We start from the raw sequence: 114,699 nt of genomic DNA, 5'->3' as shown, positions 1-114,699 counted from the left end.
CAGGTCCTCGTGCATCAGCAGCTTGAGCCAGTCGAGGAGTTCGCTCGTGCTTGGCTTCTTCTTCATGCCCGGCACCTCGCGGATGTCGTAGAAGATGTTGAGCGCCTCGCGGACCAGCGTGTTCTGGATGTCGGGGAAGTGGACCGCGACGATCGACTCCATCGTGCTGCGGTCGGGAAACTTGATGTAGTGGAAGAAGCAGCGGCGCAGGAACGCGTCGGGCAGGTCCTTCTCATTGTTCGACGTGATGATGACGATCGGGCGCTGGGCGGCGATGACGCGCTCGCCGGTTTCGTAGACGTCGAACTCCATGCGGTCGAGTTCGGTCAGCAGGTCGTTCGGAAACTCGATGTCGGCCTTGTCGATCTCGTCGATCAGCAGGACGGGGAGGGCGGGGGAGGTGAACGCCTCCCACATCTTGCCGCGACGGATGTAGTTCGAAATGTCGCGGACGCGCGCGTCGCCGAGCTGGCCGTCGCGCAGGCGGCTGACCGCGTCATATTCGTACAGGCCCTGCTGCGCCTTGGTCGTCGACTTGACGTTCCACTCGATTAGCGGCGCGCCGAAGCTGCGGGCGATTTCACCGGCAAGGACGGTCTTGCCGGTCCCGGGCTCGCCCTTGATCAGGAGCGGGCGGCGGAGCGTCGTCGCCGCATTGACCGCGACCTTGAGGTCGTCGGTGGCGACATAGCCGGCGGTGCCTTCGAAGCGCATGGGGGCGGAGCCTTGGTGGTTGACGTATGGGTCAACCGTAGAGCGGCTCCGCCATGCGGGCAACCTCAGACGTCGAGGAAGCTCCGCATCTTGCGCGACCGCGACGGGTGCTTGAGCTTGCGCAGCGCCTTCGCCTCGATCTGCCGGATGCGCTCGCGGGTGACCGAGAACTGCTGGCCGACTTCTTCGAGCGTGTGGTCGGTGTTCATGCCGATGCCGAAACGCATCCGCAGCACGCGCTCCTCACGCGGGGTCAGCGACGCGAGGACGCGCGTCACCGTTTCCTTGAGGTTGGCGTGGATCGCGGCGTCGACCGGGATGATCGCATTCTTGTCCTCGATGAAGTCGCCGAGGTGCGAATCCTCCTCGTCACCGATCGGCGTCTCGAGGCTGATCGGCTCCTTGGCGATCTTCATCACCTTGCGGACCTTCTCGAGCGGCATCGACAACCGCTCGGCAAGTTCCTCGGGCGTCGGCTCGCGGCCGATCTCGTGGAGGATCTGGCGGCTGGTGCGGACGAGCTTGTTGATCGTCTCGATCATGTGGACCGGGATACGGATCGTCCGCGCCTGGTCGGCGATCGAGCGGGTAATCGCCTGGCGGATCCACCACGTCGCGTAGGTCGAGAACTTATAGCCGCGGCGGTACTCGAACTTGTCGACCGCCTTCATCAGGCCGATGTTGCCTTCCTGAATAAGATCAAGGAATTGCAGGCCGCGGTTGGTGTACTTCTTCGCGATCGAGATGACCAAACGCAGGTTCGCTTCGACCATTTCCTTCTTGGCGATCCGGGCCTCGCGCTCGCCCTTCTGGACCATGTTGGTGATCCGGCGGAACTCGCCGAGGTCGACGCCGGTCGCCTGCGCGATGTCGGCGATCTCCAGGCGCACGTCCTCGACCGCCTGCTTTTCAGCAAGCGCGAACGCACCGAACTTCTTGTCGATCCCAGCGACGCGCGCGGTCCAGCCGGCATCGAGCTCGTGGCCCATATATTCGTCGAGGAACGACTTGCGGTTGATCTTGTGGCGGTCGGCGAGACGCATCATCGTCCCGCCGAGGCCGAGCAGGCGCCGGTTGTAGCTGTACAGCTGGTCGACGAGATATTCGATCTTGTTGTTGTTGAAGTGGACCGACTGCACCCCGGCGGTCAGTTCTTCGCGCAGTTTCTGATACTTGCGCTCATCGGCGGGGGGATACGCGGCGTTGACGCGGAACGCCGACAGCCGGTTCTCCTGCAGCTTCTTGAACTTGCCGTACGTCGCGGTGATCTCGGCGAACTTCGCCAGCGCGTCGGGCTTGAGCAGTTCCTCCATCGCCGCGAGCGACAGCGTGTTGTCCTCGTCGTCCTCGTCGGGGATCGCGGCGGTGCCGTCGGGCTTGGTCCGCCCGGTGAACGCGGCTTCCTCCTCGTCCTCGTCGGCCGAAGCCGAGACGATATCGGGCTCGCCGTCTTCCTTGTAGGCGACAGCGGGCAGGCCAGTGCCGACCTCGCCCGAATCGCCCTCGACCGGCGGCTTGACCAGCATCGCGTCGAGATCGAGAATCTCGCGGAGCTGCATCCGGCCTTCGTTGAGCGCGTCGGACCAGTCGATCATCGACGTGAAGGTCATTGGCGATTCGCACAGGCCGGCGATCATCGTGTTGCGCCCGGCCTCGATGCGCTTGGCGATCGCGATTTCGCCCTCGCGGCTGAGCAGTTCGACCGCGCCCATCTCGCGCAGGTACATGCGGACCGGGTCGTCGGTACGGTCGAGCGGGGCGGCCTTGACCGCAACCGGAGCGGCGACGGCGGGGTCGCCCTCGACGGCTTCTTCTTCCTCGTCATCGTCGGCGGCGGCGCGCGGGGTCTCGGTGCCTTCCTCGGCGGGCTCGTCGTTCTCGATGAGGTTGATCCCCATCTCCGACAGCGCCGCCATGACGTCCTCGATCTGCTCGGAGGAGACCTGCGGCAGTGCGTCATTCAGTTCGTCATAAGTGATGTAGCCGCGCTTCTTGGCGCGCGCGATCAGCTTCTTGATCGATGCTTCGTTGAGATCGAGCAACGGCGCACCGTCGGTATCGGGCTTCGTATCGGTTTCCACGACGGCGCCATTCGCTTTTGCCATAATCTGCTTTCGTCCAATCAAGCGTGTCGCGCCAACCGATAACGACGACTCGGGCGAGGGCGGTGGAGCCGCTTACTCGGTATCGGCGACAATTCCAATAACATGATCCTTATCGGACAATTCGGCACGCGCTTGATGGTTGCGTCGCACCGCGTCAAAATCGGCCTCGGCCATGCTCATCCGGAAATGGGAATTGGTTGCGGCAATGTCATCCCCCACGCGCGCCGTTGCGAGCAAGGCATCGAGAAATTTGACGAATTGTTCGCGGGCGTCGGCGCTGGGAGTGCTCGCACGGACAAAACCGAGGTTGCCGACGCCTGGCCGATGCCGTGCGAGGATGGCATCGGCGGCGGCACCGGCACCCCGCGCGTCGAGATGGGCGCGGAGGGCGACCGGGCTGGCGTCAGGGTCTGCGGTCGCGGCGTCGAGTAGCGCGGTCACGAGCGCGGCGTGGGCCGGGTCGGCGACCGGCAGACCGGCCAGCCGTTCGAACCCCGCGTCGATCAACTCGGGGCGGAGGAGGCAGGCGACGAGGACCTGACGCACCATCGCGTCGCCCATGTCGGGACGCGCGGCGCGCAGGATACCCGGCGACGCGGCACGGGGCGGGGGGCCGCCTTTTTGCCACGGGGTCCGCTCGGGGCGCTTGAACAAAGCGTAGAAACGCTCGCGGAGCTCGGTCCGGTAGAAGCGCTGGAGGGTGGTGTCGGCGATCTCCGCAGCGCGGGCATCGAGCGCTGCAAGAACGGCGGCGCGGCGTTCGGGGGTGGCCGTGTCGACGCCCTCGGTCTCGCTCCGCCACAGCCGGTCGATCAACGGCTCGGCGGCGGCGAGGACGGCGTCGAACGCGGCAGGTCCGCCAGCGCGGACAAGATCGTCGGGGTCCTTGCCCAGGGGGAGGGTGGCGAAGCGCAGCGATTTGCCGGCCTCGAGCAGCGGCAGTGCCCGGTGGAGCGCCCGCAGCCCCGCCCGCTGCCCCGCCGCGTCGCCGTCGAAGCACAGCACCGGTTCGGGCACGATGCGCCACATCAGCCCGAGCTGCGCCTCGGTCAGCGCGGTGCCGAGCGGCGCGACCGCGTCGGCGAACCCCGCCTGCGCGAGGCCGATGACGTCCATGTAGCCCTCGACGACGATCAGCCGCAGCGACTTGCGCGCGACCGGCCCGGCGCGGTCGAGATTGTAAAGCGTCCGCCCCTTGTCGAACAACGGCGTGTCGGGCGAATTCAGATACTTGGGCTGGCCGTCGCCGAGGATACGTCCGCCAAAGCCGATAACTCGACCGCGTGGATCGCGGATCGGAAACATCAGCCGTCCGCGGAAGCGGTCGTACGGATCGCCCGGCTTCGCATTCCCCTCGGCCTCGGGCTGGATCAGCAGCCCTGTCTCGATCAGCTTGGCGTCACCGACGCTGGCAAGCGCGGCGCGGAGGCGGGTCCGGCTATCGGGCGAGTAGCCGAGGCCGAAGTCTGCGACGGTCTTGTCCGCGAGACCGCGCTTAGCGAGATAGTCGCGCGCGGTCGCGCCCCCGGCATCGCGCAACTGGCTGGAAAACCACGCCGCCGCCTTGCCGGTAACGTCGTGGAGCCCCTCCGCCGCCTGTGCCCGCTCGCGCGCTTCAGGAGTCTCCTCGGGCACCGCCAGTCCAGCTTCGGCGGCGAGCGACTTGACCGCGTCGATGAAGCCGAGCCCCTCCTGCTCGACGACGAAGCGGATCACGTCGCCGTGCGCCCCGCAGCCAAAGCAATGGTAGAAGCCCTTGTCGTCGTTGACGAAAAAGCTCGGCGACTTCTCGTTATGGAACGGGCAGCAGCCCTTCATCTCGCGCCCGGCGCGGGTCAGCTTGACCCGGCGCGCTACGACCGTCGACACCGCGACGCGGGCGCGGAGTTCGTCAAGAAAGGTGGGGGCGAGGGTCACCCGCCCAACTTAGGACGAGAGCGCTGTTTTCACCATCGCCGACGCGGACGACATGTCGATCTGCCCGGCGAAACGCTCGCGCAATGCGGCCATAACCTTGCCCATGTCCTTGACACTGCTCGCCCCAAGCTCCTCGACCAGCCCGCGAATGACCGCCATCGCTTCGCCCGCCGCCATTTGCTGCGGCATGAACCCCTCGATTACGCCGAGCTCGGCGCGTTCGGCGTCGGCCAGCTCGGGACGGTTGCCGGTGACGTACATCTCGATCGATTCGCGGCGCTGCTTTGCCATCTTGGTCAGCACGTCGGCGACGAGCACGTCGTCGTCGGCGGGCGGCGTGCCGGTGCGGAGCTCGATGTCCTTGTTCTTCAACGCCGCCGAGATGAGGCGCAGCGCACCGAGCCGGGCGCTGTCCTTGGCTTTCATCGCGGTGGTCGTGGCGGCCTTGATGTCGTCGCGGATCATGATTGTCCTGTCGAGTCGGGGGCGGTATCATAACGCGCACACCGGTCCGCACCTAACCGCACGCCGTCGGAACGGTTAGAGATTGACCGGACACGGCGCGCCCCGTAGTTCGCCATGCGTTTGCCCATCCGCCAACCTGAAGGAAGCCACTTGGCCGACGCCCCCGCGCATGCCCGACCGACCGGCGCGACAGGCGTTCTCGTTTTAGCCGATGGCACGATCGTCTGGGGCCACGGCATCGGCGCCGAGGGCGTCGCGGCCGGCGAGGTCTGCTTCAACACCGCGATGACCGGCTACCAGGAGGCGATGACCGACCCGAGCTATGCCGGGCAGATCATCACCTTCACCACCCCGCATATCGGCAACACCGGCGCGAACCCCGAGGATGTCGAGGCGACCAACCCGCATGCGCTCGGCTGCGTCGTCGCTGCGATCCCGAGCGAGGCGGCGAACTGGCGCGCCGACCGGACCTTCGATGCGTGGCTCAAAAGCTGGGGGCGGATCGGGCTGGCAGGGGTCGACACCCGCGCGCTGACCCGGCGCATCCGCGAACTCGGCGCGCCGAACGCGGTCATCGCGCATTTGGCGACCGGTGACTTCGACGTTCCGGCGTTGCTGGCACAGGCGCAGGGTTGGCCGGGGCTCGAGGGGATGGACCTCGCCAAGGCGGTGTCGACGACACAAAGCTATGGCTGGGACGACGGGCTGTGGACGCTTGGGCAGGGGTACGCGACCCACGCCGCCAATCCGAACGGTCCGCACGTCGTTGCGATCGACTACGGAATGAAGCGCAACATCCTCCGCAACCTCGTCGCCGCCGGAGCGCGGGTGACGGTTGTCCCGGCGACCGCGACCTTCGACGAGATCATGGCACACAAGCCTGACGGCATCTTTCTGTCGAACGGCCCCGGCGACCCGGCGGCGACGGGGGTGTACGCGGTGCCGACGATCCAGGCGGTGCTCAACTCGGGCACGCCGCTGTTCGGCATCTGCCTCGGCCACCAGCTCCTCGGCCTCGCGGTCGGCGCGAGCACGTACAAGATGCACCAGGGCCACCGCGGCGCGAACCACCCGGTCAAGCGGCTGAGCGACGGCCGCGTCGAGATCACCAGCATGAACCACGGCTTCGCGGTCGACAGCGCGACGCTGCCTGGGAATGCGCGGGCGACGCATGTGAGCTTGTTCGATGGGTCGCTCGCGGGGCTGGAGTTGACCGACCGGAGCGCGTTCAGCGTCCAGTATCATCCGGAGGCGAGCCCGGGGCCGCAGGACAGTCACTATTTGTTCGAGCGGTTTGTCGGGTCGCTGGTGTGATCGAAAGCAAGCGACATACCCGAGCTAAGACCTACGTTTTCCTCGACGATCCGTCTTTGCCCGTCAGTCAATCCAAGGATCGATTAGGGCGAGGCCCAACCCTTCGAAGTGCTTCGTATTGCGTGTCGCCAGCAACATCCCGTACGCCAGCGCGATCGCCGCAATCTGCGTGTCTGCAGTTCCCGGCGCTCGCCCTGCTCGCTCTTGCGCAGCGAGAACCGGCCCGTAATGAAGCGACGCAGCAAGGTCGAACGGCACAATGCGATCGGCATGTGCCGCGATCACTTCATCATAGTTCGCCAGAAATGCCTGCTTACGCTTTCCTTCGGGCAGGAGATGCGCTCCCGACAGCAGTTCGCCGATCACTACGGTCGCGAGCCATAGACGGTCGGCATTCGCAGCCTCCCACACCAGTACGGCCGGATCGGGTATTGCCCGGGTCAACTCGCTCCAGACATTGGTGTCGACAAGGATCATTCGAGATCAGGGACCCGCGCGGGGCTACGCGGAGGAATCGGCAAGTCGATCCCGGGCCGGCTCATTTCGTAAATCATCTGCCCGATGGATTTGCGCTGCGGAGGCACGGTCTCGGTAACTGCAGCGATGACCAGCCGCCGTGCCTCGGCCTCCATCGACATGCCCTTGGCCGACGCCTGCGCGCGGAAGCGCCGTTGCACGTCGTCGGGGATGTTGCGGATCGTCAGGCTCGCCATCGGTCGCCTCCCGTGATTGCGATGCCAGCAACGTATGCAATGAGAGCAATCTAATCAAATGCCCAAACGCACCGACATTCACACCATCCTCATCATCGGCGCCGGCCCGATCATCATCGGACAGGCGTGCGAGTTCGACTATTCGGGGACGCAGGCGTGCAAGGCTTTGCGCGCCGAGGGGTATCGGATCGTGCTGGTCAATTCGAACCCGGCGACGATCATGACCGACCCCGACATGGCCGACGCGACGTATGTCGAGCCGATCACGCCAGCGGTCGTCGCCAAGATCATCGAGATCGAGCGGCCCGACGCGCTGTTGCCGACGATGGGCGGACAGACCGCGCTCAATACCGCGCTCGCGCTGTTCCGCGACGGGACGCTCGAGAAGTACGGGGTCGAGCTGATCGGGGCCGACGCGGTGGCGATCGACAAGGCCGAGGACCGGCTCAAGTTCCGCGACGCGATGGACAAGATCAGGCTCGAAAGCCCGCGCTCGCGCATCGCGCATAACGTTGCCGAGGCGCTCGAAGCGCTTGAGTTCGTTGGCCTGCCAACGATCATCCGGCCGTCGTTCACGATGGGCGGGACGGGGGGCGGCATCGCCTATAACCGCGAGGAATTCCTCCATATCGTCGGCACCGGGCTCGATGCCTCGCCGACGACCGAGGTGCTGATCGAGGAGTCGGTGCTCGGCTGGAAGGAATACGAGATGGAGGTCGTTCGCGACCGCCACGATAATGCGATCATCATCTGCGGGATCGAGAATATCGACCCGATGGGGGTGCACACCGGCGACAGCATCACCGTCGCGCCGATCCTGACGCTGACAGATAAAGAGTATCAGATCATGCGCAACGCATCGATCGCGACGCTGCGCGAAATCGGTGTGGAAACAGGGGGTTCGAACGTCCAGTTCGCAGTCGACCCTAAGGACGGACGGCTCGTCGTCATCGAGATGAACCCGCGTGTGTCGCGTTCGTCGGCGCTGGCATCGAAGGCGACGGGCTTCCCGATCGCCAAGGTCGCGGCACTGCTCGCGGTCGGCTACACATTGGACGAGGTCCAGAACGACATCACCGGGGCGACGCCCGCCGCGTTCGAGCCGACGATCGATTATGTCGTGACCAAGATCCCGCGCTTCGCCTTCGAGAAGTTCAAGGGCGCCGAGGCGGTCCTCGGCACCGCGATGAAGTCGGTCGGCGAGGTCATGGCGATCGGGCGGACGATCCATGAATCGCTGCAGAAGGCGTTGCGCGGGCTCGAGACCGGGCTGACCGGGTTCGATGAGGTCGAGAGCCTGGCCGGCGCGAGCGACGAGGAGATCGCGGCGGCGTTGTCGATCCCCGGTCCCGATCGGCTGCTGATCGCGGCGCAGGCGCTGCGGAGCGGCTTTTCCGTTGAGAAGGTCCACGGGATCACCTTCTACGAACCGTGGTTTCTCAATCGGATCGCCGAGATCATTGCCGCGGAGGCCGAAGTCCGCGCGAGCGGCTTGCCGAACGACGCGGCGGGTATGCGCCGGCTAAAAGCGATGGGTTTCGCCGATACACGCCTCGCCAAGCTGACCGGCGGAACCGCCGCCGAAGTCGCCGCGCACCGCCACGGACTCGGCGTCCGCCCGGTGTTCAAGCGCATCGACACCTGTGCCGCCGAATTCGCCGCGAAGACGCCGTACATGTACTCGACCTACGAGGCCCCGAGCTTCGGTGAGCCCGAGTGCGAGAGCCAGCCGACAGCGGCGCGCAAGGTCGTCATCCTCGGCGGGGGACCGAACCGGATCGGGCAGGGGATCGAGTTCGACTATTGCTGCTGCCACGCTTGCTTCGCGCTGGCGGACGCCGGCTTCGAGACGATCATGGTCAACTGTAACCCCGAGACGGTCAGCACCGACTACGACACCTCCGACCGGCTGTATTTCGAGCCGCTGACCGCCGAGGACGTCCTCGAGGTCCTCCACAAGGAGATGGAGAACGGCGAGCTCGTCGGCGTTATCGTCCAGTTCGGCGGGCAGACGCCGCTCAACCTCGCCAGCGCGCTCAAGGCGGCGGGCATCCCGATCCTTGGCACCTCGCCCGACAACATCGACCTTGCCGAGGACCGCGAGCGCTTCGCCGCGCTGGTCGAGCGGCTCGGGCTCAAGCAGCCGAACAACGGGATTGCGGTCGATCGCAACGCCGCGGTGGGGATCGCCGAGCGCGTCGGCTATCCAGTCCTGATGCGCCCGTCGTTCGTCCTCGGCGGGCGGGCGATGGAGGTGGTCGAGACCCCCGCCGCGCTCGACGCCTATCTCCGCGACAACGCGGCCGCGCTTAGCGGCGGGCCGGTGCTGATCGACCAGTACCTGCGAGACGCGGTCGAGGTCGACGTCGATGCGCTCGCCGATCCCGATACCGTCTTCGTCGCGGGTGTCCTTCAGCACATCGAGGAGGCAGGGGTCCATTCGGGCGACAGCGCGTGTTCGATCCCCCCGCACAGCCTCGGCCCCGACATCATCGCCGAGATCGAGCGCCAGACCGCGTTGCTTGCGCGCGCGCTCGAGGTTCGCGGGCTGATGAACATTCAGTTCGCGGTCAAGGACGGCGAGGTCTATCTGATCGAGGTCAATCCGCGCGCCTCGCGGACCGTCCCATTCACCGCAAAGGCGACCGGCATTCCGATCGCCAAGATCGCGGCGCGGGTGATGGCGGGGGAGAACCTCGCCAGCTTCAACCTCAAGCGCCCGGCGTGGAAGCATATCGCGGTCAAGGAGGCGGTGTTCCCATTCGCGCGCTTCCCTGGCACCGATCCGGTCCTCGGGCCCGAGATGAAGTCGACCGGCGAAGTCATGGGGATCGATAGCGATTTTGCGATGGCGTTCGCCAAGGCGCAGCTTGCCGCGGGGACGGTGCTCCCGATGGCGGGCACAGTGTTCCTGTCGGTCAAGGACAGCGACAAGGCGATTATCCTCGAGGCGGCGCGCGACCTCGTCGGCATGGGTTTCGGCCTGATCGCGACCGACGGCACGGCGAAGTTCCTCGACGGCGAGGGGATCGCGGTCGAGCGCGTCAACAAGGTCCAGCAGGGGCGGCCGCACATCGTCGACCGGATCAAGGACGGCGGCGTCGCGCTGATCGTCAACACGACCGAAGGCACGCAGTCGATGAAGGACTCGGCGTCGATCCGCGCGTCGGCGCTTTACGGCAAGGTGCCATATTTCACGACAGCGTCGGCAAGCGTTGCAGCCACACAGGCGATTGCTGCGTTAAAGCAGCGACCGCTTGAAGTACGGTCGCTCCAGTCATACTATTCAGCGCTGGATTAAGAAGCCCCCGGACAGAGAGTTTGCCGTCAGCGGTGGTCACTCCGCCGAGGGCGAAGCGTCAACTAGGGAAGTCAGCGAATGGCGACGGTCGATAAGTACCCCATGCTTGCGGAGGGGCACGCCGAATTGATGGCGACGCTGCGCAACCTCAAAGAGGTCGAGCGGCCGAAGAACGTCGAGGACATCGAGACCGCGCGCGCTCATGGCGACCTGTCGGAGAACGCCGAATACCATGCCGCCAAGGAGCGCCAGGGGCATATCGAAGCGCAGACGATGGAGCTCGAGGACAAGCTCGCGCGCGCCGTCGTCATCGATCCCAAGACGCTGTCGGGTGACAAGGTCGTCTTCGGCGCAACCGTCGGTCTGCTCGATGAGGACGATAAGCCGATCACCTATCAGATCGTCGGTCAGACCGAGGCCGATGCTCATCGAGGGCGGATCAGCTATTCGTCGCCGTTAGGCCGCGCGCTGATTGGCCGTAAGCTCGGCGAAGAGGTCGAAGTGACGACCCCGTCTGGCGACAAATATTACACGATCGAAAAGGTCGAGTTCATTTGAAGCCCGAGGGCGGTTTCGGCGGCGCATCGTTTACGCCGCCGGCCGCCCCCGTTACGCGTGCGCTCGTCGCAGTCTGCGTCCTCGTCCAGGTCGCGGCAACGATTGGTGGCATGGCGTTCAGCGAGACGCTGGCCAGTCATGCGGCCCTGATTCCGGCTCGAGTGACCGGGTCGGTGCCGTCGAGCCCCGGTGACGTTCCCGCCGCGCTCACGCTGCTGACGTCGCTATTCCTCCATGCCGGCTGGATCCACCTGACGCTCAACCTGACCTTCCTGTGGTGGGTCGGGCGGCACGTCGAGGTTGAAATCGGCCGCGCGCGGTTTCTCGTGCTGTACGCGTTGAGCGGAATCATCGGCGGGCTGCTGCAGGTTGCCGTGGCACCCCATTCCACCGAGGCGGTCGTCGGGGCCAGCGGCGCGATCGCGGGCGTGTTCGGAGCCTATGCGGTCCTGTTCGCACGTAGCCGGGCGAGGGCGCGTCGCGTGCTCGGCATACAAGTCTCGACCGAGGTGGCGACCGCATTATGGTACGCTGCGACGTGGATCGGACTGCAGTTGCTGACCGCCGTCGCCTTCAACACGGGAGAGGGCGGTATCGCGATCTGGACGCATATCGGCGGCTTCATCGTCGGGCTGATCTTTGCCCAACCCTTTGTCCGACGGGTCGCCTAGGCCGCTGGAACGTCGGGCTCGAGCATCCGGTGGAGATGCACGACGACGTATTTCATCGCCGCATCGTCGACCGTGCGCTGGGCGTTCGATCGCCACGCCTTTTCGGCGGAGGCATAATCAGGGAAAATGCCGACGACGTCGAGCTTTGCCGGATCCTCGAAATCGAGGGTTCGCGGATCGGTAACGCGACCGCCGAAAACGAGATGGAGCTTGTTCATGCCGCAGGATTTAGCGCGGCATACTCGGCTTGCACAGAGGCCATGATGCCTGCCGCCCAATCTTCGAACTCCGGCCCATCCCATGCGCGATGATTTCCGGCGGAATACGCCATCGCATTGCGGTGATAGAATAAAGCGTTGATCCGGTTCGCGATCCAGTTGTTCGCGGTGCGGATCACCTTCGCTGGCGACCCGACGACGATCGAGTTGGGTGGGACGATCGTCCCGTCTTTCACATAGGCGTGCTGTCCGACGATCGAGTTGTCGCCGATCACGGCTCCGCCATAAACGGTCGCGTTGATCCCCACGAGAACATGATTGCCGATCGTGCAGCCATGGAGCGTCGCGTGATGCGTGATCGAACAATGTGTACCGACCACGACCGGTCGACCGGGGTCGGTGTGGATCATCACGAAGTCCTGGATGTTCGAGTATGCGCCGATCTCGACGTGCGCCGCCTCGCTACGGATGACTGCATTGCACCAGATCGACGAGCCCTCACGCATCGCGACACGGCCGTATAGCTGCGCGCTGGGATCGATATACGCAGCTTCAGCCGTGTCGAGGAGCGCGGTCACGCCGACTTGGCGTTCGACGCCTTCATCAGCGCAACGAGGCCGTCGAAGCCCTGCTTCGAGATGATCGCCGAGAAATCGGCTTCCTGCGTCAGCGACAGGTTCACGCCCGACACGGTGACGTTGCCGACCAGCCACTTACCCGACGAACCCTTCTGCACGTACCAGATAATGTCGAAGGGCGCTTTGCCAGCGACTTCGACCTTGGTGAAAACGTCGACGCCACCGGTCGAGCCGTGCGGCTGGGTGCGAACAATTTTCACGGTAGCATCGGAGTAATTGATCAGGCGGTCGGCGTATATGTTGACGACATAGTCGGGAAGAACCGCCTGGTACGCCGCCAACTGCGCCGGGGTGATCTGGTTGCGATAACGGCGGATCAATCGCGCACCGGCATCCTCGACCGCAAAATTATCCTTGAGCATGGCGCGGAACTTCGCCTTAATCGCCGGCTTAGACGACGTCTCCTTGAGCACGGCAAACGCGTTGTCGGAGAGCGTCGAGATGAACTGACCCGCCGATACCGCCTCGGCCGGAGTCGCGGCCGTCTGGGCGATCGCGGGGGCCGCGAAGATGGGAGCTGCGATGATGGCGAGAGCGGTGAGCCCGAGAGAAAAACGACGCATCTAGCGCTCCTGATATGCGGGCCGCGATCGGCCGGATCCACGCTTTAGTGACTAGCCACTGAATGTGGCGTTAAGCGGACGAGGTCGGCTTGCGCAACAAGGCACCGCCCGCCGCGCCGACGATGCTGAGCAACGACTGTACCGCGCGGTCCATGATCCCGGCGGTGCCGCCGGCAAAAGACAGTTTCGAGAGATCGAGCTCGACCTTGGCCGACGCGATCGCCGCATCTCCGGCAGCCTCGAGACGGGCACCGATATCGCCGAATGCGGCATATTCGATGTCGCTGACGGGCATGATCGCACCGATCAATGCGCCGGTCGCGACACCGACGAGGACCACCGTAAGAGGGTTATCGTCAACCGCGACGTGTGCCTTGTGCTGGATCGCTTCGATGCGTTGGCGAGCCGGGCCGGCGGGGATGTCATCGGCGGCAAGGTTCGCTGCATATCCGTCGTCGTAATCGGCGTACGCAGCGTAGCTGTCGCCATATTCGATCGTCGCGCGCTTGACCTTGCTCCGGGCCAGCAGCGCGATTCCGGCTGCAAGGCCTGCCCCGGCAATGGCGATGGGATGAGCCATCGCCGCGCCCTTGACCGATTCGAAAGCCCGCGAGCTGCTCGCATTCAACGAGTCGACAGCATTATCGACAAGCGCCCGCGGCGACAGGCGCGCCTGCAGGTCGTCGATCGTCGACGCAATCCGTTCGCGGGTCGATTCGGCTTCGCGTTCGAGAGTGGCGGTATCGCTCACGTCAGTTCCCCTTGATGACTTCAGCGTCGCGGCGCAGCGACGCCGCCGCGCGGTCCGGCATGATTGACGTGCTTCCGATCTTCTTGCCACCGCTGGCAATCAGCAGGCCACCGACCAGCGCCGCGGCGACGCCGACGATCAGCGCAGCAAAGCCGGCACCGACGAGCGGGGTCAGGAACCCCACGGCAGCGCCAAGCAGCGTGAAGATCGCGCCGAGCAGTAGGATCATGCCGACCGCGATCGCGCCCGCACCGGCCTTGGCCGACGCGACGTTGTCACGCACCTCCGCCTTGGCAAGCCGGATTTCGGTTCGGACGAGGTGGTTGCCGTCTTCGACCAGTCGACGAAGCAGGTCGGCGATCGACGGTGCAGCGACCGCAGCGTCGGTTTCGGCCAAAGCGCGCGAATCTCGCTCGCTCACTGCGCGGTACCGGTCGTCGATGCCTTGACGAGGCGCGCCAGCACGAAGCCCGCGACGATCGACAGCCCGACGGCAACGGCCGGGCTGGTTCGAACGAGCGTCCGCGTATCGTCGATCAAGTCATCGACCGAACGACCATCAACCGCAGACGACCAGCCCGCAACGGTATCGGCGGCCTGATGGACAAAACCGGCAAACGGCGCGGCACCGTTGGCGTCGAGCTTGTCGGCAAAGTCGCGGACGGTCGAGGCGAGGCCGTCGAGCGTCCCAGTGACCTGCGCCTTGCCTTCGTCGGCAAAGCTCAGGACCTTGCTGGTGAACGGGCTGCGGATATCGGTCGCCTGGACCGGAACGACGTCGAGCGCATCGTGGCTCGGCGCGATCGGCGGCATCCCGGCGGAAGTGGTATCGGTCGTCATCAGCGTAGCCCCTGCTAGACACGAGGAAGTCGCTTCCCAAACGTAACTATCCTAGCCGAGTTCCGCCGCGAGCAGCCAGCCCGTTACGGGAGCGTAGCAAGGACGGCTCCGCGCCTGTAACCGGTGATGCGCGCGTTGTCGCCGGGGCCGCGAATGGCTAGGACCGCGGAATAGTTCGTCCGGAGCCAGAGCATGACCGCCATCGTCGACATTCACGCGCGCCAGATCCTCGACAGCCGCGGCAACCCGACCGTCGAGGTCGAGGTCCTGCTCGACGACGGCAGCTTCGGTCGCGCCGCGGTCCCATCGGGCGCGTCGACCGGCGCACACGAGGCGGTCGAGCTGCGCGACGGCGACGCATCGCGTTACGGCGGCAAGGGTGTCCTCAAGGCATGCGCTGCGGTCAATGGCGAAATCTTCGATGCGCTGTCGGGCATGGACGCCGAGGACCAGGCCGACGTCGACGTCGCGATGATCGAGCTCGACGGGACGCCGAACAAGAGCCGGCTGGGGGCCAACGCGATCCTCGGGGTCAGCCTCGCCGCCGCCAAGGCCGCCGCCGAATCGCGCGGCATGTCGCTCCACAAATATATCGGAGGGGTCTCGGCGCACGTCCTGCCGGTGCCGATGATGAACATCATCAACGGTGGCGCCCACGCCGACAATCCGATCGACTTCCAGGAATTCATGATCATGCCGGTCGGCGCGCCGACCATCGCCGAGGCGGTCCGCTGGGGGGCGGAGATCTTCCACACCCTCAAGAAGGGCCTGTCCGACGCCGGCCTGTCGACCTCGGTCGGTGACGAGGGCGGCTTCGCCCCGAACATCGCCTCGCCCGCCGCCGCGCTCGATTTCATCATGGCCTCGATCGAAAAGGCCGGCTACCGCCCCGGCGAGGACGTCATGCTCGCGCTCGACGTCGCCGCGACCGAGTTCTTCAAGGGTGGCAAGTACGAGTTGGCCGGGGAAGGGCGCTCGCTCTCGGCCGCCGAGATGGTCGACTATTACGTCGAACTCGCGGGCAAATACCCGATCCTGTCGATCGAGGATGGCATGTCCGAGGATGATTTCGACGGCTGGAAGCTGTTGACCGACCGTCTCGGCGCGACGCACCAGCTCGTCGGCGACGACCTGTTCGTGACCAATCCCGAGCGGCTGCAGGACGGCATCGGGCGCGGCCTCGCCAACTCGCTGCTGGTCAAGGTCAACCAGATCGGGACGCTGACCGAGACCCTCCAGGCCGTCGAGATGGCACATCGCGCGCGCTACACCTGCGTCATGTCGCACCGGTCGGGCGAGACCGAGGACGCGACGATCGCCGATCTCGCCGTCGCGACCAACTGCGGGCAGATCAAGACCGGCAGTCTCGCGCGGTCGGACCGGTTGGCGAAGTACAACCAGTTGATCCGTATCGAGGAGGAACTCGGCGATGCCGCGCGCTACGCCGGGCGGGCGATCCTGCGCTGAAGCGTGGCTTGCGGGACTCACCCGCGCAATTACTTTCACGCTGGCAGATAACGGCTTGAATGCCTTCGAATCGCGTGGTCTAGCTAGGGGATGATCGATCGGGTCAATCCCCTAGCCCTTGCTCGCGCCGCGATCCTCCCGGCGGCGTGCGTCACCGTGATGGGGTATTTCGCCTTCCACGCCATTTCGGGCAACGCCGGGCTGATCGCGTGGCAGGGCTATAAGACCGAGCGCGCCGCGGTCGATGCCGATGCCGCGAAGGTTGGGGCCGTAAAGGCCACGCTCCAGCGGCAGGTCGCGCTGCTCGACCCGCACCACGTCGACAAGGATTATGCCGATGAACGCGTCCGGCGCGATCTTGGCGTCGTCGGTCCCAATGAGGTTATAATCCCGCTTCCCGACGCCAAATAGCGCGTTGTACCTGCTGTACGGAGGCGTATAGACGGCGGGAGCAAACCTCCCGGAGCCGTGCTGCATGGCCAAGTCACCACCGTCCACCGAACCGAAATCGCCGATGCGCGAACGGCCAGTCGAGCCGAAACGGTACAATGCGTCGCCCGACGAACTTCTCGCATTCTATCGCGAAATGCTCCTCATCCGCCGCTTCGAGGAGCGCGCCGGGCAGATGTACGGCATGGGGCTGATCGGCGGCTTCTGCCATCTCTATATTGGTCAGGAAGCGGTCGTTACCGGCGTTCAATCGGCGCTGAAAAACACCGATAGCGTGATTACCGGCTATCGTGATCACGGCCACATGATCGCCGCCGGCATCGAGCCGAAGGTCGTCATGGCGGAACTGACCGGCCGTGCCGCCGGGATCAGCAAGGGCAAGGGCGGCTCGATGCACATGTTCTCGGTCGAGCATGGCTTCTACGGCGGCCACGGGATCGTCGCCGCGCAGGTCCCGCTCGGCACCGGGCTCGGCTTCGCGCACAAGTACAAGAATGACGGCGGACTCGCGGTGACCTATTTCGGCGACGGTGCGTCAAACCAGGGGCAGGTCTACGAAAGCTTCAACATGGCCGAGCTGTGGAAGCTTCCGGTCATCTACGTCATCGAGAACAACCAGTATGCGATGGGCACGAGCGTCAACCGCTCGTCGTCCGAAGACCAGTTGTTCCGTCGCGGCGAGAGCTTCCGCGTCCCCGGGCTCCAGGTCGACGGCATGGACGTCTGCGAAGTCCGCGGCGCGGCGAATGTCGCCGTCGACTGGGTGCGTTCGGGGAAGGGCCCAATCCTGCTCGAAATGAAGACGTACCGGTATCGCGGCCACTCGATGTCCGATCCGGCGAAATACCGCAGCCGCGAGGAAGTCGCCGCGGTCCGCGAGAAGTCCGACCCGATCGAGCATACCAAGCGCGACCTGCTCGCGTCCGGCAAGATCGACGAGGCAGGGTTGAAGGAACTCGAGAAGGAGGTTCGCGCGATCATCGCCGATGCCGCCGACTTCGCTGAGTCCGCGCCCGAGCCCGAGGCAAAAGAACTTTATACCGACGTGCTGGTGGGAACCTACTGATGGAGATCAAGCTCCCCGCGATGTCGCCGACGATGGAGGAGGGCACCCTCGCCAAGTGGCTCGTAAAGGAAGGCGACACCGTCAAGCCGGGCGATGTCCTCGCCGAGATCGAGACCGACAAGGCGACGATGGAACTCGAAGCCGATGAGGGCGGAGTGGTCGTGAAGCTCCACGTTCCCGACGGCAGCGATGCGGTCAAGGTCGGCACGCTGATCGCGACGATCCGTGGCGAGGACGAGGCGGCGACGCCCGCTTCGTCGCCGGTTGCCGAGCCCGAAGCCATTGCACCGGCGTCGCAGGTCGTCGCCGAGCCCGCCGAAGCCCCCAAGCAAGCCGACGCCGTTCCCGCCACCGCCGCACAACCCGCCGCCAAGCCGAAGGCCGGCGAGACCCCCGCCAGCCTCGACGTCAAGCCCGAGGGAGACGGCCCAACCCACCGCCAGACCGTCCGCGAAGCATTGCGCGATGCGATGGCCGAGGAAATGCGGACCGACCCGACGGTTTTCGTCATGGGCGAGGAAGTCGCCGAGTACCAAGGCGCGTACAAGGTTACGCAGGGCCTGCTCGAGGAGTTCGGCCCGACCCGCGTCGTCGACACCCCGATCACCGAATATGGTTTCGCCGGGCTCGGTACCGGCGCGGCGATGGGCGGATTGAAGCCCATCGTCGAGTTCATGACCTTCAACTTCGCGATGCAGGCGATCGACCACATCATCAATTCGGCCGCCAAGACCAACTATATGAGCGGTGGGCAGATGCGCTGCCCGATCGTTTTTCGCGGCCCGAACGGCGCTGCCTCCCGCGTCGCCGCGCAGCACAGCCAGAACTACGGCCCGTGGTACGCGAGCGTCCCCGGCCTGATCGTCATCGCGCCGTACAGCGCCGCCGACGCCAAGGGCCTCCTCAAAAGCGCAATCCGGTCACCCGACCCGGTCGTCTTCCTCGAGAACGAACTTCTTTACGGCCACAGCTTCGACGTTCCCGACGCCGATGTCGCGATCCCGATCGGCAAGGCGAGCATCGTTCGGCAGGGCAAGGACGTGACGGTCGTGTCCTACTCGATCGGCGTCGGCATCGCACTCGACGCCGCGACCAAGCTCGCCGAGGCGGGGATCGAGGCCGAGATCGTCGACCTCCGCACGCTGCGTCCGCTCGACCGCGCGACTGTCCTCGCCAGCCTCAAGAAGACCAACCGCATGGTCGTCGTCGAGGAAGGCTGGCCGACCTGCTCGATCGCCAGCGAAATCATCGCCATCGCGATGGAAGACGGCTTCGACGACCTCGACGCCCCGGTATTGCGCGTGACCAACGAGGACGTGCCGCTGCCGTACGCTGCGAACCTCGAGAAGCTGGCGATCGTCAAGGTCGATGACGTCGTCGCGGCGGTGAAGAAGGTCTGCTACCGATGATCGACATCACCATGCCTGCCCTGTCGCCGACTATGGAGACTGGGACGCTCGCCAAGTGGCTCGTCAAGGTCGGCGACGTCGTCAAGTCGGGCGATATCCTGTGTGAGATCGAGACCGACAAGGCGACGATGGAGGTCGAATCGATCGACGAGGGGACGGTTGCGGAATTGCTCGTCGCCGAGGGAGCCGATGCGATTCCCGTCGGGCAGGTTATCGCGCGGTTGACCGCTGAGGGTGAAGAAGCTGCTCCTGCCAAGGCCGCGCCGACGCTAAAAGCCAACAATCCTCCCCCGTCTTCGGGGGAGGGGGACCGCGCCGTTTCAGGCGTGGTGGAGGGGGCGTCACAGGCTCCAAAGCCCTCGCTTGCGCCTGCTCCCACCGACGCCAAAGCAGCTCCCGAGCCCGCCGCCCCCTCCACCGTCGCGAAGAGCGATGGTCCCCCTCCCCCGAAGTCGGGGGAGGATCAAGGGGCGCCGGCAAAGACCGATGGAACGCGTGTCAACGCTTCTCCGCTAGCCCGGCGTCTCGCGTCGGCGCAGGGGATTGATCTTTCTACGGTCACCGGCTCGGGACCGCATGGACGTATCGTCAAGGCGGACCTCGACGGAGCGATAGCCAAGCCCGCTGGCCGACCGGTTGCTGCGCCGTCCGCCGCTCCGGCAGCCGAGGCGAAGCCTGCCACCGCACCCGCGCCTGCAGCCCCGGCTTCCGCTGCTGCCGCACCATCGTATCCGCCCCCTGCCGGCGTCCCTGCCGAGGCGATCAAGCTGTCGAACATGCGCAAGACGATCGCGCGTCGCCTCGCTGAATCGAAGCAGACGGTCCCGCACTTCTATCTGACCGTCGACGTCCGCCTCGATGCGCTGCTCAAGCTGCGCGGCGACCTCAACAAGTCGCTAGAGGCGAGCGGGGTCAAGCTGTCGGTCAACGACCTGCTGATCAAGGCGCTCGGCCTCGCGCTCGTCGCGGTACCCGACAGCAACGTCCAGTTCGCCGGCGACACGCTGTACAAGTTCGGTCGCGCCGACGTCTCCGTCGCGGTCGCGATCCCCGGCGGGCTGATCACCCCGATCATCGCCGACGCCGCAAACAAGCGGCTGAGCGTCATCGCCACCGAAATGAAGGACCTCGCCGCCCGCGCCAAGGACGGCAAGCTCAAGCCCGAGGAATACACCGGCGGCACCGCCTCGATCTCGAACCTCGGCATGTTCGGGATCAAGCAGTTCGACGCAGTGATCAACCCGCCGCAGGGGCTGATCCTCGCCGTCGGCGCGGGCGAGAAGCGGCCGTATGTCGTCGACGACGCCCTCGCCATCGCCACCGTGATGAGCGCCACCGGCAGCTTCGACCACCGCGCCATCGACGGCGCAGTCGGCGCTCAGTTCATGAGTGCGTTCAAGGCGTTGGTCGAAAGCCCGATGAGCATGCTGGCATGAGCGAGACCTTCGACCTCGCGATCCTCGGATCTGGACCTGGCGGATACGTCGCCGCGATCCGTGCTTCGCAGCTCGGCATGAAAGTCGTCATCGTCGAGCGCGAGCGGCTCGGCGGGATCTGCCTCAACTGGGGGTGCATCCCGACCAAGGCGCTGCTGCGAACGTCCGAGATCTACCACTATATGCAGCACGCCGATGCCTACGGGCTGAGCGTGACGGGGGCCAGCTTCGACCTCGCCAAGGTCGTCGAGCGGTCGCGCAAGGTTGCGGGGCAGCTCAACGCCGGGGTCAAGGGGTTGATGAAGAAGAACAAGGTTACCGTCGTCGAGGGCGAGGGGCGGCTGACCGGGGCAACGCAGATCACCGTCAAGACCGGCGACACCGAGCGCGTGCTCGACGCCAAGAACGTCATCGTCGCGACTGGGGCCCGGGCGCGCGACCTGCCGGGGCTGGCGGCGGACGGCAAGCGGGTGTGGACGTATCGACATGCGATGGTGCCGCCCGAGATGCCGACCAAGCTGCTCGTCATCGGCTCGGGGGCGATCGGGATCGAGTTCGCCAGCTTCTACAGCGACATGGGGGCGAAGGTCACCGTCGTCGAAATGCTCGACCGCGTCCTGCCGGTCGAGGATGCCGACGTCTCGGCGCACATGCACAAGACGCTGACCAAGCAGGGAATGACGCTGATCACCTCGGCGAAGGTGTCCGACGTCAAGCCGGGGGCCGACGGTGTCACCGCGACGATCACAACCGCCGACGGCAAGGCCGCGACCGACACGTACAGCCATGTCGTCGTCGCGATCGGCATCATCGCCAACATCGAGAACATCGGGCTCGAGGCGCTGGGGGTGAAGGCCGATCGCGGGCATATCCTCGTCGACCCGTACGGCATGACCAATGTCCCCGGACTGTGGGCGATCGGCGACGTCACCGGGGCGCCGTGGCTAGCGCACAAGGCGAGCCACGAGGGGATCGTCGCGGTTGAGAAGATCGCCGGGCTCAACCCGCACCCATTCACCACCGGCAACATCCCGGGGTGTACCTATTCTCGGCCGCAGGTGGCCAGCGTCGGGCTGACCGAGGCGGCGGCGAAGGCGGCGGGGCATGAGGTCAAGGTCGGCAAATTCCCCTTCATCGGCAACGGCAAGGCGATCGCGCTCGGCGAGGCCGACGGTTTCGTCAAGACGGTGTTTGACGCGAAGACCGGGGAGCTGCTCGGCGCGCATATGATCGGGGCGGAAGTCACTGAACTCATTCAGGGCTATGTCATCGCTCGCGAGCTTGAGACGACCGAGGCCGAGTTGCAGGAGACGGTGTTCCCGCATCCGACACTTAGCGAGATGATGAACGAGAGCGTCCTCGACGCTTACGGTCGGGCATTGCATTATTAGCGCATGGTCGTGGTCGCCTTCGCCGTTGCGGCCGCCTTGAGCGGGCTCGATGCGGCGATCAAGGCGAGCGTCGCGCCGTGTCCGCCGCCGGTGGCAGGCGAGATTACCGTCTGCGGCAAACGCAGTGAAGATGAGGCGCGGCGCTACATGTCGCCGCTGTCGAGCGACTATGAGGTCGGCGATCCGCGTGCGCAGAGCGTCTCGGCAGCGCGTAACGGGTTGTTCGATTACGACGGCGGGGGGACCGGATCGTGCTCGGCGACCGGAGCAGGCGGGAGCGTCGGGTGCGGCTTCCAGAAGCATAAACACTGGGCGCTGCAGCGGGCCGGAGCCAAGGACAGTCGCGGGCCGCTCTACGACAAGTGACGGAAATGCCGCAGGAACCCTGTGGCGGTGCGCCGGTTTGGGCCTGCGGGGCTAACCGGGAGACACGTCATGGCCGCTCATCCAGTATCCGCGCTGATGTTCGTCACGTTTGGGATTGTGCTCGTGCTGTTGATCGGCGGCTATCTCGCATTCATCCGCAAACCATCGAACCGCAAGGCGGGTGACAGGATGCCCGAGCGTGGCGAGCCCGGCGCGCCGAACGTCCCGCGGGGTGTTCCGATCGACCCCGCGTACCGCGAGAAGGGCAAGGTCTAACGCCAGTCGACCGGGACCGGCTCATACCGGTCGGTCGCCGGGTCGAGAATGCGCAGGATGCCGTCGGCGATGTCGAAGTGCGCGCCCTGCAGCGCGAGCGTTCCGGCAGTGACCCGCTCGGCGACGAACGGGAAGCTCATGAGATTGTCGAGACTTAGCCTGATCGCTGCGAGTTCGAGCGCCTGCTGAGCGTCGATATCGGGGCTGATCGCCTGCGCGGCGCGGATGCGGTCGCGAGCCGGTTCGATCTTCGCCATCCAGCGGCCGATGAAGGCGCCCTGACCCTCGGCGGCGGCGTCGAACTTGCCGGTCAATGAGGCGGTGATGCCGCCGCAGCGGGCGTGGCCGAGGACGACGATATGCTCGACCTCAAGCTGGGTGACGGCGAATTCGATCGCCGCCGATGAGCCGTGCGTCGCGCCGTCGGCTTCGTAGGGCGGGACGAGGTTGGCGACGTTGCGCATGACGAACATTTCGCCGGGAGCCGAATCGAAGATGCGGGTCGGGTCGACGCGGCTGTCGGCGCAGGCGATGATCATGATCTTGGGCGACTGGCCGATGTGCGCGAGCGCGTCGAAGCGCGCGCGTTGGTCGTTGTACGGTCCGGCGCGGAAGCGGCGGTAGCCTTCGAGGAGGGTGTCGAACGCGGCCATCGATCTAGCTCCGGGTACAAAGGTGGGTGCTGGGCCGGCTGAAACGAACCAGATACGCTAAGTTCAAAGTAAGTTCACACAGAAGACGGTGTAATTTGATATTGGCGCCCAACGTGGAGAGCCGAATCTTTCCCGGCTTGGCGTCGGCGGCGAGGGGTATAGGCAGCGTCGCTATCATGACTTCGCAATAGCCGAATGGCGGGGGTGTAGGACAGGGGGAATTGGGTGCGCCGCAGCGTCGGCGACGCGATGGATGCGCGCTCGCAGCGCAGCCCCCGGCGGCCAGCTCACATTCACCCGTCACCCCGGCGCAGGCCGGGGCCCATCTCGCCGCACAACGCGAAAGTCGCGGTGCGTCCCACTATGGGCCCCGGCCTGCGCCGGGTGACGATCGAAGATAGTGGGGAAGGGGTTGCGGGGATGACGAGAGGGGCGGAGAAACTGACCCGGTGCGATAGCGGGGCCGCTCCAGCGCGAAGGTACTGCGCAGCCTCAGCGATCAACTCCGTTGGCTTTGCGCGATACCGAGCCTATCTAGTCGGCATGACCGACGCCGTCCCCGTCCTGACCCCGCGCGCCCGCAAGCCCGACTGGCTCCGCGTCCGCGCACCGACCTCGCCCGCCTTCGCCGAGACGCGCAAGCTGATGCGCCGCCTCGGGCTCAATACGGTCTGTGAGGAGGCTGCCTGCCCCAACATCGGCGAGTGCTGGACGCAGAAACACGCGACGGTGATGATCCTCGGCGACACCTGCACCCGGGCGTGCGCGTTCTGCAACGTCAAGACGGGGATGCCGCAGCCGGTCGACCTGCTCGAACCCGAGCACGTCGCCGAGGCCGCGGGTGAACTCGGCCTCGAACATATCGTCATCACCTCGGTCGACCGCGACGACCTGCCCGACGGCGGGGCGGGGCAGTTCGTCCGGGTGATCGAGCAGCTTCGCCGCCGCGCCCCGAACACGACGATCGAAATCCTGACGCCGGATTTCCGCAACAAGGCCGATCGCGCGGTCGCGACGATCGTCGCGGCGCGGCCCGACGTCTATAATCACAACCTCGAGACGGTGCCGCGGCTGTACCCGACGATCCGCCCGGGCGCGCGCTACTTCCACTCGCTGCGACTGCTCGACCGGGTCAAGCACCTCGATCCGTCGATCTTCACCAAGTCGGGCCTGATGGTCGGATTGGGCGAGGAGCGGCAGGAGATGCACCAGGTGTTCGACGACATGCGCTCGGCCGACGTCGATTTCCTGACGGTCGGGCAATATCTCCAGCCGACCCCGCGCCACGCCAAGGTGATCGACTTCGTCACCCCCGACACCTTCCGCAGCTATGCCGCGATCGCGCGGGCGAAGGGCTTCCTCCAGGTCGCGGCGACTCCGCTGACCCGGTCGAGCTATCACGCCGGTGCGGACTTCGCAGTCATGCGGGCGAAGCGCGAGGCGGCGCTAGCTGGCGCGCGGGCGGCGACGGGCGTTTCCGCCTGATGCCGCGCCACGTCGAGGACCGGTTTCTGCCGTATACCCCCGAGCAGATGTTCGACATGGTTGCCGACATCGGGCGCTATGCCGAGTTCCTGCCATGGGTGCAGGCGACGCGGATCACCGGGCGCACCGACAACGTCGTCACCGCCGACATGGTCGTCGGCTTCAAGATGGTCCGTGAACGCTTCACCAGCCGCGTGACGCTCGACCGGCCACAGGCGTTGCACGTCGAATACGTCTCGGGGCCGCTCAAGTATTTGCGCAACGACTGGCGGTTCGAGCCCGCGCCCGGCGGGTGCACCGTCCATTTCGCGGTCGACTTCGAATTCGCTTCGCGGCTGTTCGAGAAGCTCGCCGGGGTGTTCTTCGGCGAGGCGTTCCGCCGGATGGTGGCGAGCTTCGAGAAGCGGGCGGGGGAGTTGTACGGCAATCCGGCACGCGCGCCGATCGCACCGAGCGCCCAGCGCACTGCTTGACGGGTGGCCGGCTGCGGCTTGGCTAGCGAGCGCATAATGCAGTCAGCCTTGATCCGTAGAGGCGTACGGACCTTGGCGAAGGACGATTATTGTACCGACGCTGGCGTACCAGATTACCTGGGCGGTCAGGATCAGCGAGATATTCTGGACATTGAGCCGCTCGCCACCAAAGGTCAGGAGTCCGAACTGGACCGCCGCCGAGCATAGACCGAGAATGCCAGCGATCCGCGGGCCGTCCCTTCGCAGGATGAGATCGCCCGCCCACAATGCCGTTGCGGCAGCGAGGGCAAGGAGAGCCAGCCGGGTGAGGAACTCGATCTGGAGCCCGCCATATCTCAGCAGGGCCTCGGTTTGCTCGACGCAGTCTTTACCGATGGTCATGCACCGCAGCGCCAGGGCGGGGGCGACGAAGCCGTCGAGCAGCACGGCGAGGGAAATCAGGACGAGCGCGAGCGCAGATGCCACTGCGCCGAGGAGGACATGCGGACGGGCGAGGCCCAGGCGCATGGCAAAGCCCAGCATGAGCGACGTCATCACCGTTATCGCGGCGGCGAGCGTGCCGTGGACGAAGCGATCGGCCGATGCCTGACGGGCGATGCTGCCGATAACGCCTGCGGCATCGGTCTGCCGCGCGACCGGATGGTGCATCACCATCAGCAGCATGAGCAGGATTAATCCGATGATCCCCGACGCGGTCAGGACATCCGCGCGCCTCGATGGGTCGGTAATATTAGTCGCAGCGGTCATTCACGCCTCCTTGTTGAGGCACCGTGCTAGGCGTTAGACTGTGAAAGATACTGGACGATCGCGCCGATCTGTCCCGAAGCGAACGGGGACGTGATTTTGCCCGAAATCAAGGCCTTGCGCGGCGCTTCGGTCAAAGCCGCCGGGGGCGATCGGCGGATCCGCCGGAGCCGCGCAGCGCTGACGGCGGCGTTTTCGGAATTGGCGCTCGAACGCAGCTATCCCGACATCGGCATTCGTGACGTCGCGGAGCGCGCGAACGTCGGGCGGTCGACGCTCTACAGTCATTTTTCGGACATCGACGATCTGCTCGCGCAAAGTCTCGACCCGCAGTTGAGCACGATCGCACGATGCTCGGTCGAGCCTGAGATGAAGCCCGAGCTCGGGCTGATCATCACCCATTTCTGGGATCAGCGGAGCATTGCCCGGACGATGCTCCGTGGCGATGCAGGCGCTGCGATCACTCGGCTGCTGGTCCGCCATCTCGAAGAGGCGCTGCTCGGTCTTCGCCGCGCGCATAAATCGCGATCCAGTCTGCCTGTAATTCTCGTCGCGGAGCAACTCGCCGCGGGGCAGTTGGCGATGCTCGGAACCTGGCTTGCCGGTCGAGCGCCGGCACCTTCCGGAGACATGGCGCAGCTGCTGCACAAGACGAGTTACGCGGCAGCGATGGCGTCGCTTTAGAGCCCGAGGCGCTTCCTCTCGCCATCCGGCCTGCAACCGGCACCGCCGCACAAGTTGTTAATATGTGTCCCTTACGAATTACCGCGAAAGCGGGCGTAAAGGTTCGTGAGGATGACCGACGGGGGGCCGGTTCGCGATAGCCGGGCGGTATCGCTGGCGGCGGCGGGGATCATGGCGTCGGGTATCGCGTGGCGATACTGGATGATCCCGCGGCTCCACGATTCGCAGTATAAGCTCGGCGAGGCATTCAACGTCGCGCGGTCGTTCGCGCAGCACTGGACGATCGCTGATGCATTCCGCATCGGGCAGGGGCCGACCTCACATCTGATGCCGCTGCCGGGGGTGATCGCTGGGACCGTCTACCGCTGGCTCGGCATTTTCACGCCGTCGTCGAACCTCGCTCTGACGACGATCGCGATGGCGTTCGTCTTCGCCGGCTTCTGGCTGCTGTTCATCTCCTTCCGCGAGCTCGGCGCACCCGCGTCGGGGCGGCTGCTGGCGCTGGCATTACTGTGCTGGTCGCCGGTCAATGTCCTGATCGAGGTAATCTGGTTCCGCGTCTGGGACGGGGGGATGGCAGTCGCGGTCGGCATGGCGATGCTCTACGCGGTGCTGCGAGTCGACCGGGTGGAGCGGATCGGGTGGCGCGCGGTCGCCGGGCTGTCACTGCTCGCGGCGGCGACACTGTTCGTCTCGCCGCCGTTCGGGGTCGCTGGATACCTGTGCGCACTGCTGCTGATGGTCCGCCGCCTGCCGCCACGCCGCTGGCTGGCGACCACCGCGATCGCAAGCGCCGCGATGGTCGTCGTGCTCGCGCCGTGGACGATCCGGAACGCGGTGGTGATGGGGTCGCCGATCGTCCTGCGTGACAATTTCGGGCTCGAATTTGCGCAGGCGAACGACGCGTCGCTGCTGTCCAATGCCGACGGCGATGGCGGCTTTCACGTGCGGCACCTGCTGATCCATCCTTATCCCGGGGCATCGGGCTATACCGCGATGGTCGCTGCGGGTGGTGAGATCGCCTATTCGCAGAAGCTCCAGCACTCGGCGCTGGCATGGGTCGAGACTAACCCCGGCGGCTTCGTCACGCTGACGCTGCGCCACCTCGGCCAAATACTGTTTCCGCCGTACTGGATGTTTCCCGACTTCCCAAACATGGGGTCGATCGCCGAGCGGCTGGCGATCCACTGGTTCGTCACCGCGGAGGGGCTGGCAGGGATCGGCTATGCGCTGTGGCGGCTCGATCGGCGCTATCGCTACGCTGCGATCATGACGCTGGTGCCGATCCTGCCGTACCTGATCGTCCAGCCGATCCTGCGCTACCGCTACCTGATCTTCGGGCTGCTGACCTTCTTCGCCTTCGACCTGATCGCGCGGGTCGTCGCGCGGATAGCCAGCGGCTTCAGCCTGGCATCAGCAGCTGAAGCGCGCACAGCACCGCCTGCCGCCTGATCTCGCTGCGGCCGAGGTCGCCGAAGAACTTGGTATCGGCGATCTTGCATTCGGGGTCGTTGCGTCGCGCCAGCGCGAAGACGACGGTGCCGACGGGCTTTTTCTCCGATCCGCCGCCGGGGCCGGCGATGCCGGTGACCGCGACTGCAACGTCGGCGTGGCTGTGCTTGAGCGCGCCCTGCGCCATCGCCCATGCGACCGCGATCGAGACCGCGCCGAAGGTGTCGAGGATGTCGATGCTGACGCCCAGCGACTCGATTTTTGCCTCGTTCGAGTAGGTCACGAAGCCGCGGTCGACGACGTCGGATGATCCGGCGATCTCGGTCAGCGCCCCCGCGACGAGCCCGCCGGTGCATGATTCGGCGGTGACGACGGTCAGCCCGGCGGCGCGGTTGGCGTCAATTACCGTCGCGGCGAGGGTCAGGACTTCGTCGCTGAAGATCATGCCGGCACCCTGATGCTGGCGACGCCCTGCGCCGCAATGCCCTCGCCGCGCCCGGTGAAGCCGAGGCCCTCGGTCGTCGTCGCCTTGATGCTGACCGAGGCACAGCCGGTGATCTCGGCGATGCGGGTGGCGAAGGCGACGCGGTGCGGGCCGACCTTGGGACGCTCGGAGATAATCGTGAGGTCGAGATGGTCGATGACGCCGCCTTTCGCCGCGACGAGCGAGCAGGCGTGCGCGAGGAAGCGGTCGGACGACGCGCCGCGCCAGCGTTCGTCGCTGGGCGGGAAGTGCGTGCCGATGTCGCCCGCGCCGATGCAGCCGAGCAGGGCGTCGGTCAGCGCGTGGAGGCCGACGTCAGCGTCCGAATGGCCGATTAGCCCGAAGTCGTGGGCGACGCGGACCCCACACAGCCAGACATGATCGCCGGGGCCGAAGCGGTGGACGTCGTAGCCCATGGCGGTGCGTGAAATCATCAAGGGGGCGAGCATCCATTCGGCGCGGACGAAATCGTCGGCGGTGGTGAGCTTGAACGCGCTTTCGTCGCCTGCGACCAGCGCGACCGTCATTCCCGCGGCGACCGCGACCGCGACGTCATCGGTGACCGCCGGGTCGGCAATCCGATGCGCGGCGAGGAGGGGGGCGAGCGCGAAACCCTGCGGGGTCTGGACGCGGTGGAGCCGGTCGCGGGAGACCTCGCCCTCGACGTGGGTATCGCCGGTCCGCAGCGAATCGACGACGGGCAGGGCAGGGGTGGCGCCGCCGCTGCTGCCGAGCGCGGCGATAACCCGGTCGATCATGCCGGGCGTGACGAACGGGCGGGCGGCGTCGTGGATCAGAACGTGACTGGCGTCGACCGCCTCGAGCCCGGCGAGCACCGATGCCTGCCGCGTCGCGCCACCGTCGATCGGCGCAGGGAGCGCGAGGCCCTCGGTGGCGGCATCGTAAAGTGCGCGGTCGTCGGGGTGAATCACGACCTGAACCCCCGCGATACCGGGGTGCGCGAGGAACGTCTCGAGCGAATGGCGCAGCACCGGCTTGCCGCCGACCGCGCGATATTGCTTGGGCACGCCGTCCCCGGCGCGGACTCCGCGGCCGCCGGCGACGATGAGGGCGTGGACGATCACGAAGGGCCGTATAGGCGCGCGAGCGACGGCGGCAAGGGGGCGCGTCGAAGCCGTTGCGCAACCGAATTGACAACCGCCGCTCCGGCGCGCAGCTTTCGACCAAAGACAAGCAGGGGGGATGGCATGCGGACACTCATCGGAACGATATTGCTTGCGGCTATGGCAGCGCCGGTGACGGCGGCGGAGGATCAATCCGTGTCGACGCCGATCCGCCAGTTCATCGATGCGTTCAACAAGGGCGACCTCAAGGGCGCGTTGGCGAACTACGCGACCGGCGACATCGCGATCATCGACGATCTCGCACCGCACCTCTGGGTCGGTCCCAAGGCTGCGCAGACATGGGCCGCCGACCTGGCCAAGGCCGGCGCAGCGAATGGGATCACCGAGGGCGCGGTCAAGATCGGCGCGCCGACCCGGACCGAGGTCGAAGGCAACGTCGCCTATGTGATCGTGCCGTCGCGCTACACCTTCAAGGACCACGGCAAGGCGATGACCGAGGAGGGGCAAATGACTTTCGCGCTCAAGGGCGGGGCGAAGGCGTGGAAGATCAGTGGCTGGACGTGGACCGGGCCGGTGCCGCACGGGAGATAGCGTCGGCTTGCCGCTCGGCGCGAAAGCCGGTAGGAGGACTGCCCGCTTTTTAGGCAATTACGTGCGCAATCTCACTGCCATTCCGATCGGTCCGCATCGCATCGATCCCGTGATCCTTGCGCCCATGACCGGCGTCACCGACCTGCCGTTCCGGCGGCTGGTCAAGCGTTACGGCGCGGGACTGACGGTGACCGAGATGATCGCGTCGCAGGCGATGGTCCGCGAGACGCGCCAGAGCTTGCAGAAATGCGCGTGGGATGCCGCCGAAAATCCGGTGTCGATGCAGCTGGCCGGGTGCGAGCCGGGGGTAATGGCCGAGGCCGCGAAGCTCAATGCCGACATGGGCGCAGCGATCATCGACATCAACATGGGCTGCCCAGTGAAGAAAGTCGTCAACGGCCATGCCGGGTCGGCGCTGATGCGCGACCTGCCGTTGGCGACCGCGCTGATCGCGGCGACGGTCGCCGCCGTCGACGTGCCGGTGACACTCAAGATGCGGATGGGGTGGGATCACGCCAGCCTCAATGCCCCCGAACTCGCGCGCATCGCCGAGGACCTCGGCGTGCAGCTTATCGCCGTCCACGGCCGGACGCGGTGCCAGCTGTATAAGGGCGACGCCGACTGGGGTTTCGTCCGCAGTGTCAAGGACGCGGTCCGCCTGCCGGTCGTCGTCAACGGTGATATCTGCAGCATGGATGACGTCGACGCGGCGCTCGATGCGAGCGGCGCCGACGCGGTCATGATCGGGCGCGGGGCGTACGGCAAGCCGTGGTTGCTGGGGCAGGCGATGCATTACCTCACGACCGGTGAACGGCTGGCCGACCCGGGCCTTGCCGAACAATATGCTTTGATCGTCGAGCATTACGGTATGATGCTCGACCATTATGGTAGCGTCATCGGGGTCAACCTGATGCGCAAGCATCTCGGCTGGTACACCAAGGGGCTTACGGGTTCGGCCGAGTTCCGCAACGCGGTCAACCAGCAGGACAGCGCCCCGCACGTGTTGGCGATGCTCGACGATTTCTACGCGCCGCTGATCGCCGACGCCACGAGCCCGAACCCGCTCAGCCTCGCGGCATGAGCGTCTTTCCGCTGCTGCGGCGGGCGGGCAAGGCGAAACCTACGGTCGAGTTGCCGCCGGTCGACCTGCTCGCGACGCTACCCATCCCGGTAATCGTCCTTGGCCCCGACGGCGGGCTCGCGCTGGCCAACGCGGCGGCGGAAACGCTGCTCAATGCGAGCCAGGCCAGCCTGATCGAGCGCGGCTGGTCGAGCGGCCTGACTCCCGGCTCGTCGCTTGTCGCGTTCGTCGCCGATGCCCGCGGCCACGGCGGCCCGATCACCGCCTTCGACACCGAACTCGCCTTTATCGGCGGCCGGACCGCGCGCGCCGACGTCTTCATCACCCCGCTCGCCGACGCGCCGGACTGGACGACGGTCTGCTTTCAGGCGCGCCCGGCAGCGACGCTGGTCGATCGCCAGCTGGTTCACCAAGGCGCGGCGCGATCGGCGATCGGCGTCGCGGCGATGCTCGCGCATGAGATCAAGAATCCGCTGTCGGGCATTCGCGGCGCGGCGCAATTGCTGGCTGCCAACGCCGATCCCGAGGCACGCGAGCTGACCGAGCTGATCCGCGATGAGGTCGACCGCGTTGCGGCGCTGATCGACCGGATGGAAGGTTTCACCGACACCCGCCCGGTGGCGAAGGCGGCGGAAAACATCCACTCGGTCCTCGGCCACGTTCGCCGGGTCGCCGAGAGCGGCTTCGCTTCCGGCATCATGATCCGAGAGCGCTACGATCCGTCGTTGCCCGCCGTCGCCGGCAATCGCGATGCGCTGATCCAGGTCTTCCTCAACCTCGTCAAGAACGCCGCCGAAGCGATTGTCTCGGCAGGCGGCAGTGCCGGCGAAATCACGCTGACGACCGCATATCGGCACGGTGTTCGCGTTGCCACCGAGGGCTCCGGCGTCCGCGTCTCGCTGCCGCTTGAAGTCTGCGTAATCGACACCGGGGCCGGGGCAGGCGATGTCGCCCGGCACATGTTCGAGCCGTTCGTCTCGTCGAAGCGTGCCGGCGGCGGGCTCGGCCTCGCGCTCGTCGCCAAGATCGTCAGCGATCACGGTGGCATCGTCGAATACGAACGCAGTGCCGACCCGCCGCGAACGGTCTTGCGCGTCCTCCTGCCGATGGCCCCAGCTTGAACGGAATCTTGTGACCGGCCCCTTCACGATCATCGTCGCCGACGACGACGCCGCGATCCGCACCGTCGTCCGCCGCGCGCTGACCCGCGACGGCTATCTCGTCCGAACCACCGAGTCGGCGGCGGGCCTGTGGCGGCTGATCGACGAGGACGTGGGCGACGTCGTCATCACCGACGTCATGTTTCCCGACGGCAACGGGCTCGACGCGCTGCCACGGATCATCGAGCGCCGCCCCGGGCTCAAGGTCATCGTGATGAGCGCGCAGAACACGTTGTCGACCGCGGTGCGCGCGACCGAGCAGGGGGCATTCGACTATCTGCCGAAGCCGTTCGACCTCGACGAATTGACCCGCGCGGTGGCGAGCGCGCTCGCGGTCGCGGGCGTGATGGGCGAGGAAACGCTTGGCGAGGACATGCCGCTGATCGGCCGCTCGGCGGCGATGCAAGAGGTCTACCGGACGATCGCCCGCGTCGTGCCGACGTCGCTGACGGTAATGATCCTCGGCGAATCGGGGACGGGCAAGGAGCTTGTCGCACGCGCGATCCACGATCTCGGGCCACGCCGCCGTGAACCGTTCGTCGCGGTCAACATGGCGGCGATCCCGCGCGAATTGATTGAATCCGAGCTGTTCGGCCACGAGCGCGGTGCCTTTACCGGCGCGGCGGCGCGTGCGAGCGGGCGCTTCGAGCAGGCGCAGGGCGGGACGCTATTCCTCGACGAGATCGGCGACATGCCGATCGACGCGCAGACCCGGCTGCTGCGCGTCCTCCAGTCGGGCGACTTCACCGCGGTCGGCAGCGCCCGCGTCCAGCGCGCCGACGTCCGCATCGTCGCCGCGACCAATCAGGACCTCCGCCGCCTAATCGAGGCAGGGCGCTTCCGCGAGGACCTGTTCTACCGGCTCAACGTCATCCCGCTCAAGCTGCCGCCACTGCGTGCCCGGATCGACGATATTCCGGTCCTCGCGCGCCATTTCCTCGACCGCGCTGCGGCCGAGGGCCTGCCGCGCAAGGGGCTCGACGCAGGGGCGATCGAGGCGATCCAGCGGCACAGCTGGCCCGGCAATGTCCGCGAGCTCGAGAATCTGATGCGGCGGCTCGCGGCGTTGACCCGCGGCGACACGATCGGTGAGGCGACGATCAGCGAGGGTCTCGACGGCGAAACGCCGCCGGTCGTCGTCGTTCCCGATTCGACCGGCTCCGACGGCCTCGCCGCATCGGTCGAACTTCACCTCGCGCGGTACTTGACGATGTTCGGTGAGGAGCTGCCGCCCGATGGGCTGTACGACCGGGTACTGGCCGAGATCGAGCGGCCGTTGCTTCGGCTGAGCCTCGCTGCGACCGGCGGCAACCAGATTCGCGCGGCGCGGCTCCTCGGGATCAACCGCAACACGCTGCGTAAGAAGCTGACCGAGCGCGGGGTCGATCCGGGCGCACGCGGCGGCTGACCGACGAAAATCGACATTCGTCGCAATGCGGCAACGCGTGTGTTCCTTTTGCCACGCAGGCGCGGTAACATGCATGTCATGAAGCCCAAGCCCGCTCGCCGTATCGGAGCCCGCCGCTGGCGGTCGCTGCGACGGCGTTTCAATCGCTGGGTGACCCGGGTCGATCTTTATCCCCGGCTCGAGGTCGCGATTGCGGCGATCGTCGTCGTCCTCGGCCTGTCGAGCTATGCGATCCTGACCGGCCAGGGCGCGCCCGCCGCGGGCTTCTCGCCGCCGATGGTGACGTTGCTGCTCGTCGCCAACCTTCTACCGCTGATGGCGCTGCTCGTCCTGATCGCGCGGCGAATTGCGCTGCTGCTGACTGCGCGGCGCAAGGGTACGGCGGGGGCCAAGCTCCATGTCCGTCTCGTCGCGCTGTTCTCGGCGGTGGCCGCCGTGCCGACGTTGCTCGTCGTCGTCTTCGCGTCGCTCCTGTTCCAGTTCGGCGTTCAATTCTGGTTCTCCGACCGGGTAAAGACCGTGCTGGGCAACGCTGACCATGTCGCGCAGGCGTATGTCGACGAGAAGCAGCAACGCATTCTCGAGGACGGCATCGCGATGGCCGCCGACCTGCGCAGCTACGGCCAGCAGTTCGGCTATGGCTCGAAGGACTTCGTCGAGGGTGTCCAGTTCCAGCTGCCGCGGCGGCATCTGACAACCGCCGCGGTGTTTTCGCCGACGTCGCACGGCTTCGTCACCTATGCGGCGGTCAAGATGGAGACGCGGCCGCTCGCGGTGCGGGTATCGCCGCAGGACCTCAAGCTCGCGCGCGTCGGCGTGCCGCGAGTCCTGACGAACGCGCGCGACCGGATCGAGGCGGTGATGCGGATCGACGACAGCGCGAGCCACTATCTTTACATCAGCACGCCCGCCGACCCGCAGGTTCTCGCGCAGGTTGCGCGGACGCGGCAGGCGCTCGACGAATATCAGTCATTGATCTCGCGGTCGCGGAATATGGTCCTTCGCTTCAACGGACTGTTGATCGTCGTCTCGTTGCTGATCCTGTCGGCGGCGATTTGGTTCGCCCTGTGGCTTGCCAACAGCCTCGTGACCCCAATTGCGCGACTTGCTGACGCTGCCGAGCGAGTTGGCGCGGGCGACCTCGACGCGCGGGTGCCGACGCGTGGCTCGCCCGACGAACTCGGCACGCTCGCGCGCGCGTTCAACCGCATGACTGGGCAATTGAAGGCGCAGCAGACCGCGCTCGTCACCGCGAACAGCCAGCTCGACAGGCGGCGCCAGTTCAGCGAGGCGGTGCTCGCCGGGGTCTCGGCGGGGGTGCTGTCGATCGACGCCGGCGGGATCATCCGGCTGGCGAACCACTCGGCGGCAACGCTCCTTCAGACGACCGAGCGCGCGCTTGCCGGGCAACCGCTCGCGGAGGCGGTGCCGCAGCTTGCGGCATTGCTCGACGAAGCAGCGGCGCGCGGCGATGCGTCGGGCGTGGTCGAGATCGTGCGCGGTCCCGACACGCAGACGCTCGCGGTCCAGATCGCCGCCGAGCGGTCCGGCGCGCGGACCTATGTGCTGACGTTCGACGACATCACTGCGCAACTCGCTGACCAGCGGCAAGCAGCATGGGCCGATGTCGCGCGGCGGATCGCGCACGAGATCAAGAATCCGCTGACCCCGATCCAGCTCTCGGCCGAGCGACTCCAGCGCAAATATGCCAGGCAAATCGTCGACGATCCCGCGACCTTCGCCAATCTTACCGGCACGATCGTCCGCCAAGTCGGTGACCTCCGGCGGATGGTCGACGAATTCTCGTCGTTCGCACGGATGCCCAAGCCGGTGTTCAAGCCCGAGCCGGTCGTCGACATCGCGCGCGAGGCGGTGTTCATGCAGGAGGTCGCCAACCCGGCGATCGCGTTCGAGATCGAGGTGCCCGACGCGGTGCCGCTGCTCGTCTGCGACCGCCGCCAGATCGCGCAGGCGCTGACCAACCTGCTCAAGAACGCGACCGAGGCCGTGGCTGCCCGCACCGACCGCGACGGCACCAACGACGGGCGGATCATCCTCGCGATTGAGGTCGACGCGACGAAGCTCCTGCTCCGCGTCACCGACAACGGCATTGGCCTGCCGATCGAACAGCGCGACCGGCTGACCGAGCCGTATGTCACGACCCGCGCGCGTGGCACCGGGCTCGGTCTCGCGATCGTCAAGAAGATCGTCGAGGAACACGAGGGCGTGCTCGACCTCGGCGATGCTGCGGGGGGCGGGACCGTGGCGCGGCTATGCTTCAACCGCACCGCACTTGCCGATTACATCGACATCAATACCGGCTCCGACGACGCGATACCCGCGCGCCGGCAGCTGGGTTAGGAGACGCATGGCGCTCGAAATTCTCGTCGTCGACGACGAAGCCGACATCCGCGAACTCGTCGCCGCGATCCTCGCCGACGAGGGCTATGCAACGCGCACCGCGAAGGACAGCGACACGACGCTCGCCGCGCTCGCCGAGCGACGCCCGTCGCTGCTGATCCTCGACATCTGGCTGCAGGGGTCGCGGATGGACGGCCTCGAGCTCCTCGAGGAGGTCAAGCGCCGCGACCCGACGCTGCCGGTCATTGTCATTTCGGGTCACGGCAACATCGAGACCGCGGTGACCGCGATCAAGCGCGGCGCATACGATTTCATCGAAAAGCCGTTCCAGGCCGACCAGCTCCTTCTTGTCGTTCAGCGCGCTACCGAGACCGAGCGCTTGAAGCGCGAAAACGAAGAGCTCCGCGAGCGCGCCGGCTTCGATACCGAGCTAACCGGATCGTCGACGGTCATCAACGGCGTCCGGGCGACGATCAAGCGCGTCGCCGCGACCGGCAGCCGCGTCCTCATCACTGGCGCGGCCGGGTCGGGCAAGGAGATCGCGGCGCGGCTGCTCCACCAGTGGAGCCCCCGATCGGGATCGCCGTTCGTCGTCGTCAGCGCCGCACGGATGGACCCCGAGCGCGTCGAGGAGGAGCTGTTCGGGCGTGAGGACAGCGGTCACCTCGCGCGGACCGGGCTGTTCGAGCAGGCGCACGGCGGCACCCTGTTCCTCGACGAGGTCGCCGACATGCCGCTGCCGACGCAGGCAAAGATCCTCCGCGTCCTGACCGAGCAGACCTTCCAGCGGATCGGCGGCTCGCGCTGGGTCCGCGTCGACGTCCGCGTCATCAGCGCGACGTCGCGCGACCTGCCCGCCGAGATCGAGGCGGGGCGCTTCCGCGAAGACCTGTACTACCGCCTTAATGTCGTCCCCGTTCGGCTGCCCGCACTGAGCGAACGCCGCGAGGATGTCGCCGAACTCGTCGCCTATTTCCTGGCGCGCTATTCGGCCGAGCGGCGTGTCTCGACGCCGATCCTGTCGGACGACGCGGTCGCCGCGCTGCAGACGTACGATTGGCCGGGGAATGTCCGCCAGCTCCGCAACGTCGTCGAGCGGACGCTGATCCTCGCGCCGCCCGAGCGCGTCGGGCGGATCGACGTCGACATGCTCCCCGCCGAGATCACCACCGAGCCCGCCAAGCTGCTGCCCAATCAGGCGGTCAAATCGATCATGGGGACACCGCTCCGGGAAGCGCGCGAGGCGTTCGAGCGCGAATATCTCCGCGCCCAGATCCGGCGCTTCTCGGGCAATATCTCGCGGACCGCAGCGTTCATCGGCATGGAACGCTCGGCTTTGCACCGCAAGCTGAAGGCGCTCGGATTGAGCGAGGGAACGCGCGACGAGGATGCGGAGGAAGTGGCGGTCTAACGGTTGCCGCACCACCTACGAGAGCGGCGAGTGTCGCGAGTTCGGCTGGACGAAACACCACTTTGACTGGTTGCCGCAAGACGGCGAACGCGAACAGAAAACGCTTTATCGGCCCAAGCAGACCGTAGGGTTCTTGGGCATCTTCGATGATCGAGCGCCGCGGCTTACGCTGATCCAGCGTCCCGACGGCCATCTGCTGGCTGAGCTAGATTTGTGCAACGCCCGGGGCGATATCTGCCGGGCCGCTTATCAGGATTGGGTGCCGATCGATGCTGCGGCGATGGTCGACTAGTCGCGCTAGCCGAGCAGCGCGGGTGATCAACTTAATTGGCGGCTTGAGCCGAACCCTTCGCCGCCCTACATTCATGTCTTCCGGCGGTTCGCCGCCGGGGAGCGGTGGCCGCGATCAACGCGGTCATCGTGCAAACCGCAGTTTGCCAAGAACAAGAAGGACGAAAAATGGCCGAGAAGCCGAGCAGCCTCCAGGACGTATTCCTCAACACGGTCCGCAAGACTAAGACGCCCGTGACGATGTTCCTCGTCAACGGCGTCAAGCTCCAGGGCAACATCACGTGGTTCGACAACTTCTCGGTGCTGCTGCGCCGCGATGGCAGTTCGCAACTCGTGTACAAGCACGCGATCTCGACCGTGATGCCCGCCGGCCCGATCCAGTTGTTCGACGCTGAAAAGGTCGACGACGACGGCCTTGATTGATCCTGACGCGGACGATGTCCGCGAGCCATTGGACGAGAGCGCCGCGGCCCCCGAGCGGGTTCGCGGTGAGTCGACCCAGGCGCAGCCCGGCTTCGATGCCCAGCGCGGCATCCGCTTCGGCGCGAACACGCTCGTCGTCATGCCCGAGCGCGACGGTGCCGGCGGCAAGCGCGACGGATCGGCGGCGAAGCGTGACGGCTCCGCCAGTCGCGACGCCGAGTCGCGGCTCGAGGAGGCTGTCGGCCTCGCGGCGGCAATCAATCTCAACGTCGTCGAGCGCGAGATCATCCGCATCCGGAAGGCGACCGCGTCGACGCTGTTCGGCAAGGGTCAGATCGAGCGGCTGACCGCGACGGTCGCCGCGAACGACATCGAGGTCGTCGTGATCGATGGCGCGCTGTCGCCGATCCAGCAACGCAATCTCGAAAAGGCGTTCAGCGCCAAGGTCATCGACCGGACCGGGCTGATCCTCGAAATCTTTGGGGAGCGGGCGACGACGCGCGAAGGCTCGCTTCAGGTCGAGGTCGCGCACCTCGATTACCAGGCGAGCCGTCTCGTTCGCTCATGGACTCACCTCGAGCGCCAGCGCGGCGGCGTCGGCTTTCTCGGGGGTCCCGGCGAGTCACAGATCGAGTCCGATCGGCGGCAGATTCGCGACAAGATCGCCAAGCTCAAGAAGGAACTCGAGGAGGTCAAGCGGACCCGCGCGCTCCACCGCGACCGGCGGCAGAAGGCGCCGTATCCGGTCGTCGCGCTCGTCGGCTACACGAATGCCGGCAAGTCGACGCTGTTCAACCGGCTGACCGGGGCGACGGTCATGGCCGAGAACCTCTTGTTCGCCACGCTTGACCCGACGATGCGCGCGATAGAATTGCCCGGGGTCGACAAGGTCATACTGTCCGATACCGTCGGCTTTATTTCGGCACTGCCGACTCAGCTGGTCGCGGCATTCCGCGCGACGCTCGAAGAGGTGATCGAGGCCGACCTGATCGTCCACGTCCGCGACGTCGCCCACCCCGACAGCGACGCTCAGGCCGCCGATGTCGCCGACGTGCTGCGCGGGCTCGGTGTGATCGACGGCGAGACGCGGGTGCCGATCGTCACAGCGCTCAACAAGCTCGACCTGCTCGATCCCGAGGCGCGCGCTGGCCTGCTCGCCAACCTGCCCGAAGACGCGATGGCGATCTCGGCGGTGACGGGGGAGGGGGTCGACGCGCTGCGGACGCTCGTCGCCGAGATGCTCCAGAGGTCGGCGCGGACGGTCGACTTCGTCCTTGGCGCGCACGAGGGCCGCCGCGCCGCATGGCTCTACGCGCACGGCGACGTCATCGAACGGATCGACAGCGACGATGGCGGGGTGACGCTAAAGGTTCGGCTGGCCCCAGAGATGGCGGCGCGCTTCGCCACCGTCTGACGCAATCTGGCGTCAGGCCCGTTCGGCGGCCTTGGCTTGGTCCCAGAGCGCGTCCTTGGCAGCGAGATCGAGGCCGGCAAACGACGCGCCGGCACTCGCCTCCATCGCCTTGAAGCGCCGTTCGAACTTGGCATTCGCCCCGCGCAGTGCGGCCTCGGGGTCGATTCCGCGGTGGCGCAGGACGTTGACCACGGCGAACAGCAGGTCGCCACCCTCGTCGAGGCGTTCGGCATCGGTCGTCGCCGCCTCGAACTCGCCGAGTTCCTCGACGACTTTGGCGCGAGGGCCGCTCGCGTCGGGCCAGTCGAAGCCGGTGCGGGCGGCGCGACGCTGGAGCTTGTCGGCACGCATCAGCGCGGGCAGGGCGCTCGCCACGCCCGAGAGAGCGCCATCGCGCGGGCGCTCGGCTGCCTTGATCGTTTCCCAGTCGGCGAGTTGCGCGGTTGCGTCGGCGGCGGGCGTGGCATCGCCGAAGACGTGGGGATGCCGCCGCTCCATCTTCGCGGCGATCCCGGCGACGACGTCGGCGAGCGCGAAATGCCCTACCTCCTCGGCCATCCGCGAGTGAAACACGACCTGGAACAGCAGGTCGCCGAGTTCGTCGCGAAGGCCGGACATGTCGCCGGTGTCGATCGCGTCGGCGACCTCATACGCTTCCTCGATCGTGTACGGCGCGATCGTCGCGAAGGTCTGCGCGCGGTCCCACGGGCACCCGCCGGGCTCACGCAGCCGCGCCATGATCGCGGCGAGGCGTTCGAGCTGAAGGCCGGCGGGGCCGGGTCCGGTGGTCGTCATGTGTTCGGCCTAGACAGGGCGGGGCGGTCGGGCAAGATGGCGACATGACGATCTCTCGCCGCACGCTCATCATCGCCGCCAGTGCCGGGGCCGCCGTCGCGCTTGCCGGCTGCAACAACCTCGCGACGCTCAACCGATTGAACGCACTGACCCCGGGCGATGGCGGGATCGTCAAGCGGATCGACGGCGCGGCGTATGGCAGCGACCAGCGCCAGCGGCTCGACGTCTACGCCCCCGCCGATGCCACCGCGCCGCTGCCGGTGGTGATCTTCTTTTACGGCGGCGGGTGGAACTCGGGGTATCGCGGCGGCTATGCGTTTGCCGCGCGGGCGATCGCGGCGCGTGGCTTTGTCGTCGTCGTTCCCGACTACCGTCTCGTGCCGCAAGTGCGCTTCCCGGCATTTATCGACGACGGCGCGGCGGCGGTGCGATGGACGGTCGATCACATCGCGGCGTCGGGCGGCGACCCGAAGCGGATCGCAGTCGCTGGGCATTCGGCGGGCGCGCATATCGCGATGATGCTCGCGCTCGACGGGCGCTATATCGCCGCCGCCGGAGCATCCGGGGCGATCAAGGCCGTGGTCGGTCTGGCGGGGCCATACGACTTCCTGCCGTTCGACCAGCCGTCGGCGATCGCGGCGTTCGGCAAGGCACCCGACCCGAGGGCAACCCAACCGATCAGCTTCGTCCGCGCCGATGCCCCGCCCGCGCTGCTTTTGACCGGAGACGCCGACGACGTCGTTCGTCCGCGCAACAGCCGAGCGCTGGCGGCAGCGCTCCGCCTCAAGGGCGCGAAGGTCGAGGAGAAAGAATATCCCGGCGTCGGCCATGTCGGGCTGCTGCTTGCGCTGTCGAAGCCGTTTCGCGGCAAGGCCGACGTCCTCGACACGATGACGTCATTCCTGCGCCGAACCCTGCCGCGCTAGGTGCCGCCAAGCCCCGCAAATGCCGCTTGCGGAAACGGTAGTCACGGCTACTGTAACGCGATCGTCATGCGGGGTGTTCGATGCGTCAGCTTCCGGTCTGCTTTCTAGCCAGCGTCTCGGTCGCAAGTGCGGCGATAGCGCAGCAAGCTCCACCCGCTGCCGCCCCGGCCGTTGCAGCCGGTGTCGAGGATATTGTCGTCACTGCGCAAAAGCGATCGGAAAACCTGCAGGAAGTTCCGATTGCGATCACGGCAATCACCGCCGAAGCGCTGAAGAACAAGCGCGTCGAGAACCTCCTTGGCCTGTCGGGGCTTGCCCCCGGGCTCCAGATCAAGACCGACGACAACGCCGCCAACCCGCGCATCTTCATTCGCGGCGTCGGGGTCAACGATTTCAATCCGTCGACCAACAGCGCGGTCGGCATCTATGTAGACGGCGTCTATATCGCCTCGCCGCTGGCGCAGCTCGCCTCGTTCTACGATCTCCAGCAGGTGGAGGTCCTGCGCGGGCCGCAGGGCACGCTGTACGGCCGCAACACCACTGGCGGCGCGATTAACGTCACGACGAAGGCCCCGTCGGACAGCCTCGCCGCCGATGCGTCGCTCGACTATGGCCGCTTTAACGCGGTCAATCTCGAGGGCGGGGTCGGTGGCCCGATTGCAGGCGACAAGCTCACCGCGCGCGTTTCAGGCCTGTATGCGCGCGACGACGGCTATACCCTCGACCGGACGAGCGGGCGATACGGCAACAACACCAACCGCTGGGCGATCCGCGGCGCGTTGCGCTGGCGTCCGACCGACAATCTGACCGACGACCTCAAGGTTAGCGCCAACCAATCGCACGGCGGCTCAATCCTCGCGTATAACCGATCGATATTGCCGCAAACGCCCGCCGCGACGGGTGCCGATGGGCTTTGCGCGCCGGCGTTCTACACGTCGGGCCAGTGCACCAACGTCCTTGGCTATGCCAACACCAGCAAGAACCTTTACGCCGGCGACTACCAGTTCCTCGGCAGGGATGTCGTCCGGCTGTTCGCGGCGACGAACACGCTGACGTACGACTTCGGGCCCGTGTCGCTGGTGTCGGTGACCGGCTATCAGCATGCGGCACGGAACGACCAGGAGGAGACCGACGCCAATCCTCTGCCGATCTTCACCGCGAGCTACATCGCGCGGCAGAACACGACGAGCCAGGAGGTCCGGCTCCAGTCGAACGGCAAGACCCCGCTGCGCTACGTTCTCGGCGGCTATTTCTCGTACGACGACCTCGACAACCGCTCGCAATACGACATCCTCCGGGCGCTGCGCGATCCGACGCCGGAGAACCCAGGCGGGGCCGACGTGGCGAACAGCATCGGTCTGTTCGGCTGGCCGCTGCACCAGAAGACAACAAGCTATGCGGTGTTCGGTCAGGTCGATTACGACGTGACGTCGCGGCTGACGCTGACCGGCGGACTGCGCTTCGCCAGCGACCACAAGTCGTTCCATTATGTCAGCGAGGCGGAGAACGGCACGATCCCGATCTTCACCTTCGACGAGAGCAGGACATTCAAGTCGCTGTCGGGCCGGGTCGGCATCCAGTATAAGGCGACCGACGACATCAATTTGTATGCCAGCTATAATCGCGGATCAAAGAGCGGTGGTTTCTTCAGCGGCCAGACGACCGATCCCGCCGACATCGGGCCGTATCGCGACGAGAAGGTCAACGCGTATGAAATCGGGGCCAAGACCCAGTTCTTCGACAATCGGCTGCGTGCGAACTTCTCGGCATTCTATTACGATTACAAGGACCTGCAGGTCTATACAACGGTCCAGCGCGGGCTGTTGACGGTCCAGCTGTTCACCAATGCGTCGGCGGCGCGGATCTACGGCGGCGAGGCCGAATTCGAGGCGACTCCGTTCACCGGGCTCGACCTGTCGCTCGGCGTCTCGCTACTCCACGCCGAATACGTCAACTTCGTCTCGGCGGGGACAAGCTACTCGGGCAATACCTTGCCGTCGGCACCCAAGGCGAGCATCAGCGGCACCGCACACTATGAACACGACCTGCCGGTCGGCAGCTTCGTCGGGCAGCTTGATTTTACCTACCGCTCGAAGGTCTTCTTCGACACCGCCAACACCGAGCGGCTGAGCGACCCGCGGCGTATTTTCGTCAACGGCCAGGTCGGCTGGCGACTGGGCGAGAGCCGCTACGAGCTCGGCGTGTTCGGGCGCAATATCTTCAATACGACCAATATCGTCGACATCACGCCGGTCCCCAGCCTCGGTTTCGATATCTTCAGCGTCGGCCAGCCGCGGTCCTACGGCCTGTATCTCCGCTTCAAATATTGACCGCCGCGGGAGCCTGGATCGGCTCGCCGCCGCCGGTCGGTCAGCAGGTTGCGGCGTATGTCGTCGGCATCGTCGGCGTGCTGTTCGCCGGCGTCGGACCGCTGCTGCTCGGCGGACTCGAGGCGACGCACCGGCTCAGCGCGACGCAGCTTGGCGAGGCGGGGACGGTCGAGCTGCTGGCGATGGGTATCGGCGCTGGCCTTGCAGGGGCCGTGTTCGGCTCCCGTCACCTGCGGGTCATCGCGGTCGTCTGCGGCCTGCTGCTTGCAGCGCTCAACGTCGCCACGACCAGAGTTTCCGGCGATATGCTGACGCTCGTGCGCGGTCTCGCCGGGCTGCCGAGCGGCATCATGATCTGGCTGGTAACCGGGCTAATCGTGCGCTCGCCGCGCCCTGAACGCGGTGCCGGACTCTATCTGACAGTCCAGACGCTTGCGCAGCTCGTCATGGTCGCGGCGATCACCGCATTCGTTATCGGTCCGTTCGGCGTCAACGGCGGCTTTCTCGCGCTGGCCGCGGTCGGTCTGGTGTCGGCGATTGTCGGGGTAGCCGTGCCGCCGTCCTACGCCCCGCTGCCAGCGACCGACAATCCGCGCGGACTGCCCGGAGCGCGCGGCTGGGTCGCCCTCGCGGCGACTTTCTGCTTCCAGGCGTTCATCCTGGCGGCGTGGATTTATGTCGAGCCGCTATCGCGTCAGTCGGGGCACGCTGCGGGCACGGCCGGGTTGGCGATTTCGCTGTCGCTCGGCGCGCAGGTCGCGGGCGGAACGCTGGCGACGATCGCGGCGGGGCGGATCGCGTGGCTGTGGGCGCTGGTCGGGTCGCTGATCGGCATGATCGTGTTGCTTGGCGTCTTTGCGACACTACCGTCGACCGTCGTGTTCCTCGCCGCGTCGGCGGCGTTTGGCTTTCTATGGATTTTCTCCGCCCCTTATCTCACGCCGATGGCGATCGAGGCCGACCCGACGCGCCGCGCCGCGATCCTCGGGCCTGGTGCATCGTTGCTCGGGTGCGGGGCAGGGCCGTTCCTTGCCTCGCTCGTCGTCACCGATAGCGATGTGCGCGGCAGCCTCTATCTTGCGGCGGGTATCGCTGTGATCTGCGCAGTTATCGTCGCAGCACTGCATTTGACCCGCCCGCGCGTCGACGCGATCGGCTAGAAGTCGCCAAACACTGGAGTTGGCGATGCCATCAAACACGGCCGCGATCGCGGTACAAAAGCCTGCGGAGATCCCTCTAGCGACCAAGCTTCAGCCGACACAGGCGCGGTCGCTCGATACTTATGAGGTTGTTCTTGCCACTGCTGGCGAGATGCTGCGCGAGGTCGGTTTCGAGCAGTTGACGACCAACTCGATCTGCGGACGCGCCGGGCTGACGCCGCCGGCGCTCTACCGCTACTTCCCGAACAAATACGCTATCCTCAAGGTCCTCGGCGATCGGCTGATGGACGAGCAGGATCGCGCGGTGCTCGACTGGCTCGATCGCGGCGGTCTCGACGGCACGAGCGACGAGCGACTGGGCAAGAGCGTCGAGCTCCAGCGCGAGGTCGTCGCGATCACCCGCCGCTTCCCCGGCGGCGCGGCGATTGGGCGGGCGTTGCGCGCGGTGCCGATGCTCCAGCGTCTGCGCTTTGCGTCGCGCGACATGATCGCCGACCGCTTCCTCGACGCGGTTCGTGCGCGCTACCCGAACACCCCTGAGGCACGGCTGCGCGTCGCGATGCGGATGATGATCGAATTGAGCTATGCTGCGGGCGAGATGGTTGTCGAGGAACCGGACCGCGATGCCGAGTTGCTCAATGTCGAAGTCTGCCGCCTCTTCGCGATTTATTTCGATACCTTTGACTAAGCGGCAGCTTGCAAGAACGGTAGTTACAGCTATCGTAATCGCGGATACGAGGAGTTGGCAGTGAGCCAGTGGCAAAACTGGTCGGGAAGTGTCGTTGCCGAGCCGGCGCGCGTTGCCCGTCCCAAATCGGCAGACGAACTCGCGAGTCTCGTCGTCCAGGCGAGCAAGGTCCGTGTCGTCGGTGCAGGACACTCGTTCATGCCATTGTGCGCGACCGAGGGCACACTGATCAGCCTCGCTGGCTACGACGGCAGTATCGAGGTCGCGCCCGACCGCCGCACGGTCTGGGCGCCGGCGGGGTGGGGGCTCGACCGGCTTACCGCGGCGCTGTGGGCGGAAGGCCTGTCGCTGATCAATCAGGGCGACATCAACCCGCAGTCGCTTGCCGGTGCGACCGCCACCGGCACTCACGGGACGGGTGCCGATCTCGGCAGCATCGCGACGCAGGCGTGCGGTTTTCGTCTCATGCAGGCCAACGGCGAGATCGTCGAATGCGGCCCGGACCAGCACTCCGAATTATACGAGGCGCAGCGCCTCTCGCTCGGCCTGTTCGGCGTCGCGGTGGCGATCCGCATACATGTCGTCCCGGCGTACCACCTTGAGGAGCGCGTCGAACGGCGGCCGCTGGCCGAGATCGCCGAGCGCATCGATGAACTCGGCGCGGCTACCCGGCACATGGAGTTCTTCGTCTTTCCCTATTCCGACCACGTCATCTTCAAGACGCTCCACCCGGTCGAGCCTGAGGGCGACTACCAGGACGGCAAGGACATCGACGAGACGATCTTCCGGCTGGTCTGCGACCTGGGCGCTGCCGCGAACCGCATGATCCCGACGCTCCAGCGGCTGATGATGCGCGCGTCGGCCAAATCCACGCGGCGCGTCGGCCCGGCGTATAAGATATTCCCCTCCGAACGCACGATCCGCTTCGAGGAGATGGAATACGAACTGCCGCGCGCGAACGGCATCGGCGTGCTCAAGGAGGCGATCGCGCATATCCGGCGCCAGCGCATGCCGATCGCGTTTCCCTTCGAATTCCGCCTGACCGCCGCCGACGATATCTGGATGAGCCCGTTCAACAACGGTCCGTGCGCGTCGATCTCGTTCCACCAATACGCCAAGATGCCGTGGACCGCGGCGTTCGCCGAGATGGAGACGATCCTCCAACGCGGCGGCGGGCGGCCGCATTGGGCGAAGCGGCACACGCTGATCACCGCCGACGTCCACCGCCTGTACCCGCGGACGCCCGACTATCTCCGCGTCCGCGCCGAAGCCGATCCGCAAGCGAAGTTCGCCAACGATCACCTATCCGCGCTGTTCGGCATCTCCGAGGGAGCCACCGCATGACCGACGAAGAGCTGCACGGCCATTTGATCGACCGCCAGGGTTCGCGACGCGATTTCAACACGCCGGTGCTCGTCGTCGACCTCGATGCGCTCGACCGAAATATCGCGCGGATGGCCGAATTTGCCGCCGCCAACGGCCTCCAGCTTCGCCCCCACGCCAAGACCCACAAAAGTCCCGAAATCGCCCGCCGCCAGGTTGCAGCAGGGGCGATCGGCGCGTGCTGCGCCAAGCTCGGTGAAGCCGAAGTGCTCGCCGATGGCGGAATTCACGGTCTCCACATCACATCGCCGGTGGTGTCGCCGCCGGCGATCGCGCGGCTCGTTGCACTCAATGCACGCGTCGATGGGCTGATGTGCGTCGTCGACAATGTCGACAACGTCCACGCCCTCGGTCGTGCGGCAACGGGCGGCAAACCGCTGAGCGTGATCATCGACATTGACCCGGGCATCCGCCGCACCGGCGTCGGCTCACCCGCTGCGGCCGTCGAGCTGCTTGAGGCCATCCGCGACGAGCCGGGGCTGAGCTATGCCGGGGTCCAATGCTATTGCGGGATGCAACAGCACATCGAGGGCTATGCCGACCGCGCGACATCGATGACCGATCGCGCGAATTTCGTCCGCGAGGTGATTGCGGCACTGACGGGGGCAGGCGGCTCCCCAAACATCGTCACCGGCGGCGGCACCGGAACCCACCGCATCGACGCGACGCTCGACCTGTTCACCGAACTTCAGGTCGGATCGTACGTCTTTATGGATAGTCAGTATCTTGCGTGCGACCTGACCGGAGACGAGGGCGGCTCGCCGTTCGAGACCGCTCTGATGATCGATACTCGGGTCGTCAGCAACAATGCGACCGGCATGGCGACCGTCGACGGCGGCTTCAAGGCATTCTCGACCGACGCCGACCCGCCGCTGGTCATCGCCGGAGCGCCCGATGGATCGAAGTATTTCTTCATGGGCGACGAGCACGGCGCGCTGATCGTCCCCGAAGGCAAGGTGCCGGGGCTTGCCGAGATCGTCACGTTCGCCGCACCGCACTGCGACCCGACGGTCAATCTGTACGACACTTATCACGTCGTGCAGGGCGATACGCTGCGGGCGTTGTGGCCGGTGGCGGCACGCGGTCGGTCGCGCTAGGCGAGGAGGGCCGGCCGATGCGACCGGCCCGAACATCGGCAACTCCACGAACAAAAGTATCCGATAATATGTATTATGTTAAATCGCGTGTATCAGATGGTGATCGTCTGTCCGTCAAAACCCGGCTCAATTCCATCCGGTAGCGATCGAGCCAAGGCCGCATAGTCCATCGAATTATCCATGTGCGTCAGGATCGTGTGCCGTGGTTTGGCCTTGGCGATCCAGCCAAGCGTCTGGTCGAGGTGGCTGTGTGTGGGATGCGGCTTCTGGCGGAGCGCGTCGACGACCCATAGATCAAGGCCTTGGACGAACGCTTCAGATTCCGGCGGCAGCACTTTAACATCGGTCGAGTACGCGATCGCCTTGCCGGCAGTCTCGATGCGAAATCCGAGGCTGTCGATATTCCCGTGGTTTTGATTGAACGACCGGATATTTATGCCGCCAACGGTGAGTATCGGCGGCATGGGACTGGCGGTCGCGCTCGCCGGATAAAACGCCGTCCCGGCAAAAACGTAGCTGAAGCGTGGGATCAAGACGTCCCATGTCACCGGGCTGGCATAACACGCGACTGGTTCTTTCATCAGATGAAAGAACTGCCGCAGGTCGTCGATGCCGTGGGTGTGGTCGGCGTGGTCGTGGGTGTAAAGGACCGCATCGATCCGCTGCACGTTCGCCGACAGCATCTGCTCGCGAAAGTCGGGTCCGGTATCGATGACGATGGTCGCGCCATCGTGCTCGACGAGCAGCGACACGCGTCGCCGCCGGTTTTTCGGCTCGGCCGGATCGCAGTCGCCCCAGTCGTTGCCGATGCGCGGAACGCCGCTCGATGTCCCGGAACCGAGGATCGTGACCTTCATGCCGGGCGCGTTGCCTTCGCGAACAGGCGGAAGAAATTGTCGCTGGTTTGCGTGGCGAGTTTGGTGACATCGATGCCGCGGAGCCCCGCGAGGACAGTCGCAGTGTGGGCGACATACGCCGGTTCGCAGACCTTGCCGCGCATTGGCACCGGGGCGAGAAATGGCGAGTCGGTCTCGATGAGGATACGATCTCCGGGCAACGTGGCAGCAACCGCCTGCAAGTCGCGAGCATTTTTGAAGGTCAGGATCCCTGACAGTGAGATGTAGAAACCGAGCGCAAGTGCCTGTTCGGCAAAGGCTGCACTGGCGGTGAAGCAATGGATGACGCCAGGAAAAAACCCCGCCGCCATTTCCTCGGCGAGGATCGCGGCGGTGTCATCCTCGGCGTCACGGGTATGGACGATCAGCGGCAAACCGGTCGCCCGCGATGCGCCGATGTGCGACCGAAAACTCGTCCGCTGCTGGTCGCGGTCGCTGTGGTCGTAGAAATAGTCGAGCCCGGTCTCGCCGATGCCGATGACCTTGGGATGTGTCGCGGCGTCGATCAGCCTGGTGGCGTCGACTTCGGGGTGCGCGTCGGCCTCGTGCGGGTGGATACCGATCGTCGCCCAGATGTCGGGATGCGCGTCGGCGAGTGCGACGACCTCGTCCCACTCCCCTGCCCGCGTCGAGATGCCGAGCATCGTCCCGACCCCGGCGGCGCGCGCGCGTTCGATCACCCCGTCCTGATCCTCGCGCAACCCTTTGTAATTGAGGTGGCAGTGCGAATCGACGAACATCAGGCCGGCTCCACCCAGCGCGGAAAGACGCCGGTAGGGGTTGGCAGCGGTGTTCCGGCCGGTACGCGAACGTCGAGGTCGGCGAAGCGGCGCGCTTCGGCAGCGACTCCGAGCTGGTCGAGCAGGCGGGCAGCGGCATCTGGTATGATCGGCTGGACAAGGATAGCGATCCGCCGCGTCGCATCGGCGACAGCCGCAAGCACCGCCGCCATACGAGCGGGGTCGCTCGTCTTGAGCGCCCAAGGCGCGGCATCGGCGAAATAGACGTTGGCTGCCGTCACCATCGTCATGATCGCCTCGAGCGCACGATGGAGCTTGAGCGCGTGCATCTCGGCCATGAAGACAGCGGCATATTCCTCGAACGTTGCTGCGAGCGCATCTTCGGCGGCTCCGCCAACACCTTGATCGGGCAAGCGGCCGTCGCAGTTCTTGGCGATCATCGACAGCGATCGCTGGGCGAGATTACCGATGCCGTTGGCGAGGTCGGCGTTGGTACGCTCGACGATCGCAATGTGGCTGTAGCTGCCGTCGTCGCCGAACGCGACGTCACGGAGCAGGAACCAGCGCAGCCGGTCGACCCCAAGCGTCTCGGCGAGCGCGAGCGGATCGACAACATTGCCGAGCGACTTCGACATCTTCTCGCCGCGGTCGAGGATGAAGCCGTGGCCGAACACCGTTGTCGGTAGTGCGAGGCCCGCCGACATCAGGAACGCTGGCCAATAGACCGCGTGGAAGCGGACGACATCCTTGCCGATGACGTGAAGGTCGGCGGGCCATGTCGCGTCGTATCCGGCAGCGGGATACCCTGCCCCGGTCAGGTAATTAGTCAGCGCATCGACCCAGACGTACATGACGTGGCCGGGCGCATCGGGCACCGGCACGCCCCAGTCGAAGCTCGTTCGCGAGATCGACAGGTCGCGCAGTCCGCCGGCAACAAAACTGCGCATCTCGTTGAACCGGCTCGGCGGTTGAATGAATTCAGCGTGGGCATCGTACCAGTCGAGCAGCTTGTGCCGATACGCCGACAGCCTGAAGAACCAGCTCTCCTCGATCGTCCATTCGACCGCGGTGCCCTGCGGCGACAGGCGCGTCGGGCTGCCGTCGGCGCCGGTCGCGTCGATCAGTTCGCTCTCGTCGTAATACGCCTCGTCGCGGACCGAGTACCAGCCTTCGTAGCGGTCGAGGTAGAGGTCACCGGCGTCGCGCATCGCCCGCCACAAGGCCTGGCTGGCGGCGGCATGGTCGGTGTCGGTGGTACGAATGAAGCGGTCGTGGCTGATGCCGAACACCGTCGACATCGTCTGGAATGCCTGGACCATGTCGTCGACATACGCCTTCGGCGCGATCCCGGCGGCGCGAGCGGCCTGCGCGATCTTGAGGCCGTGCTCGTCGGTGCCGGTGAGGAATGTGACGTCGCGCCCCGCCAGCCGGTGAAAGCGCGCGATCGCGTCGGTCGCGATCGCCTCATAAGCGTGGCCGATATGCGGCTTGCCGTTGGGATAGGCGATCGCCGTCGTGATGTAATATTTGTCAGGCGATTTCATGAGCATCCAACGGATTGCGCGACGGCGTGGCAAGTCCGGCGACGAGTTCGGCGAGTTCGAAGGCGACGCTCTGCGGATCGAGGCTGAGCCCGAGCGCCGACGCCGCGAGCGTGTTCGCTTTCTCCCACAGCGCCAGTGCCCGTGCAAGCCGCGCACCGGTCCTATCCCGCGACGCGCTGGCGATGTACGCGGGAACCAGCCCGAGGAAGGCTTCGTAGCGCGGGGTCGCGGCCTTGGTGCTCAGGCTGCGCGCGACCGCCAGCGCCTTCCCCGCCGCCATCGCCGCCGGGGCCGAGGCGAGCGCGTCGAGATCGGCGACCAGCCCGGCGATGTTCGCGCTGGCGAGTTGCATCGCCCGTCCCGGACTCCCTTCGGCAGCAGCGACAAGCGCGGCGCGTTCGCCTTCGGGCAGGTCGGGCAACAGCCGGCCGATCACCGCCTCGACCTCGGGATCGGCGAGCGGCTGGAAGCGCAGCACCCGGCAGCGCGAGCGGATCGTCGGCAACAGGCGGCTCGGTGAATGGCTGATCGCGAGAAACAAGGTATTCGGCGGCGGCTCCTCGAGGTTTTTGAGGAAGGCGTTGGCGGCGTTGCGGTTGAGGTCGTCGGCGGCATCGACGACGATCACCCGCCAGTCCGACAGCGCGGGCTTGGTCCGGAAGATCGACGCGAGCGGTTCGCCGATCGTCGAGTCCGACTTGACGAACTGGTCGACCGAAATGCCGGGGCGCATCTTGCCGGTCTTGGGGTTCTCGAGGATCTCGACAAGGCGGTAGTCGAGGTGGCTCCCCGCCGCGAGCAGCCGTGCGGTGGGGTGGTCGTAGTCGAGTTCGAAGCTGTCGTCGGCAGTCCCGCCGCTCGCGGCGCGCGCCAACACCCATGCGGCGGCGGCGCGGGCGAAGCTCGCCTTGCCCACTCCGCGCGGTCCGGCGAGCAGCCACGCATGGTGCATCCGCCCAGCGGCGAAGGCATCGCGGAGCGCCTGCCCCTGCTCGGTGTGTCCGGCGATCACGCGAGCAGCGGCTCGACTTCGGCCCAGATCGCGGTGGCAACGGATGCAGGGTCGCGGGTCGCGTCGATCAGCCGGACACGCGCGGGGTCATCGACAACCGAGGCGCGGAAGGCCTTGGCGACGCGGTCGTGGAACCCGCCTCCGGTGAGTTCGAAGCGGTCGAGGCGGCCGCGCCCGATGGCGCGCGTCTCGCCGAGGTCGACCGGCAGGTCGAGCACCAGCGTCAGGTCGGGCCACAGGTTGCCCGTCGCCAGCCGGTGCTGGTCTATCAGCGCTTCACGCAGGACACCCTTCCCCGCCCCCTGATACGCCAGCGTCGAATCGACATAGCGGTCGCACACGACCCATGCCCCACGGTCCAGCGCCGGCCGGATGAGGCGGGCGACATGGTCGGCGCGGGCGGCATTGACCAACAGCAGTTCGGTCAGCGCGCTCCAGCGGTCGGGGTCGCCCTCGACGATCAGCGCGCGGATCGCCTCCGCTCCCGGGGTCCCGCCGGGCTCGCGCGTCGCCACGACCTCCAGCCCCTCGGCACGAAGCGCGGTGACGAGGAGCGCCGCCTGGGTCGACTTGCCCGCCCCCTCCCCGCCTTCGAGCGTGATGAATCTGCCCGTCATTTCCCCATGACGAGGTGGCGGAACGCGCTGCCGACGCGCCCGAACGGACCGGCGACGGCAACGGCTTCGGTCGCGACGAGCGGCAGGCGCGCGGTCGGCAGGCCGGGCGTGGTGACGACGAGCTCGGCAATCTTCTGGCCCTTGGCGATCGGTGCCTTGATCGGGCCGTCATAGACAAGCGTCACCTTGCGCTCGGCACCGTAGCCGCGCGGGACTGTGATCTTGAGGTCGGTCGCCCCGGTCAGGCCGACGTCGTTCGCCGCGCCCATCCACACCTCGGCGCGCCCGACTTCCTGCCCCGCCTCGACCAGCGGCAGCTGGGTCCATGCGCGGAAACCCCATTCCATGAACGCGACCGACTGGGAGATGCGCTCGTTGAACGACTTGAGCCCGGCGAGGACGAGGACCAGCCGCCGTCCGTCCTGCTCGGCTGATCCGGTGAAGCCATAGCCGGCTTCCTCGGTGTGCCCGGTCTTCAAGCCATCGGCTCCGGCGACGCGCCCGAGCAGCGGGTTGCGGTTGGCCTGGGTGATGTCGTCGCCCTTGCCGAGCGTCTTGCCCCAGGTGAACGACGGGGTGCCGTAGAACTTCTTGTAGAGCGCCGGGAAGTCCTTGATCGTCCGCTCGGCGATGATCGCGAGGTCGCGCGGCGTGACCATCTCGTTCGGGTCGGGCCAGCCGTTGGTGTTGGCGAAGTGCGAGCCCTTGAGCCCCATCTTCGCTGCGGCTCGGTTCATCAGCGCGACATACTGGTCCTCGGTTCCGCCGAGCCCCTCGCCGAGCGTCACGCAGGCGTCGTTGCCCGATAGCGTGATGATGCCGTGGAGAAGGTTCTCGACGCTGACCTGCTCGTTGACCGACAGGAACATCGTCGACCCCTGCGAGTGCCACTTGGTCCACGTCTCGGGGCGGACGGTGACCTTCTGGTCGAGCTTTGCCTCGCCGCGGGTGATCATGTCGAACGCGACATAGACGGTCATCATCTTGCCCATCGACGCCGGCGGCATCGGCGTGTCGGCGCCCTTGTCGAGCAGGACCATGCCATTCGACAGGTCCTTCATGTACGCATACGGCGCAGGGGTGTCGAAAGCGGGCATCACCGGGACGGCGGCGGTGCTGGCGGTCGCCGACATCAGCAGGACGAGGATCAGGGGACGCATAAGGGCGAAATACTCCGGTGGCGATCAGGCGCCGGGGACGGCGACGATGGTGCGGGCGTCGGTGTAGCCCGCCGCCTGCACCTGCGCCAGTATCGGCGTGGCGGCATCGCGCGTCGCGAACGGGCCGAGGCGGACGCGCCACAGCCCCGACGGCGAGCGGGCGATGATGGTCGGCGCGTATTGCTGGAGATAGCCGATCAGCCATTCGGCGCGGCCCTGGTCGGAGACGGCGGCGACCTGGATGAAGACCGTTCCCGGCGTTGCGGCGGGGAGGACGACCGGCACCGGCGGCGGCTCGGCGGTGACCGGCGGTGGTGGTGGCGCGGGCGGGGGTGCTAGCGAGGCGATGACGCTCTGGTCGGGGAAGACCCGGCGGACGCGGACGTGCGCGGTGCCGGGGCGATCGACCCCGAGGAGCTGGGCGCTGCGCCGCGACAGGTCGATAATCCGGCCGTCGACGAAGGGCCCGCGGTCGTTGACCCGGACGACGAGGGTGCGGCCGTTGTCGAGGTTCGATACCTCGACGTAGCACGGCAGCGGCAGCGTCTTGTGCGCCGCCGAGATCGCATCCTGGTCGTAGCGCTCGCCGCTTGCGGTCGATAGCGCATGAAAGCCGGGGCCGTACCATGAGGCGATGCCGGTGACGTCGTAGCTGCGGTCGTCCGATGGCGTGTACCAGTGGCCGAGCACCATGTACGGCTGGCCGATCTTGACGCGGCCATCGGGGGTCGAGGGTGCAGCGCGCGCGGTGGCGGGGCGAGCCGCAACCGGGCGATGCGCGACCTCGGGCCGATGCGTCGCGCAGCCAGCGACCGCGACCGCAAGCAGGGCCGCCCTAGCGCAGCGCATCGCCGAGGAGTCCGACCGACAGGGCGTAGAAGTTGGAGCAATTGTAGGCGAGCAGGACGCGGAAATTGCCGAAGGTCAGGAAAGCGCGGCCCCCGGGACCGTCTGGCTCGACCAGCGTCGCCAGGGTGTCGTCGGCCGACGTGCCGGCAGCGCCCCAGCCGGTCGCGCTGACGAAACCGAGTGCCTTCCATTCCGACACCGGGATCCAGCGGCTGTGCTTTTCATAGACGCGGGTGCACGATGTCGGGGCGACGAGGTTGCGGACTTTGGCGCGGTCGAACCCGGCGGGGACGATGATCGGCAACCCCCACCCCTGCCCGCGCTTCCAGCCGCTGGTGCCGAGGTAGGTCGCGATCGACAGCGCGACGTCGGGGCGCGAGTCCCAGATGTCGACGCGGCCGTCATGGTCGGCGTCACGGGCGTATTTGAGGTAAGATGACGGCAGGAACTGCGGTTGGCCCATCGCGCCCGCCCATGACCCGGTCAGCCGGTCGCGCCCGATCAGCCCTCGCTCGACGATGCTAACCGTCGCTTCGAGCTCCTTGGTGAACAGCGCGCGGCGCCGTCCGTCGAAGGCCAAGGTCGCCAGCGAGCGCGGAACGTCGAAGTTGCCGGTGACCGCGCCGTAGCTCGACTCCATTCCCCAGATGCCGAGGACGATCGCCGCTGGGACGCCGGTGGTCGCTTCGTTGGCCGCGAGATCGGCCGCCATCGCCTCGGCGACCGACCGGCCCCGACCGATGCGGACCGGCTCGACGCGCTTGTCGACATAGTCGGAAAATAGGGCGATCCGGCCGCTGTCGTCGGGCTGGGCGCGATCGAGCTCGACGACGCGGGGCGAGTAGTGGAGGCCGCCAATTACGCTATCGAGCGCGGCCGGGGATACACCCTTGGCGATCTCGGCGGCGCGAAAACCAGCGACCCACGCAGCAAAATCTCCGTCACGATCTGACACCGCCTCGTCGGGAACCGGCTGCGCGACGACCTGCGCCGAGGCCTGCCTGCCGAGGAGGAGACAGCAGATTGCGAGTGGGATGAGGCGCTTCACCCGCGTCTGATGCCACACCCCCTGCCCGCGGCCAACGCGCTTTTGATGGCTGAGTTTACATAGGTAACACCAAACGCATCTCGTTTCGTACGCGTTACGCTGACAAGATTTCCTATAGTTCCGCGCGACGGCGAGGCCATGACATAGGCGGGGCTGTGTAGGACAGAGCCTCGGTCAGTAATCGCGCGAGTATTTCAATCCAACATTCGACGTTCCGAACGAGCTGACTGCCGACAACAGCCGCAGCGTCCGCGTCAGCCCGATCTCCAGCTGCGTCGTGCTATAGCCCTTCGCGTCGGTCGTCACTTCGACGTAAATCCGGTTGCTGATATACTTGCCCGCCGCGACCGACGGACCCGCGCCCGTCGTATTATCGGCCCCGAGCAGCCGCAGCCGGTCGATCCCGGTCGCCTTCCGCAAGGTGCCGAGCGGGTTGAAGCCGCCGCCCGAACTGCCGCGCAGCGTGTTCAATGACGACGCGAGCTGGAGCGCCTGCGTCGGGGTGAGCGCGGCGATCGAGCTGCCGAACAACAGCCGCGACAGCACCTCGTCCTGCGCGAGCGCGGGGGTCGAGGAGAAGGCGATCTCGGGCGCATAAGCGCGGCCGGTGATGTCGATCGTCGCGGTCAGCCCGTCGACCGTCGTCGTCGCCTCGATGTCGAGCGTCGGGTTCGGCGGAACCTCGCCGGCGAAGCGGATGATGCCGCGCGACAGGTCGAATCGCCGACCGCCGAAGGCATAGGTGCCGCGTTCGAGGTTGACCGAGCCGACGATCACCGGGGTGTCGGCGGTGCCGCCGACGGTGAGCGCGGCGCGCCATTCGGCCTCGAGACCCATGCCCTGGACGAAGATCTGGTTCGGCGCGTTGACCTTGATCGCGAGCTTGAACACGTTCGGCGGCCCGGCGGCAGGGTTGACCACGACCGGCGCGGCATTCTTGCGGCGGACGCCGTCGAGCTCGACCACCTCGGCGGCGGCGGGGCGGAGGATGTTGTAGCGGGTTCGGTCGAGGACGAGATCGCCTGCAATTAAAGCGCCCTTGGCCTTGTCGTTGGTCACCGCGAGCGTGCCCGAGACCGTCGCCTCGATCGCCTTGCTGCGGGCGAGGCGCGCCTTCGCCAGCTTGACGCGAATGTCGATCGGGAAGCCCTTGTCGGCGGCGAGGTCGGCATAGCCCGATGCGCTGACGGTGCCGCCGTCCCCGGCACGCCCGGTCAGACTGACGATGTCGAGGCGGGTGTCGTTAAACCGGCTGTCGAGGTCGATCTGGTCGACGACGGTGCCGTATGCGCTGTTTTCATAGCGTAATCCCTTGCCGCGGAGCAGCCCGCGAACCTGCGGCGCACCGATGTGGCCTGAGAAGTCGGCGCCGATCGCCAGCGGGCCACTCAACTGCTGGCCGGAGATGCCACCGAGCGCCCAGAGAAGTTCGGCCGGGCCGTTATAGCGGACGCCGCCGGTGAGCGGAGCCGCCATCAGTCGGTCGGACCAGCCCGCGCCGGTCGCTGGTATCGACGCCAATCTTGCTTCTGCGCGCCCGAGCACAAGGCCCGCACGACGCAGCACCGCATGCGCTTCGCCCCCGCTCGCCGAGAGTGCACCGAGCACGGCGATATCGACCGGGGTCGACAGACTGGCGATCCCGGCACGGTTGAACCCGGCGATCGTCAAATTGACGTTCGCGGTCGGCACGCCACCACCCGCGGGCAGCGTCGCGGTAATCGTGCCCGACGCCTTGCCGCCGAGGCCGAGACCGGGCTTGAACGCCTCCGATAGCCCCAGGTCGACCGCGTCGAGCCGGGCATCGAGCGCGGTCGTCGCGCCGCTGCTGCCCGCAACAATGATCCGTCCATTCGGCAGGACGATCGTCGCCGGGAGCAGCCGGTAGCCGTCGCGGGTGCGGGCGATTGCGGCGGGCGCGGCGAGGCGGACCGCCACGCCGCTGATCGTGCCGTGGCCGTCGACCTTGATCGCCGACGGCGTCAGCGCGGCGTTGGCGGCGATGGTGAACGGCACACCGCTGGTGCCGTCGGCGGCGAGGTCGATGTGCCCGCTGCCGCCGCGATAATCGCCGCTCGCCTTGGCATGCGCGATCGCCAGCGATCCTTGGCGGATGCCGGTGAAGCTGCCCGACCCGTTGACCTGCGGCGCATTGGGATAAAGCATCGCGGTCGCGGTCGCATCTCCCGCCGCGATCAACAGCGGCTCAGGGAGGGGAATCCGCGCATTCGCGGCATGGAGGGTAACGTCGGCGCGCTGGATCTTGCCCGCCGCCGCAAGCCGGATCGATCCTGTCAGCCCCGGCCCGGTCAGGTTAAGCGCCCCGGTGTACGGTCCGGCGGGTGTCGCGGCGACCTCGCCCGTCACGATCAGCCCGGCAAGCGAGGCTCGGCGGATATTCGCCACCAGCGGCCCCTTGCCGACGCGCAATCCGGCATCGACCGCGAACGGCCCGTAAGGGCTGCCGCCGCTCGCGGTGATCGCATAGCCGCCGGGTGCCGGCTTGAGCGTCGCGACGACGTCGCTGAGCTGGACCCCGACATTGGGCCGTTTGGCGCGAAGCGTGACCTGCGGCTTGGCGACGGTGCCGCTCGCGTCGAGGCTGAACGGGCCGTATTGCGCCTGCGATCCGGCGGCAGTGAAAGCGATCCGTCCGTCGCTGCGATAGGTGCCGCGCCCGTCCGTAATGCGGAACTTCGGCGCGGTCACACGCAACGAACCGACGCTGATCAGGCCGTTGGGCGCTCGTTCGATCACCGCCGTCGCCACCGCGTTGCCGCCGAGGAAGTCGCGCGCAGACGGGTTGTCGATCCGCACCGTCGTCGCGCGGACATTGCCCTTGAGCGCGACCTGCCCCTTCCCCGCCGGGACGAGTCGGGCGTCGGTGACGAGGTCGACGATCCCGACTCCGGCGACGACGTAGCGGTTGATCCGGCCCTTGAGCGCGGCGGTGTAGTCACCGGTCGCGAGCGTCAGCGCGGCGACGACGGTCGCGTCGATCTGGTCCGACCGCAGACGCAGGTTGTCCGATGCGACCTGCGTCGCGGTCACCGAGATATCGCCGTCGATGCGGACATTGCGCAGCAGACCGCCGACCGCGGAGTCGACCCCGGTGACCCGGCTTGCCGTCAAATGCAGCGGCAGGCGGATCTGCTTGGCATCGACGGTGGCGACGCCCTTGGCGCTGAGCTTCTCGACCCCGTTCGCGCCGAAGCCGAGCGCGGCGGCGGTGACGGTATAGTCGATCGTCGGCGTCGCGAACGGCCCGTCGAGCGCGAGCGCGGCGCGGACGTCGCGGCCGGTAACGCTCGCCATTGCTGCGCTTGGCTTGAGCAGCCGCGCATCGACCTTCACCCCGTCGTAGCGCCCGGCCCCGAGGTCGAGCTTGCCGCGTGCGGTCAGGTCGATCGCGGGCGACGACAGATGGACGTCGGTGTCGAGGATGCGGTTGGCCGCGACCGCGCTCGCCGTGATCGCCACCGACGGGTCGGTCAGCTTGGCGACTGACGGTACGACAAGGCCAGGGCGAGCAGTGCCGGTCGCGGTGAACTTCCCGGCGTTCGCGGTCAGCGCGAGGTCGACCAGCGGGCCACCGCCGAGGCTCGCGCTCGCCTTGCCCTGCCACGCGGTCCACGTTCCATTCCCGCCGACATCGGCAGTGATCGGCTTGCCGAGCTTGGCAAACCCGTCGATGACTCCGCCAGCGGGGGCGACGAGATGCGCGTCGACCATGAAGCGATCGGCGTCAGGGACCGCGTCGAGCTTGACCGTCAGCCGGTCGCCGCCGGTCACCGCGGTGACATCGGCATTCACCTTCGCCCGGCCGCTGGCGATATCGGTGTCTCCGGTCAGCGCGATGACCTCGCGCTTGCCGGTGACTGGGGCCTCGAGGACAAGCTGGCGGACGGTGAAGCGCCCGATCGCGATGTCGATGTCGGGAAGCAGCGGGCCAGGCTGCGGGATGAGTTCGGGGCGGCGGAGGACGGTGACGAGATCGGCGTCGATCAGGTCGGCGGCGACCTTCTTGTGGACCAGCGACCCCGGATGCCAGTCGATCGTCACCGCCGGGATGGTTGCGACGACGCCCTTGAGGTCGCTGACGACGACGCCGCGCAACGTCATGCGCCCATAGATCGAACCGTCGATCTCGCCGACGGTGTAGCGCAGCCCGTTCGCCGGCTTGAGCCCGGCGATCAGCCGCGTCGCGAGACCATGCCCCGGACCGGTGTCGATCGCGACGACCGCCGCAACGAGCAGCGCGATCAGCACCAGCAGGCCGAGGAAGATGCGGGCGACGATCCGCCCCATCAGAACGCTTGCCCGATCGAGATGTAGACCGACACCGGCGATTCGCCGGGCTTGCGTCCGAGCGGCGTCGCGACGTCGAAACGCAGCGGGCCGAAGTTGGTGTAATAGCGCCCGCCGATGCCCGCGCCGTAGCGGAGCCCCGTCAACTTGGGCAGCGAAGCATCGTACACCTGCCCGCCATCGAGAAACGGCACGACGCCGAAATTGCCGAAGCGGTAGCGGACCTCGGTGCCGAACTCGACCGAGCTGCGCCCGCCGATCGGGGCATTCGTCGCGTCCTTGGGGCCAAGCTCCTGATAGCCGAAGCCGCGGACCGAACCGCCGCCGCCGGCATATATACGCCGCGTCGGCGCGATCTCGGCGGTCGACGCGCCGACGATCTCGGCGGTGCGGAGGCGCGCGGCGAGGACGATGTTCTTGCCGACGCGGCGATACGCGGTGCCCTCGATCTGGCTGCGGTCGTAGCCGAACACCGTGCTTTGATAGCTAAGCTCGGGGCTGTTGCGGATGGTGACGCGGAAACCGCGGGTCGGGTCGAGCAGATTGTCACTGCTGTCGAAACCGAGCTGCAATGGCACCGCGACGATACCGTACAGCCGCGCATCCGACGTCGAGCGCGACTGGTCGAAGTCATGCTCGCGCGACGCGGTAAGTTCGAGCCCCGCCGACCACGTCCAGCGCTTCTGCCAGATCGGCGTGCTCAGCCGCGCGAGCGACGCGGCGAGCGTCACGGTCTTGGCGTTATACGCCGCGAAATCCTGGTTGGCCGCGGTCAGCGATGCCTGGAAGCTTCGGTCACGCTGCCCGGCGTTCGAGCGGCGAAAGCTCGCGCCGAGCGACTGCAGCTGGTTACCAGCGATGACGTCGTATTCGAGCGCACCTTCGGGCGGGAAGCGGTTGCGGTTGATATACGATCCCTGGAGCTTGACGCCCTCGCCGGTGGCATAGCCCGCGCTGCCGCTCAGCGTCCGCCGCGGCCCGCGCCCGCCCTTGACGAGCAGGTCGACCGGCGCGGTGCCATCGCTATCGACTGCGCTATCGGCGGGCGGCACCGGCTCGATCGACACCGACGAATACAGACTTGTCGCCACTAGCGCGCGGCGGAGGTCGTCGACCTTGCGGTTGTCATACAGCTCGCCCGGCTTGAAGCGGGCAATAACGGCGACGTGCGCAGGGGGTAGGACCGGGTCGCCTTCGAGCCGAATGCCGGCAAAGCGCGATCGCACGCCCGGCGCGACCGGCAACGTATAGTCACCGCCGTGGGTGACGTCGTCGAGGACGATGTCGCGCTGGCCGAGCGTAACGAACGGGTAGCCCTGCTCGGGCAGCCGCAACTTGACGTTCGCTTCGGCGCTTTCGATGTCGACGGCGGCAATTGGCGCCCCGGGTTGGAGCTTGAACGCCGACCGCGCGAGGAGCGGCGGTACGGTCGCCGGACCGGTCAGCGTGATCGTCGTCAACCGGTAGCGCTCGCCCGGGGTCGCTGTCAGCACGACCTTGAGCCGCGTCGCGTCGCCCGGCACCGGGGTAATCGCCGAATCGGCCTGTGCGTCGAAATAACCGTCGGCGCGGAGCAGCTTTTCGAGCAGCTTGACGTCTTCGTCGGTGCGGATCGCGACCTGCGCCATGCTTTCGCTCTTGCGGCCGTTCTCGCGCAGCGTCGACAGCGCGTCGAACTGGTCCCCGACCCCGGTTGCAGCGATGCCGGCGACGCTGACATCGTACCGGATCACGACCGGCTTGCCGTTGCTTGCCGTCGGGGGAGCAACAGGCTCGACGGTGAAATCGGCGAGCGGCGTCAGCGGGCGCAACAGTTCGGGGTCGGTCGCGGGCGCCGCCGCAGCCTGCATTTCGACCGGCGCTGCTGCCGTTTGTGCTTGTCCCGGCACCGCGATCAGCGCCGCCGCCAGCAGCGTAAGATCGCCCGGTCGAATCATCCGGCGTCCAATGCCCCGGCGGCGGACGGGTTGCAACCGCCGGAGGATATGGCCAGAAGCGGTTTCGCGCGCGAGGACGGGTGGCCGAGTGGTTTAAGGCAGCGGTCTTGAAAACCGCCGTGGGTGGAAGCTCACCGTGGGTTCGAATCCCACCCCGTCCTCCAGCCCGCGGCGACAATCCCCCCTCAGGATGACGTGCAGGCCGGCGTCCCCTGCCCGGTCATCGGCACCCGGTTGCCGCACTGCATCACCGATCCGCCTTTGACGATAAGCTGGGCGCGGTGCCAGTAGTTCGGCAGCGAATTGACGTCGTTGTCGCGGACGGTGCAGCCCCGGCAATCATAGACCGCGAGGCCGTTGCCGAACGTGTTGAGGACGGTATTGCCACGGATCGTGACGCGGTCGAAGCCGCCATCGTCGACGCCGTCGCGAACATGGTTGAACAGGCTGATCCCCTGCATCTCGCCGACCGCGCTGTTGTTGGTGATCGTAATATCGGCGACCGGCGCGACATTGGGACGCGACCACAATTGGATGCAGTCGGGATGCGCTGCCGGTCCCGGTTTGAACTCGGTGCAGGCGTTGCGGTCGATGACGATATTGCGCGCCAATGCGACGTCGATGCCGTCGGCACTCATCCGGGTAAACCAGTTTCCGGCGATCTTGCCGCCGTTGACGAGGTTGTAGCCGACGCCGGTGCGGAAATCGCTGAAGTGGACCCCGAAGACGCTGATGTTGGCGCTGCTCGCGTTGGCGGTAAAACCGTAACCGCCGGCGACACCCGCGGCGACGACGGTGCCCGCCATGTCGCCGCCGACCCAGCTGACGCCGGTCGATCCAACGATCGCGACACCGACGACGTTCGATCCGCTCGCATCGATCGTAATCGCCGGAGCCCAGCTGCGTGCCTTGATCGTGATGAGCGGGTAGTTTCCTGGCACGAGCTTGATGACGTCGCCGGGCTTGGCGGCGGCGAGGACGCCGCTCAAAGTGGTTGGGGTCGCGGCCAATAGGGCCAGCGCAAGCAGAATCATGGTCATACTCCGGTCAAGCAACACGATACCGAGCCGCCGGGAAGCGCGGCTCGAAGAGATTATCGGGCGCGACGGTGAGAAGTTTAGGCCTAGGGCGTTGACGACCGTACCGTCATAGTCGAGATCAGTCGCATGTCCACTGAAGTCTATGTCGCCGCCGGTGCTGCGGTATTCCTCGCATTTGGCGGCGCGCTGCTGACCCCCGTCGGCGCGTGGTATGCGAGCCTCCGCAAGCCCGCGTGGAACCCGCCCAACTGGGCATTCGGTCCGGCGTGGACGATCATCCTCGGGCTCTGGGCGTGGGCGGGTGTCCTCGCGTGGCGCGGCGCGGCCGACGACGCCGGGCGGACGGCGGTGCTGATCCTGTTCGGGGTCAACGCGGTCTGCCATTTCCTGTGGAGTCCGCTGTTCTTCAAGCTGCGGCGGCCCGATTGGGCGATCGTCGAGGTCGTGTTCCTGTGGGCGTCGCTCGTCGCGCTGCTGATCGGGCTGCGGCCGTATTCGGTCCTCGCGAGCTGGCTGATCGTGCCGTATTTCATCTGGGTCAGCTTCGCCGCGTGCCTTAACGCCGCGATCGTCCGCCTCAATCGCCCGTTCGGCCGCGCCTAAGCCGCGCAGTCGATCACCGCCTTGCCGACGAGCATCCCGTCGGCCATCGCTGCGAAGGCCGCTGCGGCTTCGGCCAGTTGAACACGCAGCCCGATGCGCGGCGCGAGACCGGCCGCCGCGAGCGCATCGATCGCCACGAGGTTCGCCGCTCCCCCAGCCGGATCGCGCCGGGCGTATTCGCCGGCGCGGACGCCGATGACCTCGATCTCTCCAAGCCGATCGAACGCGACCTCGGCGATCCCGCCGACAAAGCCGATGATGAGATAACGCCCGCCGCGCCGGAGCGAGGCGAGCAGCGGCACGGTCAGCCGCCCGCCGACGGGGTCGAAGACGACGTCGACCGGTGGCAGCGCGGGCACCTCAGCCGATCGTTCGACGAGGATACACTCGTCCGCCCCCGCATCACGCGCCGCCGTCAGCTTGGCGTGGTCCGAGGCCAGCGCGACGACGCTCGCGCCGAGCGCCTTGGCGACGCCGATCGCCGCGAGCCCGGTCCCGCCTCCCGCTCCCGCGACCGCGACACGCTCGCCAGGGGCCAGACGCCCGCGCCGGACCAGCCCGACATACGCGGTCAGCGCGGCGACGGTGAAGGCCGCCGCCGCCGCGTGGCTCATTCCCGGCGGAATAACCCGGGTCGCCGCAAGCGGCAGCGTCAGCCGTTCGGCGAGGCAACCGAAGCGCGCGCCGACAATGACCGCACGTCCGATCGCCGATGGATCGACCCCCTCGCCGACAGCGATGATCGTCCCAGACCCCTCGACTCCGGGCACGAACGGCAGCGGCGGCGCGAACTGGTAGCCGCCCGACAGCATCAGCACGTCGGGATAGTTGAGCGCGGCGCACGCCATCGCCACCGTCACCTCGCCCGCTCCCGGCGGCGGCGCTTCGGCCCAGTCGCGCTCGAAGATCAGCCCCGACCGGTCGCGGCTCAGATGATGACAGACCATCGCGCGCATCGTCTTCGCCCTCCGCCCGCATTGGGATTGGCGGGCCAGCCCGTCGTGTGTCAAGCTGCGGCAAAAGCGCGGGGGAGATCGACGATGAGCTGGAGCTTCGGCAAGATCTTTACCGCTGTCGGCAGGGTCGTGCCGCCCGGCGACGCCGCGTTGATCCACGGCGACGCGGTGACGACGTGGGGCGACTTCGACCGGCGCACCGATGCCCTCGCCTCCGCCTTTGTCGCTGCCGGAGCCGTCCCTGGCGACAAGCTCGCCCACCTGATGCGCAACGGCCCGGCGTATAGCGAGACGAGCGTTGCTGGGTTCAAGGCGCGGCTGGTCCACGTCAACGTCAACTACCGCTACACCGGCGAGGAGCTGTTCTACATCCTCGACAATAGCGACGCCGCGGTGCTGGTCCACGACCCCGAGTTCGCCGAGACCATCGCCGCGCTGCGCCCGCGTCTGCCGAAGCTAAAGCTCGTCGTCGAGACCGGGGCCGCGTTCGATGCGCTGGCGAATAGCGGTGCCGCCGCCCCGCTGCAGGATTTCGACCCGAACGACCTGCTGTTCATCTACACCGGCGGCACGACGGGGTCGCCCAAGGGTGTGATGTGGGCGCAGTCCGACCTGTGGCTGCTGATGGGCGGCGGCGCGGCGATCGGCGGCGCGCCGCTGTCGGGGCTCGACGAACTGCTCGCCAACATCACCGCCGGACACGGCCGCAACCGCGCGCTCGTCCTGCCGCCGCAGATGCACGGCACCGGCTATCTCGCGACGCTCAGCACGCTCGCCCGGGGTGGGTGCGTCGTCACCCTCCCCTCCCCGGGCTACAGCCCGCTCGAGGCGCTCGCGGCGTGCGCGGCGCATTCGCCCGACTATGCCGCGGTCGTCGGCGATGCCTTCGCCCGGCCATTGCTCGCCGCGCTCGATCACGGCGGGGGGAGCATCGCCTCGCTGCGGACGATGCTGTCGTCGGGCACGATGTGGTCGCCTGAGGTCAAGGCCGGGCTACTCCGCCACAATCCCGAGATGATGCTGCTCGATGCGTTGAGCTCGTCCGAAAGCCTCGGCATCGGCGTCGCGATCCAGACCGCCGCGACCGCCGGCGAGCCGACCCGCTTTACCCAGGGCGTCGAGACGCTGGTGCTCGACGAGGATATGCAGCCGGTCGCGCCGGGGTCGGGCATCACCGGGCGACTGGCGCGCGGCGGACTCAACCCGCGGGGCTATTACAAGGACCCGGCCAAGTCGGCAGCGACCTTCATCGACATCGGCGGCAAGACCTATTCGATTGCCGGCGACTGGGCGACGGTCGACCCCGACGGCTCGATTGTCCTCCTCGGGCGCGGCAGCCACTGCATCAATACCGGCGGTGAGAAGGTCTTCCCGGAGGAGGTCGAGGAGGCGCTCAAGACGCATCCAGGGGTCGACGATGCCCTCGTATTCGGGGTCGCCGACGCCAAATGGGGACAAGCGGTGACCGCCGTCGTCGCCGGGTCAGCGGTAGCCCCGGCTGACCTTATCGCATACGTGAGAGCCCATCTGGCACCGTATAAGGCGCCAAAGCAGGTCTTTCACGTTGCTAATGTCCCGCGTGCGCCCAACGGCAAGGCCGATTACGCGCGGGCAAAGGAGACGGCCGCCGCCGCGAGCGCGATCGCGGCGGCGTAGATCCCGAAATTACTTCTTGCCGAGCCCAAAGCCCGAAAAGCGCTTGTTGAAGCGCGCGACCTGGCCGCCAGCGTCGAGCATCTTGCCCGCGCCGCCGATCCACGCCGGGTGCGACGTCGGATCGATATCGAGCGACATCGTGTCGCCTTCCTTGCCCCACGTCGACCGCGTCTGGAACTTCGTCCCGTCGGTCATCGTGATGTTGATCATGTGGTAGTCGGGGTGGATGCCGGGCTTCATGGTCGTTCCTTGGCTGTGCGGCTGGTTCCGACCAGCCCGAAATGGAGGCGGCGCTATAGGCGAAGCGGGGGTTGGAGGCAAGGCGACGAGCGTATCCAACGCTAAGATCAGAATAAGTTCACACAAAAGACGGTGTTTTTCGTCGCGCCGCTCGCTGGAAGTTGACGAACCTGACGCCACGTCGATGTGAAAGACGCGCCCGCCACCGATGAATGACGCGGTGCATGCCGCGCGGCTCGACAGGGTCTGATGGCACGTGTTCATGGCCCGACCCAAGCATATCGCCGTGGGTGTAGGACAGCGCTAATTCCTTCCCGTCTTCGGTGAGGATTTAGTCCAGCTTCAGCCGCACAAACCCCATCCCGCTCGTCTGGTCCCCCCCGTAAGCCGGGTCGAGCCCGCCGGGCGTCAGGCTGCGCGAAACCAGTGCCCCAACGCCGAACTTGAGATGCGCCGCCACCTTGAAGTCGCGGATCGCGCCGCCCGAGACCTTGCCGACGGTGAATGTCGGCCCCTGCTGCGCGCCCAGCGCGGGCAAGAGTTCATTATTGTCGATCCGCTCGGCGCGGGCGAACAGCGTCCAGCGCGGGTCGAGGTGGACCGTGCTTTCGAGGATGAACGCGTCGAGCGGGTCCTCGCGGTGCCCGCCTTCGAGGACGATGCGCCGTCCCCACGCCACCGTCGTCGCCCAGTAACCGCCGTCGCCGAACGGCTTGGTATGGATCGCGCTTGCCGACCAGCGCTCGAGGTCCTCGTTCGGCGACAATTGCTCGGGGCTTTTCTGATGGGCGAACGACGCCTGCAGCGATAGCTGGGGCACCGGGTTCCAGCCGACCCGGACCGCGGTCGAATCGAGGTTGGGGGTTTCGATGTCGTAGCGGTTCTGGTTGGGTTCGCGCCCGCGGAAGCGCGACGCCTCGACCTTGACCCCGTTCCACGTCGCCCCGACCGTGACGACCCCCTCGCTCACGTGGGTGCTGTCGAGCCAATGGTGGCTGATCGGCGCTTCGGGATCGTCCATGATCGACGCGCGGTGGATATAGGCGGGCGGGCCGAACGCCGGTTCGCCGGGCAGGCCGGCATAGACGAACACGCTCGCGTCGCCGGACAGCCGGTGCGACAGCGACACCGACACCTCACTGAACAGGTCGTGCGGGTGCTGGCGGTCGATCAGCTGCGTGCGGCCGTCGGCGGTCTCGCCACTGGCGAGAAGCAGCGGATAGCCCTGCGGCCCCATTAACGGATCGGGCGAGACCGCGAGGCGGAACTGAATGTGATCGCGGTCGGACAGGTCGCGCGACGCCATGCCCATGATGTGCCCGGCGAGGAACGCCTTGTCGTCGCCGCGCCGCCCCGACTGATCGGTGTATGCCCCGACGAGCGTTCCGTGGAGCATGAACGCCCAGCCGCCGCTGCTTAGATGCAATCCCTCATGCACCGAGCTATCGGGCTGCCAGCTCGTCCCCGACGCCTCACGCGTGCCGGGATAGGGACCATAGGCCCCCTTAATCATATGCACGTGGCCGCCATGGCCCATGTCCATCCCGGCCATCGCGTCGCCGTGGCCGCTGTCCATTCCCGCCATGTCATGCGCTTCCGCGGGCGCACTGGCCGATGGCATCGCCATCCCGGGCATATCCTGCGCCAAAGCAGGTGCCGCGATCAGGGCGAGGCCAAGCAAAGACAATCTCATCGGGCACTCCGCTCGAGCAACATCACAAGTTCTGCAGCCTTCGCGCGCTGGTCGGCGGCGTTGCCGCTGGCAATGGCCCCCTCGATGCAATGGCCGAGATGGCTCTTCAGCATCTCGCTCTCGACTTTGGCCAAGGCAGCGCGCACCGCCTGCAACTGCGTCAGGACATCGATGCAATAGCGATCGGCCTCGACCATGCCGGCAATGCCGCGCACCTGCCCCTCGATCCGGCGGAGGCGATTGAGCAACTTTGTCTGGGTATCGGGGACCATGTCCGGCCCCTACATACCCCCGGGGGGTAAGACAAGCGCACAGGGTTGAGCCATCGGGTCACGCCGCCTATACCCTCGCCATGCCCAATCGCATCGGTACGCCCCTCCCCGCCAACGCCGAGACGCGGCGCAATGCGAGCGCGATGGGCGATCTTGTCGCCGGTCTCGGCGAACTTGTCGCGACGATCGCCCAAGGCGGCCCGGCGGCATCGCGCGAGCGTCATGTCGCACGCGGGAAATTGCTGCCGCGCCAACGGGTTGAACGCTTGCTTGATCCTGGCACTGCCTTCCTCGAGATCGGCCAGCTTGCCGCGCATGCGGTCTATGACGACGAGGTTCCGGCGGCGGGAATGATCGCCGGGGTCGGGCAGGTCTCGGGGCGGCTGTGTGTCGTCGTGGCGAACGATCCGACGGTGAAGGGCGGCAGCTACTACCCGCTGACCGTCAAGAAACACCTCCGCGCGCAGGAGATCGCGGCGCAGAACAAGCTGCCGTGCATCTACCTCGTCGACAGCGGCGGCGCGAACCTGCCGCGGCAGGACGAGGTGTTCCCCGACCGCGAGCATTTTGGCCGCATCTTCTTCAACCAGGCGAACATGAGCGCGCAAGGCATTGGCCAGATTGCGGTCGTCATGGGCAGCTGCACTGCTGGCGGCGCGTATGTCCCCGCGATGTCCGACGAAAGCATCATCGTCCGCGGCCAGGGGACGATTTTTCTCGCCGGGCCGCCGCTGGTCAAGGCGGCGACCGGCGAGGAGGTCACCGCCGAGGATCTCGGCGGTGGCGACGTCCATGCCCGGCTGTCGGGGGTCGTCGATCACCTCGCCGACGACGACGCGCATGCGCTCGAACTCGCCCGGAATATCGTCGCGACGCTGCGCGCACCAATACCCGCACAGGCCCGCACGCCTGCGGCACCGCGCTATCCCGCGAGCGATCTCCACGCCCTCATCCCGACCGACACCCGCCAGCCGCAGGACGCGCGTGAGATCATCGCGCGGATCGTCGACGGCAGCCAATTGGACGAGTTCAAGAAGCTGTACGGCGAAACGCTCGTTACCGGCTTCGCCGCGATCGAGGGCATGCCGGTCGGCATCGTCGCCAACAACGGCATCCTGTTTTCCGAAAGCGCGCAGAAGGGCGCGCATTTCATCGAACTGTGCTGCCAGCGGAAGGTGCCCTTGCTGTTCCTCCAGAACATCTCGGGCTTCATGGTCGGCCGCAAGTACGAGAATGAAGGCATCGCCAAGCACGGTGCGAAGATGGTCACCGCGGTCGCCTGCGCCGCCGTCCCCAAGATCACCGTCATCACCGGCGGCAGCTTCGGCGCGGGCAATTACGGCATGTGCGGCCGGGCATATTCGCCGCGCTTTTTGTGGATGTGGCCGAATGCCCGGATCAGCGTCATGGGCGGCGAGCAGGCAGCGTCGGTGCTGGCAACGGTCAAGACCGGCGGCTTCCGCAACGCCGCCGACGAAGCCGCCTTCAAGGCCCCGATCCGCGAACGCTACGACCGCGAGGGCCACCCTTATTATGCCAGCGCGCGGCTGTGGGACGACGGCGTGATCGACCCGGCGGATACGCGGCGGGTCGTGGCGCTGTCGCTCGCGGCGAGCCTGCAGGAACCGATCGGCGAGACGCGCTTCGGCACGTTCCGGATGTGATCGGGGTCATAAGGCAATGACCGACGCCCCCCTCCTCGTCACCGTCGACGCCGGTGTCGCCCGCGTCACGCTCAACCGTCCCGAGGTTCGCAACGCGTTCGACGAAGTGCTGATCGCCGCGCTGACGACGACATTCGTGCGCTTTCATGCCGATCCGCCGCGCGCGGTCGTTCTCGCCGGCAATGGTGCGGGATTCTGCGCCGGTGCCGACGTTGCGTGGATGAAGCGTGCGGGCGGCTGGACCGAAGCGGAGAACCGCGCCGACGCGATGCTGCTGTCGACGATGCTCGACACGATCGACCGCTGCCCGTGCCCGGTTATCGCCGTTGCGCATGGCAACGTCCTCGGCGGCGGGGTCGGGCTGGTCGCGGCGGCGGATATGGTCGTCGCCAGCAACGACGCGCGTTTCTGCTTGAGTGAAGTACGCCTCGGACTGACCCCGGCGACGATCTCACCGTTCGTGCTGCGGGCGATCGGCGCGCGGGCGGCGCGGCGCTGGTTTTTCACCGCCGAGATGTTCGGGGCCGACGACGCGTTGGCGATGGGGCTCGTCCATGTCGTCAGCAACGCCCCCGAGATGCAGGTCGCGGCGTGGCTCAAGGCGTTGCGCGGGGTCGCTCCGGGTGCAGTCGCCGCCGCCAAGATGCTGATCGCCGATGTCGCCGGAACACCTGTGACCGACACGCTGCGTGGTCTCACCGCCGACCGCATCGCCGCGCGCCGCGCCTCGGCCGAAGGCAAGGAAGGGCTTGCCGCCTTTCTCGCCAAGCGTCAGCCCGATTGGACAAAGTCTTGAAAAAGCTCCTCATCGCCAACCGCGGCGAGATCGCGCGGCGGATCATCCGCACTGCGCACGCGATGGGCATCGAGACCGTCGCGGTCTATTCCGATGCCGACGCGAATGCGCTCCACGTTCGCGAGGCGACGCAGGCGGTCCACATCGGCCCCGCCCCCGCCGCCGAAAGCTACCTCGACTCCGCCAAGCTGCTCGAAGCCGCCGCGCGGTCGGGGGCCGACGCGGTTCATCCGGGCTATGGCTTCCTGTCGGAGAACGCCGATTTCGCCGATGCCGTCCGCGGTGCCGGGCTGGTCTTTGTCGGGCCGCCTGCTGCCGCGATGCGTGCGATGGGATTAAAGGATGGTGCCAAGGCCTTGATGAAAAAGGCCGGGGTGCCGACGACGCCGGGCTACCAGGGTGACGACCAGTCGCTCGTCCGTCTCGAGCGCGCTGCCGCGCAGATCGGTTTTCCGCTGCTGATCAAGGCGGTCGCGGGTGGCGGTGGCAAGGGGATGCGCGCGGTCGACACCAAGGCCGAGTTCGCGGAGGCACTCCTCGCCGCCCAGCGCGAGGCGGGGCGTGCCTTCGGCAACGACGGCGTCCTGCTCGAAAAGTTGATCGCCCGCCCGCGCCACGTCGAGGTCCAGGTCTTCGCCGACGCCGCGGGCAACGTCGTCCATCTGTTCGAGCGCGATTGCTCGCTCCAGCGCCGCCACCAGAAGGTCATCGAGGAGGCCCCTGCCCCCGGGCTGTCCGACCGGCTGCGGCACATCCTGGGCGTCGCCGCCTGCGCCGCTGCGACCGCGATCGACTATGAGGGCGCGGGCACCGTCGAGTTCATCCTCGACCTCGACAATGTCGACGAGAACGGCGACCCGGCGTTCTATTTCATGGAGATGAACACGCGGCTTCAGGTCGAACATCCGGTAACCGAGGCGATCACCGGCTTCGACCTCGTCGAATGGCAGCTCCGCGTCGCACGCGGCGAGATGCTCCCGGCGAGCCAGATCGCCATCACCGCGACCGGCCATGCGGTCGAGGCGCGGCTGTACGCCGAAGACCCCGACAACGGCTTCCTGCCGTCGACCGGGCTGCTGTCGCGCGTTCGCTTTCCGGGCACCGCGCGCTTCGTCAACGGCGGGATCGCGTCGCCGCGGATCGACAGCGGCGTCGAGACCGGCAGCGAAATCAGCGTCTTCTATGACCCGATGATCGCCAAGGTGATTGCCTATGGCCCCGACCGCTCCCGCGCGATCGACGCGCTCGTCGCCGCCCTCGACGGCTGCATCATCGACGGAGTCAGGACCAACCGCGCTTTCCTCGCGCGGCTGATCGACCATCCCGCGTTTCGCGCCGCCGAGATCGACACCGGCTTCATCGCGCGCCACGCCGACGACCTCGCGCCGCCGGTCGGGGTGAGCGACGACAGCGTCGTCGTCGCCGCGCTCGCGACAGCTCCGGTGACGCCCGCCGCGCCGACGATGTTCGAGCGGCTCGGGGGGTGGCGGCTCAACCTGCCCGCGCCGCGCTATGTCGACCTGTTCAAGCCCGACGGCGAGCGGGTCGCGTTGACGATCGATGGTAATCGCATCGAGGGGATGGCCGCCCCCTGCACCGCCACCGGGCGCTTTCTCGACGACATCCGTTTCGAGGCCGATATCGGCGGACGTCTGGTCCATGCCATCGTCATCCGCGGCGAAGGCTCAATCGAGGTTCGCATCGCCGGACGCGCCGACACGCTTTCGCTCCGCGCGCCGCGCATCGCCGGAATCGAACCCGGTGGCGACGGCCGCGTTCTCGCGCCGATGCCCGGGCGCGTGCTCGCGCTCGATGTCGCGGTCGGTACTGCGGTCGACGCGGGTGACCGCCTCCTCGTCCTCGAAGCGATGAAGATGGAGCACCGGCTCGTGGCGAAAGTCGCGGGGAAAGTCAGCGCAGTCCACGTCGCGGAAGGGGATCAGGTCGGCGACGGCATGCTGCTCGTCGAGATCGAGGGCCTCGCCGCCTAACGCGCGTCCGCCGCCATTTCGGCGCTACGCCGCGCGGCTGCGGCAAGCGTCTCGCCGATCAGCTTCACCAGCGCATCGTCGCGGTCAAGCACGGCGAGCCCCGCGAGTGTCACCCCGCCCGGGCTGGCGACGCGGTTGGCCATGTCGCCGGGGCTGTCGTCGCTCGCCATCAGCATCTGCCCTGCACCCGTCATCGTCGCGGCAAACAGGCGGCGCGCGGTGCCGGCATCGAGACCCTGCGCGACGCCGGCCTGCACCACCGCATCGGCGAAGCGGAACAGGAACGCAGGGCCGCAGCCTGAGACCGAGGTCGCGGCGTCGATCTGCGCTTCGCGGTCGAGCCATTCGACCGGGCCGAGCGGTTCGCACAGGCCGGTCACCAGTTCCCTGTCGGCGGGATCGAGGCCGTCCGCCGCCAGCGCCGTCACGCCTGCGCCGATCGCGCCGGGAAGGTTCGGCACAGCGCGAACGATCGCGCGAGCGCGCGGCAGGTGACGGCGCAGGCTGGCGATCTCGACCGCCGCGAGGACCGACAGCAGGATCGTCTCGGGGCCGACGACATGCTCGATCGCCGGGGCGACGACGGCGAGCATCTGCGGCTTCACCGCGAGGACGACGACGCGCGGCGCGGGCTCGTCGGCGGGGAGCACGCTCATCGCCCTCACGCCCGCCGGGATTCGCTCGACGCCGGGGTCGACGACGATGAGCCCGGTGCGGTGCTGCGCGAGCCAGCCGCGGAGCATCGCTCCGCCCATGTTGCCGCAGCCCACGAGTAGAACGTCTTCGGTCATCGGTATTTCCTGGTTGAATGATGATCGCGCGCGCCGTGGCAGCGTCAGGCGAACGCGGCCTCGGGATCGACCGTCGGCGCAAGCAGGCGGCCGGCGAGCTTGCGGACGAGCAGCAGGATCAGCGCTGCGACCGCGATCAGTCCGGCATGGAGCAGCCAGAACGACGCCCCCGACATCGTCGACAACAGGCCGCCCAAGCGCCCGACGAGGACATTCGCCGCAAACAGGTGGAGAAAGTAGATCGCGATCATCGTGCCGCCGAGCGCGCGCGGGGCGCAGCGTGAATACAGCGCCATGCCGACGGGATAGACGTTGGCGAAACCGAGCTCGTTGATCGCGTGGAACACCAGCCCCCAGCCGAGGCTGACGCGGTGCCCGCCCGCCGCGTAGAGCGACGCGACCGACAGCACGAGCGGCGCGAGCGCGCAGATCATCGTCCCGATCGTCAGCTTGGTGATCTCGTCGGGCTCGTGCCGCCGCTTGCCCCACCAGCGCCAGAACAACAGCGACCCGCTCATCGCCAGGATCGCGATGACCGAATCGATCGAGATCAGCCACGTGATCGGCATCGTCATCCCGAAGAAGGTCAGCTGGTAGTTCGCCTCGCCCCACAGCAGATAGGCGTTGAACATCTGCTCGTTGCCGACGGTCGACAGCGTCAGCACCGGGAGCAGCAGGACGAGGATCAGGATGACGCGCCCCTCGCCGGGCGCAAGCCTGGGTCGTGGCTCGACGACGCCGCCGCGTTTTTTCGGCGCGGGTTCGGGCGGCAGCCAGCGACGCCCGCCGAGGTAGGTGAACAGGCCGACGACCATGCCGATGCCGGCCGAGCCGAAGCCCCAGCTCCAGCTGACTTTCTCACCGAGGGTGCCGCAGACGAGCGGGGCAGCGACCGCGGCGATGGCGATGAACAGGACGAAGATCTGGAAGGCGCGGGCCCGGCGCGGATCGCCGAGGACGTACAGGTCGCCGACCTGCCCGGTGATGTTGGTCTTGAAGCAGCCGACGCCGAGGACGAGGCAGGAGAGCGCGATAAGGAAGCTCTGCTCGTACGCCATCAGCCAATGGCCGGCGGTCAGCAGCACCGCGCCGATGATGACCGTTCGCGTCTTGCCGAGCAGCCGGTCGGCGAGCAACCCGCCGAGGATCGGGGTCAGATAGACGAGTCCCGCGTAGATGCCGAAGGTGCTCGACGCCAGCGCCGCCGTCGACAGCGGGCCGTAGAGAGCTTCGAGCGAGCTGCGGAACCCGGCGAATCCCCAGATCTTGCCGATGTTCTCGGGCTGGAACAGCGAGTGTGCCGTGTAGAGCACGAGCAGGGTCTGCATGCCCGAGTAGGAAAATCGCTCCCACGCCTCGGAGAATGCGAGAACTGCGAGGCCGCGCGGGTGGCCGAGGAACGCGCGATCGGACGCGGGGGACGCGACGGCCGCCGGGGCGATGGCGACCGTGTCGTTCAGAGCGCGACGCCGGGAGTGATGGCGCGGTCGGCGACCGTCGCCGCCACGCGAAAATGCGCTCGCAATTCGAAACGAGGGCGACGGTCTCGTAGGGTCATGGGCGGTTAAGAATCATCGCTGGAGCCGAGTTTAGCCAGATCGTTGCGGGCCGCAACCGAAACACGCTGCGGTGCATCATTGCCTGCCGAACTTGTTGTCGAGACCCGACGAATCCGGAAGACATCGTTACGCCGAGCGGGCTAAAGACTTGAGCGATCAAGCCGCAGGGGAGCATATGGCCGACACCGACAACACTGGTCCGCTGCGCATCGGCATCCTCAGCACCGCGAATATCGGGCGCCATTTCATCGCCGGGGTCAAACCGTCGGACAAGGTGAAGGTCGTCGCCGTCGCGAGCCGCGATCTCGCCGCGGCGCAGGCCTTTGCCGAGCGCCATGCGATCCCGTGCGCGCTCGGCAGCTATGACGCGCTGCTCGCCGACCCCGAGGTCGAGGCGATCTACAATCCGCTGCCGAACTCGATGCACGCCGAATGGACGATCCGCGCGCTTGAGGCGGGCAAGCATGTCCTGTGCGAGAAGCCGATCGCGGTCACTGCCGCCGATGCCCGCGCGATGTTCGCCGCCGCGCACAGCGCCGGGCGGTGCCTCGTCGAGGCATTCCCGTATCGCGCGCAGCCGCAGACGCATGCTGTCGCCGAGCTCGTCCATTCGGGCGACATCGGGCGGCCGAAGATCATCCAGGCGGCGTTCGGCTTCCCGGTGGCGAATCCGTCGAATATCCGGCTCGATCCCGGTCTCGGCGGCGGCGCATTGCTCGACGCCGGAACGTACCCGGTCAGCCTGATCCGCCTGCTTGCGGGGGTTAAGCCGATCCGCGTCAGCGCCATGGCGACGTGGACCGAGAGCGGAGTCGACGCGACGTTGATCGCCAACATCGAATTTCCCGGCGGACTGCTCGCGCAGGCGGCGTGTTCGTTCGGCACCGGCGTCTACCGCCGCGCGACGATCGCGTGCGAGGGCGGTGTCGTGATGACCGAATATCTCAACCATCTGACCGCCGCAGCCCCCGGGGTCGTCGACATCAGCCGCGGCGGGTGGGACGCCACCAACGAGACGCGCCGGTTCGAACCTTTGGACGGCTTCCGCGCCGAGGCCGACTCGTTCGCCGACCTCGTCCGCGGCGACCCCGCAGGCTGGACCGGGATCGGCGAGGCCGAATCGATCGAGGTCATGGAGATGCTCGAGGCGATCATCGCCAGCGCCGCGGCCCACGGCGCCCCGGTCGAGCTTTGAGCCGGACGCGCGATGGCGGGTAGCCAGGACTTCGTCGACGATCCGCGCAACGCCGGCATCCTTGCGTATGTCGGCGGCGCGCTCGTCCCTGCGAGCACGGCATCGGTATCTATCTTCGACGCCGGGTTCGGGCTCGGTGACGGCGTGTGGGAGGGATTGCGGCTCCATCGCGGGGCGCTGCTGTTCCTCGATGCCCATCTCGACCGGCTGTTCGCCAGCGCAGGTGCGATCCGCATCGACATCGGCCTGACGCGCAGCGAGCTGACCGCCGAACTCGTGCGGCTCCTCACCGCGAACCGCATGACCGACGGCGGACACCTCCGGCTGATGGTCACGCGCGGGCGCAAGCGGACGATCAACCAGGACCCGCGCCACATGGCAGGTGGCGCGACGATCGTCGTCACCGCCGAGTTCAAGGTGTCACCGCCAAGGGCAGCGGGCGACGGACTCGTGCTGCGGACCGCCGCAACCCTGACTTCGGGGCCGGACATTTTCGACATGCGGCTCAACTCGCACAGCCGCCTCAACTTGATCCGCGCCCTGCTCGAAGTCATCGATGACGGCGCCGACGAGGCGGTGATGCTCGACCCGCACGGCAACGTCGCCAGCTGCAACGCGACCAACCTGTTCTGGGTCAAGGACGGCACCGTCTTCACCTCGGGCGACGTCTATTGCTTCAACGGCATCACCCGGCAGAATGTGATCGCGGCATGCGCGGCCGGCGCGGCGCCGTTGCGACAGGGAGATTTCCCAGTGGACCAACTTCGCAACGCCGACGAGGTCTTCGTGACCGGGACGATGGGCGGCATCACCGCAGTCCGCGAGATCGACGGGTGCGCAATGCCCGGGACCGGCGCACCGGTGACCGCCCGGCTGCTCGCCGCTTACGAGGCGATGAAAGACACCGACGCTGCAGCGAACCGGCTCGTATGACGGTCAGGATCGCGATGTGGTCGGGGCCGCGCAACATCTCGACGGCGATGATGCGCGCGTTCGAGAACCGCGACGACACCGTCGTTAGCGACGAACCGTTCTACGCCGCCTATCTCGCCGCCACCGGGCTCGATCATCCGATGCGCGCCGAGGTGCTCGCGTCGCAACCGACCGACTGGCGCGACGTCGCGGCGGCAGTGACCGGCCCGGTGCCTGGGGGCAAGCCGGTCTGGTACCAGAAGCACATGTGCCACCACATGATCGACGGCTTCGGCCTCGACTGGTCCGATGCGTGCATCAACGCCTTTCTCATTCGCGACCCCGCAGCGGTGCTGGCGTCGTATGTCCGCAAGCGCAGCGACGTCACGCTCGGCGAAATCGGTGTCGTCCGGCAGGCTGAGATCTTCGACCGTGTCGCGCAGCGGACCGGCACCGCGCCGCCGGTGATCGAGACTGCCGACGTGCTTGCCGAACCACGAGGTATGCTGACCGCGTTATGCGCGGCGCTCGGTGTCGACTTCTCCGAGCGGATGTTGAGCTGGCCCGCCGGACCGCGCGCGAGCGACGGTGTCTGGGCCCCGGCGTGGTACGATGTCGTCGAGCAGTCGACCGGCTTTGCCCCGCCCTCGCCTGCTGCACCGGCCCCCGCCCTGCCCGACGATCTTCGGGCGATCGCCGACGCTGCGCAGCCTTATTACGACAATATGGCGCGCTGGCGGCTCGCTGCAGCGAGAGCGTGATCCGTCACACCCAAACGAGCGGCGGCGCCCCGGTCGACTATCGCGCGGTGATGCGCGACGGCCAATGGCTCGCGCATCGCTACGACCCGGGAGCCGATGCTATCCGCTTCCTCCGCCTGGCGCGCGAGGATCATGCCCGCGCGACCTTCATCACCGACGAATATCTCCCCGCCGGGCGGCCCGCGCTGGCACTCCACCGGAGCGAGGTGATGGCGTCGGCGGCCGAACCGGCGCGGCTTCATCTCGTGCTCCATTCGGCGTTCTGCTGTTCGACGCTGGTGGCGCGCGCGCTCGACGTGCCGGGGGTGGCGACCACGTTGAAGGAGCCTGTCCTGCTCAACGATATCGTCGGCTGCCGCCGCCAGGGGATGGACCCCGAGCGCCTTGCGCCGCTGCTCCGCGATGCGCTGATCGTGCTCGCCCGGCCGTTGCAGCCCGGCGAGGCCGTCGTGGTCAAGCCATCGAACGTCGTCAACGGCCTCGCGCCGGCGATGATGGCGATGCGCACCGACATTCACGCGCTCATCCTCTACGCGCCGCTCCGCGTGTTCCTCGCCTCGGTTGCGCGCAAGGGGATGTGGGGGCGGCTGTGGGTCCGCGAGCTGTTCGCTGGTCTCCACGCCGAGGGGATGGTTCAGATGGGATTCGAGCCGGGCGATTATATCAAGCAGACCGACCTGCAGATCGCCGCGGTCGGCTGGCTGGCGCAGCAGGCGTTGTTCGTCCGCATGGCCGCGCGCTTCGGCGACCAGCGCATCCGCACGCTCGACAGCGAACACCTGCTGCGCCAACCGGCGGCGGCGATGAGCGCGATCGCGACGCTGTTCGGGCTGAAGATCGATGTCGGCGCGGTCGTCGCCGGCCCTGCCTTCACCACCAGTTCGAAGACCGGCGACACGTTCGGCGCGGACGACCGCGCCCGCGAACAGCGCGAGGGCCTGTCGCTCCATAAGGACGAGGTCGACAAGGTCGCGATCTGGGCCGAGGCGGTCGCGGCGGCGGCGGGCATCCCGCTGGTGCTCCCCGCCCCGCTGATCGCGGGCTGACCTCTCATAGTCTGTTCCCCTCCCTTTGCGGGAGGGGAACGATAAGCGCTTCGCCTAGAAGAACTTAAGCCGGGCCGAGACAGCGTAGCGGCGGCCGAGCGTGTCGTAGGTCGACGGATACGTATTGCCGCTGTTGAAGAACGTCGTGCCGATATCGTAGCCGACGATCGGGGGCTGCCGGTTCGTCAGGTTCTGGCAGCTGATCGTGAATTCGAGCGCCTTGGTCGCGGCGAGGCGAAGGCTGGCGTCGAAATAGTCGTATGGCTTGATGTGGGCGAAGGCGGGCAGCGCGGGTCCGTCGCCGTTGAGCGCGTCATCGGGCTCCTGGTTCATCTCGCTGATGTGCCGCCACAATAGCGAGAGATCGACCCCGCCGATCGAGTAGCTGGTCCGCTGGTTCCACGTGTACTTCGGCTGGAGCGATCCCTTCTCCGGTGCACCGGCACCGCCGCAGTTGGTGCTGTAATAGCCGACGCATTCGCGGCTGATCGCGGTCGGCGTCGCCTTGAACAGTGCGCGATGCGTCCACGTCCCCTGGAACGACAGAGCAAGCGTGCCCGGGCCGACATCGTGGCGGTAGTTCGCCCCGAGATCGATACCGTCGGTCAGCAACTGGCCCTGGTTGGTCAGCGGCAGGTACAGACCGGGGGTCGTCGCCGGATCGCCGTCGAGCGCGCCGGTGCTCGGGTTACGCCGGATGACGGTACATCCCGAGCTCGCGGCGCTCGCGGCGGTCACCGCCCCGAAGCAGGCGCTGATCGCGTCGAGCGGCGACAGCGACGTGATCGCGTTGGTCACCTTGATGTTGAAATAGTCGACCGTCATCGAGAAGCCCGAAACATACTGGCGCGGCTGAAGGACGATGCCGAGCGTGAAGCTGTTCGAGTTTTCCGGCTTGAGGCCGAGGTTGCCCGCGGTCGTGGTGTTCGGCTGACCCGATGCCGGGTCGCTGATCTTGCCGATCGATGCCGCCGGAGCGCCCTGCGCGAGGCAGATCGCGGTCAGATTGGCGTTACCGACGGGCTTCGTTCCCGAACACGGGTCGGCCGACAGGTTGGTCAGGCTCGGGCTCGCCGGCTGGAACAACTCGTTGATGTTCGGCGCGCGAACCGCATGCTGATAGACGCCGCGGAACTTGACGCCATCGACCGGGGTCCAATTGGCACCCGCCTTGTACGTCGTCGTGTTGAAGGTCGGGTTGGTCGGCGCGTCGACCTTATAGTGCGAATAACGCAGGCCGCCTTCGAAGGTCAGCTCGCGGAAAAACGGCTTGTCCTCGACCAGCGGCGCGATCAATTCGGCGAAGCCTTCGAGGACGTCATAGCCACCGTTGAACGGGGTCAGCGTCGAATCGAGACCGAGTTCGCCCGGCGTCGTCTTCTCGATGTCGCCGTTCTGCGACGCCTGGTATTTGCGGTAGTCGCCGCCGACCGCGAAGTTGATCGGCTTGCTGGCAAACGGGCTGGAGATGCCGACGTCACCGTTGATCTGCGCCGACCCCTGCGCGAGCGATGCGCGGACGACGCTGAAGGCCGGAACGACGACGTACTTGTTCATCGCCGCCGTGGTTGATCCCGCCGCACCGAAGATGTTGAACGGGACGCAGCCGACATTGCCGCTCAGGCAGGTCGTGGTGTTCGTTGCGAGCAGCGCATCGCGAACCCGCGAGACCGAGATATAGCCCGCCTCGGTGTGGTCGTTGGTGCTCTCGCCGTAGCTGCCGGCGATGTCGAAATTGAGGTGGTCGGTGATCGCGCCGCGCAAGCCCGCGCGATAATCGAACACCTGCGTCTCGTAGCGGTCGACGCGCGGACCGGCATCGACCGAGCGGAGGCGCAGTTCCTCGGTCACGGTACGATACGCCGGGTTGGTCGGGCTCGTGGCCGTCGCGGCCGCGGTGCACTCCGCCGCCGTAAAGCCGGCGTCGCCGCAGAACACGTTGCGCTCGGAGGCCGTCAGGTACGGGTTCGACAGCGGGATCGTGACGTTCGATCCGGCGACGCCCGACGGCGCGACGATCGTCTGCGTCACGTTCTTCGAATACAGGCCGCGCATGTAGATTTCGATGTTGTCGGCGACCTCGTAATGGCCCGAGCCGTAGACGTTGTACCGCTGGAACGGCAGCTGGAAGATGTTGTACGGGTTGAAGTTGAACGGCTGGTAGACGCCGGTGTTGAACGTGCCGGACGACGGCACCGTCTGGACGCGGCCGCCGGTGTTGCCGAGCAGCGTGAAGACCGCCGGGTTCGAGAAACTCGAGCCGGCCGGCTTGCCCGAGAACGAGTCGAGCGCGGTGATCGAGTAGGGGCGGTCGCCCTGATAGACCGCCGACGCGTTTTGGTAGCCGAACGAGAAGATGGCGTTGCCCTTGCCGTCGGCAAACCCGACCCCGAGCGTGCCGTCGACGCGGAAATAATTGCCGTCGCCCTTTTCGGTGAGCTGGTTCGACGCGTCGATTTGTACGCCGGTGAAGTCCTTCTTGGTGACGAAGTTGATGACGCCCGATATCGCGTCGGCGCCGTAGGTGGTCGATGCGCCGCCGGTCAGGTTCTCGACGCGGTCGACGATCGCCAGCGGGATGTTGTTGAGGTCGACGCGCCCGATGACGTCGGCCGGAGCGATCCGCTGACCGTCGAGCAAGACGAGGTTGCGGTTCGGACCGAGGCCGCGAAGGTCGGCGAACGAGAAGCCGGCGTTGCCGTTGTTGACCGCGTTGCCGATGCTCGGGACGACACCGGGAAGCCCGCGCAGCAGGTCTTCGGCGGTGTTCGACTGGCGCAGCTGGATTTCCGCCTGGCCGGTGACGAGGACCGGGGTAGCCGACACCAGTGCCGGGTTACGGATCAGTGTACCGGTGACGACGAGCTCGTCGGGATTAGCAGTTACGCTCTCGGTGGCTTGAGATGCCGGGTTCGCAATTCCCGCTGAAGCAGCGCCACTTGCCTCCTGAGCAAAAAGGGGTGCGGACACGACCATGCATCCGGCAAGTAAAGTCGACGCGAGAAGACGCCCGCGGGAAGATACAATCATAGCCCACTCCCTGTTATGAAGTTCTACGCGACAATATGGTCCCGGCTTTACCCCTCCGGTACTCTTGGTCTTTTTATATGCTGCCGATCACTTCGCACTTGCACAATAGAGTTTTCGGCCATTTTCATACAAAATTCTGCGTTGTCTCCATTTTGCCACACTCGTTAATGTCGGTCATCGCGAACCGCTCCGCCGCAGGCCGTCGCCGACCAAATTGACTGCGAGTATCGTCAGGAAGATCAGCACGCCCGGCGGCATCGACAGCCACGGCGCGCTGACCAGCCACGGCTGCGACTTGTTGAGCAGGCTGCCCCAACTCGGCGTCGGCGGCTGGACACCGAAGCCGAGGAACGACAGCGCCGATTCGAGGAGGATCGCGCCGCCGACCGCGATTGTTGCCGATACCGCGATCGCGCCGCCGACGTTCGGCAGGATGTGGCGGGTGACGATCATCACCGGTTGCACCCCGAGCGTGCGCGCCGCCGCGACGAAATCGCTCGTCTTGAGCCCGGCGACCTGTGCCCGGACGAGCCGCGCCGACGGGGTCCAGATCAGCCCCGCAACGAGCAGCACGAGCAGCGTCGGCGTCGGCCGGATCAGCCCCGATACGACGAGGACGAGCGGCAATGCCGGGATCGACAGCATGACGTCGGTCAACCGCATCGCGATGCCGTCGACGATGCCCCCGGCATAACCGGCGAGCGCCCCGACGAAGGTGCCGAACAGCGTCGCCACCGCCGCCCCGGCCAGCCCGATCGCGAGCGAGATGCGCCCGCCGTAGAGCAACCGGGTCAGTTCATCGCGACCGAGCTCGTCGGTGCCGAGCCAGTGCGCCCATGACGGCGCACGCGGCAGGCCGAGGAGTGCGAGGCTCTGCTCGTCGTAAGTGTACGGCGACAGCATCGGACCGAACACCGCCGCGAGCAGCAGCGCGAGCAGGATCGCACCGCCAGCGATGACCGGCGTCGGCAGACGAGCTCGGCGCGACCACGCGCGTGCAGGAATGGTGACCCGCCTATCCATTGCGGAGCCGGGGATCGAGTGCGGCCTGCGCGAGGTCGGCGATGATGTTGGCGAGGATCACCGCGAGCGATCCCATCATCAGCACGCCCATCAGCACCGGATAGTCGCGCCCGTCCATGCTCTCGACGAACAGGCTGCCGACCCCCGGCCACGCGAACACCGCCTCGGTGATGACCGCGCCCGAAACCAGCCCGGCAAGGTCGAGCGCGATGATGCTGATCGCCGGGACGATGGCGTTGCGCAGCGCGTGGCGCAGCAGGACGGTCTGCGTCGACAGGCCCTTGGCGTAGGCGGTGCGGATATAATCCTGCCGCAGCGCGGTGATCATCCCGGCACGGAGGTAGCGCGTCCAGCCCGCTCCGGTGGCGAAGGCGAGGACTGCGGCGGGCATCAAGAGATGCGCGGCGCGGTCGGCGAACGAACTCCCGCCGATCGTCTCAAGCCCCGCCGACGGCAGCCAGCCGAGCCGGACGCTGAGGACATATTGCAGGACGAGCCCGAGCCAGAAGACCGGGATCGACAGCCCGCCAAGCGTGACGGCGACGATCACCCGGTCGACCCGCCGTCCCTCCTCGAACGCCGCAACGACGCCGAGCGCGACCGCGGCGACAAACGCGATCGTCATCGCCACCGCGCCGAGTTCGAGCGTCGGGCCGAGCCGCTCGACGATCTCCTGCAGGACCGGACGGCCGGTGCGGATCGAATAGCCCCAGTCGCCGGTCAGCATCGACCGCAGCCACAGCCCGTATTGCTCGGGCCACGGCAGGTCGAGGCCGTACGCCTTGGCGATCCGCGCGAGCGCTTCCGGGGTCACCGACGGATTATCGGCATAGACGTCGAGCGGGCCGCCCGGCGCGAGATGGACGACTGCAAACAGGACGAGCGAAATGCCGAGGAGCAGCGGGATGATCCCAAGCAGCCGCGCGATGAGTCCCCGCCCGCTCATGCCTGCAACCGCCAGCCGGCGCACGAGACGAACGCCGTCATGTTGGTCGGGTTCGGCGTATAGTCGCGCAGCCGGGTCCGCTTGCTCGCGACCGCAGCGCCGCTGGTCAGCGGGATCGTCGGCAGGTCGACCGCGAGCAGATGCTGCATGGCGAACGCCGCGCGCCGCCGCTCGGCGGGATCGAGCGTCGACTCCATCCGGGTGAGGATGCGGTCCATCGCCGGATTGGCATACCCCTGCCCGTTGTTCGCGCCCTTAGTCGAAAAGAAGCGGCTGTACACGGGGTCGGCCCCGGTCACCCACGTGCCGTAGTTGAGGTCGTAATCGCCTTTGTAGCGCGCCTGGCGGTACGACACGCCGGTCTTGTTGTCGGCCGACGCGGCGATGCCGATCGCGCCCAGCTGCGCGAGGATGACTTGCTGGGCGAGCTCGTCGTCGCCCTTCCCCGCCTGGCAGACGAAGCGGTACGCAAGCCGCGCATCGCCCTTCGCGCGAACGCCGTCGCGCTGGACGCGGTACCCCGCCGCGTCGAGGATTGCGCGCGCCTTCGCCGGGTCGAACGGGTAGTCGGGCGTCGCGGGATCGTAGAAGTCGAAGGTCGGCACGACAACGGACTTGATCGGTCGCTGGAACCCGCCGTTGACCCGGACCAGCGCGTCGCGGTCGATGGCATGGGCGATCGCGCGGCGGACGGCGGAATCACGCAACGTCGGGTTCTTGAAGTTGAAATCGAGGTGCTGCCACGACAACACGGCCGAGCGGACAAGCTCGACGCCGGGGAGCGCCCCCATCTGCTTCGCCTGGTCGTACGGCGTCTGGGTGACGAGATCGAGCTCGCCCGACCGCAGCTGAGTCAGCAACGTGTTCGAGTTGGGAATGATCTTGAAGATCAGCCGGTCGATATACGGCAACTGCCGCCCCGCCGCGTCTCGGCGCCAGTAATATGGATTGCGCTCGGTCAGCACATACTGCCCGCGCTTAAACGCGGTGACGCGGAACGGCCCGGTGCCGATCGGCCGCTCGTTATATCCGGCGGTGTTGAGGTCGACGCCGTCGAGCAGGTGCTTCGGCAGGATGCCGAAGGTGAACATCGTCGCGGCAAAGGTAGGTGCCACCCGGTCGTAGTGGCAGATCACGGTGTAGGGATCGGGCGTATCGACCGCGACGATGACGTCGGACCCGTCCTTCGATTCGGCGATGAACGCCGGGTTGCGGACCGCTGCCCAGGTGAAGGCGACGTCGGCGGCGGTGAACGGCGCACCGTCGTGCCAGCGGACGCCGCGGCGCAACTGGTAGGTGATCGTCATGCTCTGCCCGTCGGGCGCGACGACGATGCCGCCGTTGGCGAGCGTCGGCACGTCGAGCGCGAGCACCGGAACGTAGTGCGCCTGCCCGTCGGGCGCGATCAGCCCTTCGACCACCGCCGCCTGAACGTCGCCAAGAAAGCCGGTCGAATAGACGTTGAGCGTGTCGAGGTCATAGGTCAGGCCGACGACCAGCGTGTTGTCGTTGCGGCGGCGGACCGGGCCACAGCCGGGTAGTGCACTCGCCGCGATCGCCGCGAGCGTTCCGCGCCGCGTCCACTGATCAAAGCCCCCCGGCACGCTCAGTATCCCCGGGCGCGGTCGACGACGTGGAGCAGCTGGTCACCGCGTTCGTGGCGGCGGATGGTGTCGGCCATGACCGCGACCGAGGTGCGCGCGTGGCTGATCGCGGCGACGTGCGGCGTGACGAAGACGCGCGGGTGGCCCCAGTATGGATCGCCGTCGGCGAGCGGTTCGGTGCGAAAGACGTCGAGCGCGGCAGCGGAGAGGCGGCCGTCGTCGAGCGCAGCAAGCACGTCGCGGTCGACGAGCGTCGCTCCGCGTCCGCCATTGACCAGCAAGCCGCCCGGCGCCATCCGGTCGAGCAAGGCTTGGTCGATCAGGTCGGTCGTCGCGGCCGTCGACGGCAGCAGGTTGACGAGGACGTCGGCTCCCTCGACCGCCGCCGCGAGCCGGTCGCGCCCGGCAAAACCGGTGACGCCGGGAATCTCGCGCGGCTCGCGGCTCCAGACGCGGGTGCGGAAGCCGATCGCCGAAAGCAGCGCAGCCGCCGGGCGGCCGAGTTCACCCGCGCCAAGCACCGTCACCGTCCGCTCGCTCGCCAGTTTCTCGGGGAGCGGCTTCCAGCGCGCTTCGGCCTGAAGCGCGGCGTAATCGAACAGGTTGCGGTGCCATGCGAGGACGCGCGCGGCGACCCATTCGACCATCCCGGCGACGAGGCCGGGGTCGACCATTCGCACCAGCGGCACGCCGTCGGGCACCTCCCCCGACGCGAGCAGATATTCGACCCCGGCATTGAGACTAAGGACGACCTCGAGCCCGTGGAGGCTCGCGAGCAGGCCCGGCGGCGGCAGGCCGACGACAGCATACGCAGTCGGTGTCGCATCGTCGGGCTCCGTCGTCACGACGTCGTGGCCCGGGAGTTCGGCGCGAAACAGGTCGGCGAAGACCTCGCGGTTGTTGCGGACAGCGATGAGGATCCGGCGCATTCTTCAGACCTCGTGCTGGCGGATGCAGGCGGCGGCGTGCCCGTCGGCATCGGCTTCGAGCGGCGGCATGACCTCGGCGCAGGCAGCGATCGCGTGCGGGCAGCGCGTGCGAAAGACACAGCCCGACGGCGGCGCGAGCGGACTCGGCGGATCGCCCGCGAGCAGGCGGCGCGGCTCCCCCGTCGGCACGAGGCGCGGCACTGCATCGAGCAGCGCGCGGGTATACGGATGGCGCGGCGCGGCGAAGACGTCGGCGGTGCGCCCCGTCTCCATCACCCGGCCGAGATACAGCACCATGACGCGGTCGCAGAAGTGGCGGACGACATCGAGATCGTGCGCGATGAACAGCATCGCCAGCCCCATCTCCTCGCGCAGGTCGAGGAGGAGATTAACGATCCCGGCCTGGACCGAGACGTCGAGCGCCGACACCGCCTCGTCGGCGATCAGCAGGTCGGGCGCGACGATCAGCGCGCGCGCGATACCGACCCGCTGGCGTTGCCCGCCCGACAAGGCCCCGGGGTAATTCTGCGCCGTGCCGCGCGGGAGCCCGACGCGGTCGAGCATCGCCGCAACGCGCTCGGCCCGATCGGCGCGGGTGCCGATACGGTGGACGCCGAGCCCCTCGCCGACCGCGGCGCCGACCGTCATCGTCGGGTTGAGGCTGCTCGTCGGGTCCTGGAACACCGCCTGCATCCGGCGGCGCACCGGTCCGAGCTGGCGGCCCGTCAGGCGGTCGATGCGGCGTCCGGCGAAATGCACCTCGCCGCTGCTGATCGGCAGCAGCCGGAGGACCGCGCGGCCAAGGCTGGTCTTGCCCGACCCGCTCTCGCCGACGACGCCGAGGATTTCACGGGGGGCGACGGTGAACGACACGCCGCGAACCGCGTGGAGGACGAGCGGCGGACGCCACGGCGGCGACTTCAGGCGGAACTCGACGCCGAGGTCGTTGACGTCGAGCAGCGCCGTCATAGCTCGGCCCAGCGGTGGCAGCGCGACGCCCGGCCGTCGCCGAGCATCGCCGCCGGGGGCATCGTCACGGCACACGGATCGGCAGCCATCGCGCAGCGCGGCTCGAAGGCGCACCCCGGTGGCGGGCGGCGGACGTCGACGACCGAGCCCGGGATGACGCGCAGGCGCTTGCCGCTCGCGTTGCCGGGGAGACTTTCGAGGAGCGCGCGCGTGTATGGGTGGCGCGGGCGGGCGAACAGCGCCGCGACCGGGGCCTGCTCGACGATCCGGCCGGCGTACATCACCGCGACGCGGTCGGCGATCTCCGCGACGACCGCGAGGCTGTGGGTGATGAACAGGATCGCCATGCCGCGCGCACGCTGGATCGTGCGGAGCAGATCGAGGATCTGCGCCTGGACGGTAACGTCGAGCGCGGTCGTCGGCTCGTCGGCGATCAGCAGGCGCGGGTCGCACGCGAGTGCCAGCGCGATCAGCACCCGCTGGCGCATGCCGCCCGACAGTTCATGTGGAAATGCGGCGGCGCGGCGGACCGGATCGGGGATGCCGACCTCGGCGAGCGACGCGAGCACCGCGGCGTCGAGCGCGCGTCCGCGCAGGCCCCGATGGAGCCGCAATGACTCGCCGATCTGGGTCCCGACCCGGTGGACCGGGTTGAGGCTCGTCATCGGCTCCTGGAAGATCATCGCCACCTGCGCGCCGCGGACCGTCGTCATCGCGCGCGACGACAGGCTGAGCAGGTCGGCCGGCGGCCCTGCCCCGGTCGCGAGCCACACCGCGCCGCCGACGATCGTCCCGCGCGGGCGGTGGAGGCGCATGATGCCGAGGCTCGTCGCCGACTTGCCCGAACCGCTCTCGCCGACGAGCGCGAGCGTCTCGCCCGCTGCGATCGTCAGGTCGACGCCGTGGAGGACGCGGACCGTGCCGCCGTCGCGATCGATGAAATCGAGCGTCAGGCCACGGACGTCGACGACCGGGTCTGATGCTATAGGGGTCACGCGAGCAATCCCGCCCGCGCCATCTCGTCGCCCGCCCACGCGACGGGGACATGACCATAGCTGATCAACGTGTCGTGGAAGTCGCGCACCGACCCGCGCCAGCGGCGGCGCAGGTCGCGGATCGCGTCGACGCCGAGCGCGTACATCAGCCGCGTCGCGGGGAGCATGACGTTGCGTGTGATTTCGGCGTCGATGCGCTCGGGCGCGAACCCGGCGTCGCGGTAGAACGCCGACGCCTCGGCGGGCGACCACTCGCCGGTGTGGAGGCGGATATCGACGATGATGCTGGCGACGTTCCGCCGCTCCATCTGCTTGAGGTAGACGAGTTCGGCGGGCGAATAAAAGCCCGGCGCGTCGGCCATCATGTCCTGGACGTAACAGGCCCAGCCCTCGACCATCGACCCCGACGACAGGAAGGCGAGGCCGAGTGCGCAGTCGGTCCCAGCGACCCGCGCGAGCCGCGATGCCGCGCCGCGCGCGCGGGCGTTCTGCGTGTGATGCCCGACGCTGCCGTGGTGGACGGCGTGGATGATCTTGACGTTCGCCGCGCAATTGCCGCGCAGATAGGCGGCGGTGTCGGGCGGCGGCGGAGCGACCCAATAGACGCTGCCCGCGCCGGCGCTGCCTGCGGGCGGCGAGCGGTACGGCAGGAAATACAGGCTCTGCGCCACCGTCCGAAAACACGGTGCCATCGTGCGATACTCGAGCGCATAGTCGTCGGCGGTCGTTACCAGCGACACCGCCCCGTCGCGCGCCTTATGGTCGAGCGCGCGGTAAGTCTCGATCACCGCGTCGGGGGACGGCGCGACATGCTCGCTCAGCCCGGCGATGATCGCGTCGGCTGAACGTGCCGGGTCGACGCGCGGGGCGAGGTCGGCGAGCTCTTCGCCAAGCTCGGCATAGCGCGCGTCGGCGGCTTTGAGCGCGGCTTCGGCGGTCAGGTCGAAGCCGTGGACCTGCCGCATCAGCAATTCGAGATACGCGGTGCCGCACGCCCCGGACCGGTGGGGCAAATCGGCGATCGCGCTGGCGAAGGTCGTGAACGCCGCCGCCGCGCGCGCCGCCGGTTCGGCCCAGTCACCGTCCCAATCGGGGTGGAGCCGCAGGTCGCCGGTGAGGAATGTTGCCGCCGCTGCCGCCTCGCGCATCGCCCGCAGCGTCTGCCCTCGGGGTGCCGCCGCTCCGGCCAGCCGGGCGCGGCCATCGGCGAGAAAGTCGGGGATGCCCTCCAGCCGCGCCTTGACGGCACTTCGCGGGGTCGGCCGTCCGCTCGGCAGCAGCAGCCCGATGACCGCGAACGCCGCTTCGCCGCTATACCACGCCGGGTTGGCGAAGCGCGGCAGGTGATCGAGCGCCGCCTCGCTCATTGCGATCTGCGCCTCGGCGAGGCGGTGGTCGAGCCGCGCGCCGACGTCGTCGCCCTCGGGCCGCTCGCCGAGGATCGCCCGCAGCTTGCCGAGCCCGCGGCGTTCGGCGTCCGCCGCCCCTGCCGACGCGTCGGGCAGGCGATCGTCGTAGCCGGGCAGCCCCATGAAGCTGGCGTCGACCGGCCGGAAGGTGAAATGGTGTTCGAGATAGGCGTCGGCGACCGCGCTCATCAGCCGACCTCGACCCAGCGCCGTTCGACGTGCGCGGCGATGATCGCATCGACGATCTGCTGGCTCTTGGCGCCGTCGAAGAAGGTGCATTCCTCGGGCCGGTCCTCGACGATCTCGTCAACGAAGAAGCGGATCAGGTTGCGGAAATACAGCTCGGGCCACGGCGTGCCGAGGTCGGTGCCCGGCGGCAGGTCGGCGGCGGCGACCTCGACCGCGCGGAACTCGACATCGTCGGCGCGGGCGAGGTGGAGGGTCTCGGCGACCCCGGCTTCGGTCACCAGCCGCGCGACCGCCGCGCCCTTCGAGCCATAGACGCGAAGTTCGATCCCCGGATAATTACCGATCGCGACATAGCTCGTCTGGAGCATGCCCTGCGCTCCGGCGGCGAATTCGACGAGTGCGACGGTGCCGTCCTCGACCTGGAAGCGCTGGCGTCCCTCGAGCCCGCGAACCAGCCGTTCGGGGACGAAGTTGCGCATCGTGCTCGCCACCGCCGAAAAGTCGCCGCCGAGCCAGCGCATTAGGTCGACGAGGTGCGAGCCGTAGCCGACGATCGACGCCGGGATCAGCCGGTCGCGCGGGCTGGTGATGTCGAACTGGCGCAGCGGGTAATCGGGATCGAGAAACTGCGAATTCTGCTCTAGCCCATGGATATGGAAGATCTCGCCGAGCGTGCCGTCCTCGATCAAGCGCTTGAGGCGGCGGACGGCGGGCGAATAGCGGAAGGTGAAGCCGAGCTTGGTCCGCACGCCGCGTTCGGCCGCCCGCCGCGCTGCATCGAACGCCGGCGCGGCATCGGTGTGCAACGGCTTCTCAGACAGCACATGTTTGCCGGCGGCGATCGCGTCGAGGCTGAGCGGCAGATGCGTCGCGGTCGGGGTGCAGACGTCGATCAAGTCGATCGAGGCATCGGCGAGCATCGCGCGATGGTCGGTGTAGACCGCCGCGATGCCGAACTTCGCCGCCATCTTCTCGGCGCGCGCGATATCGATGTCGCAGATCGCGGCGAGGTCGACGCGGTCGTGCGCGGCATAGCCCGGCAGATGCGCCTGCTCGGCCCAGTTGTGCGCGCCGATCACGCCGACCTTGAGCCGGCCGGTCAAGCGGCGACGCTCGTGTCGAACATTTCGAGGCTGCGCGGGCTGTGCACCTGCCCGAATAGATAGGCGTTGAAAGCGGCGCGGTCCGGAGAGGCAACGCGCTCGCGGACCCGGCGGACGCTTTCGTTGCCTGCGTAATAGCTGGCGATGAACGGCCCGCGGAATGGGTGGCTCGCCATGTTAAGGCGCCCGCGGACCCATGCTTCCTGGCCGCAGCCGGTCTCGCGGAGATAGTCGGCGACGGTCTCGGCGGGTTCGCCGCCGTCCATCAGCCGCCACGCCGCCGTCGTCTGGACCGCGCTCTTGAGCGACCGCAGCGACAAATGAATGTCGTCGTCGTCGTCCTCGATCCAGTCGATCAGCTCGACGCCTTGATCGCCGATGCCTTCCTGGACACAGCCGGTCACGGCATTCGCGGTGCACAGCAAGGCGTCGGCTTCGGACCGCCCTGCTTCGACTTCGGCGAGCGTGTAAAGAAGCTGCGTCGCGTGTCCCGGGAAGACCTCGTGGCAGACGAGGTGCTTGAGTGCTGCGCGGGTGAAGGCGATATCGACGTTCAGATCCATGCGCCGCTCGGCGAAACCACAGCGCGCGGTAAACGGGATGTTGCGCAGCGGGTTGAGCGCCATGTCATAATCGCCGGGGTCGAAGATCATTGCCGCTGTTCGCGCTCGCGCGGCGGTCATCAGCTCGCGGAACTCGGCTTCGATCTTGTCGGGCGCGATCGCCCGCTCCTCCTCCCACGCCTCGACGCGTTCGCGCAGCGAGCCGCGAACGAAGCCGGCGCGCGCCAGTCCGGCGGACAGGCGGTCAGCGTGAGCGTCGATCTCGGCATCGGGAACCGGCGCGGCTTCGGCCCCGACGAGGTTGCGGACCTTTTCGGCGTAGGTCATCTCCGCGCCCGAAAACAAACGTGCGGCCGCCTTGAGCGAGGAGACCATTTCGCGAAGGAAAACCCCGCGTGCATCCTCGGGAGACGTCGCCGCGCGGGCACCAAGCTTGTCGAGATCGGCAAAAATCTCGAGCCATCCCGCATAGACCTTCGCGGTGACGAGGTCGTCGCCGAGATAGATCGGCACCAAACCCTCGCCGTCGAGCAGGCTGCCGCCGGTCGCTGCCGTCCGTTCGAAGCGGTCGATGCCCATCGTCACCGCTGCGAGTTCGGTGCCGATGGCGTCAGGGGCCTGTGACAATGCGACGTCCTCGATCAATAATTGTTACAGGTCGAGTATGCCTGACGCCGACCGGCAGACAACCGCGATAGCGGCTCGTTTCGGGCACAAATAATCATGGGCTTGGGAAAACTTTACCGCTCGCCAACCACGCCATCTGGCGCGAGCTTCAGCAGTCGGAACGCCTAAAGCAGCCGTAGTGAGGGCGCGTCAGTTGCGGCTTTCGGCGAGCAGCCAGTCGCGGAACGCACGGATCTTGGGGAGCTCCGACCGCCCGCGCGGGCAGATCAGATAATAGCCGCCGTCATAGATCGTGCTCAGTGTCAGCGGCATGACCAAAGCCCGGCTGCGCAACTCGTCCTCGATAAGGAAGCGCGGCAACAGCGCCACGCCGAGCCCGGCAACCGCTGCCTGGATGATCATGAAGAAATGTTCGAAGCTCGGGCCGCCGGGATCGATGTCGGTGATCCCGGCAGCGCTGAGCCAATGCGGCCATGCCCCGGCGCGAGTCGAGTGGCGCAGCAGGACGTGGCCGCGGAGCGACTGCGGCGTCTCGATCGGCGGCGGACCCGCGGCACGCTCGGGGCTGCACACCACGACCATCTCCTCGACGAGGCCGAGGCGGTAGACGTCGTTCTCCGGCCAGTCGCCGGTGCCGAAGCGCAGCGCGACGTCCTCCCCTTGCGCACCGAGCACGAGCGGGCCGTCGCCCGAGATGATGTTGACGGTGATCCGCGGATGGGCGTCGCTGAACGACGACAGCCGCGGGATCAGCCAGCGCATCGCCAGCGTCGGCAGTGTCCCGATCGTCAGCACGCCGCCGCCGCGCTCGTTCGCCATAACCTGCAGCGTCGCCAGCTCGATCCCGTCGAGCGCGTCCTTGACGGTGGCCGCATAGACCCGCCCCTCGGGCGTCAGTTCGAGCGCGCGCTTGCCGCGAACGAACAGCGGCAGGTCGAGGAATTGTTCGAGCGCGCGAACCTGACGGCTGGAGGCGCTTTGGGTGACGTTAAGCTCGGCGGCGGCTTCGGTGAAGCTCATCGAGCGTGCCACTGCCTCGAACGTCCGCAGCGCGGTCAACGACGGCAGCAGGCGACGCCGCATCAAAGGTGCAATGAAATCATGTCAGCCGGACTTTAAAGTCGCTGGTCAGCCCACGACAAGCCGGTAAACCGATCGTCGAACCGACACGGACACCCGATGAGCCCATTTCACCTCGCCTTTCGCATCGATGCGATCGAGCCGACACGACAGTTCTACGCTGGGCTGCTCGGCTGCCGGCAAGGCCGCGAGGCGGCGAACTGGATCGACTTCGAATTCTACGGCCATCAGATTTCGGCGCACGTCGGCCCGCGCCCCGACAAGGTGCTGATGACCCGCGTCGACGATGAGGAGGTCCCGCTGTCGCACTTCGGCGCGATCGTCGATTGGCCAGAATGGCAGCGCCTCGCCGACCGGATCGCTGCGTCCGGCAACGACTTCGTCGTCATGCCGCACGTCCGCTTCGCCGGCCAGCCCGGCGAGCAGGGCACATTCTTCGTCGCCGACCCGTCGGGCAATGTCCTCGAGTTCAAGGCATTCCGCGACCAGTCGGCGATATTCGCCAACGATCAGAACGACGGCAGCGTCGGGGAACAAGCGGCATGAAGGTCACGATCATCGGCGCGGGTGCGATCGGTGGGCTCGCCGGGGCGTACATGACCCGCGCCGGGCACGACGTCCTGCTCGTCGATCGCTGGGCCGAGCATGTCGACGCGATGAACCGCGACGGCATCTTCATCGACGGCATCCGTGGCGAAATGCGTGTGCCGGTCCACGCCGCGCACATCGACGCGCTCGCCGATGTTGTAAACGGGCCGCTCGAAGCGGTGCTGATCGCAACCAAATCACAGCACACCGAAGAAGCATTGCGCCAAATCGTGCCGCTGCTCGGCGGTGACAGCTTCGTCGTGTCATTCCAGAACGGCTTCAATGAGCCGCGCATCGCCGAGGTGCTCGACGAGACCGGCGTCGGGTCCGCGGGCCGCGTCATCGGGTCAATCCCGAACTATGGTGGGGCGCTCGTCGATCCCGGGCATCTCGAATTCGTCCACGAAGGCCCGATTCAGCTCGGCGAGATGTCGGGTGCGCCGACGCCGCGGCTTGCTGAACTCGCCGCGATGCTCGGCGAGCTGACCGAGGTGCAGGTGTCGTCGAACATCTGGGGTCAGATCTGGGCGAAGGAAGTCTATTCGGCGCAGGTCGTATTCTCTGCGCTCGCCGACGCGCGCATCCATGAGACGCTTGGCAACGAACGCTATGCGCGGGTCGCCGGAGCGGTCGTCCGCGAGGCGCTTGAAATCGCCGACGCCAACGGGATCGCGGTCGAGGCGTTCGACTTCTTCGACCCCGCCAACTACCGGGTGAAGACCGCCGACGACACCGCGCGCCTGATCGCCAACATCAATCACGCGATCTGGTTGTTGAAGAAGGACCAGAAGCCCGGCGGGCACGTCTTTCGCAAGCAGGGGTCGGGCATCTGGTGGGACATTGTCTACCGCAACCGCCCGTCCGAGGTCCGCTCGTCGAACGGCAAGCTGGTCGATTTCGGCCGTGCGGTCGGCGCCGATACACGGCTCAACGAGCGGCTGTGCGGCATGATCTACGAGATCGAGCAAGGCGAGCGCCAGCTCGGACTGCATAATTTTGTCGAGCTGGAAGAGTATGTAACCAGCATCGGCAAGGCGCTCCCGTAGCAGGCAGACAGAATTAGCGGTTGGCACGGACCGGGGGACTGAGATGCGACGCAGGGTTTTGACAGGCTTGGCAGTGTGCGCGATGGCGCTGACCGACACGATCGCGGTTGCGGCCGCCCCGCCGGTCCTCCCGTTGCGCGAGCAGGCCGCCGTGATCGACGCCGACCTCAAGACGCGCCTCGACACGATCGTCCCGCGCCTGATGCGCGAGCAGCACGTCGACATGTGGGTCCTCGTCGCGCGTGAATATGCCGAGGATCCGGTCGTCGCGACAATGCTCGACGCGCGCAGCCTGCACGCGCGGCGGCGGACGATCCTGATCTTTTTCGATCCCGGCGGCGGCAAGCCGCTCGAACGCCTGACGGTCAGCCGCTACGGTCTCGCCGGGCTGTTCGCACCGGTGTGGGACCCATCGAAGGAGCCCGACCAGTGGCGCGCCTTCGCTGCGATCGTCGCTGCTCGCAATCCGCACAAGATCGTCGTCGACGTGTCACCGCTGACGGCGTTCGGCGACGGCCTAACGCATTCGCAATACGAAGCGCTGGCCGGGTCGCTCTCGCCAGCGCTCCGCAGCCGGATCGTCGAGAGCGAGGCGCTCGCGGTCGGCTGGCTCGAGACGCGCAGCCCCGACCAGCTCGCGCGCTATCCGGGCATCGTCGCGATCGCGCATTCGATCATCGCCGAGGCGTTTTCGCGCAAGGTCATCACCCCCGGCGTGACGACGACCGAGGACGTCCAGTGGTGGATGCGCGAGCGGATCCGCACGCTCGGCCTCGACACGTGGTTTCACCCGTCGATCGATGCGTTCCGCAAGGGTGCGCCCCAGCCGCTGGAGGGCGCGACGGTGATCGAACCGGGCGACATGCTGTGGTGCGACTTCGGCATTACCTATCTCCGCCTCAACACCGATACCCAGCAGCTTGCGTATGTCCTGCGTCCCGGCGAGACCGCCGCACCGGCGGGATTGCGCGCGGGGCTTGCGGCGGCGAACAAGCTTCAGGACATGCTGACCTCGCGGTTCCGCCTAGGCGTGACCGGCAACACGCTCCTCGCGGAGACGCGCGCAAATGCCATCAACAAAGGCCTGAAGCCCTCGATCTATTCGCATCCGCTCGGCTATCACGGCCACGCGGCGGGGTCGTCGATCGGGTATTGGGACAATCAGGGGCCGAGCCCGACCGGCGAGCATCCGCTCGTTGCCGACACCGCGTTCTCGATCGAGCTCAATACCGAGGCGGCGGTGCCCGAGTGGGGCGGGCAGATCATCCCGTTCCGCCTCGAGGAAGACGGCTGGTTCGACGGGAAAGCCTTCCACTGGCTCGATGGCCGCGAGACCGAATTCTATCTGATCCGCTGACGGCGGTCAGCCATCGAGGTTCGGCCGCAGCCAAGTCTCCGCCTGCTCGACATCGACCCCGCGCCGCCGGGCATAGTCGGCGACCTGGTCCTTGCCGACGCGCGCGACGCCGAAGTAGCTCGCCTCGGGCGACGCGAAATAATAGCCGCTGACCGCCGCGGTCGGCAGCATCGCGAAGCTTTCGGTAAGGGTGATGCCGGTCGCATTGGTCGCGCCCAGCAGCTCGAACAGCTCGGGCTTGACGCTATGGTCGGGGCACGCCGGGTAGCCGGGCGCGGGACGGATGCCAGCGTATTTCTCGCGGACGAGGTCTTCGGGACTGAGTTGCTCGAGCGGGGCGTACCCCCAATATTCCTTGCGGACGCGCTCGTGGAGATGTTCGGCGAACGCCTCGGCCAAGCGGTCGGCCAAGGCCTTGAGCAGGATGTCGTTATAGTCGTCGTGGTTCGCCTTGAAGCGCGCCAGGTGGGGCTCGATCCCCTGCCCTGCCGTCACCGCAAAGCCGCCGAGCCAATCGTCGCCGTCGCTGACGAAGTCGGCAAGGCACGAATTCGGGCGGCCTTCGCGCTTCTCGACCTGCTGGCGGAGGAAGGGCACGCGCGACCGGACGGTGGTGCGGGTCTCGTCGGTGAACAGCAGGACGTCGTCGCCGTCGCGGCGCGCGGGCCAGAAGCCGACGACGCCGTTCGCGGTTAGCCACTTCTCGCGGACGATCTGTTCGAGCATCGCCTGCGCGTCGGCGAACAACGACGTCGCCGCCTCGCCAACGACAGGGTCGGTGAGGATCGCCGGGTAGTTGCCCGCCAGCTCCCACGCGCGGAAGAACGGCACCCAGTCGATGTAAGGGATGAGGTTTTCGAGCGGATAGTCGGCGAGGATCGTGCTCGTCGTCGCCGGCTTGACCGGGGGATGTTTGGCGAAGTCGGCGCGGTAGGCGTTGGCGCGCGCGACCGCGAGCGGCACGAGCTTCGAATCGCCCTTGTTCGCGCGGGCGACACGGATCGCCTCATATTCGTCGCTGGTGCGCTGGACGAGTTCGTCCTTGATCGTCTCGCTGACCATCGCCCCGGCGACGCCGACCGCGCGGCTCGCGTCGAGGACGTGGATCGTCGGCCCCTTGTACGCCGGGGCGATGCGGAGCGCGGTGTGGACGCGGCTGGTCGTCGCGCCGCCGATGAGCAGCGGCATCGTCATGCCCGCTCGCTGCATCTCGGCGGCGACGGTGACCATCTCGTCCAGCGACGGTGTGATCAATCCCGACAGACCGATCATGTCGGCGTTATGGTCGTTCGCGGCCTTGAGGATCGTCGACCACGGGACCATCACGCCGAGGTCGACGACCTCGAAATTATTGCACTGGAGGACGACGCCGACGATGTTCTTGCCGATGTCGTGGACGTCGCCCTTGACCGTCGCCATGACGATCCGGCCCTTCGACGAAGCGCCCTCGGACTTCTCCGCCTCGATGTACGGCAGCAGGTGCGCGACCGCCTTCTTCATCACGCGCGCCGACTTGACGACCTGCGGCAGGAACATCTTGCCGGCACCGAACAGGTCGCCGACGACGTTCATCCCGGCCATCAGCGGGCCCTCGATAACGTCGATCGGGCGCGTCGCGAGTAGCCGCGCTTCCTCGGTATCGTCGACAACATAGGCGTCGAGGCCTTTGACCAGCGCGTGTTCAAGCCGCTTGGCGACCGGCCAGCCGCGCCATTCCTCGGTCGCCTTTTCGGCCTGGACGCCGCCCTTGAACTTGTCGGCGAGCTCGACCAGCCGCTCGGTGTTGGTCAGGCCGAGAACGCGCGCCGGGCGGTTGAGGATGACGTCCTCGCACGCGTCGCGAAGCTCGGGGTCGATCGTGTCGTAGACGTCGAGCTGCCCGGCGTTGACGATGCCCATGTCGAGCCCCGCCGCGATCGCGTAATACAGGAAGACCGAGTGCATCGCGCGGCGGACCGGCTCGTTGCCGCGAAAGCTGAACGACATGTTCGATACGCCGCCCGAGATCCGCGCGTGCGGGCAGCGCAGCTTGATCGCGCGGCACGCCTCGATGAAGTCGACGCCGTAATTGTCGTGCTCCTCGATCCCCGTCGCGACCGCGAAGATGTTGGGATCGAAGATGATCTCGTCAGCCGGAAAACCGTCGGCGACGAGCAGGTCGTAGGCGCGGCCGCAGATTTCGACCTTGCGCGCGGCGGTGTCGGCCTGTCCCTGCTCGTCGAACGCCATGACGACGGCAGCGGCACCGTACATCCGGCACTTGCGCGCGGCGGCGAGAAACGGCTCGACGCCTTCCTTCATGCTGATCGAGTTGACGATCGGCTTGCCCGAGACGCAGCGCAGGCCCGCTTCGATCACCGCCCACTTCGAGCTGTCGATCATCACCGGCACGCGGGCGATATCGGGCTCGGCGGCGATCAGCTTGAGGAAGGTGGTCATCGCCACCTCGGCATCGAGGAGGCCTTCGTCCATGTTGACGTCGATGATCTGCGCGCCGTTCTCGACCTGGCTGCGGGCGACTTCGACTGCGGCGGTATAGTCGCCGCCCATGATCAGCTTCTTGAACGCCGCCGAGCCGGTGACGTTGGTCCGCTCGCCGATGTTGACGAAGGTCGCGCGCGACGGTGCCGGGGCGTCGTCGTCGAGCTTGAACGCGGTTGCCACTATGCTGCCTCTGCCATGACCATCGGGTCGAGCCCCGCCAGACGCAGCGACGGCGCAGGGCTCGGAATTGCGCGAACCGGCTTACCCGCGACGGCCTTCGCCATCGCGGCGATGTGCGCGGGCGTCGAGCCGCAGCAGCCGCCAACGATGTTGACCAGCCCCTGTGCGACCCATTCGCCAATGAACTCGCCGGTCGTGTGCGGGTGCTCGTCATACTCGCCAAGGTCGTTGGGAAGCCCGGCGTTCGGGTAGACCATGACCAAGGCGTCGGCGATCGGGCTGAGCGCCTGGACGTGCGGGCGGAGCAGGTCGGCGCCGAACGCGCAGTTGAGGCCGATCGTCAGCGGCTGCGAATGGCGGACGGTGTACCAGAACGCCTCGACCGAGTGGCCCGACAGGTTGCGCCCCGACATGTCGGTGATCGTCATCGAGATCATCAGCGGGATTTCGGTGCCGCGTTCCTCGGCAAGCTCCATCACCGCGACGATCGCCGCCTTGGCGTTGAGCGTGTCGAAGATCGTCTCGATCAGGATGAAGTCGCAGCCGCCGTCGAGCAGCGCCGCCGCTTGGTCGGCGTAAACTGCCTTGACCTCGTCGAAGCCGACCGCGCGATAGCCCGGATCGTTGACGTCGGGCGACAGCGACAGCGTCTTGTTGGTCGGCCCGACCGCCCCGGCGACGAAGCGCGGGCGGCCATCCTTGGCTTCGTAATCGTCGGCAGCGGTGCGCGCGATCCGCGCCGCCGCGAGGTTCATCTCGCGGACCAGATGGACGGCGTTGTAATCGCCCTGGCTGATCGTGTTGGCGTTGAAGGTGTTGGTCGAGACGATGTCCGACCCGGCGTCGAAATAGGCACGCGTGATCGCGTCGATGACGTCGGGGCGGGTCAGCACGAGCAGGTCGTTGTTGCCCTTCTGGTCGTCGGTCAGGTCGTAGTCGCCGCGATAATCGGTCTCGGTCAATTTGTATGACTGGATCATCGTGCCGAACGCGCCATCGGTGATGAGGACGCGCTTGGCGGCCTCGTCGCGAAGGCGCGCAGCCGCGGTGGACTTGATCATGCTGCGAGTTCCTGAGGGATAGCGGCGGCTTCGACCGGGCGCAGGCCGAGCATGTGGCAGATCGCGTAACTCAGCTCGGCGCGGTTGAGCGTGTAGAAATGAAGATCGCGGACCCCGCCTGCGTACAGGCGGCGGCAGAGTTCGGCGGCGACGGTCGCCGCCACAAGCTGCCGCGTCGCGGGCTTGTCGTCGAGGCCGTTGAACAGCCGCGCCAGCCACGGCGGGACGGCGGTGTTGCAGCTCGACGCCATCTTGTTGAGCATCGCGAAGTTGCTCACCGGCAGGATGCCGGGGACGATTGGCGCGGTGATGCCCGCAGCGGCGGCCGCGTCGCGGAAGCGGAAATATGTGTCGGGTTCGAAGAAGAACTGGGTGATCGACCGTGTCGCCCCGGCGTCGAGTTTGCGCTTGAGGTTGTCGATGTCGTCGGTCGGCGAGCGCGCGTCGGGGTGCATTTCGGGATAGGCCGAGACCGAGATCTCGAAGTCGGCGACGCGCTTCAATCCGGCGACGAGCTCGGCGGCGCTGGCGTAGCCGTCGGGGTGCGCTGTGAACTTCTCGCCAGCGCGCGGCGGGTCGCCACGGAGCGCGACGATGTGACGAACCCCCGCCTCCCAGTAATCGCGCGCGACGGCGTCGATCTCATCGCGCGAGGCATCGACGCAAGTCAGGTGCGCGGCGGCCTTGAGCGGCGTTTCGCGGGCGATGCGGGCGACGGTTGCGTGGGTCCGTTCGCGCGTCGTCCCGCCCGCGCCATAGGTCACCGAGACGAAGCTCGGTGCGAGCGGGGTCAACGCCTCGACCGACTCCCACAACGTCCGCTCCATCGCTTCGGTCTTCGGCGGGAAGAACTCGAACGACACCGCGATGTCGCCCGGCACATCGGCATAGAGCGGCGCATTAAGCGCGAGTCCGGCCTCGGCCATTTGTGAAAGCGACAGGCTCATGCGGCGCGCCTTTCAGCTTGGGGGGTTCGTTCGCCAAGCCACAGGCTGACGGTCAGCGGAAATCCGGGGGTGGTGACATGCGCAGTGCGCGTTACGGCGAGCCCGGCCCCGTGGAGCCATCCGCCGATCTGGGCATCGTCGAAGCCGAGCCGCGCATGGGCGTGACGGGCACGAAGCTCCTCGCGGTCGTGCGGCGCGAAGTCGACCACGAGCAGCCGTCCATCGTCGCCGAGCACCCGCGCCGCCTCGCCGATGACGCGCTCGGGGGTGGCCGCGTAGTGGAGGACCTGGTGAATGACGACGGTATCGGCGCTGCCGTCGGCGCGCGGCAGGTCGTACATGTCGGCGTGGCGAACTTCAGCGTGGCCAAGTCCCGCCGCCTCGATCTTGCCGCGTGCAAGCCGGAGCATCTCAGGCGAGCGGTCGACGCCGATCGCCGAGACCGCGCCAGGACCGAGCAGCTCGATCATCCGCCCGGTTCCGGTGCCGATGTCGAGCAGCCGTCCGACCGGGCGATCGACCAGCAGGTCGACGATCGCGCCCTCGACGTCGCAGTCGGCCGCGTGGAGCGAACGGATGCCGTCCCAGTCGGCGGCGTGCGCTGCGAAATACGCCGTTGCGGCGGCGGCGCGCTCGTTGCGGACATCGGCCAACCGCACAAGGTCGGCCGCCGCCGACTCGCCGAGCGCGTCGAGCATCGCCAGCGCTGGCCCTACGCGAGCCGCGTCACCGAGCCGCACGAACACCCAAGCGCCTTCCTTGGCGCGGTTGAGCAGGCCGGCATCCGCCAGAATCTTGAGGTGACGCGAAACCCGCGGCTGGCTCTGGCACAGGACCGCAGCTAATTCGCCGACCGCGAGTTCGATATGGCGCACGAGCAGCACGATCCGCAGCCGGGTCGGATCGGCGAGCGCGCGAAAGATCGGCAGCGAGGAATTCATGATTGGGATATAAACATATCCTTATATGAGGTCAACCGACCGGCGTGCTTGTGCCCCCGAAAGCTTTGTGGCAACCGCATCGACGCCGCGTTTCGAGGGTCAACATGCGCCATTTCGCCGTCGAACGAGTCTGCACCATCGAACGCATCGTCGCCGCTGCCCTGCTTGTCGCGGTCGGCGCCTGCGCGACACCGCATCCGGGCAGCATGGCCGAGGCGTATCGCGACCCGTACGAGAAGACCAATCGCAAGCTGTATGCGATCAACAAGAAGCTCGATCACTATGCGCTGCTCCCCGCGGCGCATGTGTATCGCGCGGTCGTTCCCGGCGCGGCGCGGCACGGCGTGACCAACGGGTTCAACAATCTCGGCGAACCTGTGTCGTTCATCAACGCGGTGCTCCAGGGCAAGATCAAGCAGGCGTTCCGCACCGTCGACCGCTTCATGCTCAATACGGTGCTGGGGGTCGGCGGGCTCGCCGACGTCGCGACCGATCTTGGTCGTCCCGAGGAAAAAGAGGATTTCGGCCAGACCTTCGCCGTGTGGGGGATCAAGTCGGGTCCGTACCTGATGCTTCCGTTCTTCGGCCCATCGACGCTGCGCGACGGCGTCGGGCTTGGTGTCGAGTTCGCGGTTGATCCGGTGCCGTATATCCGCAACGCCGTGATCGACTGGAAATTCTATTATTCGGTCGCCGAGTTCGGGCTGAAGGCGGTCGACCTGCGGTCGCAGTTGATCGACGCCGGTGCCGACGGGCTGCTCGCGGGCAGCCTCGACGAATATGCGACGGTGCGGTCGGCGTATCTCCAGCATCGCCAGTCGCAGATCTACGACGGCAATCCGCCCGACGAGGACGATATGACCCCCGCCGATGCGCCGCTCGCGCCAGGCGGCACGCGCCAGCCGGACTCGTCGACGCCGCAGCCCCCGGCGGCGGTGCCGACGACCCCGGTGCCGAGCGCGACTGACAAGCCGACGGCGGCCGACAAGCCCGCGGGTGATGCGACGGTGCCGCCTGCTGCGACTTCAGCCGACGCGCCCAAGGCGCCGTGATCCGCATTGCTGCCTTCGCGGGATTGCTCGCGCTCGCGGCGTGCAACAAGGCCCCCGACCCTGCGGCGAGCGCGAGCGCGCGCGATATTGACGCCGGAATGCGCAAGGCGGTCGACGATACCGATGCCGCACGCAGCGAGGCGACGACGCCTGCGCGACCCCTCGCCGCACCGGAACCAACGTCGAAGTGATCGGGTTGTGCGGCTGATTGCCAGCAACCGAGGATAAATTAATGCGCACCGCCATCAGCATCGTCGCCATCGCCGCCGCACTCAGCCTCGGCGCGTGCGGCAAGAAGGCCGACGACGCGACGACGACGACGACATCATCGACTGCGACCGATACGGCAGCCAGCGGCAGCGCGATGGGCAGCACCGGGACCGCAGACACGTCGACCACTGCCGGAAATGGCGCCGCGGCAACCGGCGGTGACGTCAGCGGCGGTGCAGCCGGTTCGACCCCGTCGAGCGGTGCGACCGACGCGGGTTCGGGCGCAACGACGACCGCCGGCAGCTCGGGTAGCAGCATGGCGGGCGGCAGCGTCGGAACCACCCCGGCGAACAGCGCCGGCAGCGAGACCCCGGCACCCGCTTCGCGTTAAGCGCCAGTCGGATACGGAAAGGCCGCGGCGTTCGCCGCGGCCTTTTTCGTATCCGCTGCAGACCATCGTCCCGGCGAACGAAAAAGGGCCGCGGTTCGCACCGCGGCCCTTCGTTCGTTCAGCGGTTGGGTTGGACTAGAAGTCCATCCCGCCCATGCCGCCCATTCCGCCGCCGCCCATGCCGCCGCCCATTCCGCCCGACTTGTCGTCGGCCGGCTGGTCGGTGATCGCAGCTTCGGTGGTGATCAGCAGCGAGGCCACCGACGCCGCGTCCTGAAGCGCGGTGCGGACGACCTTGGTCGGGTCGATCACGCCGCTGACCAGCAGGTTCTCGTAGGTGTCGGTCTGCGCGTTGAAGCCAATGTTCTGATCGTCTCCATCGAGCAGCTTGCCCGAAATCACCGCACCGTCATGCCCGGCATTCTGGGCGATCTGGCGAACCGGCGCGAACAGCGCCTTGCGGATGATGTCGATGCCGCGGGTCTGGTCGTCGTTGGCACCCTTCATGCCCTCGAGCGCCTTCGTCGCGTAGAGCAGCGCGGTGCCGCCACCGGGGACAACGCCTTCTTCGACCGCAGCGCGGGTGGCGTGGAGGGCGTCGTCGACGCGGTCCTTGCGCTCCTTGACTTCGACTTCGGTCGAGCCGCCGACCTTGAGAACGGCGACGCCGCCCGCAAGCTTGGCGAGACGCTCCTGGAGCTTTTCCTTGTCGTAGTCCGAGGTCGTGATCTCGATCTGCGCACGGATCTGCTCGACGCGGCCCTTGATCGCTTCGGCATCACCCGCGCCGTCGATGACGGTCGAGTTGTCCTTGTCGATCGTGACGCGCTTGGCCTGGCCGAGCATCGCCAGCGTGACGTTCTCGAGCTTGATGCCGAGGTCTTCCGAGATCATCTGACCGGCGGTCAGGATCGCGATGTCCTCGAGCATCGCCTTGCGGCGATCACCAAAGCCGGGAGCCTTGACGGCAGCAACCTTGAGGCCGCCGCGCAGCTTGTTGACGACGAGCGTGGCCAGAGCCTCGCCCTCGACGTCCTCGGCGATGATCAGAAGCGGCCGCGACGACTGGACGACGGCCTCGAGGACCGGAAGCAGCGCCTGCAGGTTCGACAGCTTCTTCTCGTGGATAAGGATGTACGGGTTGTCGAGTTCGACCGTCATCTTCTCGGGGTTGGTGATGAAGTACGGGCTGAGGTAGCCGCGGTCGAACTGCATGCCTTCGACGACATCAAGCTCGGAGGCCATACCCTTGGCTTCCTCGACGGTGATGACGCCTTCCTTGCCGACCTTTTCCATCGCCTTGGCGATCATCTCGCCGATTTCGGTCTCGCCGTTCGCCGAGATCGTACCGACCTGGGCGATTTCGGCGGTGCCGGCGACATCCTTCGAGCGGGCCTTGAGATCGGCGACGACGGCGGTGACCGCCATGTCGATGCCGCGCTTGAGGTCCATCGGGTTCATGCCGGCCGAAACCGACTTCATGCCCTCGCGAACGATCGCCTGAGCGAGGACGGTCGCGGTGGTGGTGCCGTCACCGGCCTTGTCGTTGGTCTTCGAAGCGACTTCGCGAACCATCTGCGCGCCGAGGTTCTCGAAGCGGTCCTTGAGCTCGATTTCCTTGGCGACGGTGACGCCGTCCTTGGTGATGCGCGGGGCGCCGAAGCTCTTTTCGATGACGACGTTGCGGCCCTTGGGGCCGAGCGTCACCTTCACTGCATCGGCGAGAATGTCGACGCCGCGGAGAATGCGTTCACGAGCGTCGCGCGAAAAGCGGACATCTTTCGCTGCCATGTGATTATTCCTTAGCTGTTTGAATGGATTGGACTGCGAAGCCTAGGGTCGGAATTAACCGATGATCCCCGGGCCGTCGGCGTTCAGCCGATAATACCAAGAATATCGCTTTCCTTCATGATGAGCAGGTCTTCGCCGTCGACCTTGACCTCGGTGCCCGACCACTTGCCGAACAGGATCTTGTCGCCGGCCTTGACGTCCATCGGCGTGATGCCGCCGTCGTCGCGACGGCCACCGGTGCCGGCGGAGACGACTTCGCCTTCCTGGGGCTTTTCCTTGGCGGTGTCGGGAATGATGATCCCGCCCGCGGTCTTTTCCTCGGCTTCGATACGACGGACGAGCACGCGATCGTGCAGCGGCGTGAACTTCATGAGGGTCTCACCTTCAACGGATGAATGGGCTCGCTGGCACTCACCGAAGGCGAGTGCTAACGCCGGACGCATATGGTTACACCCACGGCGATCGTCAACTGCGGTTCATGTTAAGTTTCGATGTCGCGGCCCGGTTGTACGGCCTCGGTTCGTCCCGCTATAGCTGCGCCACGGTTCGTCCAAGGTGATCCTTCGAATGACTTTCGTCCGCGGTGCGTGGCGCTTCCTCGTCGGGGTCAAGGACCTTGGCGTTCTTATCCTGCTGTTGATTCTCGCGCTCGCCATATGGGCGGCGTTCCACACTCGCACAGCGAGCATTCCCAACGGCAGCGCGCTTGTCCTCGACCTTGACGGCCCGGTTGTCGACCAGTCGAGCGAGCGGTCGCCGTTCGCCGCGGTCACCGGCGGCCCGACCGGCGGCAACGAGATCGAAGTGCGTGACGTCGTCCGCTCGATCGACGCTGCGCGAACCGATGGCCGGATCAAGCTGATCGTCCTCCAGCTCGACACCTTCATCGGCGCGGGCGAGGCCAACCTCCAGTCGATCGCGGCGGCGTTGCAGAACTTCAAGCGCAGCGGCAAGCCGGTCTACGCCTATGCCACCGCCTACACCGATGCGAGCTACTACCTTGCGGCGCAGGCGAACCACGCGTGGATCAACCCGCTCGGCGGCGTCCTGCTGACCGGTCCCGGCGGCACCAACCTGTATTTCAAGAAGGCGCTCGACAAGCTCGACGTCGACATCAACGTGTTCCGCGTCGGCAAGTACAAGTCGTTCGTCGAGCCGTTCACCCGCACCGAAGCCTCGCCCGAGGCCAAGGCTGCCGAGCAGGCGCTGGTCGACGGGTTGTGGAAGACCTACACCGCCGACGTCCACGCCGCGCGTCCCAACGTCGACGTCACCGCCGCCTTCGCCAACCTGCCCGCTCGGATCAAGGCGGCGAACGGTGACTTCGCCAAGGAAGCGCTCGACGCCCACCTGATCGACCAAATCGGCACCCGCGTTGCCTTTGGCCAGACGATCGCCAAGCTCGTCGGCACCGGCGACGACAAGCAGCCGGGCGCGTTCAACGGCGTCAGGCTCGACACCTACGCCAACGCGACCAAGCCGAACCGCAGCGGCCCGGCGGTCGGCATCGTCTATATTGCCGGCAACATCGTCGACGGCGAGGCCGGAGCCGGCACCGCTGGCGGCGACACGATCGCCAAGCTCGTCGCCAAGGCGTTGACCAACAGCGACATCAAGGCGCTCGTCGTCCGCATCGACTCGCCCGGCGGATCGGTCCTCGCGTCCGAACGCATCCGCGAGGCGCTGGCGCAGGCGACGGCGAAGGGCCTGCCGGTCATCGCCTCGATGGGCCCGGTCGCGGCATCTGGCGGCTATTGGGTCTCGACCGCCGCGTCGCAGGTCTTCGCCCAGCCGTCGACGATCACCGGCTCGATCGGCGTATTCGCGGTTATCCCGACCTTCAACCGCGCGCTCGACAAGCTCGGCATCACCACCGATGCGACGAAGTCGACCCCGTACACTGGTGACCCCGATATCCTGCGCGGGCTGACTCCCGACAGCGCGACAATCCTCCAGGCGTCGATCGACGACGTCTATCGTCGCTTCACCGGGCTCGTCGCCACCGCGCGGCATTTGCCGATCGCGCGCGTCGACGAGATCGCGCAGGGCCGGGTGTGGACCGGAGCCGACGCGCTCAACCTCAAGCTCGTCGACCATCTCGGCGGCCTCGACGCGGCGGTCGCGGCGGCGGGGCGCGCGGCAAAGCTCGGCGATACGCCGCGGACGATCGACGTCGAGAAGACGCCGTCGCTGCTATTCCAGCTCGTCGGCCAGTCGCTCGGACTTGGTGGCGGCGACGACGATCAGGCGCGCGCTCGCGACCCGTTCGCCAAGATCGCCGCGGCGAGCCGCGCACGGATCTTCGGCGCGATCGGCGAAGCGGCGGCGATCGCGGGTGGATCGACAATCCAGGCGCATTGCCTCGATTGTTCGACCCTCGCCCCGCCCCGCCCCGCCAATATCGCCCGCAGCGCCGACTGGCTCGCCACGGCTAGCGCCGCTAGACGCTAAGCACCGCGACTCTAAACCCATTCAGGGGACGCCGAATGACCGAGACCGTGATCGACCGCCGGACAATGCTGCTTGCGGGCGGTGCGACCGTTGCCGCTGCCGCCCTGCCGCAGGCGGCATGGGCCGCTGTCGCGGGTGATGCCGGCGACAAGCTTGCGCGCGAACTCGATGTCTTCGCCGACGAGATCCTCGCGCTCGCCCCCGAGATGGCGACTGGCCTTGGTGTCGACAACGGCGCGCGGATCGCCCTCAAGTCCGAACTTCACCCCGGCAGCGAGCCAGCGGCTTGTCTCGTCGCTCGCCACCCGCGCCAAGGCCACCGGAATCGACGGCGACTGGGCGGGACGTTGCACCGCAATCGTCGAGCGCGAGGTCTACCCTGCCCTCGACCGCCAGATCGCCGCGTTCGCCAAATCGACCGCGCACGCCCCCGACGTCGGCAGCATCCAGCGCCTGCCCGACGGCGACGCTTTCTACCGCTACGCACTTCGCCTCGGCACGACGACCGAGCTGTCCCCCGCCGAAATCCACCGCACCGGGCTCGAGCAGAACAAGATGCTCCAGTTGCGCATGGATGCGATCCTGAAGTCGCAGGGCATGACGCAAGGCAGCGTCGGCGCACGTGTCGCCGCGCTCGATACCGATCCGCGCTTCACGTTTCCCGACAATGCCGAAGGGCGCGCGGCGATCATCGCCTATTGCAACGAGCGGCTGGCGAAGATCCGTAAACTGCTGCCGGAGATGTCGAACCTCGGTCTTCGCGCCGACGTCATGGTCAAGCAGGTCCCGGCCGACATTCAGGACGGCGCGGCGCTCGGTTACATGAACCCCGCCGCGCTCGATGGCTCGCGCCCGGCGATCTATTACATCAATTTGAAATCGACCGCGTTGTGGCCGAAGTACCAGCTGTCGACGCTGACCGCGCACGAGGGCGTCCCCGGCCACGGCTTCCAGTTCGCCTATCTCGCCGAGGCGAAGGTCAAGCCGCCGCTGATCACGTCGCTGACCGGCTTCAACGCCTTCGTCGAAGGCTGGGCATTGTACGCCGAACAGCTCGTCGACGAGCTCGGCCTGTATGCCGACGACCCGTTCGGCCAGCTCGGCTACCTCCAGGCACAGCAATTCCGCGCGTGCCGGCTGGTGGTCGACACCGGGCTGCACTCGATGCGCTGGACCCGCGAACAGGCGGTCGACTTCCTGACGAGCGAGACCGGCAAGGGCAAGCAGGCGATGACGAGCGAGGTCGACCGCTACTGCGTCGCTCCCGGACAGGCGTGTGGCTACAAGATCGGCCACAACGAGATCCTGCGCCTGCGGGCGAAGGCGAAGGCAGCGCTCGGACCGAAGTTCACGCTCGCCGGGTTCGACGATGCGGTGGTGATGACCGGCGGCGTTCCGCTGACCGTGCTCGCGACGGCGATCGACAGCTATATCGCGGCGGCGCGAGGCTGATCGAAAACGGCGAGCATATGCGTGCTCGCCGTGTCGTCGGGGTGCCGGTCGCGGAGCGCCGCTGTGCGGGGTGGTGTGCGCGTGGCGGTGCGGGCGGGTCTTAGAACGCGTTGCGCGGCAGGATGACGGCGACCACGGTGCGGCAGAGGACGTAGAAGTCAAACCAGATCGACCAGTTTTCGATATAATAAAGGTCGTGTTCAAAGCGCTTTATGAGCTTTTCCTCAGTGTCGGTCTGACCCCGCCAGCCACACACCTGCGCCCATCCGGTAATCCCCGGCTTGACCTTGTGCCGCGCCGCATACGACGACAACACGTCCGAAAACAACCGTCCCCCCGCCCGAGTAGAAGCCGCATGCGGCCGCGGCCCAACGACCGACATGTCGCCGCCGAGAACGTTCATCAACTGCGGCAGCTCGTCGAGGCTCGTTCGGCGGAGCAGCGCGCCGACGCGGGTAACGCGCGAATCACGACGGCTTGCTTGAACAATTTCAGTGTCTTGTGCTCGATTGTGGTACATCGTCCGGAATTTGTAGACGCGGAACGGACGGTTGTTGAACCCTTCGCGGGCCTGGCGGAAAAACACCGGGCCGGGTGAATCAAGTCGGATCGCCAGCGCGATCAGCAACATCGGCAGTCCGAGGACGGCGAGCGAGAGGACAGCGAGAACGCGATCCTCGGCCGCCTTCACCCAAGCATCGACACCTGAGATCGGACGCTCGAACAGCGTCATCACCGGCATGTCGCCGAGCAGCACGACCGGGCGGCGCGCAAAAACGAAGCTGGCAAGGTCGGGCGCAAGCCGGATACGAACCGGGGTTAAGGCGAGACGTCCGACGACCGCCTGCAGCCGCGCCTCGGCGGACCAAGGCAGTGCGACGATGACCTGATCGATGCCACCGCCCCGTATCGCCGCCATCAACGCCGTAAGGTTGCCATGAACAGGAATTCCGTGGTGCGACGTCGGCACACGCCCATCAAGGCGATCATCGTAGAAACCAACAAGCGTGATCGTCAATTTGTCGGTTGTCAGAATGTAGTTCGCCAACCGCGCGCCCTGCGGCCCCGCTCCGAAGATCGCGACGCGCTGGTTGAAGATGCCCTGGCGCTTGAGCCGCCGAACCCAGATCGTCATCGCCAGCCGGCTCGAAAGCAGAAGGGCACCGCCGGTCATAAACCAGCCGAATGCCCATTCGCGCGATACCTGATCGGACGCCTTGAGCAAGAAGCCGAGTGTGACGAGGAATAATGTGGTCGTCACCCACGCGGTTGCGACGCGTTGCCACGCTTGGCGCAACGAGAATTGCGCCTCGATATCATAGCTGCCGACGGTTTCGGCGAGCACCGCGAACGCCACCGCGGCAACGAATACGATCCGCGAATAGACCGGCCCGGACTCGACGGTTGGCGGCATCAGCACCGAACTGGCGATCATCCCTGAAATGATGACAAGCGCGAATTCAACCGTTCTGACGGTCAGAATCACCGCATCGAGCGGGATCGCGGTCTTGCCGCTGGGTGCCGCGACCACAGTCCTTGGATTCAATTCGTTCAAACCGTCGCCCCGAACTTACGCCAACGACGGCCACGGCAGGGCATCATGCCAAACCGCATCGATCCATGATTTGTTTTGTCAACCAATGGCTGTAGCCTCGATACTGGGTAGTAGTGTACCGACGCTTAAGTGGCGCGGGATTGTTTTGGGGAATATCGATGCAGACCGTTTACGATTGGTCGACAATGATCGTCTTTGCAGGACTGGTCGTTCTTTTTCTGCAGCGATCGCAGGGTGAGGCTCGCGACCAGCTGTGGCATTATCTGGTCGCCGCAGTCGGTTGTGCGGCGACGAATTATATCGGTAACGAAGGGTACGACCTCGTCGCGATTGCCGCCGGCGGAGCCACCCTCGCATTTATCTTCGTGGTGCTTCGCCCGCTCGACGGTTTCCACGGCTAGACGCCCAGCCGAGACAGCTCGGCAGCAAGCGTCGGTCCGATCAGAATCGCACGGTCCGCAGGCTTGACCCCAAGCACCAGCGCACGACCGAATTCGGTCAATGCCTTGAAGGTCTCGGGAGTTGGCTCTGCAACCGTCGACAAACGAACGAGGATACCGTCCGGAATAATCCCAGCAAGCTGCTCTCGGAACCGCATCGTCCGCTGTTCATGCTTGTCGGTCGGGAGATAGTCGCCAATCCTCGTCCAGTAGGCGATCGGTTCGATCCGGTTTTCCGTTGAGGCGGTCAACTCGCGGAGCGGGATCGCAACCTTGGGCGCGACCGGGAGCGCAGTCCGAGTGGAGTTCGATATCTGGAAGCCGACCGCAGCGTAGCAGGTCTCCGGCCGGTGAAGCTGGAGCAAGTCGCTTTGCAGGTTGCCGTACGCAAGCACCATCATAATCGGGAGCTGGTTCGGCGCGACATACAGGCGGGTGACGGTGTCGCTATACAGCCGATCGGCGAGACTGCCCGGAGTTTTGGGGAGTACGAAGGCACTTGAGGGTGTCATGCGCCACGCGCCAAACGATTCCGGGATGATCGAGTCGAGCTTGCGACCATGGAGCAGTTCGACATGGTGCCGCGGGGTCAGCGCCGCCGCCCCGGCCGCCGCCAGCAGCATGCCGCCGCCGAGCAAGATATCGCGCCGATCGATCATCGCGCTTTCTCGAGCCATGTCCGGACCGGGCTAAGCAACGCGTCGATAAGGAATATGAACAGCAATGCCGAAGTAAAAGTGACCATGCCGGCAAATTTGTGCAGAAACCCCTGCGCGACGGCGTCACCAAAATAATAAGTCAGCAGGACAAGCGCCGCGACCCGGATGCAGTTCGCCAAGATCGCGATCGGCAGGACGAGAATGAGCAGCAGCACTGAATAGCGCCAATTGGTGTTGCGCATGACGTAGACATAGAACAGGCCGATCGCGGTCAAGCTGATCAACGAATTCAGTCCGGCGCATGCGTCCTCGACGAGCAACTGATACTGCGCGACGTAAATCGTGACCCCGACCCGTGCGACCGGATAGCCAAAGCTGCCGAGGACGCTGGTGACCGATTGCGAAACGATCGCCTTGAGCGGCTGCGTCGCCGTATCGAGTACCGAGCCCGGGATCGGGATCATGAACGCGAGATACACGATCGGAAACCACATCAATCGCAGGACGGCGGCACCGAGGAAGCTGTAGGCGACCGCGCCGTAAGCGAGCAGCATCGACGCGACTTCGACACTGATGAAGTCGAACGCGCGGCCAAACGTATAGCCGATCACCGCGACAGCCATCGCTGCGACTGCGATGCCGAGCGATCCCGGCTGAGCCGCGGCACGAATTTCCGCACTGCGCCGAACGATCAGCCAGATACCGGTGGCGAGGACGAGCGGGCCATGGACGCCGGCCTCGGTCGACCACGGTCCGACGCCAAGGCTGGCGATCGTCGGCAGGAATAGCGCCGTTGCTCCGACGAACAGAAGCGCATGGACCGACAAAAGCCGCGGCCAGTCGATCGTTCGCCGGTCGTGATCAGCAATCGTCGCCACGTTCAAAATTCGCTCAGAACCGAACCGACGACCGAACTGCGCGCCGCGGCGAGCTGCCCGGCCAAGGTCGCGACATCCCCGACGAAGGTCTTGTCGCGCCGCGCGACGATGACCGCATAGCCGATTACCGAAGAAATCGTCAGGGCGTCGGCGCAGCTATTCGCCGCCGGCGTGTCGAATAGCGCGATGTCATACTCGCGAAGGAGCATGTTCATACCGTCGCGAAACCGCGTGCTCGACAGCAATTCTTGCGGCCGTGAAACCGGTGGTCCCGCGGTGATGACCGAGAGATTGGGCAGCACGTTGGCATGAATAACGCGCTCGGGACGCGACACCTGCAGCGACAGATAGCTCGAAAGACCGGGACCATTCGCGGCGAGACCAAAGATTTGGTCGATCCGCGGCGATCGCAGATTGCTATCGACGAGCAGGGTTTTCGTCCCAACCTGCGACAGCGCGGCGGCGAGGTTGGCGACAAGATAACTGCAGCCGACCCCATCGACCGGTGCAACGAATGCCATTGCCCGACGGCCCGGCTTGATATGCTGGGCAATCACCTGCGTCCGCAACAGCCTGATCGATTCGGCCTTGGCGCTGACCGGGTCGCTGAGCACGACAAGCTCGTCGGACACGCCGCGCCGGACATCCTCCTGGAGGGCGAGGCTGTTAACGAGTTGATCACGCGCGCGATCGAGCTCCTCGGCGCCGATGAAACCCAGCTGGAGAGCCGCCTGGTCGAAATCGACACCCTGCGCCGCCTGATGCTCCGCAACCCGCGCCGCCTCATCGTCGGTAAGTAGCCCAAGACGCAGGAGAGCGTCGCGGATCGGCGCATCGGCACCGATCCGTCCATCACTGACCGTCGTCGCCAAGCTCGTCGGGATGGTATTCATCGGGCGGGTGACAATCCAGTCGCTGGCGGCGTTTCGCTGCCGATATGGAAGAAACGGAGGACTCGCTGCCCGAAGGTCATCCGGATCGGACCTGCGATGACCGCCAATACAGCGACCTTCGACGCACGGGCTAGATCCTCCGGACCGCGAATTCGCCGCGAAAGCAGTTCTGTCGCAATCGCCAATATGATGCCGAGGCCCAATCCGCCGGCCGCCCCAAGGGCCAGGATCAGCGGCTTGTTCGGGAACGCAGGAACACCACTGACGACCGCGTCGCCGAGTGAAACCAGCCCAGTTTCCGACACATCGGCCTCGAGCTTGAGATCGGCGGCGCGCTGTGCCGCTTTCTCGTACTGCGATCG

105 protein-coding genes, 1 tRNA gene and 1 pseudogene (2 of these 107 cut by a window edge) are annotated in these 114,699 nt (G+C 66.8%); 50 read left to right on the top strand and 57 right to left on the bottom strand.

Annotated elements, in window-relative coordinates; genetic code table 11:
- The 4 genes from KZX46_RS15910 to KZX46_RS15895 form a co-directional block, all read right to left on the bottom strand.
- On the bottom strand, positions 1-714 hold the 5' portion of the coding sequence (locus KZX46_RS15910) for a MoxR family ATPase (protein WP_216707769.1). 138 nt of this gene lie to the left of the window's left edge; only the first 714 of its 852 coding nucleotides appear in the window; the start codon lies at positions 712-714; its stop codon lies beyond the left edge, outside the window.
- 65 nt (positions 715-779) lie between these two features.
- Complete coding sequence (gene rpoD, locus KZX46_RS15905) at positions 780-2,819, bottom strand: RNA polymerase sigma factor RpoD (protein ID WP_216707768.1); 2,040 nt, start codon at positions 2,817-2,819, stop codon at positions 780-782.
- Between the two features lie 72 nt (positions 2,820-2,891).
- The gene (gene dnaG / locus KZX46_RS15900) at positions 2,892-4,736 is read right to left on the bottom strand and encodes a DNA primase (RefSeq protein ID WP_219774788.1); all 1,845 of its coding nucleotides are present in this window, start codon (positions 4,734-4,736) and stop codon (positions 2,892-2,894) included.
- 9 nt (positions 4,737-4,745) lie between these two features.
- On the bottom strand, positions 4,746-5,201 hold the full coding sequence (locus KZX46_RS15895) for a GatB/YqeY domain-containing protein (protein ID WP_219774787.1): 456 nt from the start codon (positions 5,199-5,201) through the stop codon (positions 4,746-4,748).
- Positions 5,202-5,351: 150 nt separating this feature from the next.
- On the opposite strand from KZX46_RS15895, the gene carA reads away from it, so the two are divergent.
- Positions 5,352-6,515, top strand: a complete 1,164-nt coding sequence (carA, locus tag KZX46_RS15890) for a glutamine-hydrolyzing carbamoyl-phosphate synthase small subunit (protein ID WP_219774786.1) — start codon at positions 5,352-5,354, stop codon at positions 6,513-6,515.
- Positions 6,516-6,578: 63 nt separating this feature from the next.
- On the opposite strand, the gene KZX46_RS15885 is transcribed toward carA, so the two are convergent.
- Together KZX46_RS15885 and KZX46_RS15880 are read right to left on the bottom strand one after the other, a co-directional pair.
- Complete coding sequence (locus tag KZX46_RS15885; RefSeq protein ID WP_219774785.1) at positions 6,579-6,992, bottom strand: type II toxin-antitoxin system VapC family toxin; 414 nt, start codon at positions 6,990-6,992, stop codon at positions 6,579-6,581.
- Positions 6,989-7,228, bottom strand: a complete 240-nt coding sequence (locus KZX46_RS15880; protein WP_219774784.1) for a hypothetical protein — start codon at positions 7,226-7,228, stop codon at positions 6,989-6,991. The genes KZX46_RS15885 and KZX46_RS15880 overlap by 4 nt, the downstream gene beginning before the upstream one ends.
- A gap of 58 nt (positions 7,229-7,286) precedes the next feature.
- Here KZX46_RS15880 and carB point away from each other — a divergent pair, with 58 nt between their 5' ends.
- From carB to KZX46_RS15865, 3 genes are all read left to right on the top strand, one after another.
- Entirely contained in the window at positions 7,287-10,529 is a 3,243-nt protein-coding gene (gene carB / locus KZX46_RS15875; protein ID WP_219774783.1) for a carbamoyl-phosphate synthase large subunit, read from the top strand.
- Between the two features lie 78 nt (positions 10,530-10,607).
- A complete protein-coding gene (gene greA / locus KZX46_RS15870; RefSeq protein WP_216707761.1) occupies positions 10,608-11,087 on the top strand; it encodes a transcription elongation factor GreA in 480 nt (159 codons plus the stop codon).
- Entirely contained in the window at positions 11,084-11,758 is a 675-nt protein-coding gene (locus KZX46_RS15865) for a rhomboid family intramembrane serine protease (protein ID WP_219774782.1), read from the top strand. Before greA ends, KZX46_RS15865 begins: the two co-directional genes overlap by 4 nt.
- Here the strand turns inward: KZX46_RS15865 and KZX46_RS15860 are convergent.
- The 6 genes from KZX46_RS15860 to KZX46_RS15835 form a co-directional block, all read right to left on the bottom strand.
- Positions 11,755-11,976, bottom strand: a complete 222-nt coding sequence (locus KZX46_RS15860; RefSeq protein WP_216707759.1) for a DUF4170 domain-containing protein — start codon at positions 11,974-11,976, stop codon at positions 11,755-11,757. The genes KZX46_RS15865 and KZX46_RS15860 overlap by 4 nt on opposite strands.
- Positions 11,973-12,554: a gamma carbonic anhydrase family protein gene (locus tag KZX46_RS15855; RefSeq protein WP_219774781.1), complete on the bottom strand. Its 582-nt coding sequence runs from the start codon at positions 12,552-12,554 to the stop codon at positions 11,973-11,975. The genes KZX46_RS15860 and KZX46_RS15855 overlap by 4 nt, the downstream gene beginning before the upstream one ends.
- On the bottom strand, positions 12,551-13,177 hold the full coding sequence (locus KZX46_RS15850; protein ID WP_219774780.1) for a phospholipid-binding protein MlaC: 627 nt from the start codon (positions 13,175-13,177) through the stop codon (positions 12,551-12,553). The genes KZX46_RS15855 and KZX46_RS15850 overlap by 4 nt, the downstream gene beginning before the upstream one ends.
- A 70-nt stretch (positions 13,178-13,247) precedes the next feature.
- On the bottom strand, positions 13,248-13,928 hold the full coding sequence (locus KZX46_RS15845; RefSeq protein ID WP_216707756.1) for a DUF3618 domain-containing protein: 681 nt from the start codon (positions 13,926-13,928) through the stop codon (positions 13,248-13,250).
- Position 13,929: 1 nt separating this feature from the next.
- The gene (locus tag KZX46_RS15840; protein ID WP_219774779.1) at positions 13,930-14,325 is read right to left on the bottom strand and encodes a phage holin family protein; all 396 of its coding nucleotides are present in this window, start codon (positions 14,323-14,325) and stop codon (positions 13,930-13,932) included.
- 20 nt (positions 14,326-14,345) lie between these two features.
- Positions 14,346-14,768 carry a hypothetical protein gene (locus KZX46_RS15835; protein ID WP_216707754.1) on the bottom strand — a complete coding sequence of 141 codons (423 nt, stop codon included), beginning with the start codon at positions 14,766-14,768 and terminating at the stop codon, positions 14,346-14,348.
- 192 nt (positions 14,769-14,960) lie between these two features.
- Here KZX46_RS15835 and eno point away from each other — a divergent pair, with 192 nt between their 5' ends.
- The 8 genes from eno (at position 14,961) to KZX46_RS15795 (ending at position 22,629) form a co-directional block, all read left to right on the top strand.
- Positions 14,961-16,235, top strand: a complete 1,275-nt coding sequence (eno, locus tag KZX46_RS15830) for a phosphopyruvate hydratase (protein WP_219774778.1) — start codon at positions 14,961-14,963, stop codon at positions 16,233-16,235.
- A 90-nt stretch (positions 16,236-16,325) separates the two neighbouring features.
- Complete coding sequence (locus tag KZX46_RS15825; protein ID WP_219774777.1) at positions 16,326-16,646, top strand: septum formation initiator family protein; 321 nt, start codon at positions 16,326-16,328, stop codon at positions 16,644-16,646.
- A 64-nt stretch (positions 16,647-16,710) separates the two neighbouring features.
- The gene (gene pdhA, locus KZX46_RS15820) at positions 16,711-17,751 is read left to right on the top strand and encodes a pyruvate dehydrogenase (acetyl-transferring) E1 component subunit alpha (protein WP_216707751.1); all 1,041 of its coding nucleotides are present in this window, start codon (positions 16,711-16,713) and stop codon (positions 17,749-17,751) included.
- Complete coding sequence (locus KZX46_RS15815; RefSeq protein WP_219774776.1) at positions 17,751-19,160, top strand: pyruvate dehydrogenase complex E1 component subunit beta; 1,410 nt, start codon at positions 17,751-17,753, stop codon at positions 19,158-19,160. The genes pdhA and KZX46_RS15815 overlap by 1 nt, the downstream gene beginning before the upstream one ends.
- A complete protein-coding gene (locus tag KZX46_RS15810) occupies positions 19,157-20,596 on the top strand; it encodes a pyruvate dehydrogenase complex dihydrolipoamide acetyltransferase (protein WP_219774775.1) in 1,440 nt (479 codons plus the stop codon). The genes KZX46_RS15815 and KZX46_RS15810 overlap by 4 nt, the downstream gene beginning before the upstream one ends.
- Complete coding sequence (lpdA, locus tag KZX46_RS15805; protein ID WP_219774774.1) at positions 20,593-21,987, top strand: dihydrolipoyl dehydrogenase; 1,395 nt, start codon at positions 20,593-20,595, stop codon at positions 21,985-21,987. Before KZX46_RS15810 ends, lpdA begins: the two co-directional genes overlap by 4 nt.
- A 3-nt stretch (positions 21,988-21,990) precedes the next feature.
- Complete coding sequence (locus tag KZX46_RS15800) at positions 21,991-22,353, top strand: hypothetical protein (RefSeq protein WP_219774773.1); 363 nt, start codon at positions 21,991-21,993, stop codon at positions 22,351-22,353.
- Positions 22,354-22,422: 69 nt separating this feature from the next.
- The gene (locus KZX46_RS15795) at positions 22,423-22,629 is read left to right on the top strand and encodes a hypothetical protein (protein WP_216707746.1); all 207 of its coding nucleotides are present in this window, start codon (positions 22,423-22,425) and stop codon (positions 22,627-22,629) included.
- Here the strand turns inward: KZX46_RS15795 and KZX46_RS15790 are convergent.
- Positions 22,626-23,282, bottom strand: coding sequence for a carbonic anhydrase (locus KZX46_RS15790; protein WP_219774772.1), 657 nt, complete (start codon positions 23,280-23,282; stop codon positions 22,626-22,628). The two genes, KZX46_RS15795 and KZX46_RS15790, sit on opposite strands and share 4 nt — an antisense overlap.
- A 543-nt stretch (positions 23,283-23,825) precedes the next feature.
- On the opposite strand from KZX46_RS15790, the gene lipA reads away from it, so the two are divergent.
- Entirely contained in the window at positions 23,826-24,767 is a 942-nt protein-coding gene (lipA, locus tag KZX46_RS15785) for a lipoyl synthase (RefSeq protein ID WP_216707744.1), read from the top strand.
- Positions 24,767-25,240 (top strand): type II toxin-antitoxin system RatA family toxin, encoded by a 474-nt coding sequence (locus KZX46_RS15780; RefSeq protein ID WP_219774771.1) that lies wholly within the window; start codon positions 24,767-24,769, stop codon positions 25,238-25,240. Before lipA ends, KZX46_RS15780 begins: the two co-directional genes overlap by 1 nt.
- Positions 25,241-25,282: 42 nt before the next feature.
- Here KZX46_RS15780 and KZX46_RS15775 read toward each other — a convergent pair whose 3' ends face one another.
- Positions 25,283-25,987, bottom strand: a complete 705-nt coding sequence (locus tag KZX46_RS15775; RefSeq protein ID WP_219774770.1) for a hypothetical protein — start codon at positions 25,985-25,987, stop codon at positions 25,283-25,285.
- A gap of 96 nt (positions 25,988-26,083) precedes the next feature.
- Between KZX46_RS15775 and KZX46_RS15770 the strand changes: the two genes are divergently transcribed.
- The gene (locus KZX46_RS15770) at positions 26,084-26,668 is read left to right on the top strand and encodes a TetR/AcrR family transcriptional regulator (protein ID WP_219774769.1); all 585 of its coding nucleotides are present in this window, start codon (positions 26,084-26,086) and stop codon (positions 26,666-26,668) included.
- Between the two features lie 111 nt (positions 26,669-26,779).
- Complete coding sequence (locus KZX46_RS15765; protein WP_219774768.1) at positions 26,780-28,120, top strand: hypothetical protein; 1,341 nt, start codon at positions 26,780-26,782, stop codon at positions 28,118-28,120.
- Here KZX46_RS15765 and KZX46_RS15760 read toward each other — a convergent pair.
- Together KZX46_RS15760 and KZX46_RS15755 are read right to left on the bottom strand one after the other, a co-directional pair.
- Positions 28,071-28,565 (bottom strand): CinA family protein, encoded by a 495-nt coding sequence (locus tag KZX46_RS15760; RefSeq protein ID WP_219774767.1) that lies wholly within the window; start codon positions 28,563-28,565, stop codon positions 28,071-28,073. The genes KZX46_RS15765 and KZX46_RS15760 overlap by 50 nt on opposite strands.
- Complete coding sequence (locus KZX46_RS15755) at positions 28,562-29,689, bottom strand: bifunctional 2-C-methyl-D-erythritol 4-phosphate cytidylyltransferase/2-C-methyl-D-erythritol 2,4-cyclodiphosphate synthase (protein WP_219774766.1); 1,128 nt, start codon at positions 29,687-29,689, stop codon at positions 28,562-28,564. Before KZX46_RS15755 ends, KZX46_RS15760 begins: the two co-directional genes overlap by 4 nt.
- 123 nt (positions 29,690-29,812) lie before the next feature.
- Between KZX46_RS15755 and KZX46_RS15750 the strand changes: the two genes are divergently transcribed.
- The 9 genes and pseudogenes from KZX46_RS15750 to hflX all read left to right on the top strand — a co-directional run bounded on the left by KZX46_RS15750 (position 29,813) and on the right by hflX (position 39,829).
- Positions 29,813-30,280, top strand: coding sequence for a nuclear transport factor 2 family protein (locus KZX46_RS15750; protein WP_219774765.1), 468 nt, complete (start codon positions 29,813-29,815; stop codon positions 30,278-30,280).
- Positions 30,281-30,341: 61 nt separating this feature from the next.
- Positions 30,342-31,361: a tRNA dihydrouridine synthase DusB gene (dusB, locus tag KZX46_RS15745; RefSeq protein ID WP_219774764.1), complete on the top strand. Its 1,020-nt coding sequence runs from the start codon at positions 30,342-30,344 to the stop codon at positions 31,359-31,361.
- Positions 31,358-32,482: a nitrogen regulation protein NR(II) gene (locus KZX46_RS15740; protein ID WP_219774763.1), complete on the top strand. Its 1,125-nt coding sequence runs from the start codon at positions 31,358-31,360 to the stop codon at positions 32,480-32,482. Before dusB ends, KZX46_RS15740 begins: the two co-directional genes overlap by 4 nt.
- A 10-nt stretch (positions 32,483-32,492) precedes the next feature.
- Positions 32,493-33,929 (top strand): nitrogen regulation protein NR(I), encoded by a 1,437-nt coding sequence (gene ntrC / locus KZX46_RS15735; protein WP_216707734.1) that lies wholly within the window; start codon positions 32,493-32,495, stop codon positions 33,927-33,929.
- Between the two features lie 78 nt (positions 33,930-34,007).
- Positions 34,008-36,290 (top strand): ATP-binding protein, encoded by a 2,283-nt coding sequence (locus tag KZX46_RS15730; protein WP_219774762.1) that lies wholly within the window; start codon positions 34,008-34,010, stop codon positions 36,288-36,290.
- Positions 36,291-36,297: 7 nt separating this feature from the next.
- Complete coding sequence (locus tag KZX46_RS15725) at positions 36,298-37,701, top strand: sigma-54 dependent transcriptional regulator (RefSeq protein WP_216707733.1); 1,404 nt, start codon at positions 36,298-36,300, stop codon at positions 37,699-37,701.
- Positions 37,679-37,993, top strand: a complete 315-nt coding sequence (locus KZX46_RS15720; protein WP_219774761.1) for a hypothetical protein — start codon at positions 37,679-37,681, stop codon at positions 37,991-37,993. Before KZX46_RS15725 ends, KZX46_RS15720 begins: the two co-directional genes overlap by 23 nt.
- Before the next feature lie 167 nt (positions 37,994-38,160).
- Positions 38,161-38,400 (top strand): annotated as a pseudogene (gene hfq / locus KZX46_RS15715) (RNA chaperone Hfq); the annotation flags it as partial.
- Positions 38,401-38,554: 154 nt separating this feature from the next.
- Positions 38,555-39,829 carry a GTPase HflX gene (gene hflX / locus KZX46_RS15710; RefSeq protein ID WP_219777051.1) on the top strand — a complete coding sequence of 425 codons (1,275 nt, stop codon included), beginning with the start codon at positions 38,555-38,557 and terminating at the stop codon, positions 39,827-39,829.
- 12 nt (positions 39,830-39,841) lie between these two features.
- Here hflX and mazG read toward each other — a convergent pair whose 3' ends face one another.
- The gene (mazG, locus tag KZX46_RS15705) at positions 39,842-40,624 is read right to left on the bottom strand and encodes a nucleoside triphosphate pyrophosphohydrolase (RefSeq protein WP_219774760.1); all 783 of its coding nucleotides are present in this window, start codon (positions 40,622-40,624) and stop codon (positions 39,842-39,844) included.
- 44 nt (positions 40,625-40,668) lie between these two features.
- On the opposite strand from mazG, the gene KZX46_RS15700 reads away from it, so the two are divergent.
- The 6 genes from KZX46_RS15700 to KZX46_RS15675 all read left to right on the top strand — a co-directional run bounded on the left by KZX46_RS15700 (position 40,669) and on the right by KZX46_RS15675 (position 48,208).
- Positions 40,669-41,550, top strand: a complete 882-nt coding sequence (locus KZX46_RS15700) for an alpha/beta hydrolase (RefSeq protein WP_219774759.1) — start codon at positions 40,669-40,671, stop codon at positions 41,548-41,550.
- 80 nt (positions 41,551-41,630) lie between these two features.
- Positions 41,631-43,880, top strand: coding sequence for a TonB-dependent receptor (locus KZX46_RS15695; RefSeq protein ID WP_219774758.1), 2,250 nt, complete (start codon positions 41,631-41,633; stop codon positions 43,878-43,880).
- Positions 43,877-45,040, top strand: coding sequence for a hypothetical protein (locus KZX46_RS15690; RefSeq protein ID WP_219774757.1), 1,164 nt, complete (start codon positions 43,877-43,879; stop codon positions 45,038-45,040). The genes KZX46_RS15695 and KZX46_RS15690 overlap by 4 nt, the downstream gene beginning before the upstream one ends.
- 25 nt (positions 45,041-45,065) lie before the next feature.
- Positions 45,066-45,728 (top strand): TetR/AcrR family transcriptional regulator, encoded by a 663-nt coding sequence (locus KZX46_RS15685; protein ID WP_219774756.1) that lies wholly within the window; start codon positions 45,066-45,068, stop codon positions 45,726-45,728.
- 60 nt (positions 45,729-45,788) lie between these two features.
- Entirely contained in the window at positions 45,789-47,072 is a 1,284-nt protein-coding gene (locus KZX46_RS15680) for a D-arabinono-1,4-lactone oxidase (RefSeq protein ID WP_219774755.1), read from the top strand.
- Positions 47,069-48,208 carry a DSD1 family PLP-dependent enzyme gene (locus tag KZX46_RS15675; protein WP_219774754.1) on the top strand — a complete coding sequence of 380 codons (1,140 nt, stop codon included), beginning with the start codon at positions 47,069-47,071 and terminating at the stop codon, positions 48,206-48,208. The genes KZX46_RS15680 and KZX46_RS15675 overlap by 4 nt, the downstream gene beginning before the upstream one ends.
- A 92-nt stretch (positions 48,209-48,300) precedes the next feature.
- Here the strand turns inward: KZX46_RS15675 and KZX46_RS15670 are convergent, their stop codons facing one another.
- The 10 genes from KZX46_RS15670 to KZX46_RS15625 form a co-directional block, all read right to left on the bottom strand.
- The gene (locus KZX46_RS15670; protein WP_219774753.1) at positions 48,301-49,065 is read right to left on the bottom strand and encodes an MBL fold metallo-hydrolase; all 765 of its coding nucleotides are present in this window, start codon (positions 49,063-49,065) and stop codon (positions 48,301-48,303) included.
- Positions 49,062-49,844: a TatD family hydrolase gene (locus KZX46_RS15665; protein WP_219774752.1), complete on the bottom strand. Its 783-nt coding sequence runs from the start codon at positions 49,842-49,844 to the stop codon at positions 49,062-49,064. Before KZX46_RS15665 ends, KZX46_RS15670 begins: the two co-directional genes overlap by 4 nt.
- Positions 49,844-51,388, bottom strand: a complete 1,545-nt coding sequence (gene metG / locus KZX46_RS15660) for a methionine--tRNA ligase (protein ID WP_219774751.1) — start codon at positions 51,386-51,388, stop codon at positions 49,844-49,846. The genes KZX46_RS15665 and metG overlap by 1 nt, the downstream gene beginning before the upstream one ends.
- On the bottom strand, positions 51,375-52,400 hold the full coding sequence (locus KZX46_RS15655) for an AAA family ATPase (protein ID WP_219774750.1): 1,026 nt from the start codon (positions 52,398-52,400) through the stop codon (positions 51,375-51,377). The genes metG and KZX46_RS15655 overlap by 14 nt, the downstream gene beginning before the upstream one ends.
- The gene (tmk, locus tag KZX46_RS15650) at positions 52,397-53,017 is read right to left on the bottom strand and encodes a dTMP kinase (RefSeq protein WP_219774749.1); all 621 of its coding nucleotides are present in this window, start codon (positions 53,015-53,017) and stop codon (positions 52,397-52,399) included. Before tmk ends, KZX46_RS15655 begins: the two co-directional genes overlap by 4 nt.
- Positions 53,014-54,177 (bottom strand): D-alanyl-D-alanine carboxypeptidase family protein, encoded by a 1,164-nt coding sequence (locus KZX46_RS15645; protein ID WP_370647460.1) that lies wholly within the window; start codon positions 54,175-54,177, stop codon positions 53,014-53,016. The genes tmk and KZX46_RS15645 overlap by 4 nt, the downstream gene beginning before the upstream one ends.
- Positions 54,178-54,201: 24 nt before the next feature.
- Positions 54,202-55,026, bottom strand: coding sequence for a septal ring lytic transglycosylase RlpA family protein (locus tag KZX46_RS15640; RefSeq protein ID WP_219774748.1), 825 nt, complete (start codon positions 55,024-55,026; stop codon positions 54,202-54,204).
- Positions 55,013-56,074, bottom strand: a complete 1,062-nt coding sequence (locus tag KZX46_RS15635; RefSeq protein WP_226895997.1) for a lytic transglycosylase domain-containing protein — start codon at positions 56,072-56,074, stop codon at positions 55,013-55,015. Before KZX46_RS15635 ends, KZX46_RS15640 begins: the two co-directional genes overlap by 14 nt.
- A 174-nt stretch (positions 56,075-56,248) precedes the next feature.
- Positions 56,249-60,382: a translocation/assembly module TamB domain-containing protein gene (locus tag KZX46_RS15630; protein WP_219774747.1), complete on the bottom strand. Its 4,134-nt coding sequence runs from the start codon at positions 60,380-60,382 to the stop codon at positions 56,249-56,251.
- Positions 60,382-62,319, bottom strand: a complete 1,938-nt coding sequence (locus KZX46_RS15625; protein WP_219774746.1) for an autotransporter assembly complex family protein — start codon at positions 62,317-62,319, stop codon at positions 60,382-60,384. The genes KZX46_RS15630 and KZX46_RS15625 overlap by 1 nt, the downstream gene beginning before the upstream one ends.
- Before the next feature lie 74 nt (positions 62,320-62,393).
- Here KZX46_RS15625 and KZX46_RS15620 point away from each other — a divergent pair.
- Positions 62,394-62,483, top strand: a tRNA-Ser gene (locus KZX46_RS15620).
- A gap of 21 nt (positions 62,484-62,504) precedes the next feature.
- Here KZX46_RS15620 and KZX46_RS15615 read toward each other — a convergent pair.
- Positions 62,505-63,359, bottom strand: a complete 855-nt coding sequence (locus KZX46_RS15615; RefSeq protein WP_219774745.1) for a right-handed parallel beta-helix repeat-containing protein — start codon at positions 63,357-63,359, stop codon at positions 62,505-62,507.
- Positions 63,360-63,485: 126 nt separating this feature from the next.
- On the opposite strand from KZX46_RS15615, the gene KZX46_RS15610 reads away from it, so the two are divergent.
- Positions 63,486-63,962, top strand: a complete 477-nt coding sequence (locus KZX46_RS15610; protein ID WP_216707714.1) for a TspO/MBR family protein — start codon at positions 63,486-63,488, stop codon at positions 63,960-63,962.
- Here the strand turns inward: KZX46_RS15610 and KZX46_RS15605 are convergent.
- The gene (locus tag KZX46_RS15605) at positions 63,959-64,918 is read right to left on the bottom strand and encodes a zinc-binding dehydrogenase (RefSeq protein ID WP_219774744.1); all 960 of its coding nucleotides are present in this window, start codon (positions 64,916-64,918) and stop codon (positions 63,959-63,961) included. The genes KZX46_RS15610 and KZX46_RS15605 overlap by 4 nt on opposite strands.
- Positions 64,919-65,002: 84 nt before the next feature.
- On the opposite strand from KZX46_RS15605, the gene KZX46_RS15600 reads away from it, so the two are divergent.
- Positions 65,003-66,574, top strand: a complete 1,572-nt coding sequence (locus KZX46_RS15600) for an AMP-binding protein (protein WP_219774743.1) — start codon at positions 65,003-65,005, stop codon at positions 66,572-66,574.
- Between the two features lie 9 nt (positions 66,575-66,583).
- Here KZX46_RS15600 and rpmE read toward each other — a convergent pair whose 3' ends face one another.
- The 3 genes from rpmE to KZX46_RS15585 form a co-directional block, all read right to left on the bottom strand.
- Positions 66,584-66,814 carry a 50S ribosomal protein L31 gene (gene rpmE, locus KZX46_RS15595; RefSeq protein ID WP_216707711.1) on the bottom strand — a complete coding sequence of 77 codons (231 nt, stop codon included), beginning with the start codon at positions 66,812-66,814 and terminating at the stop codon, positions 66,584-66,586.
- Between the two features lie 331 nt (positions 66,815-67,145).
- Complete coding sequence (locus tag KZX46_RS15590) at positions 67,146-68,507, bottom strand: hypothetical protein (protein ID WP_219774742.1); 1,362 nt, start codon at positions 68,505-68,507, stop codon at positions 67,146-67,148.
- Positions 68,504-68,779 (bottom strand): metal-sensitive transcriptional regulator, encoded by a 276-nt coding sequence (locus KZX46_RS15585; protein ID WP_216707709.1) that lies wholly within the window; start codon positions 68,777-68,779, stop codon positions 68,504-68,506. Before KZX46_RS15585 ends, KZX46_RS15590 begins: the two co-directional genes overlap by 4 nt.
- A gap of 92 nt (positions 68,780-68,871) precedes the next feature.
- On the opposite strand from KZX46_RS15585, the gene KZX46_RS15580 reads away from it, so the two are divergent.
- Genes KZX46_RS15580 through KZX46_RS15570 form a run of 3 tightly spaced genes read left to right on the top strand, consistent with a single transcriptional unit; the run spans position 68,872 to position 73,230 of the window.
- Positions 68,872-70,443 (top strand): carboxyl transferase domain-containing protein, encoded by a 1,572-nt coding sequence (locus KZX46_RS15580; RefSeq protein ID WP_370647556.1) that lies wholly within the window; start codon positions 68,872-68,874, stop codon positions 70,441-70,443.
- A 16-nt stretch (positions 70,444-70,459) separates the two neighbouring features.
- Positions 70,460-71,239, top strand: coding sequence for an enoyl-CoA hydratase-related protein (locus KZX46_RS15575; protein WP_219774740.1), 780 nt, complete (start codon positions 70,460-70,462; stop codon positions 71,237-71,239).
- Positions 71,236-73,230 carry a biotin carboxylase N-terminal domain-containing protein gene (locus KZX46_RS15570; protein ID WP_219774739.1) on the top strand — a complete coding sequence of 665 codons (1,995 nt, stop codon included), beginning with the start codon at positions 71,236-71,238 and terminating at the stop codon, positions 73,228-73,230. Before KZX46_RS15575 ends, KZX46_RS15570 begins: the two co-directional genes overlap by 4 nt.
- On the opposite strand, the gene proC is transcribed toward KZX46_RS15570, so the two are convergent.
- On the bottom strand, positions 73,227-74,021 hold the full coding sequence (gene proC / locus KZX46_RS15565) for a pyrroline-5-carboxylate reductase (RefSeq protein ID WP_219774738.1): 795 nt from the start codon (positions 74,019-74,021) through the stop codon (positions 73,227-73,229). The two genes, KZX46_RS15570 and proC, sit on opposite strands and share 4 nt — an antisense overlap.
- Positions 74,022-74,065: 44 nt before the next feature.
- A complete protein-coding gene (locus KZX46_RS15560; protein WP_226896295.1) occupies positions 74,066-75,463 on the bottom strand; it encodes a peptide MFS transporter in 1,398 nt (465 codons plus the stop codon).
- A 292-nt stretch (positions 75,464-75,755) separates the two neighbouring features.
- On the opposite strand from KZX46_RS15560, the gene KZX46_RS15555 reads away from it, so the two are divergent.
- The 4 genes from KZX46_RS15555 to KZX46_RS15540 are packed head-to-tail and all read left to right on the top strand — an operon-like array spanning position 75,756 to position 79,494.
- Positions 75,756-76,775 (top strand): Gfo/Idh/MocA family protein, encoded by a 1,020-nt coding sequence (locus KZX46_RS15555; protein ID WP_219774737.1) that lies wholly within the window; start codon positions 75,756-75,758, stop codon positions 76,773-76,775.
- A 12-nt stretch (positions 76,776-76,787) separates the two neighbouring features.
- A complete protein-coding gene (locus tag KZX46_RS15550) occupies positions 76,788-77,708 on the top strand; it encodes an aminotransferase class IV (protein WP_219774736.1) in 921 nt (306 codons plus the stop codon).
- Complete coding sequence (locus KZX46_RS15545) at positions 77,705-78,448, top strand: HAD family hydrolase (RefSeq protein ID WP_219774735.1); 744 nt, start codon at positions 77,705-77,707, stop codon at positions 78,446-78,448. Before KZX46_RS15550 ends, KZX46_RS15545 begins: the two co-directional genes overlap by 4 nt.
- Positions 78,445-79,494, top strand: a complete 1,050-nt coding sequence (locus KZX46_RS15540) for a hypothetical protein (RefSeq protein WP_226895996.1) — start codon at positions 78,445-78,447, stop codon at positions 79,492-79,494. Before KZX46_RS15545 ends, KZX46_RS15540 begins: the two co-directional genes overlap by 4 nt.
- Positions 79,495-79,548: 54 nt before the next feature.
- Here the strand turns inward: KZX46_RS15540 and KZX46_RS15535 are convergent, their stop codons facing one another.
- From KZX46_RS15535 to gcvA, 11 genes are all read right to left on the bottom strand, one after another.
- Positions 79,549-82,470: a TonB-dependent receptor domain-containing protein gene (locus KZX46_RS15535; protein WP_226896294.1), complete on the bottom strand. Its 2,922-nt coding sequence runs from the start codon at positions 82,468-82,470 to the stop codon at positions 79,549-79,551.
- A 228-nt stretch (positions 82,471-82,698) separates the two neighbouring features.
- On the bottom strand, positions 82,699-83,547 hold the full coding sequence (locus KZX46_RS15530) for an ABC transporter permease (RefSeq protein WP_219774733.1): 849 nt from the start codon (positions 83,545-83,547) through the stop codon (positions 82,699-82,701).
- Positions 83,540-84,493 (bottom strand): ABC transporter permease, encoded by a 954-nt coding sequence (locus KZX46_RS15525; RefSeq protein ID WP_219774732.1) that lies wholly within the window; start codon positions 84,491-84,493, stop codon positions 83,540-83,542. Before KZX46_RS15525 ends, KZX46_RS15530 begins: the two co-directional genes overlap by 8 nt.
- Positions 84,490-86,097, bottom strand: coding sequence for a peptide ABC transporter substrate-binding protein (locus KZX46_RS15520; protein WP_219774731.1), 1,608 nt, complete (start codon positions 86,095-86,097; stop codon positions 84,490-84,492). The genes KZX46_RS15525 and KZX46_RS15520 overlap by 4 nt, the downstream gene beginning before the upstream one ends.
- A gap of 2 nt (positions 86,098-86,099) precedes the next feature.
- Positions 86,100-87,026: a glyoxylate/hydroxypyruvate reductase A gene (locus KZX46_RS15515; protein WP_219774730.1), complete on the bottom strand. Its 927-nt coding sequence runs from the start codon at positions 87,024-87,026 to the stop codon at positions 86,100-86,102.
- A 3-nt stretch (positions 87,027-87,029) separates the two neighbouring features.
- On the bottom strand, positions 87,030-87,995 hold the full coding sequence (locus KZX46_RS15510; protein ID WP_219774729.1) for an ABC transporter ATP-binding protein: 966 nt from the start codon (positions 87,993-87,995) through the stop codon (positions 87,030-87,032).
- Positions 87,992-88,990: an ABC transporter ATP-binding protein gene (locus tag KZX46_RS15505; RefSeq protein WP_219774728.1), complete on the bottom strand. Its 999-nt coding sequence runs from the start codon at positions 88,988-88,990 to the stop codon at positions 87,992-87,994. The genes KZX46_RS15510 and KZX46_RS15505 overlap by 4 nt, the downstream gene beginning before the upstream one ends.
- On the bottom strand, positions 88,987-90,588 hold the full coding sequence (locus tag KZX46_RS15500) for a DUF885 family protein (RefSeq protein WP_219774727.1): 1,602 nt from the start codon (positions 90,586-90,588) through the stop codon (positions 88,987-88,989). Before KZX46_RS15500 ends, KZX46_RS15505 begins: the two co-directional genes overlap by 4 nt.
- A complete protein-coding gene (locus KZX46_RS15495; RefSeq protein WP_219774726.1) occupies positions 90,588-91,691 on the bottom strand; it encodes a Gfo/Idh/MocA family protein in 1,104 nt (367 codons plus the stop codon). The genes KZX46_RS15500 and KZX46_RS15495 overlap by 1 nt, the downstream gene beginning before the upstream one ends.
- Entirely contained in the window at positions 91,688-92,881 is a 1,194-nt protein-coding gene (locus tag KZX46_RS15490; protein WP_219774725.1) for a hypothetical protein, read from the bottom strand. Before KZX46_RS15490 ends, KZX46_RS15495 begins: the two co-directional genes overlap by 4 nt.
- Positions 92,882-93,070: 189 nt before the next feature.
- Complete coding sequence (gene gcvA / locus KZX46_RS15485) at positions 93,071-93,964, bottom strand: transcriptional regulator GcvA (RefSeq protein ID WP_219774724.1); 894 nt, start codon at positions 93,962-93,964, stop codon at positions 93,071-93,073.
- Between the two features lie 96 nt (positions 93,965-94,060).
- Here gcvA and KZX46_RS15480 point away from each other — a divergent pair, with 96 nt between their 5' ends.
- The 3 genes from KZX46_RS15480 to KZX46_RS15470 all read left to right on the top strand — a co-directional run bounded on the left by KZX46_RS15480 (position 94,061) and on the right by KZX46_RS15470 (position 96,952).
- The gene (locus KZX46_RS15480) at positions 94,061-94,507 is read left to right on the top strand and encodes a VOC family protein (RefSeq protein WP_219774723.1); all 447 of its coding nucleotides are present in this window, start codon (positions 94,061-94,063) and stop codon (positions 94,505-94,507) included.
- Positions 94,504-95,595, top strand: coding sequence for a ketopantoate reductase family protein (locus KZX46_RS15475; RefSeq protein ID WP_219774722.1), 1,092 nt, complete (start codon positions 94,504-94,506; stop codon positions 95,593-95,595). Before KZX46_RS15480 ends, KZX46_RS15475 begins: the two co-directional genes overlap by 4 nt.
- Before the next feature lie 82 nt (positions 95,596-95,677).
- Positions 95,678-96,952 (top strand): M24 family metallopeptidase, encoded by a 1,275-nt coding sequence (locus tag KZX46_RS15470; protein WP_226895995.1) that lies wholly within the window; start codon positions 95,678-95,680, stop codon positions 96,950-96,952.
- 6 nt (positions 96,953-96,958) lie between these two features.
- Here the strand turns inward: KZX46_RS15470 and metH are convergent, their stop codons facing one another.
- The 4 genes from metH to KZX46_RS15450 are packed head-to-tail and all read right to left on the bottom strand — an operon-like array spanning position 96,959 to position 102,565.
- Positions 96,959-99,616: a methionine synthase gene (gene metH / locus KZX46_RS15465; protein WP_219774720.1), complete on the bottom strand. Its 2,658-nt coding sequence runs from the start codon at positions 99,614-99,616 to the stop codon at positions 96,959-96,961.
- A complete protein-coding gene (locus KZX46_RS15460) occupies positions 99,616-100,677 on the bottom strand; it encodes a homocysteine S-methyltransferase family protein (protein ID WP_219774719.1) in 1,062 nt (353 codons plus the stop codon). The genes metH and KZX46_RS15460 overlap by 1 nt, the downstream gene beginning before the upstream one ends.
- Positions 100,674-101,624, bottom strand: coding sequence for a methylenetetrahydrofolate reductase (gene metF / locus KZX46_RS15455; protein ID WP_219774718.1), 951 nt, complete (start codon positions 101,622-101,624; stop codon positions 100,674-100,676). Before metF ends, KZX46_RS15460 begins: the two co-directional genes overlap by 4 nt.
- A complete protein-coding gene (locus tag KZX46_RS15450; protein WP_216707684.1) occupies positions 101,621-102,565 on the bottom strand; it encodes a metalloregulator ArsR/SmtB family transcription factor in 945 nt (314 codons plus the stop codon). The genes metF and KZX46_RS15450 overlap by 4 nt, the downstream gene beginning before the upstream one ends.
- Positions 102,566-102,669: 104 nt before the next feature.
- Here KZX46_RS15450 and KZX46_RS15445 point away from each other — a divergent pair, with 104 nt between their 5' ends.
- From KZX46_RS15445 to KZX46_RS15435, 3 genes are read left to right on the top strand one after another with little or no spacing between them, the layout of a single operon-like run.
- The gene (locus tag KZX46_RS15445) at positions 102,670-103,617 is read left to right on the top strand and encodes a VacJ family lipoprotein (RefSeq protein ID WP_219774717.1); all 948 of its coding nucleotides are present in this window, start codon (positions 102,670-102,672) and stop codon (positions 103,615-103,617) included.
- Positions 103,614-103,808 carry a hypothetical protein gene (locus tag KZX46_RS15440; protein WP_219774716.1) on the top strand — a complete coding sequence of 65 codons (195 nt, stop codon included), beginning with the start codon at positions 103,614-103,616 and terminating at the stop codon, positions 103,806-103,808. The genes KZX46_RS15445 and KZX46_RS15440 overlap by 4 nt, the downstream gene beginning before the upstream one ends.
- A 41-nt stretch (positions 103,809-103,849) precedes the next feature.
- On the top strand, positions 103,850-104,218 hold the full coding sequence (locus KZX46_RS15435; protein WP_216707681.1) for a hypothetical protein: 369 nt from the start codon (positions 103,850-103,852) through the stop codon (positions 104,216-104,218).
- A 135-nt stretch (positions 104,219-104,353) separates the two neighbouring features.
- On the opposite strand, the gene groL is transcribed toward KZX46_RS15435, so the two are convergent.
- Positions 104,354-106,009 (bottom strand): chaperonin GroEL, encoded by a 1,656-nt coding sequence (gene groL, locus KZX46_RS15430; protein ID WP_216707680.1) that lies wholly within the window; start codon positions 106,007-106,009, stop codon positions 104,354-104,356.
- Between the two features lie 83 nt (positions 106,010-106,092).
- A complete protein-coding gene (gene groES, locus KZX46_RS15425; RefSeq protein WP_219774715.1) occupies positions 106,093-106,380 on the bottom strand; it encodes a co-chaperone GroES in 288 nt (95 codons plus the stop codon).
- Positions 106,381-106,576: 196 nt separating this feature from the next.
- On the opposite strand from groES, the gene sppA reads away from it, so the two are divergent.
- A complete protein-coding gene (sppA, locus tag KZX46_RS15420) occupies positions 106,577-108,460 on the top strand; it encodes a signal peptide peptidase SppA (protein WP_219774714.1) in 1,884 nt (627 codons plus the stop codon).
- Positions 108,461-108,471: 11 nt separating this feature from the next.
- On the opposite strand, the gene KZX46_RS22970 is transcribed toward sppA, so the two are convergent.
- On the bottom strand, positions 108,472-108,726 hold the full coding sequence (locus tag KZX46_RS22970) for a hypothetical protein (protein ID WP_226896317.1): 255 nt from the start codon (positions 108,724-108,726) through the stop codon (positions 108,472-108,474).
- Between KZX46_RS22970 and KZX46_RS15415 the strand changes: the two genes are divergently transcribed.
- Entirely contained in the window at positions 108,683-109,912 is a 1,230-nt protein-coding gene (locus tag KZX46_RS15415) for a DUF885 family protein (RefSeq protein WP_255614999.1), read from the top strand. The genes KZX46_RS22970 and KZX46_RS15415 overlap by 44 nt on opposite strands.
- Positions 109,913-110,012: 100 nt before the next feature.
- On the opposite strand, the gene KZX46_RS15410 is transcribed toward KZX46_RS15415, so the two are convergent.
- Positions 110,013-111,467: an undecaprenyl-phosphate glucose phosphotransferase gene (locus KZX46_RS15410; protein ID WP_219774712.1), complete on the bottom strand. Its 1,455-nt coding sequence runs from the start codon at positions 111,465-111,467 to the stop codon at positions 110,013-110,015.
- 158 nt (positions 111,468-111,625) lie between these two features.
- Between KZX46_RS15410 and KZX46_RS15405 the strand changes: the two genes are divergently transcribed.
- Positions 111,626-111,868 (top strand): XrtV sorting system accessory protein, encoded by a 243-nt coding sequence (locus tag KZX46_RS15405; protein WP_216707675.1) that lies wholly within the window; start codon positions 111,626-111,628, stop codon positions 111,866-111,868.
- Here the strand turns inward: KZX46_RS15405 and epsI are convergent.
- The 4 genes in view from epsI to KZX46_RS15385 are tightly spaced (at most 2 nt apart) and all read right to left on the bottom strand, a layout consistent with a single transcriptional unit that may run on beyond the window.
- Positions 111,865-112,566: an exosortase-associated protein EpsI, V-type gene (gene epsI, locus KZX46_RS15400; protein WP_219774711.1), complete on the bottom strand. Its 702-nt coding sequence runs from the start codon at positions 112,564-112,566 to the stop codon at positions 111,865-111,867. The two genes, KZX46_RS15405 and epsI, sit on opposite strands and share 4 nt — an antisense overlap.
- The gene (gene xrtV / locus KZX46_RS15395) at positions 112,563-113,444 is read right to left on the bottom strand and encodes an exosortase V (protein WP_226895993.1); all 882 of its coding nucleotides are present in this window, start codon (positions 113,442-113,444) and stop codon (positions 112,563-112,565) included. Before xrtV ends, epsI begins: the two co-directional genes overlap by 4 nt.
- A gap of 2 nt (positions 113,445-113,446) precedes the next feature.
- Positions 113,447-114,337, bottom strand: coding sequence for a protein tyrosine kinase (locus KZX46_RS15390; RefSeq protein ID WP_219774710.1), 891 nt, complete (start codon positions 114,335-114,337; stop codon positions 113,447-113,449).
- A protein-coding gene (locus tag KZX46_RS15385; protein ID WP_219774709.1) for a chain length determinant protein crosses the window boundary here: on the bottom strand, positions 114,334-114,699 show its 3' portion. Its footprint extends 996 nt past the window's final position; only the last 366 of its 1,362 coding nucleotides appear in the window; the start codon falls outside the window, past its right edge — the gene reads right to left on this strand; its stop codon occupies positions 114,334-114,336. Before KZX46_RS15385 ends, KZX46_RS15390 begins: the two co-directional genes overlap by 4 nt.

This window comes from Polymorphobacter sp. PAMC 29334, from assembly GCF_019431245.1.
GTDB classification, from domain to species: Bacteria; Pseudomonadota; Alphaproteobacteria; order Sphingomonadales; family Sphingomonadaceae; genus Polymorphobacter_B; species Polymorphobacter_B megasporae.
This window is presented reverse-complemented; position numbering and strand designations above follow the sequence as displayed.

What these genes read in the sequence shown, in the direction of transcription:
- eno (WP_219774778.1), top strand. Translation starts at nt 14,961, where the DNA reads ATGACCGCCATCGTCGACATTCACGCGCGCCAGATCCTCGACAGCCGC.
- KZX46_RS15450 (WP_216707684.1), bottom strand. Translation starts at nt 102,565, where the DNA reads ATGAATTCCTCGCTGCCGATCTTTCGCGCGCTCGCCGATCCGACCCGG.
- KZX46_RS15470 (WP_226895995.1), top strand. Translation starts at nt 95,678, where the DNA reads ATGGCGCTGACCGACACGATCGCGGTTGCGGCCGCCCCGCCGGTCCTC.
- KZX46_RS15600 (WP_219774743.1), top strand. Translation starts at nt 65,003, where the DNA reads ATGAGCTGGAGCTTCGGCAAGATCTTTACCGCTGTCGGCAGGGTCGTG.
- KZX46_RS15780 (WP_219774771.1), top strand. Translation starts at nt 24,767, where the DNA reads ATGCCGCGCCACGTCGAGGACCGGTTTCTGCCGTATACCCCCGAGCAG.
- tmk (WP_219774749.1), bottom strand. Translation starts at nt 53,017, where the DNA reads ATGACGGGCAGATTCATCACGCTCGAAGGCGGGGAGGGGGCGGGCAAG.
- proC (WP_219774738.1), bottom strand. Translation starts at nt 74,021, where the DNA reads ATGACCGAAGACGTTCTACTCGTGGGCTGCGGCAACATGGGCGGAGCG.
- KZX46_RS15775 (WP_219774770.1), bottom strand. Translation starts at nt 25,987, where the DNA reads ATGACCGCTGCGACTAATATTACCGACCCATCGAGGCGCGCGGATGTC.
- KZX46_RS15665 (WP_219774752.1), bottom strand. Translation starts at nt 49,844, where the DNA reads ATGTTCGTCGATTCGCACTGCCACCTCAATTACAAAGGGTTGCGCGAG.
- KZX46_RS15740 (WP_219774763.1), top strand. Translation starts at nt 31,358, where the DNA reads ATGAGCGTCTTTCCGCTGCTGCGGCGGGCGGGCAAGGCGAAACCTACG.
- KZX46_RS15765 (WP_219774768.1), top strand. Translation starts at nt 26,780, where the DNA reads ATGACCGACGGGGGGCCGGTTCGCGATAGCCGGGCGGTATCGCTGGCG.
- KZX46_RS15445 (WP_219774717.1), top strand. Translation starts at nt 102,670, where the DNA reads ATGCGCCATTTCGCCGTCGAACGAGTCTGCACCATCGAACGCATCGTC.
- KZX46_RS15625 (WP_219774746.1), bottom strand. Translation starts at nt 62,319, where the DNA reads ATGATTCGACCGGGCGATCTTACGCTGCTGGCGGCGGCGCTGATCGCG.
- KZX46_RS15675 (WP_219774754.1), top strand. Translation starts at nt 47,069, where the DNA reads ATGACCGACGAAGAGCTGCACGGCCATTTGATCGACCGCCAGGGTTCG.
- KZX46_RS15590 (WP_219774742.1), bottom strand. Translation starts at nt 68,507, where the DNA reads ATGAGATTGTCTTTGCTTGGCCTCGCCCTGATCGCGGCACCTGCTTTG.
- groL (WP_216707680.1), bottom strand. Translation starts at nt 106,009, where the DNA reads ATGGCAGCGAAAGATGTCCGCTTTTCGCGCGACGCTCGTGAACGCATT.
- carB (WP_219774783.1), top strand. Translation starts at nt 7,287, where the DNA reads ATGCCCAAACGCACCGACATTCACACCATCCTCATCATCGGCGCCGGC.
- lipA (WP_216707744.1), top strand. Translation starts at nt 23,826, where the DNA reads ATGACCGACGCCGTCCCCGTCCTGACCCCGCGCGCCCGCAAGCCCGAC.
- KZX46_RS15880 (WP_219774784.1), bottom strand. Translation starts at nt 7,228, where the DNA reads ATGGCGAGCCTGACGATCCGCAACATCCCCGACGACGTGCAACGGCGC.
- KZX46_RS15480 (WP_219774723.1), top strand. Translation starts at nt 94,061, where the DNA reads ATGAGCCCATTTCACCTCGCCTTTCGCATCGATGCGATCGAGCCGACA.
- KZX46_RS15800 (WP_219774773.1), top strand. Translation starts at nt 21,991, where the DNA reads ATGGTCGTGGTCGCCTTCGCCGTTGCGGCCGCCTTGAGCGGGCTCGAT.
- KZX46_RS15510 (WP_219774729.1), bottom strand. Translation starts at nt 87,995, where the DNA reads ATGACGGCGCTGCTCGACGTCAACGACCTCGGCGTCGAGTTCCGCCTG.
- KZX46_RS15760 (WP_219774767.1), bottom strand. Translation starts at nt 28,565, where the DNA reads ATGATCTTCAGCGACGAAGTCCTGACCCTCGCCGCGACGGTAATTGAC.
- KZX46_RS15825 (WP_219774777.1), top strand. Translation starts at nt 16,326, where the DNA reads ATGATCGATCGGGTCAATCCCCTAGCCCTTGCTCGCGCCGCGATCCTC.
- KZX46_RS15575 (WP_219774740.1), top strand. Translation starts at nt 70,460, where the DNA reads ATGACCGACGCCCCCCTCCTCGTCACCGTCGACGCCGGTGTCGCCCGC.
- KZX46_RS15750 (WP_219774765.1), top strand. Translation starts at nt 29,813, where the DNA reads ATGCGGACACTCATCGGAACGATATTGCTTGCGGCTATGGCAGCGCCG.
- KZX46_RS15630 (WP_219774747.1), bottom strand. Translation starts at nt 60,382, where the DNA reads ATGGGGCGGATCGTCGCCCGCATCTTCCTCGGCCTGCTGGTGCTGATC.
- metF (WP_219774718.1), bottom strand. Translation starts at nt 101,624, where the DNA reads ATGAGCCTGTCGCTTTCACAAATGGCCGAGGCCGGACTCGCGCTTAAT.
- KZX46_RS15615 (WP_219774745.1), bottom strand. Translation starts at nt 63,359, where the DNA reads ATGACCATGATTCTGCTTGCGCTGGCCCTATTGGCCGCGACCCCAACC.
- KZX46_RS15585 (WP_216707709.1), bottom strand. Translation starts at nt 68,779, where the DNA reads ATGGTCCCCGATACCCAGACAAAGTTGCTCAATCGCCTCCGCCGGATC.
- pdhA (WP_216707751.1), top strand. Translation starts at nt 16,711, where the DNA reads ATGGCCAAGTCACCACCGTCCACCGAACCGAAATCGCCGATGCGCGAA.
- KZX46_RS15860 (WP_216707759.1), bottom strand. Translation starts at nt 11,976, where the DNA reads ATGAACAAGCTCCATCTCGTTTTCGGCGGTCGCGTTACCGATCCGCGA.
- KZX46_RS15390 (WP_219774710.1), bottom strand. Translation starts at nt 114,337, where the DNA reads ATGAATACCATCCCGACGAGCTTGGCGACGACGGTCAGTGATGGACGG.
- KZX46_RS15730 (WP_219774762.1), top strand. Translation starts at nt 34,008, where the DNA reads ATGAAGCCCAAGCCCGCTCGCCGTATCGGAGCCCGCCGCTGGCGGTCG.
- greA (WP_216707761.1), top strand. Translation starts at nt 10,608, where the DNA reads ATGGCGACGGTCGATAAGTACCCCATGCTTGCGGAGGGGCACGCCGAA.
- KZX46_RS15405 (WP_216707675.1), top strand. Translation starts at nt 111,626, where the DNA reads ATGCAGACCGTTTACGATTGGTCGACAATGATCGTCTTTGCAGGACTG.
- KZX46_RS15850 (WP_219774780.1), bottom strand. Translation starts at nt 13,177, where the DNA reads ATGCGTCGTTTTTCTCTCGGGCTCACCGCTCTCGCCATCATCGCAGCT.
- KZX46_RS15695 (WP_219774758.1), top strand. Translation starts at nt 41,631, where the DNA reads ATGCGTCAGCTTCCGGTCTGCTTTCTAGCCAGCGTCTCGGTCGCAAGT.
- metG (WP_219774751.1), bottom strand. Translation starts at nt 51,388, where the DNA reads ATGAAATCGCCTGACAAATATTACATCACGACGGCGATCGCCTATCCC.
- KZX46_RS15610 (WP_216707714.1), top strand. Translation starts at nt 63,486, where the DNA reads ATGTCCACTGAAGTCTATGTCGCCGCCGGTGCTGCGGTATTCCTCGCA.
- sppA (WP_219774714.1), top strand. Translation starts at nt 106,577, where the DNA reads ATGACTTTCGTCCGCGGTGCGTGGCGCTTCCTCGTCGGGGTCAAGGAC.
- gcvA (WP_219774724.1), bottom strand. Translation starts at nt 93,964, where the DNA reads ATGCGGCGTCGCCTGCTGCCGTCGTTGACCGCGCTGCGGACGTTCGAG.
- KZX46_RS15645 (WP_370647460.1), bottom strand. Translation starts at nt 54,177, where the DNA reads ATGCGTCCCCTGATCCTCGTCCTGCTGATGTCGGCGACCGCCAGCACC.
- KZX46_RS15460 (WP_219774719.1), bottom strand. Translation starts at nt 100,677, where the DNA reads ATGATCAAGTCCACCGCGGCTGCGCGCCTTCGCGACGAGGCCGCCAAG.
- rpmE (WP_216707711.1), bottom strand. Translation starts at nt 66,814, where the DNA reads ATGAAGCCCGGCATCCACCCCGACTACCACATGATCAACATCACGATG.
- KZX46_RS15725 (WP_216707733.1), top strand. Translation starts at nt 36,298, where the DNA reads ATGGCGCTCGAAATTCTCGTCGTCGACGACGAAGCCGACATCCGCGAA.
- KZX46_RS15810 (WP_219774775.1), top strand. Translation starts at nt 19,157, where the DNA reads ATGATCGACATCACCATGCCTGCCCTGTCGCCGACTATGGAGACTGGG.
- KZX46_RS15475 (WP_219774722.1), top strand. Translation starts at nt 94,504, where the DNA reads ATGAAGGTCACGATCATCGGCGCGGGTGCGATCGGTGGGCTCGCCGGG.
- KZX46_RS15555 (WP_219774737.1), top strand. Translation starts at nt 75,756, where the DNA reads ATGGCCGACACCGACAACACTGGTCCGCTGCGCATCGGCATCCTCAGC.
- KZX46_RS15835 (WP_216707754.1), bottom strand. Translation starts at nt 14,768, where the DNA reads ATGACGACCGATACCACTTCCGCCGGGATGCCGCCGATCGCGCCGAGC.
- lpdA (WP_219774774.1), top strand. Translation starts at nt 20,593, where the DNA reads ATGAGCGAGACCTTCGACCTCGCGATCCTCGGATCTGGACCTGGCGGA.
- KZX46_RS15530 (WP_219774733.1), bottom strand. Translation starts at nt 83,547, where the DNA reads ATGGATAGGCGGGTCACCATTCCTGCACGCGCGTGGTCGCGCCGAGCT.
- KZX46_RS15720 (WP_219774761.1), top strand. Translation starts at nt 37,679, where the DNA reads ATGCGGAGGAAGTGGCGGTCTAACGGTTGCCGCACCACCTACGAGAGC.
- KZX46_RS15525 (WP_219774732.1), bottom strand. Translation starts at nt 84,493, where the DNA reads ATGAGCGGGCGGGGACTCATCGCGCGGCTGCTTGGGATCATCCCGCTG.
- rpoD (WP_216707768.1), bottom strand. Translation starts at nt 2,819, where the DNA reads ATGGCAAAAGCGAATGGCGCCGTCGTGGAAACCGATACGAAGCCCGAT.
- KZX46_RS15515 (WP_219774730.1), bottom strand. Translation starts at nt 87,026, where the DNA reads ATGCGCCGGATCCTCATCGCTGTCCGCAACAACCGCGAGGTCTTCGCC.
- KZX46_RS15685 (WP_219774756.1), top strand. Translation starts at nt 45,066, where the DNA reads ATGCCATCAAACACGGCCGCGATCGCGGTACAAAAGCCTGCGGAGATC.
- KZX46_RS15550 (WP_219774736.1), top strand. Translation starts at nt 76,788, where the DNA reads ATGGCGGGTAGCCAGGACTTCGTCGACGATCCGCGCAACGCCGGCATC.
- KZX46_RS15700 (WP_219774759.1), top strand. Translation starts at nt 40,669, where the DNA reads ATGACGATCTCTCGCCGCACGCTCATCATCGCCGCCAGTGCCGGGGCC.
- KZX46_RS15435 (WP_216707681.1), top strand. Translation starts at nt 103,850, where the DNA reads ATGCGCACCGCCATCAGCATCGTCGCCATCGCCGCCGCACTCAGCCTC.
- mazG (WP_219774760.1), bottom strand. Translation starts at nt 40,624, where the DNA reads ATGACGACCACCGGACCCGGCCCCGCCGGCCTTCAGCTCGAACGCCTC.
- epsI (WP_219774711.1), bottom strand. Translation starts at nt 112,566, where the DNA reads ATGATCGATCGGCGCGATATCTTGCTCGGCGGCGGCATGCTGCTGGCG.
- KZX46_RS15545 (WP_219774735.1), top strand. Translation starts at nt 77,705, where the DNA reads ATGACGGTCAGGATCGCGATGTGGTCGGGGCCGCGCAACATCTCGACG.
- KZX46_RS15795 (WP_216707746.1), top strand. Translation starts at nt 22,423, where the DNA reads ATGGCCGCTCATCCAGTATCCGCGCTGATGTTCGTCACGTTTGGGATT.
- KZX46_RS15500 (WP_219774727.1), bottom strand. Translation starts at nt 90,588, where the DNA reads ATGAGCGCGGTCGCCGACGCCTATCTCGAACACCATTTCACCTTCCGG.
- KZX46_RS15895 (WP_219774787.1), bottom strand. Translation starts at nt 5,201, where the DNA reads ATGATCCGCGACGACATCAAGGCCGCCACGACCACCGCGATGAAAGCC.
- KZX46_RS15605 (WP_219774744.1), bottom strand. Translation starts at nt 64,918, where the DNA reads ATGCGCGCGATGGTCTGTCATCATCTGAGCCGCGACCGGTCGGGGCTG.
- KZX46_RS15885 (WP_219774785.1), bottom strand. Translation starts at nt 6,992, where the DNA reads ATGATCCTTGTCGACACCAATGTCTGGAGCGAGTTGACCCGGGCAATA.
- KZX46_RS15670 (WP_219774753.1), bottom strand. Translation starts at nt 49,065, where the DNA reads ATGAAGGTCACGATCCTCGGTTCCGGGACATCGAGCGGCGTTCCGCGC.
- KZX46_RS15790 (WP_219774772.1), bottom strand. Translation starts at nt 23,282, where the DNA reads ATGGCCGCGTTCGACACCCTCCTCGAAGGCTACCGCCGCTTCCGCGCC.
- KZX46_RS15815 (WP_219774776.1), top strand. Translation starts at nt 17,751, where the DNA reads ATGGAGATCAAGCTCCCCGCGATGTCGCCGACGATGGAGGAGGGCACC.
- KZX46_RS15640 (WP_219774748.1), bottom strand. Translation starts at nt 55,026, where the DNA reads ATGCGCTGCGCTAGGGCGGCCCTGCTTGCGGTCGCGGTCGCTGGCTGC.
- hflX (WP_219777051.1), top strand. Translation starts at nt 38,555, where the DNA reads ATGCCCGAGCGCGACGGTGCCGGCGGCAAGCGCGACGGATCGGCGGCG.
- groES (WP_219774715.1), bottom strand. Translation starts at nt 106,380, where the DNA reads ATGAAGTTCACGCCGCTGCACGATCGCGTGCTCGTCCGTCGTATCGAA.
- KZX46_RS15535 (WP_226896294.1), bottom strand. Translation starts at nt 82,470, where the DNA reads ATGGTCGTGTCCGCACCCCTTTTTGCTCAGGAGGCAAGTGGCGCTGCT.